Origin of the sequence: Streptomyces coeruleofuscus, from assembly GCF_039532725.1 — a bacterium.
Classification (GTDB): domain Bacteria; phylum Actinomycetota; class Actinomycetes; order Streptomycetales; family Streptomycetaceae; genus Streptomyces; species Streptomyces coeruleofuscus.
This window is the reverse complement of sequence record NZ_BAAASE010000012.1, coordinates 54760-169493: the sequence shown is the minus strand read 5'-3', so window position 1 is coordinate 169493 and position 114734 is coordinate 54760. Positions and strand designations below refer to the sequence as shown.

Here is a 114734-nt window from a genome sequence, read left to right as displayed (position 1 = left end):
ACGGCGCCTACACCAGCTGGCCCTGGACCTACTTCGCGGAGCCCGAGAAGCAGTTCGCCCGCCACCATCGCCGCGCCTGAGCGCACGCCGGCCCACCATCACCGCCGCGTCCAAGCGCACGCCGGCCCACCATCACCGCCGCGCCTGAGCACGCTCCGGCTCACCATCACCGCCGCGCCTGAGTGCGCGTCGGCCCCGACCCCGCCCGCCACCTCTCCCACTCCGGACTGCCCGATGACTCTGCCCGACACCGCCGCGAACCCGGCCGGCGCCGACCGCACCTTCCAGGTGGATCTGCGCGGCCTCGTCGATCTCCTCTCCCACCACCTCTACTCCAGTCCCAAGGTCTATCTGCGCGAGCTGATGCAGAACGCGGTGGACGCGCTGACCGCCCGGCACGGCCTCGAACCGGCCCTACCCGTCGGCACCCTCGGCATCCGTCTGTACGCCGACGGTTCGGTGGTACGCGTCGAGGACGACGGCGTCGGTCTCACCGAGGCCGATGTGCACACCTTCCTCGCCACGATCGGCCGCAGCAGCAAGCGGGCCGAAAAGATCGCCGAGCAACGCGGCGACTTCATCGGCCAGTTCGGCATCGGCCTGCTCTCCTGCTTCCTGGTCGCGGACGAGATCCACGTCCTGAGCCGCTCCGCCCGCACCCCCGACGCACCCGCCGTGGAGTGGCGGGGGCGCGGCGACGGCAGCTACACCGTCCGCACCCTGCCCGCCTCGGCCCGCCCCCGGCCCGGCACCACCGTCACACTGACGCCCCGCGCCGACGCGGGCGAGTGGACCCGGCCGGCACAGGTGCACGCGCTGGCCCGGCACTTCGGTTCCCTGCTGCGCCACCCGGTGACCTTCGACGACGGCACGAGCGGGCCGGGTGAGCCGGGGGCGCCCGTCAACCCCGAGCCCGCGCCCTGGGCGCGTACGTACCCCACACCGGGAGCCCGTTCCCGCGCGCTGGCCGCGTACGGCGAGGAGGTCTTCGGGTTCAAGCCGCTGGACACCATCGAGCTGGACCTGCCGGCCGTGGGCCTCAGGGGCATCGCGTGCGTGCTGCCCGAGGCGGTGCCGGCCGGGCGCCGCCACGGCCACCGGGTGCACGTCAAGGGCATGCTGCTGTCCGAGCAGGCCGAGGAGATCCTGCCCGAGTGGGCGTTCTTCGTCCGCTGTGTCGTCGACGCCGAGAGTCTGCGCCCGACGGCTTCCCGCGAGTCCCTGTACGAGGACGACACCCTCGCCGCCGTCCGCGACGCCCTCGCCGAGCGGCTGCGCGCGTGGATCGCCCGGGCCGCCGCCAGCGACCCGGACCTGCTCGCCCGCTTCCTCCAGGCCCACCACCTGGCCGTGAAGTCGCTCGCCGTGCACGACGACGAGATCCTGCGGATGCTGCTGCCCTGGCTGCCGTTCGAGACCACCGACGGGCACACCACCCTCGACGAGTTCGCGCGCACCCACCGCACCGTGCTCGTGACGTCGAGCGTGGAAGAGTTCCGGCAGGTCGCCGCGATCGCCTCGGCCGCCGGGCTCGGCGTCGTCAACGGCGGCTACACCTACGACCGCGACCTGGTCCACCGGCTGCCCGAGATCAGGCCCGAGGCGACTGTCGCCGACCTCGACCCGGCGACCCTCACCGCCCACCTCGACCCCGTCGACCGGGAGACGGAACTGGCCGCCGCGGCCTACCTCGCGCTGGCCCGCGACGCCCTCGCCGTCTTCGACTGCGACGTCGCGCTGCGCACCTTCCAGCCCGCCAACGCCCCCGCCCTCCTCGTCGACAGCCGCGAGGCCCGGCACGAGCGCACCCGCTCCCAGCTGGCCCGCGAGCAGCAGGGCGGCCTGTGGGGCGACATCCTCGGCGCCCTGCGCCAGGAGGCACCGCGGGCCCAGCTGATCCTCAACCAGCTCAACCCGCTGGTCCGCGCCGCCGTCGCCATCGACGAGCCCGAGCTGGCCCGTACCAGCGCCGAAGCCCTCTACGGGCAGGCCGCGATGCTGTCCCGGCGCCCGCTCAGGCCCGCCGAGTCGAGCCTCATCAACCGCTCCTTCCTCGACCTTCTCGCCCACGCCCTCCGCAAGGACAGCTGACGATGCCTACCGCACCCCATCCCCAGAGCACGGACGAGCTGTACCAGGCGCTCCAGGAGAACGACCGGCGCCCCTACGGCCGCACCCGCACCGTCACCGCCGAGGAACTGGTCGACGCCGCCGAGCAGTTCGCGGAGCCCGTCCCGCTCGTCCACGCGCTCCTCGAACTCCAGGAGGCGTACACCTACGGTGCCGAACCCCGCAAGTCGCCCGTCGTCTTCGCCCGTCTGCTCACCCTGTTCGACGAGCAGCCCGACGTCTTCGACGAGCGCCTGCGCCACATGCTGTTCTGGCGGTTCAAGTGGGTGGCCCACGCCCTGCGCCAGCTGCCCGAGGTACCGCTGGCCAGTCTGCGCCAGTGGCTCACGGAGATGCGCGACCGGTACGAGAAGGCCGACCTCGGCCTCCAGCCGTACTACGGGCAGGCCTACCAGCTCGCCGCCCATGTCGGCGAGGACACCACCCACGCCTACGAGCTGTGGGCGGCCCGTACCCGCACCCGGCTCAGCGACTGCGAGGCCTGCGAGATCTGCGAGCGCGCCCTGTACCACCTGACGGCGGGCGACGACGAGCGGGCGCTGCGCACCTGGGAGCCCGTCCTGGCCGGGAAGGAGTCCTGCCGGGAGGAGCCGACCCGCTCCGTGTCGTACGCGCTGCTGCCCCTGCTGCGCACCGGCCGCACCGACCGGGCCCGCGAACTGCACCTCGCCGGCTACCGCGGCTGCCGCCGCAACCCCTCGATGGCCCAGGAGGTCGGCCGGCACCTGGAGTTCTGCGCGCTGACCGGCAACGAGGCACGCGGCCTGGAGCTGCTCGCCGAGAACCGGAGCCTGTTCGGGGAGGTCGACTCGCCGCTGGACCTGCTCGGCTTCCTCACCGGCGTGGAGGTCCTCCTCCAGCGCGTCGAGCTCCTCGGCCACGGCGAACTGCCGGCCGCGGGGTTCGCGGGCCGCACCTGGACGGTGGCCGGACTGCGCGCCGAGGTGCGCGGCCGCGCCGACGACCTCGCCGCCCGCTTCGACGCCCGCAACGGAACCACGGCCCACACCGACCGCCGCAGGGCCCGCCTGGACCGTGCCCCGCTCCTGGACGCGCTGGAACTGACCCTGCGCCCCCGCAGCCTCGACGACGTGGCCCCGGCCGCCCCGGTTACCGCGCCGGCCGCCCGTACGGCCGCCCCCGTACCGGAGTCGGTACCCGAACTCATCGCCCGGGCACGGGCGTTGGACGAGCAGGGCCACCCGGACGCAGTGGCCTGCTGGGCGCGGCTGCGCACGCTCGTCGCCGCCCGCGACTACACCCACCCTGACGACCCGGCCGTGGGCCCGCTCGTGCGGCTGCGCGCGGAACTGCTGGCCGACGAGGCGAGCCGGGCCGGCGACAAGGACGATTTCGCCGTCGCCGCCGACCTCTACGAGGAGGCCGCGGGCCTGTACGACGACGCCGGACTGCCCGGTCGGGCGGCGCTCGCCCGCGCCAGTGCCCTGCTCGCCAGCGCCGAGGTCCCGGTGGAGGGCGCCGACGCGATCGAGACGAAGGCCGCAGCGCTCACCGCCGCGCACGCCTCCATCGTCCGCCTGCACGAGGAGACGGCCGGCCTCGCCCCGCACCTGGAGGCCCGCCTGCTGCGGATGCGGGCGACCGCGCTCGGCCTGCGCCTCCAGACCTCGGGGAGCCAGGAGCACGTCGCGCCGGTCCTCGCCGAGGTGGAACTGCTGCACGCGTTCGCCACCCGGCACGACGTCGGCGGGCAGATCTCCGGCGCCCTGCTCCTGCGAGCCAGCACGTACGCCCTCTCCGGCGACCTGCCCGCCGCGGTCGCCGAGATCGACACCCTCCTCGACCGGTTGAAGGCGCACGGCCCCGCCTGGCACCTGCCCCGTACGCTCGGGCTGCGGGGCCGGCTCCAGCTCGGCCTCCAGGACGCGCAGGCCGCGCACGCGGACCTGACCGAAGGCCTACGGCTGGCCGCCGACTGGCCGGCCGACGCGGTCGACGCCGCCCGCCTCCACGGCGATCTGGCCCAGGCCTGCATGTTCCTGGGGCGTCCCGACGAGGCCTTGCGGCACCTGACGCGCTCGGCGGAGTTGGACCTTCGCCACGGCAGCCGGATCGACGCGTTCTGCACCTACAGCAACGCGGCCCAGTTGAGTCTCGACCTCGGCCGCGTCGAGGACTGCATCGCTCTGCTCGACTCCCTCCTGGCCGAACCGGACGTCACCGCGGGAGAACTGGACGACCGGCTCGTCGCCCAGCTGCGCCTGACCCGCGCCCGCGCGCTCCACGCGGGGGACGACCTCAAGGCCGCCACGGCGGAGTTCGTCGCCCTGGCGGCCGAGTCGGCCGGCTGGGACGACGACCCGGGAAGCCACGCCATGATCGCCGCGGAGACCGCCGTACTCCTCGGCGAGTCCGGCGAGTTCGGCCGGGCCCGCGAAGCCGCGGAGCAGGCACTCGCCGCCCACGCCCGGGACCCGCGCTACGAGCAGCTCAGCAACTGCCTGCGCGAACTCGCCCGGCTTCAGGGCCAGCAGCAGGGCCCCGACGGTCTGGCCGACGCGCTCGCCTTCCTCGCCGACGCCGGCCGCGTCGCCGATGAGGCCCGCGCCGCCGGGTACGAGGCCCGCGGCCGTTCCCTGGACTCGGCCCTGGCCTACGAGCACGGGCGGGTCAACGCCTACGCCGGTGCGTACGAGGACGCCCTGGCCGCCTTGGAGAAGGCCCTCGCCCTGCTCGGCGAGCCGGGAGCGGACCAGGACCACGCCGGGGAATGGGCCGAGTGCGTCCGGCTCACGGGTGCCGTGGAAGGCATCTATCTGGAGCGCCCCGCCCCCGCCCTCACCCGCCTGGACGCGGCGGTCGCCCGCCTCACTGCCCTGGGGCACACCGACGAGACCGAGCCGCTGACCTCCTTGGCGGCCCGCCTGCGCGACGAGGAGTGACACGGCGTCCCGGTGCCGGGGTGGGCTCTCGCCTCGGCACCGGGGACGCCGCCTGCTCCTGAACCGGCCATTGCAGGTACGAAGTCTCCTCGACGAGGCACTGCGGCGGGCACTCTGCACGAGCCCGCGCCATGGATCAGGCCCGGTTGAGCCGGGCGGCGATTCCGTGGCCGATCAGCAAATAAATGACCGCGGGGAGGCCGTAATTAAGGACGACACGTAGACCCTCTGTGTCCATGGTGAAAATGTCCTGTGCCCATCCGGACAGCCAGTCCGCCATTCCGTGGACGAACTCGACGAAGGGATTCGCTTGGTTCGCGTCGAGCAGGTAAAGCACGATCCACAGACCCAGCAGTCCGGCCGCGATGTCGGCGATCGTGCAGGTGGCGAGGCCTATCCGCCGCGCGGTGTCCTGGTTGCGCTCGGGGCGGCCAGGGCCCGGGGCCTGGTCGTAGGTCTGATATCCGGAAACCGGGTCGGTGCCGTTCACGAAATATTCCAATCTCGCGTGCGCGATGTCGACAAGGGCCGCCCGAGGCGGTGAGATTCAGCCGCGGACTGGCCTGTTTCTGCTTACCTCTGCGCCGTGCGAGCACCGTCGTGTTACACCTCCGAGAAATGCCCGGCCGGCACCGCCGAGTGGGCCGAGAGATCCGCCAGTGAGGCTCACCGGCTGTTGTCACGACGGTTGAAGCAGTCCTCGAACGTAGTCGGAGACCAGCGTCGCCACCGCTTCCGGGGCCTCCAGGTTCATGGCGTGGGTGGCGTCGATCCGGCTGACGGTGATCGTCGGCCGGGTGCGGGAGAGCGTGGCCAGTTCGTCGGAGACCTCCTGTCCGAACCGGGTGCTGAAATCGTCGAACCACTCCAGACCTGGCGCCGGCGGCAGCCGCCGGCCGGCCTGCACCAGGAGCAGCGGGCAGTCGGCTCCGTCCAGCCATGTGGTGACACCGAGCGCGCCGAGCTCGTGGAGTTCGTCGCGGATCTCCAGCGCCGTCGCCCGTTCCGGAAGCGTCTGCCACGTGCCGTCGGGCAAGAGGCGTGCGGCCGCACGGGCCGCGGCCTCCGCACGACCGGCGGGAATCCCCAGCCGGGCAGAGTCGTTGACGGCCTTCTCTTCGATGTACTCGGGTGGCGCGACGGCCCCGGACGACGCCAGCAGCGCCTCACCCACCCGGTCGGCTCCGGGGTACTCGCGTCCCCACCAGAAGCCGTCGAGATTCACGGCGGCACGGGCACGGGCACGGTTCGGCTTCGCCCGGGCGTACTCGACCGCGACCATTCCGCCGAGTGAATGGCCCACCAGGACGGCCTCCGGCACGCCATGCGCGTCGAGCGTGTCCGCGACGTGCCGTACGACGGCGGGCATGGTCCAGGAGGAGATGTCGGGAGAGCGACCGTGGCCGGGGAGGTCTACGGAGAGGACGCGGTGCCCGGCGGCGAGGAGGGTGGCGGCGGCGTCCCAGTCGGCGAGCGACCGTGAGAAGCCGTGCAGCAGAACCAGTTGAGGGCCATCGCCCCCGTAGTCATGGACATGTAGGAGTGTCATCGGGTTGCACTGTAGGGGCACACAGCGGGTCGAGCACCGGATTAAAGATCGCCGGGAGCGCGAAGGCCGTCGACGGTCAGAGGTCGAACTCGAGGTGCTCCACGTCGGTGAACTCGACTTCGAGGCCCTGGGCGCGGCGGCCGTTGTCGCGGAAGTACACCTCGCCCAGTGCCTCGGCCGCGATGTTCCGCAGTTGCTGTTCCGTGCCGCCGGCCTCCTTGGCCTCGAAGAGGCGGGCGGCGTACTGCGGGGGCAGAGCGACGGTGAGATGGCGCAGCCGGGCGTCGTCGGTGGTGCCGGGCGCGGCGGTGTAACCGAACCGGGCCCGGGTGTCGATGACGATGCCGTCCGTGGTGGCCGCCGTCTGTTTGGCCCTGGCCCGGATCTGGGGCTGCCACCGCACCGTGACCTCGCGCTCCATGCGCTGCGCGAGGTCGGCACGGGGCTTTTTGATCTGGTCCTTCACGTACCGTTCGACGGTGCGCTGCGTGATGCCGAGCAACTCGGCCACCGGCCTGGTGCCCTTGAGCTGCCTGACCAGGTAGCGCATCTGCGCACCCGCGCTCCTGGGGATCGGGCGTGTGAACGCCTTCCGCAGCGCGGCGTCGAGACCGTCCCCGACCGTGTCCATCGGCTCGCTCCCCTACTCCCCGTCGTCCTTGGCCGTGACCTCACCGGTCTTGATGTAGCGGGCGAGGTTGAGGACCTGTCCGTGTTTCTCCCGCACCGCTTCGGCCCACAGAGTGGTCTGGGTGCCCTCGTGCTTGACCATCCCCGGCGACACTCCGAGCCGGAAGCTGCCGGGCACGGTCTTGTCGTCGGCGTCGTACGGCAGGACGTGGAGCGGGCTGGGACCGTCGGCGGCGTAGACGGCGCAGTCCGACAGGACCGCCACCGGGTACTGGCCGGTTGCCACGGCCAGGTTGAGCATCTTGCGGTGCATGTTGATCCGGGCCCGGGAGATGACGACGGCGCGGATGTCGGGCCGCCATGTCGGGCGGGAGAGGGCGGGCCAGGGCTGCCCGGGCTTCCAGCCGCCGCCACGCGCCCGTTCGCGCAGCTTGCCGATGCCGCCCTTCACCGTGGACTTGATCGCGTCCAGCACGATCGCCATCTCGGGATCGCGCTGCCTGTAGCCGTCCATCGCCGTCAGGAACTCCGGGGTGCGCAGCTTCTCGCCCACGCCCAGGTCCGCCATGGTGTCGACGTACGCGTTGCGCAGCCGCTTGTACCAGCCGTCCAGGAACCTGCCCCTGTCCTCCCTCACCCAGGCCTCGGCCGGGGCGACGTCGTAGCCGAGCTCCACCGCGTACGCCACCGTCGGAGTCGCGTACCAGGCCGGGCCCTGCGGGCGCTCGCCGGTCGGCGTGAAGGGGCTGGGCAGCAGCGCGCCCTCCAGCCGGCGCCACTGCTTGCCGACCAGGACGCGGGAGAGGTCGACGTGCGAGAGGTCGACCAGCCATGCCCCGGGCAGCGTCGGGTCGAAAGCGGGGTGGGTGAGGTGCATGGGCGGCGTCGCCAGGCCGACGACGGCTCCGTTGGCGGCGGCGCCGAAGGCGAGGTTGACGTCGATGCCGATCAGGTACCGCCGCATGCACTCGGCGTCGGTGAGCTCGCGCGCCCAGTCGTACGCCTCCTCGAACAGCATCTCGTCCGGGCCCCGCTGGTGGAAGCGGGGCAGACCGGCGAGCAGTGGATGCCCGTCCGGGGCCTCGCACGGGGCGCAGTCGATCGGGTGCTCGCCCAGCGAGCCGGGCCGGTGTTCCTTGTGCCGCTTGCCCGTCTCGTCCGCCTCGCTCGCCCGGGTCGGCGGATTGAGGGCGGTCATCAGCTCCAGGCCGGTGACGGCCGTGGAGCCGCGCGGCGTCATCACGCGGGCCGCGTAGGTGCCCAGCACGCGGGCGAGTTCCGGCGGTTCGAGCTGTGCGGCGTGGCCCCAGGTGCGGGCGTCGAGCGCGTTCCACGAGGGGATGCACAGTTGCACGCACTGGCGCTGCCGGCCCTGGGCGGGGCGGTAGATCCGCGCCCACGGCCCGAAGCCCCGCTTGGTCAGCCGCCAGTCGGCCCGGTCCAGTTGCCTGAGGATCTTGTGGCCGTCCGGGAGGCGTCCGGCGAGCCGCTCGGCGTCCGACAGCTCCACCGGGAGCCCGTACCGCTCGCACGCGGCCTCGGTGAGGACGAGCAGCGGGTCGGCGTCCTTGCCGGAGCCGTGCAGCCTGCCGGCCCCGAGCTGGGCCTCCTTCAGCGTCCACTCCACCAGCGCGGGGAGTGACTTGGCGGGCACGTCGAGGACCAGGCCGCCGATGCCGTAGCCGGTCACCTGCGAGCCGTCGTCGGCGTCGATGACGAGCAGCGGGCCGTTCGCGAACCGCGGGTCGGTGTCGGTGGGCGGGGGGTCCGCCGGGGCCGCCTTCTTGGTGCCGGGGCGGCGCGGCGTCGACGACGGCCTGGTCGTGGCCCCGGCCGCCGGACGCGGCACGGCGGCCGGACCGGTGGGCCGAGGTGCGGCGTTCCCGGGAGGAGCCGCCGGGGTCGGGTCCGTCGGTCCTGTGCGGGCGGCTCGGGGCGGTTCGGCTGCCGATGGCGTCGGCACGGCGGGGGCAGGGGCGGCAGGCGTCTGAGGAACCGACGTGTCCTTCGGGGGCACCGCGGTGTCGGTGACGGGGTAGAGCCGGGCGAGCTGCTTCAGCAGGCGGGCGTACGCGTCGCGCTCCGGCGGGCGCGGTTCGGTCTTGCCGGCCTCCCAGCCGCTGACCGTCGCGCGCCGTACTTGCAGAGCGGCGGCCACCTCGTCCAGCGTCAGGCCGTGGGCCTGCCGCAGCCGCTTGCGTTCCGCCGGGGGCGGCAGCGGGGAGCGGGACGCGACCAGGGCGTCGACCGCGTCGAACAGCTCGGACATCGGGCACCTCCGACTCGCCACCCTAGCGTGGAGCGTCGGTTTCGCGTACGAAGCGCGTACGTACGGCGTCCGTGTGGACGCCTCGCGCGGTCTCTGCCTGACGGCGCATGCCGGTGTCGCACATGATGCGGTCGACGGTCGCTGCGAGGGAGCTGTCGGCGCCGATGAGCGTCTCGACCCCGCCGGGCAGCGGGTCGAGCGGCCGGTACCAGTCGCGCAGCTGCGTCTCGTCCACTTCGTCGGCGATCGGCTTGGTGGCGTGCCGGGCGAGGGTTTCGTCGAACGGTACGTCCAGGTAGTAGTGGTGGGTCGCGCCGCGGTGGTCGGCACCCAGCCGGCCGAGCATGTCGCCGTAGCGGTCGGCGTAGAGGATGCCTTCGACGACGACGTGGAACCCGGCGTCCAGGGCGTAGCGCGCCACGGTGTCGATCAGGCCGATGTTCGCGGCACCGGGCACGTCGTGTTCGCGCAGCACGACGCGGCGGAGGTTGTCCTGGGCGACCAGGGCCAGGCCGCGGCCGAACTCCTCGCGCAGACCGGCCGCGACGGACGACTTGCCCGAGGCGCTGTTGCCGCGCAGAACGACCAGCCGGGTTTCCTCGCTGCCGACCATCACGGCGGTCACCCTATCGACGGCCGCTCCGTAGGGGACCCGGGCCGTCAACCCGGGGGCGCCGCGCGTGCGGAGTGGCGCAGGCAGGAGAGGGCTACCACGAAGGGCCAGACCGACTGGAGAGTCGTGACCGCGCGTTCCGCCACACCGGCGACGCCGTGCAGGTGCAGTTCGAGCAGGAACCATGCCGCGCCCACCGCCATCACCGCGGTGGCTCCCAGGGAGGGTAAGGGCCGCAGGGCCCAGGGGACGCTGTCGCCGGTCCTGGCGGCCAGGACCGGCCAGGCCGCAAGGACGATGAAGCCGATGACGGCGACCGAGCCATGGCTCAGGGAGCCGCCGCTGCTCGGCGCCGGGACCAGGGCCACCACCAGGGCGGACGCTCCCCCGGCCGCCAGCGCCACCCGGCCGGGGGCAGCGGCCGGGCGCAGCCCCCAGGCAGTGAGCAGGTGGCAGGTGCCCAGGGCGATGAACGCGCCTGTCATCACCCAGTAGCCGGAACCTCCGGGGGCCGCCAGGACGCTGATCGTCTGAGCGGCCGGGTCGTAGGCGGGGCCTTGCAGTGCCGCCGCCACCATCCAGCCGATGATCAGCACGGCAGGAGCGCACGCCGACGACAGCAGGGCCCATTTCGGGACAGATCGCACCGGAACACCGTAAACGGATCATCCGCTCCTCCCGTCCCACTACCGCCGCTTCGGGCGGGTCCGTCCGAGGGTTTCGCGGCACGATGGATTCCGTGCGCCGACGGCGCCTGTGGCGGTCCGGTGCTCTGCCCGCGGAAAGGTGATCGGTCATGGAGCTCACCCTGGTGGTGCTGATCATCATTGTGGGACTGACGTTCGACTTCACCAACGGCTTCCACGACGCCGCGAACGCGATCGCCACCTCGATCTCCACCAGAGCCCTGACCCCGCGCGTGGCACTCATGATGGCCGCGGTGATGAACTTCTGCGGCGCCTTCCTCGGGACCGAGGTCGCCCAGACCGTCGGCAGCGGCATCATCGCCGCACCCGAGGACGACTCGGGTCTGCTGCTGGTCCTGTGCGCGCTCATCGGGGCCATCGGGTGGAACGTGTTCACCTGGTGGCGGGGGCTGCCGACCTCGTCCTCGCACGCTCTGATCGGCGGGCTGGTCGGTGCCGCGCTCGCCGCGTCCGCGACCGTGCACTGGTCAGGGATCGTGGACAAGGTCGTCCTGCCGATGCTGTTCTCCCCGCTGGTCGGTGTGGCTCTCGGCTACACGCTGCACGTGACCATCCTGTGGCTGTTCCGTCGTTCGACGCCCCGGCGGATCATGCGCCGGTTCCGTATGGCACAGACCGTCTCGGCCGCCGCGATGGGGCTGGGGCACGGCTTGCAGGACGCGCAGAAGACCATGGGCGTCATCGTGCTCGCCCTGGTCACGGCGGGCTGGCAGGACGACTTCTCGGTTCCGATCTGGGTGATCGCCGCCGTGGCGGCCGCCATGGCCGCCGGCACCTACAGCGGCGGGCGTCGCATCATCACCACCCTCGGCCGGCGCATCGTCCACCTCGACCCGCCGCGCGGGTTCGCCGCCGAGACCGCTGCCGCGGCCGTCCTCTACACCACCGCGTTCCTGGTGAAGGCGCCGATCTCCACCACGCAGACGATCACCGCGGCCATCCTGGGTGCCGGTGCCACCCGGCGCGCCTCGGCCGTACGCTGGCAAGTGGCCCGCTCCATCGTCACCGCCTGGGTGCTCACGTTCTTCGGCGCCGGGATCCCCGCCGCCGCGATCTACCTCGTTCTGCACGCCGTCACCGGTCTGTGATCCCAGCCCGGAGGCCCACATGATCGCCTTTCCGCCGCACACGCCGGACCCGCCGCACCGCGAGTCCCCCGCCGGACTTCCGGACGGTCTCCCGGTGCCCGGGCGTTTCGCGCATCTGCACCCCGACGACGGTGCCTGTCTGATGGAGGCCGCCGCCATGCTGGCCGGTGACCGGTTCACCGACAGCCCGGCCCGTACGCATCCGGTGCTCGCGGCTCTGGCCCGCGTGGTCAACGACAGCGTCGGTGACGCCACCCGGCATGCCCTGTGGCCGCTGGCGGCCGAGCTCGCCGACGCCCGTCCCGCCGACCGGGCGTACGCCCCTCGGCTCGTCGGCGCGGTCGTGGATGAGGCGCGCGTACTGCGTCCCGCTTCCCGGCGTCTGGCGCGGCACGGCCGTGCCTGCCGCCGGCGGGGCGAGAGGCTTGCTCACGTCCGCGCGGGCGGGCTGCCGGGGCGTGTCGCCGATCTGTTGTGGTGGCGTGGGCCGGGGCGGCGGCACCTCGAACACGCTCTGCGGGCGCTGTGCGCCGCGCCGGACGCGGATCAGCGTCTCGCCCGGCTGCTGCGCAATGCCGTGACCGAAGCCCGGGACGGCGTGGCCCCGGGCGGGCGGGTGCCGACGGCGGAAGAGCGCTGCAACCGGTAGGGGCACGGGCCCGTCCTACAGGGCACCATGATCCCTACAACGAGCTTCTCCGGCCCCTGGGCCGCGCCGGTTCGGCAGGTGCTCGACTTCGCCTGGACGCAGACCCGGGCGTGCGCGTTCGCCATCGCGCTGCTGTCCGGTGTGGCCGTGTCCGCCCTGCTGCCCGACCTTCCCGTGGCGCGCTACGACCTGCTGGTGGTCTACGGCGTGCTGCTCACGCTGGTGTTCTGGCTGCGCGGCTGGGAGAACGGGCGGGACGTCGCCGTCATCGCGGTCTGTCACGTCATCGGACTGGCCTTCGAACTGGTGAAGGTGTCGCTCGGTTCGTGGAGCTACCCGGAGCCGGGCGTGCTGAAGTTCGCCGGTGTTCCGCTGTACGGCGGGTTTCTGTACGCGGCCGTCGGCAGCTACGTGTGCCGGGCCTGGCGCCTGTTCGATCTCGAGCTGGTGCGCTACCGGCCGCGGGCGACGGCGGTGGTGGCCGCGGCCATCTACGTCAACTTCTTCAGTCACCACTGGCTGCCCGACGCGCGCTGGGTGCTGGCGGGACTGCTGCTGGCCGTCACCGCGGGAACGTCGGTGCGCTTCACGGTGTGGGGTGTGCGCCGGCGGATGCCGTTGGCCCTGTCGTTCGTCCTGATCGGGTTCTTCCTGTGGGTGGCGGAGAACCTCGCCACCTTCGTCGGTGCCTGGCGCTACCCGTACCAGGAGCACGGCTGGGAGCCGGTGGGGGTGGCGAAGTTCGGTGCCTGGGCGTTGCTGATCAGCGTCACCTTCGTCCTGGCGGCGGTCGGGCGGCGCCCCGGGCCTTGATCCGCATATCATCCTATGGACATGAATTGGCTGATTTTCCTTCGAGGGTCGTCACCGACCGTGGCCATCCTCGCCGGAGTGATCAATGTCCCGCACCGGCACGACGGACGACGGAGACGAGCTGCTGACCAGGCTCGAGGCCCTGACGGCCCAGGCACGCGCACAGGCCGAGATGCAGCGGTCACGGGTCGAGCTGGCCATCGCGCTTCAGCGCGGCATGCTCCCGCGCGACCTGCCCGTGGCGAGCCGGCTGCATCTCGCCGTGCGGTACGCCCCCGCGTGCCAGGGGCTCAACGTGGGCGGCGACTGGTACGACGCGTTCACGCTGGGAGACGGCCGGATCGGGCTGTCCATCGGTGACGTCCAGGGGCACAACATCGAGGCGGCCGCCTTCATGGGGCAGGTGCGGGCGGGGCTGCGGGCCCTGGCCTCGGTCACCAGCGATCCGGGGGAAGTCCTGGCCCGGACCAACGATCTGCTGCTGTCCCTGGGCTCCGATCTGTTCGCCACCTGCACCTTCATGCGGCTCGACCCGTGTGCCGGGGTACTGGAGAGCGCGCGGGCCGGGCACCTGCCGTGCGTCTGGGCCACGGCGAACGGTAAGTCGGGCGTCACCGCGGACGAGGGCGGGCCGCCCCTGGGGGTCCAGGCGGGGATGCCGTATCCGGTGACCCGGTACGAGCTGACCACGGGCGGCGTGTTCGTGCTGCTCACGGACGGTGTCGTGGAGGGGCCCTCGCTGCCGCTCGAGGAGGGCCTGGACCAGGCGATGCGGCTCGCGGGCATCGCGGCGGTGGCGGGCATGGACGTGGACGCGCTCGCGGCCGCCCTGATCAAGGGTGCCGAGCTCGTGGGGCACGACGACGACGCCGCCGTGCTGGTGGTCGGCCTCGACGGACCGGGGGCTCAGCCATAGGGCCGCAGGGCCCCCGCTCTCGCCTCGCCGTCGCGGTGGCCTCGGTGTCTCATGGCTGCTGTGGTGGATAGCCGGGATCTGCGTACGCCGGTCGTCGTCGCTCTGCAGACGCTGGCTGTCGCCGCCTGCTACTACGCCTCGGGGCAGCTGGGCCTGCTGCGGGAACTGGTCGTCGAGGGCTCGGTCGTCACCCCCATCTGGCCTCCCACCGGAGTCTCCGTCGCCTTCCTGCTGGTCCTCGGGCTGCGCTGCTGGCCGGGGATCGCCCTGGGCGCCTTCTTCGTCATCCTGTCCCTCACCTCCCTGACGCCGTCAGCCCTCGGCGTCCTGGCGGGCAACACGGCCGCACCCGTCGTCGGGTACCTGCTGCTGCGCCGGGCCGGTTTCCGTACCGATCTGGCACGGCTGCGGGACGGCCTCGCCCTGGTGTTCCTGGGCGCGTTCACCGCCATGCTGATCAGCTCGACCGCGGGCGCCGGTCTCCTGCTCGTCACCGGCAAGCTCGACTGGGCGAGTTTCTGGGCCGTGTGGCTGGCCTGGTGGGTCGGGGACGCGATGGGCGTGCTGATCGTCACCCCCGTTCTGCTCCTGCTGTTCCGCGTGCGCCCGCCGCTGCGTCTGTCGCGCTGGAAGGAGGCCGTGGGCCTCGCGCTGATCATCTGCTGTGTCGTTCCGCTTGCCGCGCACAGCCCGGTCAGTCTGCTCTTTCTCATCTATCCCCTGCTGATCTGGGCGGCTCTGCGCTTCCAACTGGCCGGCAGCATGCTGTGCGCCCTCTTCGCGTCGGTCATGGCCACGGTGGCGGCTACCGACCGGTCCGGGCCGTTCGAGCAGTTGACCAGGGTCGAAGTGATGATCAAGCTCCAGGCGTTCAACGGGGCGATGGCGCTGACGGCCCTGATCCTGTCGGCCGTGATCACCGAGCAGATCAACACCCGGCGTTCGGTGCAGCGCGCCTGCCAGGAGCTGGTCGAGGTCCTGGAGCACCTCACCGCGGGCGAGTCGGCGGACGGCCGCGCCTCCCTGGAGGACGGCGGGCTCGGGCGGAGGCAGGACGAGTGACCGTACGCCTCCGACGAGCCCGCCGGGCGGTGAGTGCCGAGGCGTGCGGTTGACGCCATGACCGAGGTGGAGGTGCTGCAACTGCTGGTGTCGCCCGCGCACCGGCTTGCCGGACGGCCGTCGGACGGCCCCTCCCCCGGCCCGTCCGACGAGCGCGTCCCCCAGGTGGAGGTACGCCGCGGTCTGGGGCTGGTCGGCGACCGCTACTACGCCCGGCCCGCCCACCGGAACGCGGCGGTGACCCTCATGGCCTGGGAGAACCTCCCGGCCGAGGCCGACCTCCGGCACACCCGCCGCAACGTCCTGCTCAGAGGTGTCGACATCGACTCCTGCGTCGGCTCGACGATCGCCCTCGATTGCGGCACCGGGCCGGTGGTGTTCGCCGTGAACCGGCCGGCCCGGCCCTGTGCCTGGATGGACGTGACCATCGGCCCCGGCGCACAGCGCGCCCTGCGCGGGCGGGGCGGTGTGCGGTGCACGCCGCTGAGCGACGGGGTGATCACGCTGGGCCCGGCGACGTTCCGCGTCGTGACCGGGCCCGACGACGCCGGGCCCTGAGGCGTGTCCCCGCGCCCGGCACGGGTTCAGCCGGCCCCGGGGGCCGTGCGGATGGCGGCGATGTCGAGTTGCAGGCGCACCTTCTCGCTCACCATCGCGCCTCCCTCGGCCAGCCTGCTGTTGTAGGTCAGGCCCCAGTCGGAGCGGTTGATGGTGGTGGTGCCGTCGAATCCGACCCTTTCGTATCCGAAGGGGTCGGTGACGTGTCCGATGTAGGTCAACTCCAGTACGACCGGCCGCGATATGCCTTTGATGGTGAGGTCGCCCGACATGCGATAGAGGTCGCTGCCCGCCTGTTCCACCGCGGTGCTGGTGAAACGCATACGCGGATAGGCCGCGGCATCCAGGAAGTCACGGCCGACCAGGTGGGCGTCGCGTTGTTCCACTCCGGTGTCGACGCTGGAGGTGAACAGTGTGAGATCGGCCCGTGACCGAGCGGGGTTGCGCGCGTCGAAGTAGAGGCGGCTTTCGTACTCCAGGAAACAACCGCGCACGGTGGTCACCATGGCATGCCGGACGGAGAAGCCGATCCGGCTGTGAGCAGGGTCGACGACCCATTCGCCGGTGAGATTCACCAGGTCGGGGTCGGGCAGGACGGCGGTGGGGGAAGCCGGTGCGCCTGCGGGACGCTGTGGGGGGACTGGCGGTGCCTGCCGGCGGGACGGCACCACGCGGTTGAACAGGTTCATGATTCATCTAGGTACTTGAGTTTGGTTATTGCCGCAAGTCCCCTTCGCGTTCAGGGCCGTTGTGGACGAGCCTCTGACCTTTTTGCCGCCGCTTTGCACAGAATCCACACATGCCTGTCGCGATGTACCGACGAAATAACCATCCGGGGGTCCCGGTTTTTTCATTTCGGGCATATCGGCGATTCGGCCGGAGTCACCTCGATCGCGAGATCGTTGTCGACGGTGTAATAGGGGCGCAAGGAGGATCCGCCCGCCGTGAGCGCCGGATAGACGAAGACGTGTTTGCGGTCCGCCACGTCGTCGAGGAGCCTGCCGATCCGGATCGGCGGCGCGTCGGCGGTGGGCCGGACGAAGGCGTCCCAGATCCGGCCGGGGGCCGCTGTGCCATCCGTCAGGTCCTCGGGCCCGGCCGTGAACGAGAAGCCTCTGGCGTCGTCGTCGATCCGGGGGTGGAGGTCCCGTACGGTGTCGCTCCCCCGCAGGCGCAGCCGTACGGTGGCGTCCTCGTGGAGCTCGGCACCGTGCAGGCGGGCCTCGACCGTCATGGCCTGTTCCGTGACGTCGATGGCGCGGGCCTCCGCGTGGGCGGTGCGCCGCCAAGCCCTGAGTGCGAGGAAGCCGTCCTTCGTGACGTACGGGATTCTGACGGCGACCGGTGAGGGCCGGTCGCGGAGGTGGCCGTCGACGAGGGCGCGCAGGTCTCTGAGGCCGGGGCGCAGCCGCTGTCGTTCGGCTTCCGGTTCCGGCAGCAGGTACAGGTCCCAGCGGCCTTCGTCGAGGGCCGGGTCCGGTTCCAGTACGGCGTGCAGCTCACCGTCGGCCCGGCCGGGCTCCAGGTCGAGGAGGTGGACGGTCGTCTCGGGGCGGCCCTTCTTGGGGCGCAGCCGGAGCAGCAGCCGGGGACGGGAGGCCGGGCCCGGCGGGAGACGGAAGGTGACGCGGCCGTCCGGGTCGATCGCGCAGTGGGTGCGCAGGTGGGTGTCGAGGTGCGTGGTCATCGGCGTCCCTTGCGTATCGCGCGCAGTGCGCCGGCGGCCGCGGCGTGGGCCGCGTCGCGGGCGGCGTGGCCCCGGCCGATCAGTGCGCTGTTGGTTCGGTGGTCCGGCGGAGTGGTGGTCCGCGATCCCGTACTCCGGGCCGTTCGGGCCTCCTCCAGGAGGCGTTCGGCCTGGGCGACGACGGGGCCCGGGGCGAAGCGGCGCGCGTTCTCCAGGGCGGTGCGGCCCATGCGGCGGCGCCGTTCGTCGTCCCCGACGAGTTCCAGCAGGGCGGAGGCGAGGGCGCCGGCGTCGCCGACCGGCACCAGCCGGCCGTCGGCTCCGTCCTGGATGATCTCGCCGGGGCCGTAGGGGCAGTCGGTGCTGACGACGGGCAGTCCGCAGCGCATCGCCTCGACGATGGTCATGCCGAACGGCTCGAAGTTGGACGCGGCCGCGCCGATCGAGCCCTTGGCCCATTCGGCCTCCATGGGGGTGGCGGCCCCCATCAGGAACACGTTGTTCCACAGGCGGAGCCGTTCGATGAGTCCCCGCAGCCTGGGTTCCTCCTCGCCCTTGCCGTAGATGCGCAGCTGCCAGTCCGGGAAGGCGGCGGCGACCTGGGCGAACGCCTCGATGAGCAGGTCGTAGCGCTTCACCGGAACGAGCCGCCCGGCGGCGATGACGATCTTGGCCGTGCCGTCGGCGGGAGGCAGCGCGGGGTCGGGGACGCTGTTCGGGAGGGCCTCGACGTGGACGCCGGGCAGCCACATCTTGCGCCGGTAGGCGGCGGCGTCCGCTTCCGTGACGGTGGTGATCACGTCGAGGCGGCGGTAGGCGCGGCGCAGCGCGGTGCGCAGTCCGGGCGGGTGGTTGTCGAGGGTGAGGTGCTCCTGGCCGACGCGCAGGACGCGCTGCGGGGCCTGCCGCGCGATGTGCACGTTGAGGCCGGGCCGGGTGCCGATGACGACGTCGGTATCGAGCGCCTCCAGGCACTCGCCGATCCGCTGGTCGGTCAGCTCGCTGTACTGGCGGTGGCGGTACTCGGCGGACGGGAACACCTTCGCCGGTCTCTGGTGCAGTGGATGGTCCGCCTCCTTGCGCAGGTCCACCAGCGCGCGCAGGCGCACGCGGGGATCCAGGACGAGATTGGGGTGCTCCCGGTGACGTAACGCGGAGACGATCTCCACGTCGTGTCGCTCGGCGAGCGCCCCGGCGAGGTTGAACGTGGTGGTGATCGTGCCTCCGATTCCGTAGGCGTTGTGAATCAGGAAAGAGATCTTCATGGTGGCGTAGACGGCCCCAACCACCGGACAGTTGTTCGCCGTTATCACTCTGTGGCCCTGTGGCGGGATGGGCACGGACCAGCCCGTTCCGGCGTGATCTCGGACATAAGTGGTCTGGGCCATACCGCTTTGCCGCCCGGATGTGGATAGCTTGATGTGTTTGCCCGCAGCAGCGTCGCGTCACCGGGTGCACCGTCGTCATCGATCTCCAGGAGACCCATGCGCCCCCGAATAACCTCCGTCCCGCGCATCACGTCCCTTCCGCCCCTCGCCCTGGCCGGCGGCGCGCTGGCCGTGGGCGTGGGCGGGCTGTACCTCGCCGGGCTGATGCTGACGGGCGGGGAGATCGACTCCGGTACGACGGTGCGCGGGGTGGAGATCGGCGGCCTCAGCCGTGCGGAGGCGGTGCGGAAACTGGAGCGGCATCTGGGCGCGGCCGGGGCGCGGAAGCTGTCCGTGAAGGTCGGTGACCGTACGGGCACGGTCGATCCGCGGCGTGCCGGGCTCTCCTTCGACGTCCAGGAGACCGTCGACCGGGCGGCGCGCACCGGCGCCGATCCATTCAGCGTGATCGGCGGGTTCTTCCGCTCGGGCGGTGACATCGAGCCGGTCGTGCGCCTCGACGAGGACAAGGCCCGGGCCGCCCTCGGCGGGCTGGCGAAGGGGCTCGACCAGAAGGTCCGGGAGGGTGCCGTCACCTTCGACGACGGGCGGGTCGAGCAGGTCGCGCCCCGCACGGGGTACGCGCTGGACGTGAACGGCGCGATCGACCCGCTGCGCTCCTCCTTCCTGCGCGGCGACACCCGCGCGGTCACGCCGCTGCCCGCCCGCGAGACCCGGCCGAAGGTCACGGCCGACGAGGTACGGCGGGCGGTGCGCGCGTTCGCCGGGCCGGCCATGTCGGCGCCCGTCACGCTCACCGCGGGCGGCAAGCGGTTCACGGTCGGGCAGGCCGTGCTGGGCGAGCACCTGGCGATGCGGCCGGACCGCAGCGGAAGACTGAGACCGGAGCTCGACGCCGAGGGACTGCGAGACGATCCCTCCGTGGCCGGCCCCCTGGACGACGTCACCACCACCGCCGAGAACGCCAGGCTGCGGCCGGACGGCGACAAGGCCGTCGTCGCCGAGGACGCCAGGGTGGGCCAGGAGGTCACCGACAAGGCGCTGGGCAAGGCGGTACTGCCGCTGCTCACCAGGTCGGGCGCCGACCGCAGCGGCGAGGTGGCCGTGCACCGGACCCAGCCCGAGATCACCCGCGAGAACGCCGCGGAGCTGGGGCTGACGGAGGAGATGTCCTCCTTCACCGTCCACTTCGAACCGGCGGAGTACCGCACCAAGAACGTCGGCCGGGCCGTGGAACTCATCAACGGCTCCCTCGTCAGGCCGGAGGAGACGTGGAGCTTCAACCGGACCGTCGGCGAGCGCACCGAGGCCAACGGCTTCGTCGAGGGCATCATCATCCTCGACGACCAGTTCACGAAGGCCTCGGGCGGTGGTGTCTCGGCCGTGGCGACGACCGTGTACAACGCGCTGTTCTTCGCCGGGGTCAAGCCCGTGGAGCACGGTGCGCACTCCTTCTACATCGAGCGCTACCCGGAGGGCCGCGAGGCGACGGTCGCCTGGGGCAGCCTGGACCTGCGGTTCACCAACGACTCGGGCAAGGCGATCTACATCCAGGCCGAGTCCACCGACACGTCCGTGACGGTCTCCTTCCTCGGCACCAGGAAGTACGACGAGATCAAGTCGGTCAAGGGTCCGCGCACCGAGGTGAAGGAACCCGAGAAGAAGGTGAGCGACGACAAGGAGTGCGTGCCCCAGACGCCGCTCGAAGGGTTCGACGTCACCGTGGAGCGCGTCTTCTACGACGACGGCCGGGAAGTGAGGCGGGAGCCGTTCCGTACGCACTACACGCCGCGGAACGAGATCGTCTGCGAGTGATCCGCCCGCCGTTCGCCTGCCCGTGACCTGCCCGTGGAAATCCCCTTTCCCGCAGGGGCGTTGACCCGCCCCCAGGGCCCCAGCACAATGAGCGCCCAGTGCTGAGAGCGCTCTCAAAGGAGTTCCATGACTGGCAGACAAGGCCCGGCGTTGAGCCGGCGTTCGCTCATCGGTGCCGGCCTCGGCATCAGCGCCGCGGGGTTCGCCGCGGCAGGCTCCGGGCAGGCCCTGGCGGCGGGTTCGGACGGCGCCGCGCGCCGGGACGGGGTCGCGGATTCAGAGCGTGTCGGCCCGCTGTCGGCCCCGGCCCGGGGGCGTGCCTTCCTCGCCGCCGCCATGGATGCCTATCCCGATTACGGCAGTCTTCGCCTGACCCAGAGCTACACCGACCAGGCGGGCCTGTTCAGCACCGCGTTCACCTACGACAACGCCCTGGCGGTCCTGGCCCACCTCGCGGCCCGCAGGCCGGAAAACCTGGCCAGGGCAACGGCGTTGGGCGACGCCCTGCTCTACGCGCAGACACACGACCCGGCGTACGACGACGGCAGGCTCCGGCAGGCCTACAACGCCGGGCCGTACACCTTCTACGACGGCTCGCCGCAGCCCGACGGCTTCGTACGGGCGGACGGCACCGCGAACGTCGGTACGCAGTTCGGCTTCACCGGCACGGCGGTGGGCGACATGGCCTGGGCGGGCATCGCGCTGAGCGCCCTCGCCCGCCGTACCGGGGCGCGTCGTTTCCTCGCCGGTGCCGTGCGGATCGGCGAGTGGATCGAGCGGACGGGTCGTACCGACGAGCCGCTCGGCGGCTACAAGTTCGGGGTCGACGGGGCGAATCAGAAGCTGCCGTTCACCTCGACCGAGCACAACACCGACCTGGTGTGTCTCTTCGGCCGGCTCGCCCGGCTCACCGGTGACCGGGTGTGGCTGGAGCGACGCGGGCGGGCCGAGGCGTTCGTGAAGCGGATGTGGGAGCCGGCCGGGGCGTTCTTCTACACCGGCACCAACGACGGGGTGACCGTCAACAAGTCCCCGATCCCCGAGGACACCCAGACCTGGACCCATCTGGCTCTCGGCTCCCGCACGGGTGGGTACGCCCGTTCCCTGGACTGGGCCGCGGCGGAGCTCGCCGTCCGTGATCACGCGGGCCGCACGAACAGCACGGTGCCTGCGGGGCAGTCGTACGAGGGCGTCACCTTCAGTTCCGCGAGCCTCGTGGCGAACGAGGACGCGCCGATCGCGGAGGGCCAGCCCAGACCCGACCGCAACGGTGTGTGGTTCGAGGGGACGGCTCATCTCGCGCTCGCTCTGCGGGACCGGGGGAAGCGTGGTGACGAGGCGCGTGCCCGGCGGCTGCTCGCGTCGACCGAGCAGGCCCAGGAGCTGCTGGGCGCAGGTCAGACCGTCGGCGGGAAGGCGCTGCCCGAGCGGGCCGGGGTGGTGTCCGCGAGCAGTCCGCTGGACACCGGGTTCGGCTTCGGCTACTACCCGTACCGGCACACGGGGGCGACGGCCTGGTACCTGATGGCGGCGGCGCGGTACAACCCGCTGCGGGCCTGACGGAGCGGCCCGGTCCGCCGTCGCGTGCGGCGGACCGGGCGGGGGGTCAGGCGGGGGGGTCAGGCGAGGCGGTGGACCCTTTGGTCGGTCAGTTCGTAGCGGGCGCCGACGATCCCGAGCCGGCCGGTGGTGATCCTGGCGGCGAGGTCGGGCTCCGCCACGAGCTTGGAGCGGACGAGCCGGACGTTGGCGTCGACGGTCGCGTCGATGCGCGCGTCGCCTTCCTCGCCATGGTCTATGGCGGGGCTGATCTGGTCGGCCAGGTACTGGATGTGCGCGGGCAGGTGGCCTCCCGACTCCTCGGCCTCGACGGCGGCCCGCACGGCGCCGCACGACTGGTGTCCCAGCACGACGACGAGGGGTATGCCGAGCTCCAGCACGCCGTAGGCCACGCTGCCGAGCACGGCCTCGTCGAGGACCTCGCCGGCGGTGCGGACGGTCATCAGATCGCCCAGGCCCTGGTCGAAGACCAGCTCCGGGGGCACGCGCGAGTCGATGCAGCCGAGGACGACCGCGAAGGGGTGCTGGGCGGTGGTCAGGGTCCGCCGCACGGCGGGCGTTTCGTGCGGGTGGCGTTCCCGGTAGGTGCACCAACGGCGGTTGCCTGCGGCCAGTTCCCGCCAGGCCTCGTCCGGGGTGCCGGGCCGCGGGGGCGCGCTCCGGGTGGGGGTGGCGGCGGTCGCCGGTCGGGCGGCGGCGAGGCCCGTACCGAGGGCGGCGGCACCCGTCAGTGCGGTGCGCAGGAGGGTGCGGCGGACGGGGCCGTCTGTGGTCGGCCGTGGACCGGCGAAGGGGTGCGGTTCACGGCCGGCGCCTCTGTGGGCAGCGGAATCAGTGTTCACGGCCAGAACGTATGCCCGAATCCGGGCGCGGACGCGTTCCTTGCCGTTTCATGGTGAGAGTTGGGTAAGTGATGTTCTTACCTTGAACGGTCTTTGACGATCCCTCAGACGACGCGGGACGCCCCGGGCCGGCCGGCCCGGGGCGTCCTGTCATGCGGGTGTGATCAGACCAGGTCGAACCGGTCGAGGTTCATGACCTTGACCCACGCCGCGACGAAGTCGTTCACGAACTTCTCCTTCGCGTCGTCGCTCGCGTAGACCTCGGCGAGCGCGCGCAGCTCGGAGTTCGAGCCGAAGACCAGGTCGGCGCGGCTGCCGGCCCACTTGACCTCGCCCGTGGCGGCGTCGCGGCCCTCGAACGTGGTCTGGTCCTCCGAGGTCGACTTCCACGTCGTGCCCAGGTCGAGCAGGTTGACGAAGAAGTCGTTGGTCAGCGAACCGGGCGTCTTCGTGAGCACGCCGAGCTGGGACTGCTGGTAGTTGGCGCCCAGCACCCGCAGGCCGCCGACCAGGACGGTCATCTCGGGGGCGCTCAGGGTCAGCAGGTTCGCCTTGTCGAGCAGCAGGAACTCGGCCGGCAGGCGGTTGCCCTTGCCGAGGTAGTTGCGGAACCCGTCGGCGGTCGGCTCGAGCGCCTCGAAGGACTCGGCGTCGGTGTGCTCCTGCGTCGCGTCCACACGGCCCGCGGCGAAGGGAACCTCCACCTGGAAGCCGGCTTCCTTGGCGGCCTTCTCGACGGCGGCGGAGCCACCGAGGACGATCAGGTCGGCCAGGGAGACCTTCTTGGCACCGGCGCCGGAGTTGAACTCCTGCTGGATGCCTTCCAGGACGCGCAGGACCTGGGCCAGCTCGTCGGGCTCGTTGACCTCCCAGCCGCGCTGCGGCTCCAGGCGGATGCGGGCACCGTTGGCACCGCCGCGCTTGTCGCTGCCGCGGAAGGTGGAAGCGGACGCCCACGCGGTGGACACCAGCTGGGAGACGGACAGACCCGACTCCAGCAGCTTGGTCTTGAGGGTCGCGATGTCCTCGGCGTCGATGGCCTCGCCCTCGGCCTCGGGCAGCGGGTCCTGCCAGAGCAGGGTCTCCTCCGGGACCTCCGGGCCGAGGTACAGCGACTTCGGGCCCATGTCACGGTGGGTCAGCTTGAACCAGGCGCGGGCGAAGGCGTCCGCGAACTCCTGCGGGTTCTCGTAGAACCGGCGGGAGATCGGCTCGTAGATCGGGTCGAAGCGCAGCGCCAGGTCGGTGGTGAGCATCTTCGGGCGGTGCTTCTTCGAGGAGTCGTGCGCGTCGGGGACGATCTCCGGGGCGTCCTTCGCCACCCACTGGTTGGCGCCGGCCGGGCTCTGCTCGAGCTCGTACTCGAACTCGAAGAGGTTCTTGAAGAACCCGTTGCTCCACTGGGTCGGCGTCGAGGTCCAGGTGACCTCCAGGCCGGAGGTGATGGCGTCCCCGCCCTTGCCCGTGCCGTAGGTGCTCCGCCAGCCCAGGCCCTGCTCCTCCATGGAGGCGGCCTCGGGGTCGGCGCCGACGTGGTCGGCCGGGCCCGCGCCGTGGGTCTTGCCGAAGGTGTGGCCACCGGCGATCAGGGCGACGGTCTCCTCGTCGTTCATCGCCATGCGGCGGAACGTCTCACGGATGTCGCGGGCCGCGGCGATCGGGTCCGGGTTGCCGTTCGGGCCCTCCGGGTTGACGTAGATGAGGCCCATCTGGACCGCGCCGAGCGGGTTTTCCAGCTCGCGGTCGCCGGTGTAGCGCTTGTCGTCGAGCCAGGTGGTCTCGGGGCCCCAGTAGACGTCCTCCTCGGACTCCCAGACGTCCGCGCGGCCGCCGGCGAAGCCGAAGGTCTCGAAGCCCATCTGCTCCAGGGCGACGTTGCCGGTGAGGATCATGAGGTCGGCCCAGGAGATGCTCTGGCCGTACTTCTTCTTGACCGGCCACAGCAGACGGCGGGCCTTGTCCAGGTTGCCGTTGTCCGGCCAGCTGTTGAGCGGGGCGAAGCGCTGCTGGCCGGCGCCGGCGCCGCCGCGGCCGTCGCTGATGCGGTAGGTGCCCGCGCTGTGCCAGGCCATACGGACCATCAGGGGGCCGTAGTTGCCGAAGTCGGCGGGCCACCAGTCCTGCGAGGTGCTGAGCACCTCGGCGATGTCCTGTTTCACGGCCGCGAGGTCGAGGGACTGGAACGCCTCGGCGTAGTCGAACTCCCCACCGAGGGGGTTGGCCACCTCGGGGTTCTTGGCAAGGATCTTCAGGTTGAGGCGCTCCGGCCACCACTGACGGTTGCCGCCGCCCTGGGTCGGGTGCAGGGCTCGGCCGTGGGCCACGGGGCAGCCGCCGCTCGTCTCCTCCTGCTTCGGGTCGGTGACGATCGCGTCGTGGTTCTCAGTCATGGAAATCCTTCCGGACGGGTGGATCGCGGTGCTCGGGTGGATCACGTCGCTCAGGAACTGGGGGCGGTGGAGCAGGCGGGGCACAGGCCCCAGTAGATGACCTCGGCCTCGTCGACGGCGAAGCCGCGGTCGTCGGAGGCGGTCAGGCAGGGGGCGTGGCCGACCGCGCAGTCGACGTCGGCGACGGTCCCGCAGGACCGGCACACGAGGTGGTGGTGGTTGTCGCCGACCCGTCCCTCGTAGAGGGCCGGGCTGCCGGGTGGATCGAGGCGGCGTATGAGTCCCGCCGCGGTGAGTGCGTGGAGCCCCTCGTACACGGCCTGGACGGAGATGTGGCCGACGCGGCCGCGTACCTCGGAGGCGATCGACTCGGCGCCGAGGTGGTCACCGTCCCGCACGGCCTCGAGCAGTGCGACGCGGGCGGCCGTCACTCTCAGGCCGGCACCGCGCAGCTCCTCGGCGGTGGTCGGGGTCCGGGATGCGGTCATGGCGGACAACCTATCCACACAAACACGAGTGGTTCAAGAAAACTAACGGTTCAATTTTGGTGTCGCGCGGGTGCGGCCGGGCGTGGCGTGTGTGCGGCCTGACGTGGCGCCCTTGTTGGCACACTGTGAGCTCCGTCACAGCATGAATGATCGGGGCTTCGGTGCGGTGGCGGGATGGTGTCAGCCGTGTCCGTGTCGCGCCAGCACCGCCCGTGCCGTTTCGGCCATGGCCTCGTCGACCATCCGGCCCTCGAAGGTGAGGGCGCCGATGCCGGCGCGCTGGGCCGATTCCACGGCTGCGACGAGACGGGTGTAGTGGTCGAGTTCCTCGGGTGTGGGGCTGAAGACCTCGTTGATCACGGGGATGTGGGTCGGGTGGATGGCCATCATTCCCTCGTAGCCCAGGGCGCGGTTCTGCTCGGCGAAGGCACGCAGGCCCGTCAGGTCGGCGATGTCCGTCCACAGTCCGGTCACCGGGCACGGCGCTCCGGCGGCGCGGACGTCGAGCAGGACGCGGGAACGGAGGGCCAGGGTCTCGGTGCCCTGCGCACTCCACCGGTAACCGACGGCGCGTTCCACGTCGCCGCCGGGTGCGGTGAGGGCTCCGGCGTATGCGACACGGGGGGCCGCGGCGGCGATGTCGTGGGCGTCGTGCAGGGCGCGGGCCGACTCCAGCAACGGGACGAGGGCCGTCGTGCCGGCGGGCAGGCCGCGTTCGTGTTCGTGTTCGCACCAGCCGATGAGGCGGTCCGCGAGCCGCACGTCCCCAGCGGTGTGCACCTTGGGCAGGACCACCCCGGCCAGTCCGGGGCGTACGACGGCACGCAACTCCTCCGCGGCGGTCCAGTCGCCGAGCGGGTTGACGCGGACGAACAGGGCCATGCCGCCGTCCGGTTCCGCGGCGGCCTCCGCGAGGGCCTCGGCCACCCGGGCCCGGGCCAGCGGCTTGTCGGCAGCCGGAACCGCGTCCTCCAGGTCGAGGACGACGGCGTCGGCCCCGGCCGCGCGCGCCTTGGGCAGCCAGTCCGTGCGGTGACCGGGGACGAAGAGGAGGGAGCGGAGTGGGGGGCGGGGCGGGGTTGTGGGGTGGGATTCGCCGGGAGTGGGTGTGCGGGCGGCGCCGGTAGCGCCGGCGCGGGGTTCAGACGACATCGTTCTTCTCCAGGTCGGCCAGTTCCCGGTCGCTCAGGCCGAGCCAGTCCCGGTACACGAGGTCGTTGTCCTGCCCCAGCGCGGGTCCGGTGCGCCAGATGTGGCCGGGGCGTTGCCGGAAGTGCGGGAGGACGGCCTGCATCCGGACGTCGCCCAGGTCGGGGTCGTCCACGGTGACGATGTCGCCGCGTTCGGCGTAGACCGGGTCGGCGGCGATGTCGGCCGCGTCGAACACCCGGGAGGCCACCACCTCGGCGCGGGCGAAGGCGTCCAGGCACTCGGCCGCCGTGCGGTCGGCCACCCACGCCCGCAGTCCGTCGTCCAACTCTCCGCGCCGTGCGTGCTGTTGATCCGACGTCGCGAACTCCTCCTCCGGCAGACCCAGCAGCCGGGCCACGTTGCGCACCGAGCGCAGGGTCGCGGAGGTCACGGTGATCCACTGCCCGTCGCGGGAGTGGTAGGTGTTGATCACGGCGGCGGGCGCGACCGCGAGCTGGTTGCCGGAGCGCTGCGGCACGGTACCCAGCTGGTCGTGGACGATGACCTGCCACTCGACGAGCCGGAACAGCGGCTCGAACAGGGCGAGGTCGATCCACTCGCCGTCGAAGTCGGGGTCGTGGTCGCGCCGGTGGAGGGCGGCCAGGACGGCGTAGGCGCCCATCAGGCCGGTCACCGCGTCGCCGTGCGAGAAGCCGGTGTGGACGGGCGGCCCGTCCGGGGAACCGGTCAGGTGTACGACGCCGCTGCGGGCCTCGCCCATCTTGCCGAAGCCGGGGGCGTCGGCCTGGCTGGAGGTGGCGCCGAAGCCGGAGATCTGGAGCAGAACGGCCTTGGGGTTGATGCGGTGCACGGACTCCCAGTCGAGGCCCCAGCGGCGCAGGCGCCCGGCGCGCAGGGTGACGATGACGACGTCCGCCCAGGCGACGAGGCGGTGGGCGACCGCACGGCCCGACTCGTGGTGCAGGTCGAGCGTGACCGAGCGCTTGTTGCGGGCGGCCACCTTGAACCACAGGGGAACACCGTTGCGCCGGGGGCCCATCGCGCGGGCGGCGTCACCGGTGCCCGGGGGCTCGACGTGGACCACGTCAGCACCCTGGTCGGCGAGCATCGACCCCGCGAGCGGGCCGGCCACCACATGAGCGAACTCGACCACTTTCAGCCCGCACAACTGCCCCTGTCCGATGGCGTTCGGCATGTCCTTGTCCCGCACGGATGCGTCCCCTCGGCTCAGCTGGTCCGGTTCTTCAGACTGCCGAGCCGCACAAATGCCTGTCCAGCAAAAGAACACCATCAATCCATGCGCTCCGTGCATGGATCGGGGCTCTCGACGGCGGTTCAGGCCCAGGACACTCCGGGCGGCAGATCCCTGCCCTGGGCACGGAAGCCCTCGAGCGTCTCCAGGAAGTGCTCGGTGACGCGCGGGAGGGTGCGGCGCGCGCGCAGGGCGATGTCGAGGCGCCGGTCGACCACGGGGTCCACGAGCGGCCGGAACACGAAGGGCCCGGTGCCCAGCAGGGGCAGCACCAGGGCGGGCAGTGCGCTCACGCCCAGTCCGGCGGCGACCAGTCCGCCCACCGTGGCGACACTGCCGGCCTCGGCGGCAGGGACGGCACGCGCGTCGACCTGGCCGAAGGCGGCGTCCGTCAGCCGCCGCACGCTCGAGTCCCGTCCGACGGCGAGGAACGGTTCGCGGGCCAGGTCCGCCCAGCCGACCTCGTCGCGGGCGGCGAGCGGATGGTCCTCGCGCAGGACCGCGACGAAACGGTCCCGCACCAGCGGGCGGTGCTCCAGCCGCTCGGGCGGCACACCGACCGTGGTGATCGCGAAGTCCGCGTCGCCGGACAGGACCCGGTTCAGCACGGCCCGTTCCAGGCCGTCCAGCAGGCGTACGGCCACGCGCGGCCGTTCCGTGCGGAAGCCGGAGATGACCTGCGGGAGCAGTACCGCGGCGACGGAGGGCAGCGTGGCGACGGCGACCGTGCCGGACTCGCCGAGCAGGAAGCGGTCCAGCTCCTTCATCCCGGCCCGGTGGGCACCGAGTATCTGTTCGGCGATCCGCAGCGCTTCCGTGCCGGCCGCGGTCAACTGCACGTTGCGCGTGTCGCGTTCGAGCAGCTGTGCGCCGACCTGCCGCTCCAGGTCGGCGACCGCGCGGCTGAGGGTCGACTGCGAGACGCCCAACTGGGCGGCCGCCGCGGTGAAACTGGTCGCCCGGGCGACGGCCGCGTACGCCGTCAGTTGACGCAGAGTGGCATCCATGGCCGGGAAGCGTACGTCAGAGTAGGCCGATTGATGCGTGGATCGCATCGACAGATGCCGGTTTGATGCTGGACATGGATCATCCGGCGCTCGGACACTCTCGGCTATCCCCGTACGCCCCGCCAGGCCCCGCTCCCCGCGCCGGGGACCGCGACCGAGAAAGCGAGCGCCACCATGCCGGCAGCCCTGGGCTTCGTCACGATCGCCCTGTTCCTGTTGCTCACCATGACCAGACGTGTCTCGGTGCTGGTCGCGCTGGTGGTGCTTCCGGTGCTCGCGGCGCTGGCGGGCGGGTTCGCGGGTGAGCTGGGCGGGATGGTGCTCGACGGCCTGTCGAAGGTGGCGCCGACCGGCATCATGATCGCTTTCGCGGTTCTGTACTTCAGCCTCATGGTGGACGCGGGCCTGTTCGATCCGCTGATCCGCGGTCTGCTGCGGCTGGCCAAGGGTGATCCGATGCGCGTCACCGTCGCCACGGCCGTCCTCACGCTGTGCGTGGCCCTGGACGGCGACGGGGCCTCCACGTTCCTCATCACCGTCTCCGCGCTGCTGCCCGTCTACCGGAAGCTGGGCATGAGTCCGCTGGTGCTGTCCGGGGTCGTCTGCCTGGGGGCGGGCGTGATGAACATGATTCCCTGGGGCGGGCCGACGGTGCGGGCCATGGCGGCGCTGAAGCTGGAGAGTTCGGACGTCTTCACGCCCGTGCTGCCCGCGATGGGGTTCGGGATCGCGTGGGTCCTGGTGGCGTCCTGGCTGATCGGCCGCCGGGAGCGGCGGCGCCTCGGCGCTCTCACCGGGCCGGGTGAGGAATCCGCCGCCGGTGAGCCGGTTCCCGCTACGGCCCCCGCGCCCGGTGACGAGCCGGTTCCCGCGACGGCCCCCGCGCCCGGTGACGGGCCGGGTGCCGTCCGGGTCGCAGCACCCGCGCCGCGCCGGCTGACGGTCTTCAACCTGGTGCTGACCGTCGTGCTCCTGGTGGCGCTGATCGTGGAGGTCATGCCGCTGCCGGTGCTGTTCGTCCTCGGGTTCGCGGTGGCTCTCCTGGTCAACCACCCCACGTGGGAACAGCAGCAGGCGCTGCTCGACCGGCACGCGAAGAACGTCGTCCTGGTGACCACGATGATCTTCGCGGCCGGCGTGTTCACCGGGGTCCTGACCGGGACCGGGATGATCGACGACATGGCCGAGGCGCTCGTGTCCGTGATACCGGACTCCGTCGGCGGCCATCTGCCGGTCCTCGTGGCCGTCACGGGCATGCCGCTGAGCCTGGTCTTCACCCCGGACGCCTACTACTTCGGCGTCCTGCCCGTCCTCGCCGAGACGGCCCAGGGCTTCGGCACCGACCCGGCCGAGGTGGCCCGGGCCGCCATTCTCGGCCAGATGACGACGGGCTTCCCGCTCAGCCCGCTCACCGCCGCCACGTTCATCCTGGTCGGCATGAGCGGCGTCCAACTCGGCGAGCACCAGCGCTTCATCTTCCGCTGGGCCTTCGCCACCACGCTCGTGATGACCGCCGGTGCCGTCCTGACCGGCGCCCTGTCCCTCTGATCGGTGCTTATCCCCGGGCTGGGTGCCCGGGGCTACGCCATACCACTCCCCCGGTGGCCGACCCCGGCCGCCCCTCGTCGGCCGCCCCTCGTCGGCCGACGAGGGGCGGTGGGCCGTGTGGGCCGCGGCGCGGCTGTGCCGGAGTGACGCGGGCGGGCCGGGACGGTTGTACGGGCCGAACAGCGGCGGCCGCCGGAGGACCGGTTCCCGAGGAGGGGAAGGTCGCAGGCACCGTGCGGTCCGATGCGGTCCAGGTGCCCGGCTGAGAGCCGGCCCGTGCCATGAGGGCCCACACGTCCCATGAAAGACCGGCATGCCCCGGGAAGAACCGGCCCGCCCCAAGAGAACCGGCCCGCCTCATGAAGAACCGGCATGCCCCACGGGAACCGGCACGCCCCATGGAAACCGGCCCGCCTACCCGTCGTCCGATGAGGTCTGGCGTTCGAGCTGGGCGGCGGCCGTCGCGGCTTTGCGGTCGGCTTCGCGGACGCGGCGGTCGGCCGTGCGCGCCCGTTCCCGGGCCGACCGCTCGGCGAAGCGGGCCTGCTGGTGCTCCTCCCTGGTGCGGGCCAGTTCCTCGGTGAGTTCGTCGACGCGCCGCTGGAGGCGGGACACCTGCTGTTTCGCCTCCTCCACGGCCTGGCCGGCGGCCGCGGCCTCGTCCTTGAGCGCCCGCAGCTCCCGGTCGGCGGCCTCGGCGTCCCGCCGGGCCTGGGCCAGCCGTCGCCGCTGTTCCTCGCCGGCCTTGCGGCCCGGGCGGGAGGGGGCCGTCGCGGCGGACGGGCGACGCTGTGTCCCGGCGCTGTCCGTGACGGCGCTCTCCGCGACGGCCGGGAAGCCGACGGCGGCGCTGAGCGGCTTGGCCAGCCGGCCGCTCGCCCACGCCTGGGCGGCCCCGGGGTCGGCCAGGACGGCGTGCAGGGTGTTCTCCACCTCGCGCTGCACGCCTTCGCCGATCGGATGGCCGGCCTCCACGGCGAGCTGCCGGGCCTGAGCGGACAGGGCGCGGATGAGCGCGTGCTGCTGCCGGCTCAGTTCGCGCAGTTGTGTGCGGTCCAGGGCGTGGTGGGCGTGCCGCAGTCCTTCGCCCAGGCGGAGCAGGGGCTCGACATCGCCGGGCCGGCTGCGGACCAGGAGGTTGCTGGCCCAGGCGGCGAGGCTGGGTTTGCGCAACGTGCCGATCCGCTCGGCGAGTTCACGGTCGCCGGCCGTGCGGGCGGCGGCCACGGCCGATGCCCGGGCGGCGGTGAACTCCTCCGGCCGCAGGGCGTACAACTCGTCGGCCACAGCGTCGAAGTCCATGAGCGTCCCTTTCGCGTGGAGGCGCTGTTCCGATCATCCCAGGCCAGGCCGCGAAGGGCTCGTGGAGCGCGGCGTTCCGGCGGGGCGGAGCGCTCCGGAGGCACCCCGTTCATGATCCGGAAATCGACGGTTTAACATATGAGCGCCGCCTAGCTCGAAAGATGGATCTGTGACTGTCAACGACGACTCGTTCACCAACTGGAAGAACCGCGAGGAGATCGCGGAGTCGATGATCCCGATCATCGGGAAGCTGCACCGGGAGCGGGACGTGACCGTCCTGCTGCACAGCCGCTCCCTGGTGAACAAGTCGGTGGTCAGCATCCTCAAGACCCACCGGTTCGCCCGGCAGATCGCCGGCGCGGAGCTCTCGGTCACCGAGACGCTGCCGTTCCTGAAGACCCTGGCCGAGCTCGACCTCGGGCCGTCCCAGATCGACATCGGCATGCTCGCCGCGACGTACCGGGAGGACGACCGCGGCCTGTCCGTCGCCGAGTTCACCGCCGAGGCCGTCGCCGGTGCCACCGGAGCCAACAAGATCGAGCGCCGCGAGGGGCGTGACGTCGTCCTCTACGGCTTCGGCCGCATCGGCCGGCTCGTGGCCCGGCTGCTGATCGAGAAGTCCGGGTCGGGCAACGGTCTGCGGCTGCGGGCCATCGTCGTGCGCGGCGGTGGGGAGCAGGACATCGTCAAGCGCGCCTCGCTGCTGCGCCGCGACTCCATCCACGGCCAGTTCCAGGGCACGATCACCGTCGACGAGGCGAACAGCACGATCGTCGCCAACGGCAACGCGATCAAGGTCATCTACGCGAACGACCCGTCCGAAGTGGACTACACGGCGTACGGCATCAAGGACGCCATCCTCATCGACAACACCGGCAAGTGGCGCGACCGCGAGGGCCTGTCGGAGCACCTGCGCCCGGGCATCGACAAGGTCGTGCTGACCGCGCCCGGCAAGGGCGACGTCCCGAACATCGTCCACGGCGTCAACCACGACACGATCAAGCCCGACGAGCAGATCCTGTCCTGCGCGTCGTGCACCACGAACGCGCTGGTGCCGCCGCTGAAGGCGATGGACGACGAGTTCGGCGTCACGCGGGGCCACGTCGAGACCGTCCACTCGTTCACCAACGACCAGAACCTGCTGGACAACTACCACAAGTCCGAGCGCCGGGGCCGTTCCGCGCCGCTCAACATGGTCATCACCGAGACCGGTGCCGCCTCCGCCGTCTCCAAGGCGCTGCCCGAACTGAAGGCGAAGATCACCGGCAGCTCCATCCGGGTCCCGGTGCCGGACGTCTCCATCGCGATCCTCAATCTGCAGCTCGCGCGCGAGACCACCCGCCAGGAGGTGCTCGACTACCTCCGGGACGTCTCCCTGACGTCGCCGCTCAAGCGCCAGATCGACTTCATCAGCGCCCCCGACGCGGTCTCCAGCGACTTCATCGGCTCGCGGCACGCCTCGATCGTCGACGCCGGCGCCACCAAGGTCGAGGGCGACAACGCCATCCTCTACCTTTGGTACGACAACGAGTTCGGTTACTCCTGCCAGGTCATCCGTGTCGTACAGCACGTGTCCGGGGTGGAGTACCCGACGTACCCGGCTCCGGCGGTCTGAGCCCTGGGGACCACGCGGGGCGTGTCCGGCTGGCACGCCCCGCGTTCTCATGCCTCAGGAGCGGGTCAGCTCGATCCTGTACTGCCGTGTCTTCGCGCCGTCCTCACTGCTGACGGTCACGACGGCCACGTGTGATGTCTCCTCGCGGACGGTGACCTTCGCGTACGGGTCACGTGGTGTAGCGGTGACCTTCGCCCGGTCCGGGCGGTCGGTGGTCACCCGGTAGGCGGTCCGGTCCGGGTCGAAACCGCCGATCGCCGCGCCGTCCACCTCGATCGACGCGGCCGCGGCGTCCGCGGAGGCGCCGGGTGCCCTGGCGAACAGCTCGATCTCCCCGAGGGTGATGTAGCCGCCCGGCCGGGCCGTCATGACCACACGTACCCCGCTCACCGGCCCCGAGGCGCGCACCGGGACGTCGGCGACGGGTGTGCCCTCGGTGCCGACGGACACCGTCTCGCTCGCGTCGGTCCAGGTACCGTCGGCCCCGCGCACCTGCACCTTGAGGGACTCCGCGAAGCTGACGTTGGTGCCGTCGCGGTGGAAGTGGGTCACGACCCTGGTCAGATCGCGCGCCTCGGGCAGGGTGAAGGTGATGGTGTCGGACGGGTTCTTCGTGCCGGACCTCCAGTTCGACCATGCCTTCTCGGACGGGTTGCCGTTGCGCAAACCCTCGGCGGAGTACCCGCTCTCGGTGTAGGTCGCGCCGACGGTCACGCCCTCGTCCGGCGCGGTGTTCTTCTCGCGGGGCGCGGTGACCTGGACGCGTACGGTCGCCGCCGCCCCGGTGCCGCCGGGGACGTGGGCGGTGCCGCGCAGGGGCACCACTCCGGCCTCGTCGAACGCGCCGTCGGGTGCGGGGTCCCAGGTGACCGGGAGCTCGGCGGTTCCGCCGTGCCGTCCGACGCCGGTGACGGTGGCGGGCAGGTCGGGCCGTCCGCCGGTGTAGGTCTTGGCGCGGGCCGGGAGGGTGGAGGCGATGGTGTCCACGGTGACGACGGCCTCGGCGCGGACGGTCCGTCCGAGGGCGTCGGTCGCCCGGCCCTTGACCCGTACCGTTCCGGGCTTGCTCCAGCGTGTCTCGGAGGGCAGCGTCCACCGCACGGGGAGGGCGCCCCGGGCGCCGTCCCGGAAGACGGGCGTCACGGTGCCGGGCAGTTCGGGCGCGCGGCCGGGGACGGTGAACGCCTTGGCCGGCTGGGTACGCAGCACCGTCTCGTCGGTCACGGCCCAGCGCTGGTTCGCGTTGGAGCTCGGGAGGGCGGCCGAGACGCGGGCGCCGTCCGCCGTCGACTGCCCGACGACGTCGAGCAGCCGGCCCGTGGCGGCGTTGACGAAGGTCCAGGTGCCGTCCCCCGTGGTCGACATGATCCACTGCGCGGCCGGTGTGTCGGCGTCCTCCAGGACGGCGTCGTCGTTGCGCACGGCGAGGCGTTCGCCCGTCTCCGCGTTCACGAGGGCGTAGCGGTCACGGTTGCCGTCGCCGCGGGTCAGCCGTTTCACGGACCACAGCTGGGACTTGGCGGCCGGGTCGGGCGTCCGGACGACGACGCCGTCGCCGTCGGTGGCCGGGGCCAGGGACTTGCCGCTCTGGGCTCCCTGGAGGCGGTAGACGTGGCCGGGCTGGACGAGCGCGGCGTCCTCGGCGGTGCCGGACACGCCGTCGACGAGGAGGGTGGTGACCGACTTGGCCGGGACGGTCACCGTGGCGGAGTCGTCCTTCACCTTCACCGCTGTGCCGCGGACGAGCGCTCCGCCGGCGCTGGTCACCACGGGCGTGACGGTGGCGCCGGGGGCGACGCGCTCGAACCGCGAGAGGTCCAGCGTCACGGCGCGCGGGGTCGTGCCGCTGTTGACGTGCACGACGGTCGCCGCGCGGCCGGACTTGCGTACGGCGGCGACGCTGGAGGGGTCGTCGGTCTTGACGAAGTGGTCGCCGGGCCGGATGTGGTGGGTGAAGTTGCGCAGGGTGTGGAACTTGGTGTTGGCCCTGATCGGGCAGGTCTCCAGGGTGTCCTCGGCGGTGCAGTTGAACGGGATGTGGATGCTGCCCCAGTTCTTGCCGGCCGCCGCCTGGGGGATGGAGTCCTCGACGGGCTGCCACAACACCCAGGCCGACGGCTCCAGTTCACGGATGTCCTCGACGACCCGGGTGGCGATGCCGAGCCCCGGTTCCATGCCGGTGAAGTCGGTGCCGGTCCCCCAGGTGCCCTCGACCTCGCTCATCCAGAAGGGCTTGTCCGCGGCCTTGGCGCTGTCCCGGGCGCTGGTGCGCATGCCGGTGCCGTACGTGTGCACGTTGAGCTGGTCGACGGCGGCGCGGGCGGAGCTGTCGTAGGCGTTCCAGTTGCGGACGAAGGTGCTCGGGTTGGTCTCGTCCATCGCGGAGATCGTCGCGCGGGTTCTCGACTTCTCCAGTGCGCGGTGCAGGGCCAGGACGACCTTCTGCTGGAGTTCCGGGCCGGCGTGCGCGCCCTCCTGGCGGCCGCCGGTGGGCTGCCCGTCGGGGCCGATCTGGGTGCCCCAGTAGTTGGTGTTGGGCTCGTTGAGCGGGGCGATGGTGTCGAACTTGATGCGGTGCTTCTTCTCGAGCTGCTCGGTCACCTTGACCAGGTAGGTGGCGAAGTCGTCGACGCGGTCGGGCCGTATCTGGTCGGTGTTGGCGTCGAAGCCGCCCGAGACGTAGCCGCTGACGGTCTGGAACCAGGGCGGGGAGTTGCTGAACGCCTCCCAGCGGGTGATCTTCTTCTTGACGCGGTCCACCCACCAGCGCTGGCCCGGGTCGGCGGACCAGTCCCAGTGGTCGGGGTCGTCGGGGTTCCACCAGTCGGTGTCCTCCCTGGTGGTGCCCTCGGGAGCCTTCCAGAAGCCGTCCATCGTCGCGCCGGTCTTCATGTAGTCCTTGCGGACGTCCGGGGCGTTGCCGCCGCCGATGTTGTAGCGCGCGATGTTGAGGCGGAGGCCGTCCTCACCGAACAGCATGTCGGCGAGCTTCTGCCGGATGGGTTCCGGGTAGCGGCCGGTGATGTTGGCGAACCAGACGAGGCTCGTCCCCCACCCCTCGAACTCCTGCTGCCGGTAGGACGGGTCGATCCGTACCGTGACCGCGCTGCCGGGCGGTTCGGCGGCAGCGGCAGGAGGTGCGGTCACGAGTCCCGCACCGAGAACCAGGGGGACGCCGGCCGCCAGTGTCCGGGCGAGGCGATGTCTGCTGGACATGAATTCCCTTCGAGAGCGAACAGAACCGCGCAGAACCAATCGAGTTTCCCGAATGTTTTAGGACGGCAATCAACACGTCAAGAGGTAGGGCGAGTTGAGAACCGACGCACACCCCTTGACGCGCTCCGCCTCGCCGGTCCAATAATGATCGCCCACAGATCGTCCACATATCTAAACGACGTTCTCTGTTGTGTACGCGAGCCAACGCGGGAGGCACAGTGACCGGTTCAGGCTTATCCCGCAGTCGTCCGATCGTCGCGTCCCTCGCCGTCCTGCTCGCCGCCTCCGGCTGCTCGGTGGCCGGTGCCGACCCCATCGGCGGCGGCCCCGACACCCTGCGCATCGTCCTGCCCGAGGAACCGCCCACGCTCGAACCCTGTGACGCCTCACTGACCGCGACGGGCCGGGTGACACGGGCCAACATCACGGAGGCGCTCACCGAGCGGGAACCGTCCACCGGACGCCTCGAACCCGCCCTCGCCACCAAGTGGACCCGGGATTCCGCCACTTCGTGGACCTTCACCCTCCGCAAGGGTGTCACCTTCCACGACGGCTCGCCGTTCACCGCGGCGGCGGCCGCGTTCTCCGTCAAGCGCGCCACGGACTCGGGGATCGACTGCAACGTCGACGGCTACATCTTCGCCGACAGCGAGCTCACCGCCACGCCCGTCGACGACACCACGCTCCGGGTCACCACGGCGAAACCCGACCCGATCCTGCCGCTGCGCCTGTCCTTCGTCGAGATCGTGCCGACGAGCACCGACCCGGACTCCCGCGTGCGCGAGCCGGTCGGCACGGGCCCCTACCGGATCGACGAGTGGAACCAGGGCCGGTACCTGCGGCTCAAGCGCTTCCCCGGCTACTGGGGCGAGGCGCCCGACTTCAAGGCCGCCACCTATGTCTGGCGCGCCGAGGGCAGTGTGCGCGCGGCCATGGTGACGAACGACGAGGCGGATGTCGCGATCGGGCTCGCGCCGGAGGACGGGGCGGGCGACCGGGCCGTCGAGTTCGCCACCAACGAGGTCTCGTACCTGCGGATGGACGCCACCAAGCCGCCCCTGGACGACATCCGCGTCCGGCAGGCCGTCAACTACGCCATCGACCGGGAGGGTCTGGTCACGGCGGTCTTCGCCGGCCGGCCCACCGGTCAGCTCGTCGCGAAGGGCGTCACCGGCCACAACCCGCGCCTGCGGCCGTGGCCCTACGACCCGGAACGCGCCCGGAAGCTCGTCGCCCAGGCCCGCGCCGACGGAGTCCGCACCGACACCACGCTCACCATCATCGGCCGCAACGGCATCTACCCGAAGGCCGCCGAGGCGATGGAGGTCGTCCAGGACGGCCTGATCAAGGCCGGATTGAAGGTCAGGATCAAGATGCTCGACGTCAACGCCTGGCTGGAGTACCTGCTGCGCCCCTTCCCCGCCGGCGACACCGGCCCCACCCTGCTCCAGGCGCAGCACGGCAACCAGGCGGGGGACGCCGCGTTCACGATGGCGCAGATCTACGGCAGCGAGGGCGCCCAGAGCAGCTACGGCACCGACGCCCTCGACACGCTCATCGAACGGGCCGAGCTCGCCTCGGGCGGGAAACGGCAGCAGGCGTTCGCGGACGCGTTCACATACCAGAACGACAAGGTCGTACGGGACGCCGTCATGGCCAACATGACCGGCCTGCTGGCCCTCTCCCCGAAGGTCCGCTACCGGCCCGACCCGTCCACCAGCGACGAGATGCGGCTCGCCGACATGCGGCGCGCGGACTGAGGGAGGACATCACGTGCTGACCCTGCTGCGCCGCCGGGCGGTCTCCAGCGTCGTCCCACTGCTCGTGGTGGTCCTCGGCGTGTTCTTCCTGGCCCGCCTCACCGGCGACCCCGCCAACCTGTACCTGCCGCTGAGCGCGACGCCCGAGATGCGGGCCGAGTTCGCCGCCCGCAACGGCCTGGACGACCCGCTGATCACCCAGTTCGGTGACTACCTCGCCCAAGTCGTCCATCTCGACTTCGGCGAGTCGCTGCGCACCGCCCAGCCGGCCGGCGAGGCCGTCCTGCGGGCCTTCCCCGCCACCCTCCAACTGGCCGGCTGGACGATGCTGCTGGCCATCGTGGGCGCCGTGGTCATCGGCAGCCTGGCGGCCTACCGCCCGAACTCGGCGACCGACCGGATCGCGAGCTTCCTGTCCTCCACGGCGGCCAGCGTCCCCGACTTCTGGATCGCCATCATGGGCGTGCTGGTCTTCGCGGTCACGCTGGGCTGGCTGCCCACCTCCGGCACGAGCGGCGCGGCGGCGTGGGTGCTGCCCGTGGCCACGCTGCTGATCCGCCCGTTCGGCGTGCTGGTCCAGGTGGTGCGGGGCGCCATGGTCTCCGCGCTGTCCGCGCCGTACGTGAAGGTGGCGCGCGCCAAGGGGGCCTCCGAGCTCCGGGTGGTCTTCGGGCACGCCCTGCGCAACGCCGCCGCACCGGCGCTGACCGTCGCGGGCGATCTGGCCGTGGGGCTGGTCAACGGGGCCGTCGTCGTCGAGACGATCTTCGGCTGGCCCGGAATCGGCAAACTCATGATCGACTCGGTGCTCCAGCGCGACTTCGCGGTGCTTCAGGCGGCGGTGCTCCTGACCGCTCTGGCGATCTTCGCCCTCAACATCCTGGTGGACCTCAGCCACGCGCTTCTCGACCCGCGGGTACGGCAGCGGGCGGCGGCATGAGCCAAGGACGGGACATGCTTCAGAAAGCCACATCGGAGACGGGCGGTACCACCGTACGGCGCCGGTGGTTCACCCTGCTGCTCCGGGACCGGTTCGCCTGCGCGGCGGCCCTAGTCCTGCTCCTGGTCGCGCTGTGCGCCGTCCTGGGACCGCTGCTGGCCGAGGACCTGGCGACCCGCCAGAACCTGCGCGCCCCGGGCCGGCCTCCCTTCAGCCTCGATCACGGCTGGGCCTTCGTCCTCGGCAGCGACTCCCTCGGCCGGCCCGTCGCCGCGCGGCTGCTGACCGCGGCCGGGACGACACTGGCCGTGGCGGTGCCCGCCGTGCTGTGCTCGCTGGTGATCGGCTCGGTGTGGGGCATGTGGGCGGGGTATCACGGCGGATGGCGCGAGAACGTGTCGCTGCGGGTGGCCGACGTGATCCTCAGCTTCCCCTCCCTGCTGCTGGCCGTGGTGGTGCTGTACGTCTTCTCGCCGAGTGCGGCGAGCATCGTGCTGGTGCTGGCCGTCGCCCGGATCCCCGTGTATCTGCGCACGGCCCGGGCCGAGGCGGCGGAGCTGCGCAGCCGGCTGTTCGTGGACGCGGCCCGTACCTTCGGCACCGGCGGTTGGGCGACCATACGGCGGCATGTCGCGCCGAGTGTGCTGCCGACGCTGCTCACCGTCGCCGCGCTCGACTTCTGCTTCGTGATGCTCGCCGAGTCGTCGCTGAGCTTCCTGGGCATCGGCATCCAACCGCCTGACGTGAGCTGGGGGCTGATGGTCGCCCAGGGGCGGCAGGAGTTGCAGAGCGCGTGGTGGATCGCGCTCTTCCCAGGGCTCGCGATCGTCCTCACGACCGTCTCGGCGACCGTTCTCGCCTCCTGGGCCCGGATGACGACCGACCCGGGGCAGCGGTGGCGGGAGGGGGTCCGGCGGAGTGGGTGGCGCGCTCGGGCGGCGCGCGGGGCGAGCGCGGACCCGGCAACGCGTGACCGTGCCGGCGCCGAGCCGGACACGACCACCGCTCCGGACGGCAGCCGTCCCGCCGGCACTGAACAGCCCACTGCGGCCGACGTCCTGGTCGTGGACGACCTGTCCGTCGACGTCCACACCCCGGCCGGGCCCGTCCACGTCGTCCGCCGGGTGGGCTTCTCCGTGCGGTCGGGTGAGACGCTGGCGCTGCTGGGTGAGTCGGGCTGCGGCAAGAGCATGACCGCGCACGCCGTCGCCGGCCTGCTCGACCCGGTGGCGGAGGTGGTGGGCGGGCAGGTGCGCCTCGACGGCGAGAACCTGCTCGGTCTCGGAGCACGGGCCAGACGCCGCCTGGCCGGCCCCGGTGTCGCCATGGTCTTCCAGGACGCGCTGAGCGCGCTCAACCCCGTCCTCACGGTCGGCACCCAGCTCGCCGAGCCGTTCCGCATCCACGAGGGCGTGTCCCGGCGCGCGGCGAAGGCCAGGGCAGTGGAGCTGATGGAACGGGTGGGCATTCCGGAGGCCCGCTCCCGGGCGGACGCCTATCCGCACCAGTTCTCGGGAGGGATGCGCCAGCGCCTGCTGATCGCGACGGCGGTCGCCCTGCGGCCGAGGGTCCTGATCGCCGACGAGCCCACGACGGCACTGGACGTCACCGTGCAGGCGCAGATCATGGACCTCCTGCGCGAGTTGCGCGGCGAACAGCAAACGGCTCTCGTCCTCATCACGCACGACCTCGGGCTCGCCGCCGAGCACGCGGACCGGGTCGCCGTCATGTACGCGGGGACGGTGGTGGAGACCGGGCCGGTCGCCGAGGTGTTCGGCAAGCCTCATCACCCCTACACCCGAGGCCTGTTGGCGTCGGTGCCGGCCGAGCAGCACCGGGGCTCCAGGCTGAGCTCCATCCCGGGGAGCCCGCCGGACCCGGGTGCGGTGCCGGCCGGCTGTGCCTTCCGTACGCGCTGTCCCATGGCCCGGGAGCGTTGTGCCACCCACCGTCCGGCGCTGACCGGCACCGGGGCCGGCCGCGCCGCCGCCTGCCACTTCGGAAAGGAACTGGCCGATGCCTGAGCACGGGGCACTGCTGGAGGCCACCGGGCTGGCCAAGAGCTTCAAGGTCCGGCGGACCGTGCGAGGCGGCACCCGGCTGCGGGCACTGGACGGGGTGGACCTGACCCTGGGGCGCGGGGAGACCCTCGGTCTCGTCGGCGAGTCCGGGTGCGGAAAGTCCACGCTGGCCAGGGTCCTCCTGCGGCTGGAACGGCCCGACGCGGGCACCGTGCGGTACGAGGGAGTCGACCCCTTCACGTTGTCGGGTGCGGAGCTGCTCGCCTGGCGCCGGAAGGTGCAGATGGTGTTCCAGGACCCGTTCGGTTCGCTCAACCCCCGTCTGTGCGCGGCGGATCTGATCGGCGAGCCGTGGCTGACCCACCGCGGCCTCGTACCCGTGTCGAAGCGGGCGGCCCGCGTGGCCGAGCTGCTGGAGATGGTCGGCCTGCGCGCGTCGGACGCGAGCCGTCACCCGCACGAGTTCTCCGGGGGACAGCGGCAGCGGATCGGGATCGCCCGCGCCCTGGCGCTGGAGCCGGAGGTGATCGTCTGCGACGAGCCCGTCTCCGCGCTGGACCTGTCGGTGCAGGCGCAGGTGCTCAACCTCCTGTGCGACCTGCGGGACGAGCTGGGACTGTCGTACGTGTTCATCTCGCACGACCTGTCGGTGGTGCGGCACCTCGCCGACCGGGTCGCCGTGATGTACCTGGGCAAGATCATGGAGACGGGCCCGACGGAGGAGGTCTACGAGCGGCCGCGCCACCCGTACACGGAGGCGCTGCTGTCGGCGGCCCCCTCCCCCGTGGCCGGCGGCGGCCGCAAACGGCAGCGCGTCCTGCTCACCGGTGAGATCCCCTCCCCGGCCGACCCGCCGTCCGGATGCCGGTTCCGGACCCGGTGCCGGCAGGTGCGGGACCTGTGCGCCGAGGAGATCCCCGCGCCTCCGCCCCGAGGGCCCCTCCACGGGGCGGCATGCCATTTCCCTCTGGAGGAGACACCGCCGGTGACGGTTTGACGGGCGGTGGCGGTCGACGGCATCACCAGCGCCCCTCGCCACCACTCCTCCACGCGGCCGGGCGACTCCGGCCCGCTCGGTCAGTGGCAGCATCCGTCGCCCGGCTGGGGGCCGGGCGCAGTCTCCAGGCGGCAGAAGCACGACGCCTGGATCGGGACGTCGGCCAGCGCGGTCGCCATCCTGAGCTGCTGGGCCACGAGAGCCGCCTCGGCGGTCTTGCCCGTCCGCAGCAGGCACTCGTGGAAGCCGTGCAGGGACCAGACGTTGCCGGGGTGCTGGAGGGGGCGGGGCAGGGTGGCGTCGAGGCCGAGGTCCGCGCGGTAGACCGCCTCGGCCTCCGCCACCCGGCCCTGTTCCAGCAGCAGGGCACCGTAGGCGTGGCGGGTGGGCTGCATCCAGCCCCAGGGCTCGTCGTAGGGAAGGTTGTCGTCCAGCTCGATGGAGCGTTCCAGGGCGGCGAAGGCGAGGTCGTGGTTGCCCTTGCGGTATTCGAGCTCGCCGTCCAGCATGGCCGCCGCGACGGCGAGGATGTCGCGGCAGGTGTTGTTGAACAGCGTCCGCGACTCGGGCACCCGGTTCACCGCCGCGCGGAAGAGCTCGCGCTCGGCCTCCGCCCGGCCGACCTCGCCGGTGGCCGAGAGGGCGACGCCCCGGGCGTAGTGCCGCATGGCGGTGGTCACCGAGTACAGCTCAGGGTCGGCGGGGGCCGGCAGGGAGAGGATGTCGGCCCAGCGGCCGAAACGGATCAGTACGTGGACGCGCATGGCGAGGAAGCCCTCGAGCCAGTCGGCCATCGGGGGGCTCTGCACGCGGAGCAGCTCTTCGGGAATGGCGGCTTCCAGCTGGGCGGCGGTGTCGAGGGCGACCTGTGCCTGGCCGAGGAACATGGCCCCGTAGATCTTGAAGTGGTAGTTGTGCGCCCGGTAGAGGGTGTAGAAGTTCATCGCGCCGGCCCGTCGGCGGAACTTCTCGTCGGCGGCGATCGCGGCGCTGTTGGCCGCGACGACCTGGCGATAGTCCCCGCACAGGACGTCGAGGTGCGAGGGCATGTGGAGCAGGTGGCCTGCGTCGGGGACGATGCCGCGCAGCCGGTCGGCGACGGTGAGGGCCCGCTCCGGTGTCGGGGACATCTCCATCAGGTGGATGTACAGGTGCAGGACCCCGGGGTGCCGGGCGCCCGCGTCGGTCCCGAGCGCGCCTTCCAGGACGGCCCTGGCCTCCGAGGTCCGTGCGCCCTCGGCGGGCTGACCGGTGGTCAGGTCCCACAGCTGCCAGGGGGTGAGGTTCATCAGCGCGTCGGCGTGCAGGGTGGCGATGTCCGGGTCCTCGGGCGCCAGTTCGTAGACCGCGCGCATCGCGTCCGCGTAGGGCTCGTTCCAGACCGAGCAGTCCTCGACGGCCTCCGACTGGGGGTAGCGTGCCCGCAGCGCGCCGATCAGGGCCTGCTCGACCGGGGTGGTCCGGACTGCTTTCTCATGGGCCCGTTCCACGGCGGCGTGCGTACGCTCCACCGTCCGTGCCAGTTCCTCGCCGTCGAAGAATTCCCAGGGCTTGTTGTAGTTCGGGCCCAGCGCGTAGGCGATGCCCCAATACGCCATGGCGCACTCGGGATCGGCCCCGGCCGCCTTTTCGAAGCAGGCGACGGCCTCCTCGTGGTGGAACGCGTATGTCCACACCAGGCCGCGGTCGAGCCAGAGTTGGGCTTCGGCGGAGGAGGTGGTGACGGGACGGCTGTGCGTGCCGAGGTCGAAATAGTCGCCCATGGGATTCTCCTGGGAAAGCGGCCGGGAGCCGTGAGAATAGCGGCTGCGGACGCGCCCTCGATCACCGATGAATTGTCGTATTTCCAGATTAGCGGGGCGCCTTTGAAAACATGACTGACCAGATCGAGGGGCGGCGGCGCAGGAAGACGCCGCCAGGGTCAGACACTGGTCAGGAGCTGCGGCGCCAGGACCTTGATCATGGTGTTGGTCCAGCGGAGCTGCCGGAGCGTCTGCGGGTGGCAGTCGGTGACCAGTGCCAGCAGCCGCTCGTCCCGGGTGGCCTGCGCCGCTTGGGCGAGCATCTCCCAGTGGAGGGAGTTCCGCGCGGCCGCGAGGTGCAGATCGCGCAGGTCGTGCAGGAGGAGCAGACCGGTCTCAGGGCGTCGGCCGAGGGCTTCCGACGCTTTCTCCCGGAGCGTGGCGAGCGCGCCGGGCGACGGGTTGCCGCGCGGGCCGGACAGGTCGAGGCCGTGGTCGCGGCCCGCGTCCGCGAGGCGGGCCGCGTGCTCGCGCGACCAGCGGGCGACGTCGAGGGCGACATGGTGGAACTCGTGGTCGGTGTGGTGCCGTGCGGCGGCGGACAGCAGGTCCTGCTCCAGGTCGCGTTCGCCGTCGTGGAGGAGGCGCAGGGTGGTGCCGATGCCGGTCATGTGCTGCTCCCCGCCGTCTCGGTCCGGGCGCCGGTGTCGCTCGCGCGCCGCGCGACGAGGGTGACGCGCGCCGCGCCGGTCTTGAACAGTGGCTGTTTGGAGACCGGGTCCCAGTCGGTCACGGTGGTCTCGTTGGCGGCGCGGCCGGGGCCGTCGTCGGGCGGGCGGTGGCCCGCCGGGGTGTCCCAGTAGCCGTAGTGGAAGGGCAGGAACACCATGCCGTCGCGGATCGCGGTGGTGCGCAGCCGGGCCCGCACCGCCCCGCGCTCCGTCGTGACCTGCACCAGGTCGCCGTCGGCGAGTCCCTGGGTCGAGGCCTCGGCGGGTGAGATCTCGGCCCAGACGTCCGGCGCTGCGGCGTTCAGCTCGGGGGCGCGGGCGGTCTTCGTGCGGGTGTGGAAGTGGTACACGGTCCTGCCGGTGATCAGCTGGAGGGGGTAGTCGGCGGAGGTGTCCTCGTGGGGCGGCAGGTACTCCGCTGCTTTGATGACCGCCTTGCCGTCCGGGTTGAGGGACCGGTACTCCACGGGCTCCACGCTCGCCCCGGTGACCATGTCCTTGCCGTAGCTCTCGCAGGTGTCGGGGTGGGCGTAGGCGATGCCGTCGGTGTAGAGGCGCGCGGTGCCGTCGGGGGCCTGTTCGGTGCAGGGCCACTGGATGCCGCTGCCGCCGCGCAGCCGTTCGTAGCTCAGCCCCGTGTAGTCGCAGGGGCGGCCGGAGCTGCATCGCTGCCAGGCCGCGAACGCCGACTCGGGGTCGTGCCAGCTGATCAGCGGCCCGTCGTCCTTGTCGCGGAAGTCCATGCGGTGGGCGAAGTCGAGGAAGATGTCCAGGTCGGCCCTGGCCTCGCCGGGTGGTTCGACGGCCTTCTCCGACAGGTGCACGGTGCGGTCGGCGTTGGTGAGGGTGCCGGTCTTCTCGCCCCAGGTCGCCGCGGGCAGGACGACGTCGGCGAGCTGCGCGGTCTCGGTGAGGAACAGGTCCTGCGCGACCACGAACAGCCGTTCCTGGGCGAGGACCGACCGGACGCGGGACAGCTCGGGCAGGGACACGGCCGGGTTGGTGCCGGTGATCCACAGCATCCGGATCGAGCCCTGCTCGGCGTACCGGAAGATCTGCATCGCGTGCGTGGGCGGCGCGTAGTGCGGGATCGTCTCGGGCTTCACGTTCCACACGGCGGCCAGTTCGGCCACGTGCTGGTCGTTCTGCCAGTTGCGGAAGCCCGGCAGGTCGCCGTCCGCGCCGCACTCGCGGGTGTTCTCGGCGCTGGGCTGCCCGTTCATCTGGAGCAGTCCGCGGCCGGGGCGGCCCAGCATGCCGCGGACCAGGTGCAGGTTGTTGACCTGGACGGCGGCGGCGGTGGCCTGGTGGGACTGGTAGACGCCCTGGAGGACCGTGGACAGCAGCCGCTCGGCGGTGCCGAGGATCTCCGCCGCCCGCTCGATCTGCGCAGCGGGCACGTCACAGATCCCGGCCGCCCACCGGGGCGTGCATTCCTCGACCGCGGCCGCCAGCTCTTCGAAACCGACGGTGTGCGCGTCGACGTAGGCCCGGTCGACGCGGCCGGTGCGGATGATCTCGTGCAGTAGCGCGTTGAGCAGCGCGACGTTCGTGCCCGCGCGCGGGGCCAGGTGGACGTCGGCGCGCCGGGCGACCTGCGTGTACCGCGGGTCCACGCACACCAGCCGGGGCGGATCGCCTCCCTCCAGGCGGTCCAGGAGCCGCATCCACAGGACCGTCTGTGTCTCGGCCATGTTGTGCCCGAACAGGGCGACGGTGTCGGCGTGGTCGATGTCCTCGTAGGAGCCGGGCTGCCCGTCGCAGCCGAACGTCTCCTTGAGCGCCTCGGCGGCGGTCGCCGTGCACAGCCGGGTGTTGCCGTCCAGGTGGTTGGTGCCGATGCCGGCGCGGGCGAGCACGGCCAGCGTGTAGTACTCCTCCAGGAACAGCTGTCCTGTGGTGTAGAAGCCGATCGAGCCCGGGCCCTTGTCGTCCAGGAGGTGCCGGGCCCGGGCGGTGATCCGCTCCATGGCGGTGTCCCAGTCGGACTCCACCAGCCGGCCGTTCTCACGGACCAGGGGCCTGGTGAGCCGGTCGGGAGAGGCGTTGGCCTGCCAGCCGTAGAGGTCCTTGGGGCCCAGGCGTCCGCGGTTCACCCGGTCCGCGGCCCGGCCCCGCACTCCCACGATGCGGCCCTCGCGCACCGCGATGTCCATCGCGTCGCCGTTGGAGTGCAGCAGCGAGGCGGACTGCACCCACCGCTCCACGTCCTGCTCGGCGGTCCCGGCCCGCAGATGCGTGTCCGTCCGGGACGGCCACGGCGTGCCGGGGTCGTACGGGGTACGCGCACCCCAGGGATCCGCGATCCGGTCGGCCGGGGTGTCCATGGACCCACCTCCCACAGGAGAACGTTCCCTGGCGAGTACCCCGCCGTGACCACCGAAGTCTCCGGTGACGCTGAGTACAGCAGAGTGGCACAGGGCGCACACTGCGTCGCGGGGGACGATCACCCGGTCGTTCGATCGTGGGCACCTTCGCCGCTGGGCTGGCAGCGGCCAACTCCCGCTCCCTAGGATGTACTTCCTGTCCAGCCAGTCCGTTGGCACGGCACCACGCAGGGGGAACGATGCACTCCGAGAAGCGGTTGTCCACCGAGATCGACGCGAACGTGCCGACGGCAGCGCGTATGTACGACTACTACCTGGGCGGCAAGGACAACTACGCGGCCGACCGTGCCGCCTGCGAGGAACTCGACAAGGTCGTGCCCAGCACGCGCCGCCTGGCCCTGAACAACCGGCGCTTCCTCCAGCGGGTCGTGCGGACCCTCTCCCAGGATTACGGCATCCGGCAGTACCTCGACCACGGATCAGGCCTGCCGACGCAGGACAACGTGCACCAGGTCGCCCAGCACATCGACCCCACGACCCACGTGGTGTACGTCGACAACGACCCGATGGTGCTGGTCCACGGCCGTGCGCTGCTGGAGCAGGACGAACGCACGAGCGTCATCCACGCGGACCTGCGCGAGACCGACCTGATCTTCGACCACCCCGACACCAAGCGGCTGATCGACTTCTCCGAGCCGGTGTGCGTGCTCTTCAACTCGGTGTTCCACTGCATCCCGGACAGCGACACCGACGGGCCGATCGCGGTGGCGCGCCGGGTGCGGGAGCGGCTCGCGCCCGGCAGCTTCATGGTGATGTGCCAGTTGGTCAGCGAGGACCCCGAGGTCCGTGACTTCGTCACGAACTTCATGGACCAGGCGACCCAGGGGCACTGGGGCCGCGTGCGCGAGGAGAAGGACGTCGCCGCGTACTTCGAGGGGCTGGAGATCCTGGAGCCGGGGCTGGTGGAGGTGTCCACGTGGCGTCCGGACACCGAGGTGGCGCCCCGCCAGCTCACCCAGGAGTGGATCGAGTTCGGCGGCGTGGGGCGGATTCCGCTGGAGAAGTGACTCAGGTGCCTCGCGCGGGACGCAGGTCGACCGCGTGAGGCACTCGCGCGTCACGCGTAGCGCTGCTCCATCGTCGTGCGCAGCAGTTCCAGGGAGTCACGGGGCTTGAGCGCCTCGTCCGCGAGGCGGTCCAGCGCGACCCGGTACTCCTCTGTCTCGTCGAGGTCCTCCAGGAAGTTCGCGCTCTTGATGTGCTCCAGGTAGACCACGTCGGGGAGATCGAGACCGCCGAAGCGCAGGTACGTGACCGGGATGGCGGGCGCCGAGGCGTTCGTGACGTTCAGCGGGACGATCTGCAACGTCACGTTGGGGCGTTCGGCCATCTCGACGAGGTGCGCGAGCTGCTCCCGCATCACGTCGGTGCTGCCCAGGACGCGCAGCAACACGGACTCGTCGATGACCGCCCACAGCTGCGGGGCGTCCGGCCGGAGCAGCAACCGCGCCCGGTGCCGGCGGAGTTCCACACGCCGCTCCACCTCACCGGCAGGCGCGTTCGGCAGGCCCCGCTCCACCACGGCCCTGGTGTAGGCGGGTGTCTGCAACAGGCCGGGCACGTACTGGATCTCGAAGGTGCGGATGGTGGCGGCGGCCTCCTGGAGTCCGACCAGCCGGTCGAACCACTCGGGCATCAGCCGCTTGTCGTACCGCTGCCACCAGCCCGGCTCGCCGGCGCGCTGCAACAGCTTGAGCAGCACCGAGGCCTCGTAGTCGTCGGTGCCGTACAGCCGGAGCAGCGCGCGGACGTCGTTCTCCGTCGGCGGGCGGCGGCCCTTGCCGGACTCGATGCGGGACAGTTTCGCGGCGCTGAAGCCGACAGCGCGCGCCGCCTGGTCCTGGGCGAGCCCGGCGTCCTCACGGAAGCCTGCCAGCTGTACACCGACCAGCATCTTCAGCAGAGTCGGCGCCGGCTCGGGCCTGTCCAGGTAGGGTTCCAGACGGGAGATGCGATGCGACGCGGCGGACATCCTGACTCCCAGCAGACCGGCACAAGGGCGATTTACACTATCGCACTCCGCCGGGCGTCCCCGCATCCCCCGGAGAAGCCCCACGCAAGTGGGGAGTTGAGCTCCACATCACCGCGCGGGCTTCACGGCGTACGCACTTCACGGCATGAGGCTTCATGGCATGCGGGCTTCACGGCATGAGGACTTCACAGCAGGTGGTCGAACTCGCCGTCCTTCGCCCCGGCCACGAACGCCGCCACCTCCGCCGCTGTGTAGACGAGCGCGGGCCCGTCGGGGTCGCGGGAGTTGCGCATCGCGATCCCGCCGTCGACCAGAGGGGCGACTTCCACGCAGTTGCCCTCGGCGTTGCTGTGCCGGCTCTTGATCCAGCAGGCGTCCAACGAGCTTGCCTGCACTCCGTTCTGCACTGGTGGCACCACGCTCTCCTCGCTGTTCTCGTTCACGTCCCGGCTCGTGTACCCGACACGGCTTGATTGTCACGCAATTTCTCGTGCAATTGCACGGGAGCGCCGTCAGCGTGGATAATAGCTGCGGCGTCAACCCCCGTGCTGGCGCCGCGACCTGACCTCGCATCGGGGAGATGCCGTGTCATCAGCTGCGCAGCACGTGCTCCGGCCGCCTGGTGAGGCTGCGACGCACGCAGGCTCGCCCGGCACGGGCACCGGATTCCCGCCCGGCCCGCCCGCGGCGACGTCGTACGAGGCGACGCCGTACGGGACCCCGCCCCCGATGCCGGAGACGGTGCCGCCGCCGTCCGGTGCCCTGACCGTTTCGGCCGCCCTGCGCGTCGAGTGCAGCAGGGAGGGGTTCGCGCGCGTCCGGTCCTTCACCCGCGACACGCTGCACATCTGGTCGCTCGGCCACCGCTACGACGACACGACGCTCGTCGTCACCGAGCTCGCCGCCAACGCCGCGACGCACGCGGCACCGGCGGCGGGTGCGCCGGGTGCGCCGGAGATCCGGCTCGGATTCCTCCTGGACCCCACCCATCTGCTGGTCACCGTCTCCGACCCCGACGACCACCCGCCCGTGTACGCGCCCGCCGGCTCCGCCTTGGAGGAGCACGGCAGGGGCCTGTGCCTCGTCGACGCCTTGTCCGAGGAGTGGGGCTGGACCCCCTGCCCTCCGGCGGGCAAGACGGTCTGGGCCAGGTTGTCGACCTGTCCTCCCATCTGACACGACTGCCGCGGAAAGGCCTCACGCCATGCGCAGCGCTTCGACGGAACACTCGAGCAGCGAGCGCCCACAGCGCCCCGACGCCCCGTCCGGGGTGGCCGGGGACACGCCGCTCACGGCCCTGGACCGCGTGCCCTGGGGCGAGATCCAGGACTCCACCGGTTCGGCGGCCGCCATTCCCCTCCTGCTCAACGGCATCGCCTGGGGTGACGCCGACACGGCCCGCTCCGCATTCGACGACCTGCGCAAGCGGATCTGCCAGTTCGGCTTCGTCGTGGAGCAGGCGACGGCCGCCACGGTTCCCTTCCTGTGGGAGCTGGCCAAGCTGCCGCAGGTGACCTGCCGCGCCCAGATCATCCGGCTGCTCAAGAACATCGCCGAAGCCCGGCAGTGGGAGAGCACCGCGGCCGCCTATCCGAAGCTGCTGAACCGCCGGGAGAACCCGGTGGTGTGGGAGCGTGCGGCGCGCCAGGCGGTGCGGGCCCGGCGCGGTGAGCTCGGCCGGCTGATGGCGGACGAGGACACGGAGATCGCCCGGGCCACGACCGAGCTCGCGCGTTCACTGGCCACCTGAGGCCGCGGAACCTCCCGGAGGGTCCGCCGTCCGTGCCCGTTCCGGGGGCGGACACCGCACGCGGGCGTCCCGGGCGGCGGGAGACGTGACGATACGGTGAGGGCCCCCTGTCACCATGGGTGATGCCCCTCGCCTCGCGCGGCCGGGCAGTGTAGACATGGCACATGGTCCGACTCTTGGGTCGATCCGGGACTCGATCGCCCCTGCGGCCCGGCGCTGCGCCGTCCGAACGGCAGCGGCGGGAGGCGGGCCCGTCATGGTGGCATCCGGTGGCGGGGCTGCGGTCGGTGCTGGGCGGACGCAGTGTCGCCCGCCAGGTGTTCCTGCTCGTCGTGGTGATCGTGCTGCTGCTGGTGGTGGCGGCCGTGGTGGCGCTGGTGCTGCAAGTGCGGCACGACACGACCCAGGAGGCCCGCAACCGTTCGCTCGCCGTCGCGGAGACCTTCGCCAACGCCCCCGGCACGATCGAGGCGCTGGAGAGTCCCGACCCCACGGCGGTGCTCCAGCCGCGTGCCGAGGCCGCCCGTGAGCAGTCGAAGGTCGACTTCATCGTCGTCATGAACACCGACGGGATCCGCTACACCCACCCCAGGCCGGACCGCATCGGGAAGAAGTTCGTCGGGACGCTCGCGCCCGCGCTGGCCGGGAGGTCCGTGACCGAGCAGATCACCGGCACGATCGGCCCCCTCGTGCAGGCCGTGGTGCCGGTGAAGGCTCCGGACGGCGAGGTCGTCGGCCTGGTGTCGGCCGGGATCACCACCGCCAACGTCGGTGGCACCGCCGACCGTCAGCTGCCGCTCGTCCTGTCCGCCGCAGCGGTGGCGCTCATCCTGGCGACGGCGGGCGCCGCACTGGTGAGCAGGCGGCTGATGCGCCAGACCCACGGGCTCGGGCCGCACGAGATGACCCGGATGTACGAACACCACGACGCCGTGCTGCACGCCGTGCGCGAGGGCGTGCTCATCGTCGACGACGGGGGCACCCTGCTGCTCGCCAACGACGAGGCGCACCGTCTGCTCGGGCTGCCCGCCGACGCCGAGGGCCGGCACGTGCTCAGCCTGGGGCTCGACCCGGGCACCGCCGAGCTGCTGGCCTCCGGGCGCGTCGCCACGGACGAGGTGCACCGCGTCGGGGACCGGCTCCTCGCCGTGAACCAGCGCACCACGGACCGCGCGGGCGTCCCGCCCGGCAGTGTCGCCACGCTCCGCGACTCCACGGAGCTGCGTGCCCTCTCCGGCCGGGCCGAGACCGCGCGGGAACGGCTCAACATGCTGTACGACGCCGGGGTGGGCATCGGAACGAGCCTGGACGTGACCCGCACGGCCGAGGAACTGACCGAGCTGGCGGTGCCCCGGTTCGCCGACTTCGCCACCGTGGACCTGTTCGACGCGGTGCTGAGCGGCGGGCAGCCGGACGCGGCGGCCGCGCTCAGCCGTACGGCGCTCAGCGGAATCCGCAAGGACGCCCCCCTCTACCCCGTCGGCGAGCGGATCAGGTTCGTCGAGTCCTCTCCGCAGGGCCGCAGTCTCGGCACCGGCCGGCCCGTCCTGGAAGCCCGGCTGGGCGAGGCCCCCGGCTGGCAGGCACAGGATTCCGAGCGCTCCGCCCAGGTCGTGGAGTACGGCATCCACTCCCTGATCACCGTGCCGCTGCGGGCCGGCTCCCTGGTGCTGGGCGTGGTCAGCTTCTGGCGCTGCGAGAAGCCGGAGCCCTTCGACACGGACGAGCTGGCCCTGGCGGAGGAGCTGGTCGCGCGGGCCGCCGTCTCCATCGACAACGCGCGCCGCTACACCCGCGAGCACAGCATGGCGGTGACGCTCCAGCGCAGCCTGCTCCCCCGGAACCTGCCCGAGCAGGACGCCCTGGAGATCGCCTACCGTTATCTGCCCGCGCAGGCCGGGGTGGGCGGCGACTGGTTCGACGTGCTGCCGCTGTCGGGCGCCCGGGTCGCGCTCGTGGTCGGAGACGTCGTCGGGCACGGGCTGCACGCCGCGGCCACCATGGGGCGGTTGCGCACCGCCGTGCACAACTTCTCCGCGCTCGACCTCCCGCCCGACGAACTCATCGCCCTGCTGGACGAGCTGGTCGGCCGGATCGACCAGGACGAGACGGAGGAGGACGGCAGCGCCCCGGTCACCGGCGCGACCTGTCTGTACGCCGTGTACGACCCGGTCACCCGGCGCTGCACCCTCGCACGGGCCGGGCATCCGCCGCCGGCGCTGATCCACCCCGACGGCAGTGTCGAATTCCCCGACGTGCCCGCCGGTCCCCCGCTCGGGCTCGGCGGCCTGCCGTTCGAGACGGCGGAGCTCCAGCTGGCGGAGGGCAGCCGGCTCGTCCTCTACACCGACGGGCTGGTCGAGGACCGGGAGCGGGACATCGACGTCGGTCTCGACATGCTGCGGGAGGCATTGAGCCGGGCCGGCCAGTCTCCCGAGGACACCTGCCGGACCGTCCTCGACGCGCGGCTCACGGCCCGGTCCAGCGACGACATCGCCCTGATCGTCGCGCGCACCCGGGCGCTCACCGCCGACCGGGTCGCCGAGTGGCCGGTGCCGGCCGACCCGGCGGCCGTGGGTGAGGTGCGGGCCGCCGTCTCCCGGCAGCTGGCCGAGTGGGGACTGGACGAGCTGACGTTCACCACGGAGCTGATCCTGAGCGAGCTGGTCACCAACGCCCTCCGGTACGGCGGCGGCCCCATCCACGTCCGGGTGCTGCGGGACCGCAACCTGATCTGCGAGGTGTTCGACAGCAGCAGCACATCGCCGCATCTGCGGTACGCGACGATGACGGACGAGGGCGGGCGGGGGCTGTTCCTGGTCGCACAGCTCGCCGAACGCTGGGGGACGCGCTATATGCCCGCCGGGAAGGTGATCTGGGCGGAGCAGCCGTTGCCGTGAGCGTCACCGCATAAGACCTTCTACGAGAGGTCATAAAGTCGCCTTATGAGCTCATAGACCGGACCCGCGTACCAACTTAGGCATGCCTCAGTTTAGGCTTCACGGCGAGATCGCTTGTCGCCGCTCGAAGGGAACCTGACCATGCCCCGCCCCCTGCGGGTAGCCATCGTCGGATCCGGCCCCGCCGGGATCTACGCCGCCGACGCCCTGCTCAAGTCCGAGGTGGCCGCCGAACCCGGAGTGTCCATCGACATCTTCGAGCGCATGCCGGCGCCGTTCGGACTGATCCGTTACGGCGTCGCGCCCGACCACCCGCGGATCAAGGGCATCATCACGGCCCTGCACCAGGTCCTCGACAAGCCCCAGATCCGGCTCTTCGGCAACGTGGACTACGGCACCGACATCAGCCTGGACGACCTGCGCGCGTTCTACGACGGCGTGATCTTCGCCACCGGCGCGATGGCCGACCGGTCGATGTCCGTCCCGGGCATCGACCTCGACGGCTCGTACGGCGCCGCGGACTTCGTCTCCTGGTACGACGGCCACCCGGACGTGCCGCGCACCTGGCCGCTGGAGGCGGAGAAGGTCGCCGTGCTCGGCGTCGGCAACGTCGCGCTCGACGTCGCGCGCGTCCTGGCCAAGACGGCGGACGAGCTGCTCCCGACCGAGATCCCGGCGAACGTCTACGAGGGCCTGAAGGCCAACCGGGCCAAGGAGATCCACGTGTTCGGCCGCCGTGGCCCGGCGCAGGCGAAGTTCAGCCCGATGGAGCTGCGGGAGCTGGACCACTCCCCCAACATCGAGGTCATCGTCGACCCCGAGGACATCGACTACGACGAGGGCTCGATCGCGACCCGGCGCGGCAACAAGCAGGCCGACATGGTCGCCAAGACCCTGGAGAACTGGGCGATCCGCGACACCGGCGACCGGCCCCACAAGCTCTTCCTGCACTTCTTCGAGTCGCCGGTCGAGATCCTCGGCGAGGACGGCAAGGTCGTCGGACTGCGCACCGAGCGCACGGAACTCGACGGCACGGGCAACGTCAAGGGCACCAGCACGTTCAAGACCTGGGACGTCGGCGCGGTCTACCGTGCGGTGGGCTACCTGTCCGACAAACTCCCCAAGCTGCCCTGGGACATCGACTCCGGCACCGTCCCCGACGAGGGCGGACGGGTCATGCAGGAGACCGGCGAGCACCTCCCGTCCACGTACGTCACCGGCTGGATCCGGCGCGGCCCCGTGGGCCTCATCGGCCACACCAAGGGCGATGCGAACGAGACGGTGGCCAACCTGCTGGACGACTACGCGAACGGCCGGCTGCACACGCCCGCCGCCCCCGCCCCCGAGGCCCTGGACGCGTTCCTCGCCGAGCGGAACATCCGCTTCACGACCTGGGACGGCTGGTACAAGCTGGACGCCGCGGAGAAGGCGCTGGGCGAGCCCGAGGGCCGCGAGCGCGTGAAGATCGTCGAGCGTGAGGACATGCTGCGGGCGAGCGGCGCCTGAGTCCAACACACCCTGCGGGCGGGTCCGGTGGCGATGTCACCGGACCCGCCCTTTTGCGTGCTTGAACCGTGTACGATCCGGATGCTTCACCAAACCATCACATGACCTTCATCAGAGGGTCACGCAAGGGGGGACGAACGTCCATGCGTATACGCCTTGTCGCCACCACGGCCGCCGCCGCCGGAGCCCTGGCCGCCCTGACGGCGGTCCCGGCCCATGCCGCCGAGTACAACTCCGCACTGAAGATCCGCGGGATCCAGTACAACGCTCCCGGGAGCGACTCCAACCGCTGCTCGACGGGGAACACCGACGAGGAGTACCTGACGATCAAGAACTACTCGCGGTCGACGACCGTGAACCTCAAGGGCTACGTGGTCAAGGACGCCGCGGGGAACAAGTTCACCTTCACCGCGAGCCACACCCTTCAGCCGGGCGACTACGTGAAGCTGCGCGGCGGCAACGGGACCGACTCCGACGCGAAGAACGTCGTCTACCGCGACAACTGCAACTTCATGTGGAACAACGACAAGGACACGATCTACGTGTACAAGCCGTCCGGCAGCCGTGCCGACGTGCACTCGTACACCGAGAGCGGCTCCGACAAGGACGGCAACGGGTACATCACGTACCACGGCTGAGCCTTTTGCCGAACCGGCAACAGGCTTCGCGTGCGGCGCGGCGGACGCCGGATGATCGGTGGACCGAGCACCTTTCTCCGGACCGCAGGAGGATCCATGCCGCAGACGTCCGCCGGCGACCGCACGCACCGCCTCGTCCCTTCACCGGCCGGCCGCGTCCACCTCGTCGAGCAGGGTGACGGGCCGCTGGTACTGCTGCTCCACGGGTTCCCCGAGTCCTGGTACGCCTGGCGTCATCAGCTGCCTGCGCTGGCCGCAGCGGGCTATCGCGCGGTGGCCGTCGACGTCCGCGGCTACGGGCGCTCGTCCCGGCCCGCGGCGGTGGACGCGTACCGGATGGTCGAGCTGGTGGAGGACAACGTCGCCGTCGTCGAGGCGCTGGGCGAGCGGTCCGCGGTGGTCGTCGGGCACGACTGGGGGGCGACGATCGCCGCGACGTCCGCGCTGGTCCGGCCCGAGGTGTTCCGCGCGGTGGGGCTGCTGAGCGTGCCCTACACGCCGCCCGGTGGCCCCAGGCCCAGTGAGGTCTTCGCGCGGATGGGCGGCGAGGAGGAGTTCTACGTCTCCTATTTCCAGCGGCCCGGCCGGGCCGAAGCGGAGATCGAGCCCGACGTGCGCGGCTGGCTCGCGGGTTTCTACGCCGCCCTGTCCGCCGGCACGATGCCGGAAGCCGGTCCGCATTTCGTCGCCCGCGGAGGGACGCTGCGCGACCGGTTCCCCGTCGGCCGCCTGCCGCGCTGGCTGAGCGAGGCCGACCTGGACGTCTTCGCCGGGGAGTTCGAACGCACGGGTATGACCGGCGCCCTGAACCGTTACCGGAACATGGACCGGGACTGGCAGGACCTGGCCGGCTTCGCCGGCGCCCCCGTCACACAGCCGTCGCTGTTCATCGGCGGCGCCCTGGACGCCTCCACGACCTGGCTGGCCGACGCGATCGAGGCGTACCCGGCCACCCTTCCCGGACTGACGGCTTCTCACATCCTCGACGGCTGCGGGCACTTCCTCCAGCAGGAACGCCCCGCGGAGACCAACCGGCTCCTGACCGACTGGCTCGCCGGCCTGCCCCGGGGCAGGTGATCCTCGTAGGTGCGGCGCCCCGGCATGCCGGGGCCCTCCGCGACGTGTCCGTGGCGGAGGGCTCCCGTCCGTGGTGCCGGCTCAGACCTCCAGGTCGTTCTCGATCCGGCGGAGCTGGTGGCGGGCCATCGCCAGGTTCGCGCGGCTCCCGTCGAGCACGAGGTACAGGAACAGTCCGCTGCCTCCGCGTCCCTTGAGCAGGCGGATGAGGTGGTACTGGGAGTTCAGTGTGATGAGGATGTCTTCGATCTCCTCCTTCAGGCCCAGGAGTTCCATGGTGCGCAGCTTGGCCCGTACGACATCGGTGTTGCCGGCGGCGGCGACTTCCAGGTTGAAGTCCTTGGTGCCGCCGAGGGTGCCGAGCGCCATACCGCTGGTGTAGTCGACGAGTGCCGCGGCCGTCGCTCCGTCGATGGAGCTCAGGCATTCCTTCAGCGCGGTCTCGGTGTTGGCCATGCGGGCGGTTCCTTTCGTTCGGTGTTTCTTCGTTCGCGGATTCTTCGGTCGGTCAGGAGGTCCGGGAGGTGCGGAAGGTTCAGATGCCGGTCTGCGGGCGCGGCTGGTGGGTGGGCCGCTGCGGGGTGCGTACCGGGAGGGTGCCGATGGGGCGGGCCGTGACCGTGGGCGCCGCCGCGAGGTGTTCGGCGGGCGCGGGCCGGTCGGCGTGGCGGCCGGTGCCCGGTTCGACGTGGGTGGCCACCAGGTCCGCGATCCGGGCGCCGCTGCGCCTGCCCTCCAGGTGGAGGCGGCCGACGTTGACGCGGTCCTCGGCGAGGAGGGTCAGGACGGCGGTCGCCCCGGCCGCGTAGGTGGCGACGTAGCCTCCGGAGCCGCGCACCAGCAGCTCGCGGAAGTCGCCGCGCGCTGCGGCGTCGGTCATGCGGTGGGCGACGCCGAGGGCGGCGGCGGTGAGCGCCGCGAGTCCCTCCGGTTCGGTGTCCGGGGCGTCGTGGGCGAGGACGAGTCCGTCGACGGTGGCCGCGAGCGAACCGGTCAGCCGGGGTATGCGGGTGCGCAGCCGACGCAGTTCGTCGAGGACGTCGGTCTCGACGGCCATGAGCAGTCTCCTTTCGGCACGCTGTCGTCGCGCGCGGATCACAGTGCCTCCAAGGCGTGCAGGAGCCGTCGCAGCAGTGCGGTGTCGGGCTCGTCCGGTGCCGTGGGACGAGGGGCGGGGCCCGGCTCGGCGGACACTGGGGCGGGAGCGGGGGCAGGGACGGGGGCTGGGGCAGGGACAAGGGCTGGGGCTTTGGGGACGACCAGCCCGGCGGCGGCCAGGCGGCGGAGTTCGACGAGGGTGTGGAAGGTGCGGCAGGCCAGGGCGGTGGCGATCTGGGCGGCGGTGCGGACACCGTCGACCTGGGCGAGGGTGCGGCTGCGGCGGGCAGGGAGATCCGCCGGGCCGGTATCGGGGACACGGGCGACCGGGGCGAGGTCGATGGTGGGTTCGGGCCATATGCGGTGCAGCAGTTCGCGGCGGCGTCTCGACTCCCGCAGGACGGTGTCCACCGGCACCGCACGGACCGCGCCCAGCCAGTGCGAGACTCCGGGGCGGAAGCGGAGCACCGGTCCGTCGTGGGCGAGGACGAAGTACGCCGCGTCGAAGAGGGCGCCCAGATGGCACAGTTCGAGCGCGCCGGCGGCGAGGTGGCCGCTGTCCACCAGCTGACGGCCGACGCGGCAACGGCGGCCGGCCTGGTCGATGGCCTCCCACCAGCCGTCCGGGGCGAGCGCGCCGCTGTGCGTGAGCAGATCGCCGACGTCGGGGGTGAGGGCCGATTCGACGTGGACGACGTGTCCCGCGGCGAGGTAGACGATCCCCGCCTCGGTGGACACGGCGCCGCTCGCGCCCTCAGCGGCGAGGGTGCCGAGCAGGGCCGAGGCCGGTTCGTCCGTGCGTGCGGTCCGGGTCGGCGTGATCATCCGAGCACCAGTCTGTCCGCCATCTCGGCCAGCCGGATGCGGGCCAGGGCGAGGTTGCCCTCGGCTCGGTCGAGCCATAAGTGCAGGAACACGGTGCTGTCGAAGGTCGTGGTGACGAACCTCAGCAGGTGGTACGAGTCGGTGTTCGTGATGATCAGGTCCTGTACGGGTGGTTCCTTGCCGGACACTCCGTCCACGTCGCCGCCGGCCGGGGCGAGCGCGCCGCTCTCCGTGGCGAGGCGGGCGAGTTCGGCGGTCTCCGCGGCCGCCGCCTCCAGGTCGCCGCCCGGCGCGTCACCCACCGCGCCCAGGGCGAGACCACTGATCCAGTCGACCACCGCCGCCCCTCGCGCACCGGGCAGCCGCATGGCTTCCAGCAGACTCTCGTCAATTCCGGGCACGCCGGATCCCCCTCCCTGCACGGCCGTTCCCGCGAACGTGAGCACGACACTACGGAAAGTACTCGGCCCAGGTGAAGGCTTTGGCATTTTCCAAAGGAATGTGCAGCGGAGCGGGCAGAGGTGCGTACGGGATCGATCCGAAGCGAGCAGGACCTGTCCGTCAGGCTCCAGGACCTTCAGGGCTTCCAGGGCTTTCCGTCGCGCAGAGCCTCCCGGTGGTCCCTTCCTTCAGCGAGCAGGCACGGCGGCTGCGACGAGCGAGCGGACGCTGCGCCGTCGTCTCGCCGAGTGCGGCACGACGTACGAGGCACTCGTCGAGGGAGTGCGCCGCGAGCGCGTCGAGCACCTCCTCCTGCGGCCGGAACTGACACTGCCCCACATTGCCCACCGGGTGCGGATCAGACCGTCTTCTCGCGGGTCCACTACTCGAAAGCGCTGGTGGATCTCCCCGTTCAGCGGGAACTGACCTGCGCGGCCACAGACCGGACCCCAGCGGCCAGACGGCACGGGCAGCGGCCGAGGCACGGAACGACTTCGTCGAACGACTTGTTCATGAGACTCAGTCGGTATCATGCGGCCATGGCTCACGTTCCCGCGGCCGAGCGCCGCCCTCAGCTGATCAAAGCGGCCATCGACTACATGGCGAGGGAAGGGGTCGCGGCGGGAAGCACTCGTGCCATCGCCGCCGAGCTGGGAGTGGCCCAGGCCACGGTGCACTACACCTTCGGCACTAAGGAGGAGCTGTACCGAGCCGTCATGGAGCAGCTCACCCAGGATCTGATCGCACAGGTCGAGCGAGCCGCACCGGTCGGCGCGGGATTCGAGGAGACAGTCAGCACGCTGGCTGCCGCCCTGTGGCAGACGGTCCGCGAGCAACCGGCCAGCCATCAGCTCCTTTCGGAACTGACCCTGTTCGCGCTCCGCTCCCCCGCCCTGAGCGAAGCCCTCGAGAGTCACAGCCGGAGCGTGACCGAGGTGACGGCGAGACTGGTGGCCGAGGCGGCCGAGCGTACCGGCCGGCCTCTCGCCCATCCCGCGGAAACGATCGCGCGATTCTTCCTCGCCGGCTTCGACGGGCTCACGATGCAACGTCTCTCGCACCCCGACGAGGAGGCCGAGCGCGCCTGCCTCCAAGCGTTCGTGTCCGCCGTGATGGCGATGGCGGGCGGCCGCCTGGAGATGGTGTCCGTACCTTCGAACTGACACCGTCTCCACATCCCGTAGCGCCCGCGGGACGGGCGGGCCACAAACACGCAGATGGCATTGGCATCGACCTGGTCGATGCCAATGCCATCTGTGCATTCGCTCCATCTCACGCTGCTGGCGACCCATCTCCCAACAGCCACGTGGAACGAGACTCGGTCCTTCGACTTTGTCGAGTGATAAAGTCTGGTGAACGGAAGCTCGCATCCCCTGCCGTTTCCGCGCACCCGCCCCTGCCCGCAGGGGATTTACGCGGATCCGCTATACGGAAGGACCGCCTCCCATGCGTGTGTTCATGAACGAACCGGTCGAGAGGATGGACCGGCCCTACGCCCGGCGCTGGTGGGCTCTGCTGGTGCTCTGCCTGAGCCTGCTGATGATCGTGATGGCCAACACCGCCCTCACGGTCGCGGCTCCCTCCATGACTCAGGACCTCGGCCTGTCCAGCACCGACCTGCAATGGGTCATAGACGGCTACACCATCCCGTACGCCGCCCTGATGCTGCTGTTCGCCGCGATCGGCGACAAGTACAGCCGACGCGGCGCGCTTGTTCTCGGTCTCGTCCTGTTCGGCGGCGGAGCGATATGGGGTTCACTCGTCGACAGCGCGGCGGGGGTCGTCGCGGCCCGTGCCGTGATGGGTGTCGGCGCGGCGCTCATCATGCCCGCCACGCTCTCTCTGCTCGCCGCGACCTTCCCGCGCGCCGAGCGGACCAAGGCGATCACCTTGTGGGCGGGCACCGCCGGTTTCGCCATCGCCGCCGGACCGCTGATCGCGGGCATGCTGCTGGAGAGCTCCAGCTGGCAGTCCACCTTCCTGATCAACGTTCCCGTGATCGCCCTCGCCATCGTCGGCGCCTTCGTCCTGGTACCGCCGTCCAAGGCCACGCACGCGCCGCCCATCGACTACGTCGGTGGACTGCTGTCGGTGGTGTGGATCGCCGCGCTGGTCTTCACGCTCATCGAGGCCCCGCACGGCTGGGACGCCAAGGCGGTCACGGGCACGGTCATCGGGGTCGTGGGGCTCGTGGCGTTCGCCCTCTGGGAGTTGCACCACCCGCACCCCCTCCTCGACCCGCGCCGCTTCGCGAACCGCGCGTTCACGGGTGCCAACATCGCCGTCGTACTGTTCCTTCTCGCGGTCTTCGGCGCCTTCTACTACCTCACCCAGCACCTCCAGTTCGTCCTGCGGTACGACGCGTTGGAGACCGGCATACGCATGCTGCCGCTCGCCGGCGCTGTCTTCGCCGGCTCCGTGCTGACCGGCTACCTCACCCCGCGCATCGGCATGAAGGCGACGATCGTCGCGGGCATGGTCGCCGGCACGACGGCACTCGCGCTGCTCACCCAGGTCGACAAGTCGTCGTCGTACGGTGATTTCGTGGCACCCCTCCTCGCACTCGGGCTCGGCATCGGCCTGGCGCTCTCGCCCTGCACGGACGCGATCATGGGCGCGTTCCCCGAGGAAGAACTGGGCGTGGGCAGCGCGGTCAACGACACCTCGCAGGAACTGGGCGGGGCGATCGGCATCGCCATACTCGGTTCGCTGCTGTCGACCTCGTACTCGTCGGGTCTGTCGGATGCCACAGCGGACAGCAGGCTCCCGGCCGACGCGCTGAGCCAGGCGCAGGACTCGGTCGCCGCCGGGTACGGGGTCGCCGAGGGCATCGGCGACCAGGCACGGCACGTCGCCGAGCAGGCGGCGCGGGCGACCGACCCGCAGCAGGCCGCGCAGCTCAAGGAGCAGGCCGGGCAACTCGCCCACGGGGCCCAGCAGATGGCGGACGCGGTCGGCTCGTCCTTCGCGGACGCAGTGGCTCACACCAGCCTGGTGGGCGCGGCGATCCTGGGGGTGGGGGCGGTCTCCGTGGCCTTCTTGCTCCCGGGCGATGACCGCACCGCGGAGACCGGGGCGGAGAGTGAGTCCGAGCCCGTGGAAGGGGGCAGGGCCTCGGTCGCCTCGGAGAAGGAGCCGGAGTTCACGGGTTGGTGATCAAGTGGAGCTGTGAGCCGGACTTCCCCGGTCGACAGCGCACGGACGCCGGTCCACCAACACCGAAGCGCCTCGCTATCGTTGGTCTGGTTGTCATAGCTGGGCCATGGGGGGGCTTCATGGGCGTGTTGCTGTATTACCCGAAGGTGAATCCGCCCACCGAGGTCGTCCACCAGGCCCTGCTCTACTGGGACGGTCTCGCCTCGGTCGTGCCCCGCGACCCGCGGGTGTACGAGGCGCTCGTCGGTGCCGAACTGCGACGGCTGGAAGAGCGTGAGCTGTACCGGCCGCTCACCTTCACCGGGGAGACGCTCGATGTCCTGGCCGTCTACGGGCCCCCGTACAGCACAGGCCAGAGCTGGTCAGTCCTTACCCGAGAGCTCCGGCGTATGGCGGCTCGCCCGGATCCGCCCAGACCCACCTCGCCGCCCGAAGCGGTCCTCCACACGTCAAAGATCACTTTCGAGTTGGAGCGGCTCCTGCTGCACCTCGGACTGGCCACCGACGTCGGGCACCTGGGTCGGGGAGAGGAGTTGTCCGTCTCCAAGGAGGTCCAGGCCCTGGTCGTCGGCGTGCTGGCCCGCGAGCTCGCCGCCGCCACGGACCTCGCCCTCTTTCCGTACACGGACAGCGAGGACGCGTACCGCAACACCCTGCGCCCGGTGTCCCCGACCCGCTGTCTGGCCTGGGAGATGGAGCTGGGCCGGCTACTGCCCGTGCCGGCGCCGGGCACCCCGACCGAGGAGGTCCTCGCTTTCCGTGAGAAGTACGCCGAGGAACGACGCCGCCTGATGCGCGCCGTGCACCGCATGCTGGGCGATCTGCGCCGTGACTACGAGCACCCGGCGGACGTCCTCACCCAGCTGCGTGCGGAACTCTCCGAGGCGGTCGAGGACTATCGAGGGGCGCGCCGCAGCAGCCGGATGGCCTGGGTTCACCGTTCGGTCACGGTGTCGGTCGCACTGGCAGCCGCGGCGGGCGGTGCCCTGTTGCTGCCGGACCTCGGCTGGTTCCTCGGCACGATCGGCGGCTATGCCCTGAACGTGGCCACCCGGGAGATCCGCCCGCTGGCCAGCGCCCGGGACGACCACGACTTCAGCTATCTGCACCGGGTGCAGAGCGGCCTTTCCTGAGGGGGAACATCACTGTGGTGCTGGCGACGAAAGGCCCGGGCAGGGCACGGCTGGAGGCAGGGCGTCCGTGGAGCCTCCGGATCACCTACGCACAGGGGCGGCGGGTAGTGCGCCTCTCGTCCGGCGACGACGCGCCGACGTGGGACGAGATCGACCGATGCCTCGCCGAGACAGGCTACGACCGCACGTCACCGGCGCCCTGTCGCGCCCCCGAGGCGGGCGACGAGTTCGACGTGATGGGCTGGATCTCGCCTTCCCACCCACGATCGCGCCGGCGGGAGAAGGATCGCGAGCGGGACGGGCCGCCGCAGGACCTCACCATGGCCCTGCCCTTGGCGGAGGTGGACGAGATACGGCGGGCCCTGGACGCGATGCAGGCCCGCCTTCCCTGGCCGGAGAAGGTCGCACCGATCACCGCACTGATCGAGGCGCTGGATGCCGAGGATGCGGTGCGGGTGACGCTCCCCGCCGCCACCGTGAGCTCCCTCCACCACACCGTGTCAATGATCGGCGCGTGGACTGACTGGCTCGATGGCGACACATTGCGTCTGGCAGGTGTCCTCTCCGGGCACCTGAGCAGGGCGCAGCCCAGCGTCGGCCCCTGGCCTCACGTCCAGGACACCCTTCAGGACGCCCTGCGCGAAGCCCTGTCCCGCCCCGGCGCCGAGGGGTTGGCCGCCCGCGACGAACTGCTCGCCTTCCTCCTCAGCTTCGCCGACGTCCACCGGACGGCGACGACGGCGGACGACAGGGAACAAAGACGCCTCCAGATGGAGCGGACAGCAGCGGAGCGGACGGAACCACCGCCTCAGGGTGGTCACGCCCGAGACGGCGGAACAGTGGATCGGTGAGAAACCCCAGACGTCGGTCCTGTTGCCCGAGCTCCCGGTCGCCATGCTGCGCAACGCCACACTCCTCGTCGGCTTCGGCAGCATGTATGTCGCGGTTACCTCGATGACGGACGCGGACCACCGACAGCAGTTCTTCGCCCCGATCATCGACGAGATCGAGCGCATACTCACCGTGCACACGGTCTACGTGGTCCTGCGCGAGACCGCCCCGGCCCCGCCCGCTGGAGGGGACAGCCGCTGACGTCGGGGTCGACTCGGAGCTACTGACCGACGTGCTCCGTCGAACACTGTTGACAGGATCGCAAGGCACTGCGTCAGCGCCGCACGCGGGCGCGACCGACTGCTACGGCAGAGCAGAACGGTGGCGTCGACTTGGGCGTGTCGGTCAGGGCGATGCGGGCGGTGATGCGTTTACCGACCGGCTCCCGCTGGATGTCGAGGTTCTGGGCGACGGCCTTGACGATCTCCAGGCCGTGCTGGCCGACGCGATCCCCCGAGACGCCGCGCGGCGCCCACGCCCGGAAGGGCGGGGCGCCGCCGGTAGAGGGCGGATCAGCCGACTGGCTTGTAGGCGACTTGGGGTGCCTTCACGGCTACCTCCTGCCTCGGCGGCGCAGCAGCCACGCGGCCACCGCCACGCCGCCGGCCGCTATCAGCACGGTGCGGTTGGCGCGGGCGGCCCGGGCACCTTGCTGGGCCTTGGCGCGGACCGGTTCGGGTGCCTTGTCCTGCCACACCTGACCGGCCTTTCCGGCCTTGGCCTTCACCTGCTCAGCGGCTGCGGTGGCCTTGTCCTTGACCGGGTCGGGCAGCTTGTCCTGCACCAGGTGCGTGGCCTCGGCGGCCTTCACCTTGGCCTGCCCGGTCACCTCCGCGGCCTTGGCGCCCGCCTGCTCCGTCAGCACGCCCACCTGCTTCTTCACAGCGGTCGCCTTCTCCTGTGCGCGGGCCTTGACATCCGTTTTGGCGGCCAGTTCCTCGACGGTCTCCCCGAGTTCCTGGCGGGTCTGCTCGACCTGCTCCTGCAACTGCTCGGGGCTCGAGGCGGTGGGCTCGTCGTGGGGCGGCTGGGTCATCGCTGTGCACTCTCCTTGATCTCGGCCTCGTCGGCCTTGACGCTGTCGATGGTCTGCTCGGGTACCGGTGGAGCGGCCTGGGTGACCTCCTTCTTGCTCCAAGGCTGCGAGGGCGGTGGCGATCATTGCCTGCAGCGTCAGGAAGCCGACCAGGCCGACCCCGCCGCAGAGGCCCCGCCCTTGCCGTACCGCTTGCCCTTCTCCTTCATTTCAGCCTGGGTCAACCTCATCTCCCCGATCTCCGGCAATCAGGTGACTTGCGCCTGTCAGCGCAGCAGTCGGCGTACCAGGCGGGGGACACGACGCACCAAGGCCGCCGCGGCCAGACCGGTCGTGGCACCGACCGCGACGTCGGAGGGGTAATGGGCACCCGTGTGCACGCGTTCGGCGGCCACCATGACGGCCGGCACCGCACAAACCGCGCCCACCCACGGCCACACCGCTGCCACGGCGGCACTGAACGCCACCCCCGCGGCGGTGTGCCCGGAAGGGAAGGACGAAGAGTCGGGTCGCTCATGGACGTCCTCGTGCGATATCCACTCCTTCGGCGGCCGACGCCGATGCCACACGCGCTTGAGGACGCAGTTCGAGGCCAGTTCCGCCACGGCCATGCTCGCCAGGCCGACGGTCGCGGCCCTGCGCCCCCGCCACCCGGTGGCGGACAGGGCCACGGCGGCGCCCCACCACAGCTTGGTGTGCTCGGCCGTCTCCTCCACCGCCGGCAGGACCCGCCGAACGCAGCCCGACCGCCACGACGCCACCCACCGCGTCACCCGGTGATCACGCTCACGAAGATCCGTCAGCACTCCCATGACCTGCGACTTCCCGCTCCGAGCAGCGCATAACTCCCCCTCGGCGGAAACCTGGCCTCATTCGAGACGGCGCCGGTCTTCCTCGCTCCACGCACGGGTGTCGCGGGGCGGGACATAGGGCTCTTCGTCCTCGGGCAGACCGCCGGCGACGGCACGCTGGCGGGCCATCTCCGCGTCGAACTCCAGGCCGAGCAGGACCGCGATGTTGCTGATCCACAACCACACCAGGAAGACGATCACCCCGGCGAGGGTGCCGTAGGTCTTGTTGTAGGACGAGAAGTTCGCCACGTAGAACGCGAATCCGGCCGACGCGATCACCCAGATCACCAGGGCCAGGACACTGCCCGGCGTGACCCACCTGAAGCCGCGGCCCTTCACGTTCGGTGTCGCCCAGAACAGAATCGCAATCATGATCGTGACCAGCACGACCAGGACCGGCCACTTCGCGATGGACCACACGGTCAGCGCCGTGTCCCCGACCCCCAGAGCCGCACCTGCCTGCTGAGCCAGGCCACCGGTGAACACCACGATCAGAGCGCTGACCACCGCCAGCACCAGCAGCGCCACCGTCACTCCAAGACGCACGGGCAGCACCTTCCACACCGGCCGTCCCTCCGGCGTGTCGTACACGGCGTTGGCCGTACGGATGAAGGCCGCGACGTAGCCGGATGCCGACCACACCGCCACCGCCAGACCCACGATCGCCACCACCGAGCCGATGCCCGCGTTGCCCTGGAGCTGCGTCACTGCATCGCGGATGACGTCGCGGGCCGATCCAGGGGTGAGTTTCTGAAGGTTGTCCAGCACTTGCTGCGTCGCCGACTGCCCGGCGATCCCGAGCAGCGACACGAGCACCAGCAGCGCCGGGAAGAGGGAGAGAACCCCGTAGTAGGTCAGCGCCGCGGCCCGGTCGGCCAGTTCATCGTCCTTGAACTCCTTGACGGTGCCTTTCAGCACCGCCCGCCAGGAGCGCCCGGGCAACTGCGTCGGCTCGTCCGGGGCCCGCCGCTCCACCTGCTCGTCCGGCCCCGCACGCCTCTCGCGCCCGGGCTCGGTGTCCTGGCCGGTCGCGTCGTACCGGCCCAGCTTCCGCGTCGTGACGTTCCGTGCCATGACGGGCGGGTATCCGAGCGCGCACTCGGTATACCCCACTCTGAGGGCGACCTCGTGGTCGGCCGCGGTGTGCCCGCCGCGCCGTCCATGTCATGCGGCAAGCAGGACCCGCCCCGATGCGGATGGTGGGCGGGCCCTGCTCGTGCGGACCATTGTCGGGACGGGGTGCCGGTGGGGCCACGAGTGTGATCCGCCGGTGTGCGCGCGGCGCTCACACCCCGTGCGCGCCGCGCGACCTCCGCGCACCCGGTACTGCCCCCTGGCGCCACCGTGCGCCGCAGAGCGCTGCCCCGTGTGTGACCCCGGGTTATGCCCGTCGGCCTGCGGCGACGATACTGACAGGCGCACCTGCCCCCGTTCACAGTTGGACCCATGCCGACCTCCCCCTCCGTCCGACCCATGACTCCCACCACGGTGTGGCTGGCTCGCGGCCGCCATGCCGAAGGCGCCGCGGAAGACGTGCTCCGGCGCTCGCTGGAGGAGCGCAAGCGAAGTCGGGCCATCGACGACTTTCTGGAGTTGCCCAGGACCGTGGCCGAGATCGAAGCCGGGGCCGAGGCCGAGGCCGCCCCGGCGGAGCGGGTCTTCGAAGCCCGCTGGCGGGTCGACGAGACGGTGACGGTAAGGGCCCGGATCGGTGTGACGCCCGGGCCGGACGGCGGGCAGGAGTGGATGCTGGTCGCGGAGGCCGAGCAGCCGTGGAACGACGACTGGCCGTCGCCCGCCGCGCTGTTCTGGCCGGAGGAGCCGGACGTCGCCTGGGACCGGGACGGCGCCGCGGAGCTGTCCCTGCGGAAGATCAATCCACTCCCCCACGACGACAAGGAGACGCGGCGCCTGTTCAGGAACGCGGTGCGCGGCGGGTGGCACATCCACGTGGTCGTCCACGAGGCGATGACCACGGACGAGCTCGGCCGGTTGCCGGTGGCGCGGTGGCTCCCGCCGGGCCTGCGGCACCGTGTGGTGGAGCACCGCGCCGCACCCCAGCAACACCGGGGCCTCAACTGGGCCCTGCGCGACCTGGGGGTCCAGGTGCCGCGCGGCGGTGCCGCGGTGCTGCCCGGCCGCCCCGCGCCGGACGGTTACGAGGCCGAGGACTTCTCCGTCCGCGCGGTCTTCCTCGACGGCTCGGAGCCCACCGACCTCGTCGACGCGGTGAGGCGGTACGCCGCGCTGCCGAGACCGCTGCCCGACGGTGCCGAGGACGCCCTCACCGCGCTGCGGGAGGACTGGCACCTGCTGAATCTCGAGGAGGAGCTGGAGCGTCAGCGCGGGCTGGTGGCCATGTACGCCGAGGCGCTCGAAGCCATGACGAAGTCGCGTGACCTGTACCGGGAGGCGGCCGAACGCGCCCACGAGGCCCTGGTCGCCTACCAGGAGTCCGCCGAGGCCGCTCCCGAGCGGCAGCGGCCCTCCGACACTCCCGTGACGTCTCCCCTGCAACAGCTCACACGCACGTTCGAGCGCTTCAAGGGCAAGGGCCAGCGTCCCGTGGCCCCGTCCCGCGACGAGGGCTAGAGACCCGTCCCGACGGGGCGCACGTGTCAGTCGTGGTCTGGTGGATACGCGGTCCGTACGGCAGTACGGCCCGTCCGGGAAGGTCCTCCACCACATGGACAACGACCAGCACCACTCGGAGACGACGCTCCGCGTCAACGGCAAACCCCACACCCTCACCGTCGACCACCGGCGGGTCCTGCTGGACCTCCTGCGGGAGGATCTGGACCTCACGGGCGCCAAGAAGGGCTGCGACCACGGCCAGTGCGGCGCCTGCACGGTCCTGGTCGACGGGCGGCGCGTCAACAGCTGTCTGCTGTTCGCGGTCGCCCTGGACGGCTGTGAGGTCACGACCGTCGAGGGGCTCTCGGACGACGGGGAGGAGCCGCACCCGCTGCAACGGGCCTTTCTTGAGCGCGACGCCTTCCAGTGCGGCTACTGCACCCCGGGCCAGATCTGCTCCGCGGCCGGCATGCTCGCCGAGGCGGCGGCCGGTCACCCCTCGCACGTCACCGACCCGGCGACGCCCTCGGCCGAGCCCGTACCACTGGACCGGGCGGAGATCCGCGAGCGGCTGAGCGGCAACCTGTGCCGGTGTGGCGCGTATCCGCGGATCGCCGAGGCAGTTGAGGACGTGATCCCGTGAAGGAGTTCGCCTACGTCCGCGCCGGGAGCGTCGAGGAGGCGACCGCCGCGTACGCCTCCCACGCCGGTGCCCGTTATCTCGGCGGCGGCACCAACCTGGTCGATCTGATGAAGCTCGGCGTGGAGCGGCCCGCCGCCCTCGTCGACGTCACCCGGCTGCCGCTGGACGCGGTGGAGGAACTGCCGGACGGCGCGCTGCGGATCGGGGCGATGGTCCGCAACAGCGACCTCGCCGCCCACCCGCTGGTGCGCGACCGGTACCCGGCGCTGTCGCAGGCGGTGCTCGCGGGCGCCTCGGGGCAGTTGCGCAACGCGGCGACGACCGGTGGCAATCTACTCCAGCGCACCCGGTGCCCGTACTTCCAGGACCTGTCCAAGCCGTGCAACAAGCGCGAGCCGGGCAGCGGCTGCGGCGCGCGGGACGGCGTTCACCGTGATCACGCGGTGCTCGGGCACTCCGCGCACTGCATCGCCACGCATCCGTCGGACATGGCGGTGGCGCTGGCCGCTCTCGACGGGCGTGTGGAGCTGTACGGCCCCGAGGGCGCCCGGAGCGTGGCGGCGGCCGGCTTCCACCGGCTGCCCGGGGACCGGCCGGAGCGGGACACCGAGATCCGCCCGGGCGAACTCGTCACCGGCGTGGTGCTGCCGGCCGCCGCGGCCGGGCTGCCGTCGGCGTACCGCAAAGCCCGTGACCGCGCCTCGTACGCCTTCGCGCTCGCGTCCGTCGCGGCCGTGCTGCGGGTGTCGGACGGCGTGGTCGCCGACGTGGGGCTCGCGTTCGGGGCGCTGGCGCACCGGCCGTGGCGGGCCCGCCGGGCGGAGGAGGCGCTGCTGGGCGCGGCTCCGACCGCCGCCGCGTTCGAGCACGCGGTCGACCTGGAACTGTCCGCGGCGGAGCCGCTGCGCGACAACGCCTACAAGGTGCCGCTGGCCCGGGGGATCGCCGTGGACGTGCTGTCCCGGCTCGCGGACGCGGCGCCGGCGAGGAGGACTTCATGACCGGCAGTGTGGGAGCCCCCGCCGAGCGCCGGGAGGGATGGGAGAAGGTCAGCGGTGCCGCCCGGTACGCCGCCGAGTACCACCACGCCGGTCGGGCCCAGGCCTGGCCCGTGCCGGCGGCTGTCGCCCGGGGCCGGGTGACCGGCGTCGACACGGCGGCCGCCCTGGCCGTCCCCGGTGTGCTCGCCGTCCTCACCCACGAGAACGCGCCGCGGCTCGCGGAGCCGGACGACCCCACGCTCGCCGTGCTCCAGAACCCCCGGGTTCCGCACCGTGGCTGGTTCGTGGCCCTGGTGGTGGCCGAGACCCTGGAGGCGGCGCGGGCCGGTGCCGGCGCGGTCCGTGTCGACTACGCCGCCGAGGAACACGATGTGACCCTCACGGCATCGCACCCGGGTGTGTACGTCCCCGACGACGCCAACGCCGATTATCCGGCCGTCCGCGAACGGGGCGACCCCGACGGGGCGTTCGGTTCCTCGGCCGTCCGGGTCGATGTCGCCTACCGCGTGCCGCCGCTGCACAACCATCCCATGGAGCCGCACGCCAGCACCGCCCGCTGGGACGACGGCCGGCTCACCGTGCACACCTCCAGCCAGGGCGCCGGTGCCGTGCGGGGCGTGCTCGCCAATCTGTTCGGCATTCCCGAGGAGCGGATCGTCGTCACCGCCGAGCACGTCGGCGGCGGCTTCGGTTCCAAGGGCACGCCTCGGCCGGACGTGGTGCTCGCCGCGATGGCGGCGCGGCAGACCGGCCGGGCGGTCACTGTGGCACTGCCCCGCCGGTATCTGCCCGCCGTCGTCGGGCATCGTGCGCCCACCCTGCACCGGCTGCGGCTCGGCGCCGACGCCGACGGACGCCTCATCTCCCTCGTGCACGAGGTCACGACGCACACCTCCCGGATCAAGGAGTTCGTGGAGCAGGCGGCGGTCCCGGCGCGGGTGATGTACGCATCGCCCCACAGCCGTACGGAGCACCGGGTCGCGGCGCTGGACGTGCCCTCGCCGTCGTGGATGCGGGCGCCTGGCGAGGCGCCGGGCATGTACGCGCTGGAGTCCGCCATGGACGAACTCGCCGGCGAGCTGGGCATGGACCCGGTCGAACTGCGCGTCCGCAACGAACCGGACGTCGAACCCGACAGCGGCAAGCCGTTCAGCAGCAGGCACCTGGTGGAGTGTCTGCACGAGGGCGCCCGCCGCTTCGGCTGGGCCGGGCGCGATCCCCGGCCGGGCTCCCGCAGGGAAGGGCCCCTGCTGCTGGGGACGGGCGTGGCGGCGGCGACGTATCCGGTCATGGTGTCGCCCGCCACGGCGTCGGTCGGCGCACTGCCCGACGGCACGTTCCTGGTGCGGATCAACGCCACGGACATCGGTACGGGGGCCCGGACCGTGCTCGCGCAGGTCGGCGCCGACGCCCTCGGCGTGCCGCTGGAGCGGGTGCGGATCGAGGTCGGCAGCACCGAACTCCCGCCGGCGCCGCTGGCCGGCGGCTCGTCCGGCACCGCCTCCTGGGGCTGGGCGGTCCACGAGGCCGGTGCCCGGCTGGCGCGGCGGCTGGCCGAGCACCCGGGGCCGCTGCCCGAGCAGGGCATCGACGCCCGCGCGGACACGACGGGCTCGGCGGACGCCGAGAGCGAGTGGGCGCGGCACGCCTTCGGGGCGCACTTCGCCGAGGTCGCCGTGGACACGATCACGGGCGAGGTCCGGGTCGGCCGGCTGCTCGGGGTGTACGCCGCGGGGCGCATCCTCAACGCCCGTACCGCGCGCTCCCAGTTCGTCGGCGGCATGGCGATGGGCCTGGGCATGGCGCTGACCGAGGGCAGCACGATGGACGCCGCGTTCGGTGACTTCACGGAGTCGGACCTGGCGTCGTACCACGTACCGGTGCACGCCGACGTCGCCGCGATCGAGGCGCACTGGCTGGACGAGGACGATCCCCGTCTCAACCCCATGGGCAGCAAGGGAATCGGGGAGATCGGCATCGTCGGGACGGCCGCGGCGATCGGCAACGCGGTCCACCACGCCACCGGCGTCCGCTTCCGCGAACTCCCCCTGACGCCGGACCGGGTGCTGGCCGGGCTGCTCGACGGCCGTGCGGCGAACCACGCCCGGACCGGACCCGCTACGGGCGGATCCGGTCCGGTGCGGGGCGCGTAGGCATCACTCCGCCATCCGGCCCGCCTCGGGCGCCGACGCGGACGCCCACTGTCTGCGCGCGAGAGGCGCCACCATACGGAAGACCAGGGCGACGAGCGCCAGCAGTGCCGCGCACACGGCGGCCGCGGCGGCGAGCCACGGTGGGGCGAGCGCGAGGTCCACCGCGCGGGACAGGGACGCCGACGAGGAGGGGTTCCCGTACGCCTGGGCCGCGGCCAGCACCGTGGGTACCACCACCGCCCCGGCCAGCACCACCGCGACCGGGCGCAGCGCCAGCAGCAGGGCCAGAACCGTGCACAGCACCGACAGGCCGAGGGCGAACGCGTGCAGGTGCAGGGACGCTCCGCCGCGTTGCAGCGGGAAGTGGGCCACCGCGCACAGGGCCAGCGCCAGGGCCGCGAGCCAGCCCGACCACGATACCGACCTGGCGAGCCGGTCCGTCCTGGCGAGCCGGTCCGTCGCACGGACGCGGTCGGCGGGCGGGTCGTCGAGCGTCCGGTGGGCCTCACGGGCGGCAGCCGGGCGTGCCGCACGGCGCCTGCCCGGCCGGCCGGGCTTCTCGGTCTTCCCGGTCTCGTCACCCGGACCCGAAGTGCCGTCCGGTGGGCGGCCGTTGCGGTCCAGACGCTCAAGGCCCAGACGGTCGATCAGCTCGACCAGCTCCCCGACGGACCGCCCGGTGGCCGCTGCCCGCAGGGCCTCCTCGCGGACGTGGGGCATCTGCGGCTCCTGGTGCAGGAGGGTCACGAGCCGGGTCACCTCCTTCACCGGGCGGTGGGCGGCGGCGGCCCGGATGGCCTCGTCCGCGCAGTCGGCGTCGCGCGGGGGCTTCGTCAGCATGGCGATCAGCCGGGAGACGTCCTCCACGGGCCGGCTCACGCCGGCGGTGCGCAGCGCGTCGACCTTGGCCTGCGTGTGGTCGGGCGACTCCTCCAGCGAGGTGATGAGGTCGACGACCTCCTCCAGCGGCCGGTCGGCCACCGCGGCGTGCACGAGGTCGCTCACCGCGTCGCCGTACGGCGACGCGGTCGGCCCGGTGCCGGGCCGGAGCTCCACCGGGTTGTCGTCGAGGGACCGGATGACGAACGGCCGCGCGGCCGACGGCTGGTCCGTCTCCTCCTGGCCGGGCTCGGCGGGCCGGGCGGGGTCGCCAGGGTCGGGCACGGTGGGCTGGGCGGGGCCGCCCGGGTCGGGCGCGGGAGACAGCGCGACGTCGTCCGGGCCGGGCGCGGTGGGCCGGACGGCCTCGGCCGGCGCCTGATCCGTACGGTCCGGGGCGGGGGCGCCCGGCCGTGCTTCAGCCGGATCCAGCCATTCCTGTGCGGGCGGGGCGGGGCGCGCCTCCGCCGGGTCCATCCAGTCCTGGCCCGGCGCGGCGGACCGCTCGGCAGCGGGGTCCGAGCCGGGGGCGGCGGGCCACTCGGCTGCCGCGTCCCACCCGGAGGAAGCGGAATGCGTGCTCGCGTCGCCCGAGGCGGGGCTGGCAGGCGGCTCGGTCCCCATGCGCGAGCCGGGGGCGGCGGACCGCTCGGCAGCCGGATCCGAGCCGGGGGCGGACCACTCGGCTGCCGCGTCCCACCCGGAGGAAGCGGAATGCGTGCTCGCGTCGCCCGGGGCGGGGCTGGCAGGCGGCTCGGTCCCTATGCGCGAGCCGGGGGCGGCGGGCCGTGCGGCAGCCGGATCCGAGCCGGGCGCGGCGGACCGCTCGGCTGCCACGTCCCACCCGGAGGAAGCGGAATGCGTGCTCGCGTCGCCCGAGGCGGGGCTGGCAGGCGGCTCGGTCCCCATGCGCGAGCCGGGGGCGGCGGACCGCTCGGCAGCCGGGTCCGAGCCGGGGGCGGACCACTCGGCTGCCGCGTCCCACCCGGAGGAAGCGGAATGCGTGCTCGCGTCGCCCGAGGCGGGGCTGGCAGGCGGCTCGGTCCCCGTGCGCGAGCCAGGGGCGGCGGGCCGTGCGGAGGCCTGGTCCGCCTGGTCCAGGGCAGGGGCGGCCGCCCGCGCACCCGCCTTGTACGACTGGCCGAAGCCAGGGGCGGTCGCCCGCGCATCCGCCTCGTACGACTGGCCCGAGCCAGGAGTAGCGGCCCACGCATCCGCCTGGTCAGAGTGGTCCGAGCCGGTCGCAGAGGATGAACTCATGCCCGCGGCGGGCCGGGCGCCCGCACTCGCATCCGGGTGAGCGCCGAGGGCGCCGGGCTCCACGCCCGGCCTGTCGGAAGAACCGTACGTATCGTGCGAACCGGCGGCGGGCTGCGTGCTCGTCTGCTCCACCTGGTACGTGCCGGTGGCAACGGTTGTCTCGGCGGACGGCTGGGCGGACCCGTTCGGCTCGTCGGGTATGGCAGATTCGTTCGAGCGGGGTGATGAAGAGCAGGTGGTCATACTCGCCTCCATGGGGAAGAGTGCGGCCGCTCCTGCGCCCCCCGTCGTCTGACGAGCGACGTTACGCTGACCATTACTAGGCGCCCCCGTCACGCCGTGCCACTCGGGTGAGCCACCGGGACGACCACCCGCGCCCACGGCGGACGGAAAATCCGCCGACACGGCGACATGTCGGGCCCGGGCCGCAATACAGCCGCCGGAAACGGGAATCCAGGAAGGGACACCCCGTGTCGCGGCACGCCAGGAGGAGGGCAGCCCGTGGATACGACCACAACGGTGATCATCCTGGCCGCGGTTCTCGCGGCCGTCGTCCTCGTTCTCGCCGTGGGCGTCCTCGTGCGGCTGGTCAGAACCCGGCGCGAACTGCGGCGCGCGGGACTGCCCACGGGCCCACGCTGGGTGTTCTGGGGCGCGGTTCTCTATTTCGTACTGCCTGCCGACGTGCTGCCCGATCCGGTGTACCTGGACGACATCGGCGTCCTGCTGCTCGCTCTGCGCACCGTCCGCGGCTCCCTCGGCGAGCGGGAGCGCAGTACGACACGCCGACCGGACCGCCGGCCGGACCGCCAACCGGCCCGATGACTACGGAAAGTAAGGAAACCAACCACCCGTTCGATTCGTATAAGTCTCTGGGAGCCGAAAAGAGTCGGCGGACCGGGTGGCCGTGCCCCTGGATCCGGCTTGATCGGCGCAGTACCGACGAGGGAGAGACGATGCAACCGTTCGCGCTCAACTACGCGCGCCCGGCAGTGGAGTTGGAAGCTGCCATTCCGTACGTGTACGACGCCGGACAGCAGCTGAACGTGCTCCACGACGGCCGGGTGGCCGCCTCCGACTTCGCCCTGTTGAGAGAGGTCGGCACCACGACGTCCACCGCCGGCTCCAAGACGCACTTCGACGACTGACCGCGGACCGCCGACGATGACGGTACTGATCCTCACCTGCGAGGAGGATGTGACCGCGGACATGGTGGTCGTGCACCTGAACGCGGCGGGGGTTCCGGTGGTCCGCGTCGACCCCGCGGATCTGACCGGCGGTGTCGCGCTGTCCGGGGAGTACGTCCACGGCCGTTTCCGAGGCCATCTGTCCGCCGGGGGGCGGCTGGTGAGCATCGGGGGGCTGCGGTCGGTGTGGGTACGCAGGCCGGGCACCCCGGCCGGGCGGGCGGCCCAGCCGTCCGCGTGGCTGACCGAGGAGGCCGCCCAAGCGCTCTACGGCATGCTGCGGGGCTCGGACGCGCGCTGGATGAATCACCCCGACGCGGCCCGCCGGGCCCGGCACAAGCCCTGGCAGCTACGGCTCGCCCAGCGGTGCGGCCTGCCCGTACCGGCGACGCTGATCACGACCTTCCCGCTCGCCGCCCGCGAGTTCTCGGAGCGCTACCCGGACCTGGTGGTCAAGCCGGTGTCGGGCGCGCATCCGCAGGACCCGCCCCGGGCCGTGCCGACGAGCCGGGTCCCACCGGACACGGACTTCTCCGCGGTCGCGTTCGGGCCGACGCTGCTTCAGCGCCGGGTCGCCAAGCGGGCCGACATCCGCCTCACCGTGGTGGGCGACCGGATGCTGGCGGCCCGCAAGGCGGCCGACGCGGACGCGGATCCCGACGAGGTCGACGTGCGGTTCGCCGCACCCGGCGCGCCCTGGCGGCCCACCGACGTGCCGTCGTGTATCGCGCCGGGCGTGCGGGCTTATCTCCGGGAGGCCGAACTGGCGTACGGAGCCTTCGACTTCGTGGAGGACGCCGACGGGACCTGGTGGTTCCTGGAGTGCAATCAGTCGGGGCAGTTCGGGTTCGTCGAGGTGGAGACGGGCCAGCCGATCGCCCGCACCATCGCCGAGTGGCTGGCGCGCCCCGTTCCCGAGGCGCCGTCGCACGTCAACGGCGCGAACAGGACGGCCTGTTGAGCACCGGGACCGGCCGTCCACCGGTCCCGGTTCACTGCGGCCGGGGTCCGGGCAGCATGGCCGTGCGCTGCCACCCCGTGCCCGGGGAGTGCGGGCGGTCGTAGCCGGGGGACTGCGCGGGCCGCATGACCAGCTCCAGTTCCCTGCTCACGCGTTCGGCCTCGCGGCGAACCTGTGCGGGCACATCGCCGCACTCCGCGATGAGTCGGTCGTAGATGGGGGAATCCTGGAACACCCGTCAACGCGCCTTTCTGCTCGTCGGCCCCGTAGCGGGGGCGAGGAAGCCGAGTGTAGGCGGAGCGGTGTCCCGGAGTGTGAATTACCCGGGTGGACTTGACGCAGACCGGACATCCGTGACATGCGGGCGGCCTGGGGTCAGGCTCCTGTCGTGGAGCCCGGCCGGACGATCATCAGGACGGTGACCGTGGCCCACAGCAGGTTGAAGATGCCGGTGAACATGGCGAGTTGGGCGGTGTTGCGGTGCTCGACGGCCTGTTCGCCCTTCAGTTGGCCGAGGAGTTCCTCCTGGCGGGGCAGGACGAAGGCGACCAGGACGCCGGCGGCAGCGGCGGTCAGTGCGATGGACGTGACGAGCCATCCGCTGCCCAGGACGCCCATCGCGGCGCCGGTGGCGAACCCGAGGAGCGGGACGGTCAGTCCGATACCGGCGTAGACGCGGCAGATGCGGTGCAGCAGCGCGACCGCGCTCACCGCCGACGGGTCGGGGGCGTCGCCGCCCGCGGGGACGGCGCGACGCGCCGCGGGCGGGAACATGCTGGCCGCGACGGTCACGGGACCGATGGCGACGATGGCGGCCAGCACGTGCAGGGACAGCAGGATCTTGGTCACCGGGGCTCTTTCCGTGATGCGGTCGACGGTGCCGGGCCCACGTTAGGGAGCCGGGGCGTGATCGCCCATGGGCTGGAACGACAGCTTCCAACGGATTCCCGCCAACTCCTGTGACCAGCCCTCTTGCCTCGCGGGCCGGTGTACCGGCGGTTCGTGCGCCTGGCGGGAATGCCCCTAGGGTGGCGGTCATGCACTCCGTGGCGATCCTGGTCCTCGATCGAGTGGTGCCGTTCGACATGGCGGCGCCCCAGCAGACGTTCGCCTGGACACAGATGCCGGACGGGCGGCCGGCCTACCGGGTCCGGTTGTGCGCCGAGACGCCGGAGGTGCGCGCGGACGGCGGTTTCACCCTGACCGTCGACCGGGGGCTGGAGGCCCTGGCGGAGGCCGACACGATCATCGTGCCGGGCTGCTCCCCCGAGGCCGCGCCGCCGTCCGAGCCGGTGCTGGCGGCCCTGCGGCAGGCGGCCGCGGCCGGCACGCGGATCGCGTCCGTGTGCGTGGGCGCCTTCGTGCTGGCGGAGGCGGGCCTGCTGGACGGGCTGCGCGCCACCACGCACTGGGTCGCGGCGGGCGACCTGGCCCGCCGTTTCCCGCAGGTGGAGGTGGAGCCGGACGTGCTGTACGTCGACAACGGGCAGATCCTCACCTCGGCCGGTGCGGCCGCCGCGCTGGACCTGTGCCTGCACATGATCCGGCGGGATCTGGGGTCGGCGGTCGCGGCGAACATCGCCCGGATGTCGGTCATGCCGCTGGAACGGGAGGGCGGACAGGCTCAGTTCATCGTGCACGAGCACCCGCCGGTACCCCGCGGGTCGGCGCTGGAGCCGCTGCTGGAGTGGATCGAGGACAACCTCGCGCACGAGGTGACGCTGGGCACGCTGGCGGAGCGTGCGGGGATGAGCGAACGGACCTTCAGCCGCCGCTTCCGCGAGCAGACCGGCACCACGCCGTTGCAGTGGCTGCTGCGGGCACGGGTGCGGCGCGCCCAGTACCTGCTGGAGAACACCGACCACTCCGTGGAACGGATCGCGCGGCAGGCGGGGTTCGGCTCGCCGACGGCGTTCCGGGAGCGGTTCCGGAAGGTGGTGGGCACGACGCCGTACGCGTATCGCACGGCGTTCCACGGGAAGGCGAACGCCCCGGCGGCCCGTTCACAGGCCGCCGGGGTGACACCCGGTTCGTGACCGGGCCCTACGAGATGTCAGCCGACCAGCCTCAGACCGGTCTCCCCGTCCGCGTCCGCTTTCTCGGACCGCTCCCTGGTGAGCAGCAGGGCGTCGGCCTTGGCGATGGCGTCGGTGATGTCGGACGTTCCCATCATCACGCACAGCGTGTAGCTGACGTCCTCAAGCTCGCGTGCCGCTGTCGGCACGTGCCTCTGCGCCTGAGTGATCCTCAGCGACGCATACCGCGTCAGCAACTCCCTGACGACCTTCCGGTCCGGTACGAGCACGTAGCGCCCCTCTCTCTGTTTTCGCTGCGTATGCCCGAACCACGCGGAAACATTCACACGTTTTTCTCAGCAGGGGCGGATTTGACGAAAACTGACCGTCTCTGACTGACCGTCAGGTGAGGTGGCCGCTGTGGTGACATCGCGGGGCGTGCGCAGCACGGGACCCGGGGCGGCTCGTGGCCGGCCCCGGGTCCCGTGGTCTGTTCAGGCGGCGTCCAGCTCCGCCAGTTGCTCCGGCGTCAGGGTGAGGTCGGTGGCGGCCAGCGAGTCGCGGATGGTCTCCGGGCGGCTGGCGCCCGGGATCGGGACGACCACGGGCGACTTGGCGAGCATCCACGCCAGGCACACGCGCTGCGGGCTCACCCCGTGTGCTTCGGCGATGCGGGCGAAGGGGGCGTGGCCCGAACCGAGTTCGCCGGCCTTCGAAATCCCGCCGAGGGGGCTCCAGGGCAGGAACGCGATGCCGAGTTCGTCGCACAGGTCCAGCTCCGGCTCGCTGGAGCGGAAGGCCGGGGAGAACTGGTTCTGCACGGAGACCAGGCGGCCGCCGAGGATCTCGTCGGCCTGCCGGATCTCCTCGGGGTTCGCGTTCGAGATGCCGGCCATGCGGATCTTGCCCTCGTCCAGCAGGTCCCGGACCGCGCCGACGGACTCGGCGTAGGGGACGCGCGGGTCGGGGCGGTGGAACTGGTAGAGCCCGATGGCCTCGACGCCGAGCCGGCGCAGGGACGCCTCGCAGGCCTCCTTGAGGTGGCGGGGGCTGCCGTCCAGCGTCCAGCTGCCGTCGCCGGGACGCAGATGGCCGCCCTTGGTGGCGACCAGGACGTCGCCGCCGCGGTCGTGGGAGGCGAGGGCCTTGGCTATCAGGGTCTCGTTGTGACCGACCTCGTCGGCGCCCCGGTGGTAGGCGTCCGCGGTGTCGATCAGGGTCACCCCGGCGTCGAGCGCGGCGTGGATGGTGGCGAGGGAGCGTTCCTCGTCGGGTCGCCCCTCGATGGACATGGGCATCGCGCCCAGGCCGATCGCGCTGACGTCGACATCACCGATGCGGCGGGTGTGCATGTGCTCGTGACCTCTTCCGGCTGTCGCTGAGGCTGTCGGGCGATGGTGCACTCCAGCCTGGACGCCGGGCGGCGCGAGGTCCAATAGAAGAAGGAGAACGCATTCAGCGCTCGGGCAGCTGAATCGCGCCCGCCCCTCGCCGGCCGGGTCGGCGGTCCCTTGTCACCCGGGGATGAAACCCCGCACCGGAGGACTCAATTCCCCCACACAGAGCGTCGATCAGCACGGCACTCCCCCGCCTCGCTGCCATATTCGAGAACCACTTCGGAGGTGGTTGTGAGCACAGAGGTGACAGCATCCGGTCCGGGGGAAACGGCGGCGTACACGCCCGGGAGCACCGCGGAACGCGTCGCCGGCCTGGAGCACCGCCGGGACCAGGCGGTGGCCCCGGGCGGGCCGCGCAGACGCGGGGAGTTCTCGGCCCGGGAACGGATCGAACGGCTCGTGGACAAGGACTCCTTCACGGAGACCGGCCTGTTCGTCCGGGCCCGGCCCGCCGGGGAGGACGCCCGCCGCCCCTACGGCGACGGCGTGGTCACCGGGTACGGCACGGTCGACGGCCGCCCGGTGTGCGTGTTCGCCCAGGACTCCACGGTGTTCGGCGGCAGCATGGGCGAGGCCTTCGGCGAGAAGACCGTCGCGCTGATGGACCTGGCCCTGAAGACCGGCTGCCCGGTGATCGGCCTCAACGACTCGGGCGGTGCCCGTATCCAGGAGGGTGTCGCCTCGCTCGCCCTCTACGCCGAGCTGGTACGCCGCAACGTCAAGGCGTCCGGGGTGGTCCCGCAGATCTCGGTCGTCCTGGGGCCCTGCGCGGGCGGCGCCGCGTACTCGCCGGCGATCACCGACTTCACGGTGATGGTGGACGGTGCCTCGCACATGTTCGTCACCGGCCCCGACGTCATCGAGGCGGTCACCGGCGAACGCACCACCGCCGAGGAGCTCGGCGGCGCCCGCACCAGCAACACCGTCAACGGCAACGCCCACTTCCTGGCCGCCGACGAGGAGGACGCCCTCGACACCGTGCGCGACCTGCTGTCGTACCTCCCGGCCAACAACCTGGAACGGCCACCGGAGTACTCCCCCGGGCTTCCGCCGCCCGGCGCCGACCTCGACGAGGTCGTCCCGGACCGGCTGGGCGAGGCCTACGACATGCGGGCGATCCTGCACGCGGTCGTCGACGACGGTGAACTGCTCCAGGTGCAGGAGCTGTTCGCGCCGAACATCATCTGCGCCCTGGCCCGGATCGAGGGCCGCTCGGTGGGCGTCGTCGCCAACCAGCCGCTGCACGCCGCCGGGGTCCTCGACATCGACGCGTCCGAGAAGGCGGCCCGGTTCGTGCGGTTCTGCGACGCGTTCGGCATCCCGCTGCTGACCTTCGCCGACGTGCCCGGTTATCTGTCCGGGGTACGGCAGGAGCAGGCCGGCATCATCCGGCGCGGAGCGAAACTGCTGTACGCCTACGCCGAGGCGACCGTCCCCAAGGTCACGGTCGTGGTGCGCAAGGCCTACGGCGGCGGATACGCGGTGATGGGCTCCAAGCACCTGGGCGCCGACGTGAACCTCGCCTGGCCCACCGCCCGCATCGCCGTCATGGGCGCCGAGGGGGCCGTGGGCGTTCTGCACCGGCGTGAACTCGCCGCGGCCGACGACCCCGAGGCGCTGCGGGCCCGCCTGCTCAGCGCCTACGAGCGCACCCACGGCACGCCCTACCTCGCCGCCGAGCGCGGCTATGTCGACGCCGTCATCGCGCCGCGCGAGACCCGTGAGCAGGTCTGCCGCGCGCTGCGCGCCCTGCGCGGCAAACGCGCGCCGATGCCGGAACGCCGGCACGGCAACATCCCGCTTTAGCCCCCCTCTCCCCCTTTGCGACCCCTAGGCCGATCCGCGCCGTGAGGAGCCCCGCCTGATGGACAGCCGCCGCCCCCCGCTCGCGCCCGTGTGCCCCACACTGCCGGAGTACGTCCGGCACTGGGCCGAAAGCACCCCGGACCGCAGGGCGTTCACCGTCGTCGAGCACCCGGCACCGCACTCGCGCGGCGTCCACCGCACCCTGACCTGGCGCCGCCTGGACGTACGGGTGCGGGCACTGGCCGCGCGCCTCACCGACCAGGCCGGCCCGGGGGACCGGGTCGCGCTGCTGTGCCCGCAGGGCACGGAGTACGTGACCGCCTTCCTCGCCGCCCTGGCCGCCGGGCTGGTGGCCGTGCCGCTGTATCCGCCGGGCCTGCCCGGGCACGCGGACCGGCTCGCCGGCGTGCTGGCCGACGCGCGGCCCTCGGCCGTCGTGACCACGAGCCGCTGCCTGGACGAGGTGCGCGACTTCCTCGGCCCCGACGGACCGCGGATCGTGGTCGCGGACCAGGTGCCCGACGACGCCGCCCGCGACTGGCGGCCCGTCCCGCCGGACGCCGAGGCGACCGCCTACCTCCAGTACACCTCCGGTTCGACCCGTGCCCCGGCGGGTGTGGAGATCAGCCACGGCAACGTCGTCGCCAACGCCCGCCAGGCGCTCACCGCCTACGGTGCCGACACCCGCCCGGTGACGTGCGTGGGCTGGCTGCCGCTCTACCACGACATGGGGCTGGTGCTCAGCGTCGCGGCGCCGGTGGCACGAGGGGCCCTGTCGGTGCTGATGGACCCGGCCGCATTCCTGCACGAGCCGGTGCGCTGGCTGCGGCTGCTCGCCGCGCATCCGAACGCGGTGAGCGCCGCGCCCAACTTCGCCTACGACTACTGCGCCGCGAGCGTCTCCGAGGACCAGAAGGCGGGCCTGCGGCTGGACCGGGTGACCGCGCTGATCAACGGCAGTGAGCCGGTCCGCCCGGGCACGGCCGACCGTTTCCACGCGGCGTTCGCCGGTCAGGGCCTGGCACCGGAGACCCACTGCCCGTCGTACGGCTTGGCCGAGGCCACCGTGTTCGTCTGCGCGGCCCGGCCGGGTGAGCCGATCGGCCGGTTCGCGCTCGACCGTGACGCCCTGGCCGCCGGGAAGGCCCTGCCTGCGCGGCCGGACGATCCCCGGGCGGTGCTGCTGGCGGGCTGTGGCACCCCGGCGGGCCAGCGGGTCCGTATCGCCGACCCGGTGACGCGGGCCCTGCTGGCGGAGGGCGAGGTCGGCGAGATCTGGGTGCAGGGGCCGAATGTCGGCCGGGGCTACTGGAACCGGGGAGCGGAGGACGTCTTCGGCGCCGAGTTCGCGGACCCCGCGGCCGGGCCGGGCGGCTGGCTGCGGACAGGCGATCTGGGGACGGTGCTGGAGGGACAACTGGTCGTCACGGGACGGCTGAAAGACCTGATCATCGTCGACGGCCGCAACCACTATCCGCAGGACGTCGAGGCGACGGCCCAGGACGCGGACCCGGTGGTGCGCCGGGACCGGCTCGCCGCGTTCGCCGTGCCGGGCGGCGCGGGTGAGCGGGTGGTGATCGTGGCGGAGCACGCCCGGACCGCGCGCCTCGCCGAACTCGACGTGCCGGCCGTGGTGCGGGCCGTGCGCGGCGCCGTCTCCGCCCGGCACGGGCTGCGGCTCGCCGACGTCGTCCTGGTACCGCCTGGCACGGTGCCGCGTACCTCCAGCGGGAAGGTGTCGCGGGCGCTGACCCGCGCCCGGTATCTGGAGGGCGCGTACGGTGGCCGGGCCGGTGCGGCGACGGCGGGTGCCGCGGGATGAGCCCCGTCGACGAGGGCGCGCTGCGCCGGCTGATCGCCGAACGGGTGGCCGTCTGGTACGGCACCTCTCCCGAGGCCGTCCCGATGGACCGGCCGCTCTCCGACCTCGGCATGTCCTCGCGGGACGCGGTCGCCCTGGCCGGTGAGCTGTCCCGGGCCACGGGCCGCGAGTTGCCGACGACGCTGCTGTGGGAGACGCCCACCGGTCAGGCGCTGGTGGCGCGGTTGTGCGGCGCGGAGGCCTCGGGAAGCCCGGGGGCGGCCGAGGCGGCGCCGGTGCCGCGAGCCGGACTTCCGGGCGGGACCGCCGAGCCGGTCGCGGTCGTCGGGGTCGGCTGCCGGCTGCCCGGCGGGGTGCACGGCCCGGACGGCTACTGGCGGCTGCTGAGCGATGGCGTCGACGCGATCCGGCGCGTCCCGGAGGACCGCTGGCGCGACTTCACCGCCTTCCCGCCCACCGACGCGCATCCGTACGGCGGCTATCTCGACGACATCGCCGGGTTCGACGCGGACTTCTTCCGCATCACCCCGCGCGAGGCGGCGGTGATGGACCCCCAGCAGCGGATCCTGCTGGAGGTCGTCCACGAGGCGCTCGACCACGCCGCCGTGCAGGCCGGGTCCCTGGCGGGTACCGCCACCGGGGTGTTCGTCGGGGTGTCGGCCCCCGAGTACGGACAGCTCACGGGGGCTGATCCGGACGCCGTGGATCCCTGGGCGCCGGCCGGGGGCGCCCTGAGCGTGACCGCCGGACGGCTCGCCTACGTCCTGGACACCCGGGGCCCGAGCCTCGCCGTCGACACGGCCTGCTCGTCCTCGCTGGTCGCCGTGCACCACGCCTGTGTCAGCCTGCGCTCGGGCGAGAGTGACACGGCGATCGCCGCCGGCGTCAACCTTCTGCTGTCGCCGGCCGTCACCGTCGCCTTCCGCAGAGCGGGCGCGCTCGCACCGGACGGGCGCTGCAAGCCCTTCTCTGCGGCGGCCGACGGCATCGGGCGCGGCGAGGGGTGCGCGGCCGTGATCCTGAAGCGGCTCTCCGACGCCGAGCGGGACGGCGACCGCGTGCTGGCCGTCGTCCGGGCCACCGCCGTCAACTCCGACGGCCGCTCGAACGGCCTGATGGCGCCCAACCCGGCCGCCCAGCAGGCGCTGCTGCAGAGCGCGTACGCGCGGGCGGGGGTCTCCGCGGCCCAGGTCGACTACGTGGAGGCGCACGGCACCGGCACCCCGCTGGGCGACCCGATCGAGGCGGGCGCGCTGGGCGCGGTGCTCGGCGCGGGCCGGGACCCGGACCAGCCGCTGCTGCTGGGGTCCGTCAAGGGCAACCTGGGGCATCTGGAGTCCGCCGCGGGCATCGCGGGCCTGGTGAAGACCGTGCTGGCCCTGCACCACGACAGCATCCCGCCGTCCCTGCACTGCGCGGAGGGCACGTCCCTCGCCGACGAGCGGCTGAGGGTGGTGACCGAGCCGGAGCCCTGGCCCCGCTACGGCGGCACCGCCCTCGCAGGGGTTTCCGGGTTCGGCTTCGGCGGCACCAACGCGCATGTGGTGCTGGAGGAGGGACCGCCCGGCCTGGTCCCCGTGCGGTCGGCCGAGGAGCCCGCCGCCCGCCTGCACCTGCTGTCCGACCTCGACTCCGGGCGCGTCCGCGACACGGCGGGCCGGCTCGCCGAGTGGCTGCGCGAGAGCACCGCGCACCCCGCGGACGTGGCCCGGACGCTGGCCGGGCGCACCGGCCGCGGCCCCGTACGCGCCGCCGTGGTCGCCCGGGATCGCGCCGAACTCGCCGATGCCCTGGGCGCGTTGGCGGCGGGCAGCCCGGACGCGCGGGTGGTGACCGGGGAGCGCGACCGGGTCGGGCGCGGCCCTGTGTGGGTCTTCTCCGGCTACGGCAGCCAGTGGCCGGGCATGGGGCGCAGACTGCTGGCCGAGGAACCCGCGTTCGCCGCCGCCGTGCAGAAACTCGACCCGCAACTCGCCCCGGAGTGCGGGCTGTCCCTGTACGACCACCTGTCCTCCGGGGCCGGCCTCGACCGCCTGGACGTCGCCCAGCCCGTGCTGTTCGGTCTTCAGCTGGCCCTCGCCGAGCTGTGGCGTTCGTACGGGGTCGAGCCCGCCGCCGTGATCGGCCACTCCATGGGCGAGGTCGCGGCGGCGGTGTGTGCGGGCGCGCTGGACGTGGCGGACGGGGCGCGTGTCATCGCCGTGCGGGCCCGGCTGCTGAGCGGGCTGAGCGGCGGCGCGATGGCCGTGGTGGACCTGGACGACGCCGAACTGGAGTCTCTGGAGCGGGACTTCCCCGGTGTGCACGTCGCCGTGCACTCCTCGCCCCGGCAGAAGGTCGTCACGGGCGAGGAGGCCGCGGTGGCCCGGCTCGTGCGCCGGCTGGAGGGGCAGGACCGGGCGGCACGGGCCATGCGGGTCGTCGGCGCCGGGCACTCGCCCCAGGTGGATCCGCTGCTGCCGGAGCTCGCCGAGGCGCTGTCCGGCATCCGGGGCCGGCGGCCGCGTGTCCCGGTGTACTCCACCGTCCTCGACGACCCGCGCGGCGACTGCGTGTTCGACGCGGCCCACTGGGCGGCCAACCTCAGGCGGCCCGTCCGCCTGGACCGGGCGCTGGCAGCGGCCGCGGCCGACGGTCACACGGCCTTCGTCGAGATCTCGCCCCATCCGGTGCTGACCGGGGCCGTCGCCGACACCGTGAGCGATGCCCCAGCCCTGGCCCTGGCCACCCTGCGCCGGGACGCCGACGGGGCGGAGGCGTTCGCCGGGCAGTTGGGCGCCCTGTACGTGGGGGGTCAGCGGCTGCCCGTGCCGCCAGGCCGGGTCGTCGACCTGCCGGTGCCCCGGTGGCGGCACGTGCGGCACTGGTGGACCGACGGGCGGGCCCGCACCGAACCGGTTTCGCCGGAGCCGGCGGAGCCTGACGCCGACGTGGCGGAACCGTCGTCGGTCCTGGCCCGGCTGACCCACCACATCGCCGCCGTCACCGGCCACCCGCCCGCCCGTGTCGCCCCGGGCACCGCCCTGGCCGATCTCGGTCTGGACTCGCTGATGGCCGTCCGCGTCCGCACGGCCGTGGAGCGCGAGTTCGGCGTCGAACTGCCCCTGCGCGACCTGTTCACCGCCGCCACGGTCGAGGACGCCGCCACCCGGATCCGGCATGCCCTCCCCCGCGACGACACCCCGCTGCGCCCGCTGCGCGCCACCGGTTCCCGGCCCCCGCTGTTCCTCGTCCACGCGGCCGGCGGCCCGGTCGCCGTCTACCGGACGCTCGCCGAACGGCTCGGCGAGGAACGGCCGGTGTACGGGCTGGAGCGGATCGAGGAGGCCCGGACCGTACCGGAGAAGGCGCGACGGTACGCCGAGGCCATCGCCGCCGCACACCCCGACGGACCCTGCCTGCTGGGTGGTTGGTCCTTCGGCGGCTTCGTCGCCCAGGAGACCGCGCGGCAGCTGACCGCCGCCGGACGGGACGTGCCGCTGGTCGTGCTCCTCGACTCCGTACGCCCCCTCCCCCGGCCCGGCGTGACCCGCGCCGACCGGATCCGGGCGCATTTCGAGGGCTTCGCCGGCCACGTCGCCGACGCCTACGGGGTGCGCCTGGAGCTCCCGTACGACGAGCTCTTGGCCATGGACGACGACCGGGAGCGCATCGACACCGTCCTGCGGACGCTGCGCGAAGCCGCTGACGTGCCGCCCGCGGCGCTGGAGCACCAACGCGCCTCCTACCTGGACATGGGCGTCGGGGAGTCGCACCGGCCCGGCGACTACGACGGGCCGGTCGTCCTGTACCGGGCCACCGAGCCCGCGCCCCACACCGTGCGCGACCCGGCGTACGAACGCGACGACGAGGCGCTGGGCTGGGACGAGGTGTGCCCGCGCCTGGAGGTCGTGCCGGTGCCCGGTCACCATCTGTCCCTGCTCGATCCGCCGCACGTCGACGAGATCGCCGCCCACCTGAGCCGGGTGCTCGCCGAACGGGCCCCCTGAACCGCCAACCGAGGAGCCGCCATGCCCGATCTGCCGCCGAAGCCCGCCGCCGGAGTGTCCCGGCGCACCGTCGCCAGAGCGACGGCCGCCGCCGGTCTCGCCGTCCTCTTCGGGGCCGCGAGCGGCACGGCCCGCGCCGGGGCCGCCACCCGGCTCGGGCCGCGCACGCTGGACGTGTCCGTGCCCTCCGCCGCGCTCGGCCGCAGCGCGCCGGTCCGGCTGATCCTGCCGTCGGACTTCGGTGCGCGGCCGGAGCGGACGTATCCCGTGCTGTATCTGCTGCACGGCGCCCACGACGACTACACGTCCTGGACCCGGGAGACCGATATCGAGGCCTTCACCGAGGGCCGCGACCTGATCGTGGCGATGCCGGACGCGGGCCCCACCGGCATCCCCAGCGTCTGGCGCGGCGGGCCCGACTACGAGACGTTCCAGGTGAAGGAGGTGCCGGCGCTGCTCGCCCGGGAGTACCGGGCCTCCGGCGTACGGGCGGTCGCCGGGGTCTCCACCGGCGGTTACGGCGCGATGGCGCACGCGGCCCGCCACCCCGGGGCGTTCAAGGCCGCGGCCTCGTTCAGCGGCATCCTCGACACCACCGCCCCGGGCGTGCCCGCCATCATGGACGCCATCGTGGCCCGCGAGAACCTGCCGGCCGCGTCCCTGTGGGGGCATCCGCTGCTGAACCTGCTGACCTGGCGGGACTTCAATCCGCGGGCCCGCGCCGCGGGGCTGCGCGGCACCGCCCTGTACGTCTCTCAGGGCAGCGGGGTGGGCGGCGGCAGCGGCGGCGATCCGCTGCCCGGGGTGCTGGAGAGCGCCCTGTGGCCCTCTGCGCAGGGCTTCGCCGGCACGCTCGCCCGGCTCGGCATCCGGGCCACCACGCACCTCTACTCGGGAGGAGGACACGACTGGCCTTACTGGAAGCGGGAGTTCACCGCCTCGTGGCCGATGCTCGCCCATGCCCTGGGCGTGCCGGAGTGACGGGGGTGCCGTCGGGGCACGGAACGGAGCGCAGGGGTCGTCCGTCCAACACAGGACTTCCCGCTCGTCCCAGCGGCACCAGCCCGCGGGTGAGCCGCTTCCGGCCGAAAGGAGTGCCCGTGATGGCTGTGCCCACCCCCCACGGCGTGCCCGACCGCCCCGATACGCCACCGGTGCCGCCGGATCTGGCGGAGCTGCTGCGCGCCCAGCTCGCGGCCGTCGCCGACCAGGTGGAGGAGGAGGTCCGCCGTGAGGTTCCCGAGTACGCGCGGCCCGCCGACGGGGCGTACGGCAGGAACCTGCGGGCCGGGGTGGTGCAGGCGCTGACCCTGTTCGTCGACCACATCGCCGACCCGCGGGACGACGGGGGCACGATCGCGGCGACGTACTACGAACTGGGGCGCGGTGAGGCCCTGGAGGGCCGCAGCCTGGACGCGTTGCAGTCCGCGCTGCGGGTCGGGGGACTGCACGCCTGGCGGCTGATGGGCCGTACGGCGGAGGAACTCGGCCTTGACTCCTCGGTCGTCGCGGCACTCGGCGAGCTGGCGTTCCGGACCGTGCACGAGGTCGCCGAGGCGGCCGCGGCCGGCTACGCGGAGGCCCAGCTGCGCAGCTCGGACGAGCTGGAGCGGCGCCGCAGACGGCTGCTCGACCTGCTGCTGGAGGACGGGCCGGTGGCGCTGGAGGCGGTGCAGGACTTGGCGCACAGCGCGCGCTGGGCCGTGCCCCGGACGGTCGCCGTGGTGGCGCTCGCGGCGGCGCCGGACCGTCAGGAGGAGGACCGGCCGCTGGCCGCGGCGGGCGCGCTGGTGGACATGGAGTCCCGGCCGCCGCGCATGCTGGTGCCCGACCCGGAAGGCTCCGGCCGCTTCGGCCGGGCGTTCACGCTCGCGCTGCGTGGCCGGCCCGCCGCGATCGGCCCGACCGTCGCGGTCACCGACGCCGCGCAGTCGCTGCGGCTCGCCACCCGGGCGCTCGGTCTGATGGGACGCGGGCTCCTCCCCCGCCAGGGCGTGGTGCGGTGCGCCGACCATCTGTCGACCCTGCTGCTGTACGGCGACGAACCGCTGCTCGAACGGCTCCAGGAGCGGGTCCTCGCGCCGCTCGACACGGTCTCGGCCGGGCAGCGCGACCGACTCGCCGAGACACTGCTGGCGTGGCTGCTCAGCGGCAGCAACGTGCCGGACGTCGCCGTGCGGCTGCACATCCACCCGCAGACGGTCCGCTACCGCCTGCGCCAGCTGGAGAAGCTGTTCGGCGACGCCCTGCACGATCCGGAGACCCGCCTCGACCTGATTCTCGCGTTGCGTGCGGAGTCATTGCGTACGCCGCGGAACTGATTCCCCGTACGGAGCGCAATCGGCGAGTTACTCAACCGGCGGCGTACTCAATCGGCGACAAAAAACCGCGGCGATTCCATAATCCAGTCCATAACACCCCGGGAGACACAGCGAATACGTTCGGGCCGTCCTTTTTCGCAGGCGCTCGACGCGCCTCACTCGCGGAGGATTCCCCATGCGTATCCGTTTGTGTCTCGCCGCGCTCTCGCTGGCCGGCGGGGCCGGTCTCGCCACCCTCTCGGCGCCCTCGGCCACGGCCACGGCCACGACTGCGGCCACGAACGCGGCCACGAAGGCGGCCGCGGCTTGCACGGACGTCGAGGTGGTCTCGGCGCGCGGTACTTTCGAGCCGGGCACGCTCGGCTTCATCGTCGGCGACCCGGTGTATTCCGCCCTCAAGAAGAAGGTGACGGGCAAGAGCCTGTCCAGCTACGCGGTGGACTATCCCGCGAACCTTTTGCCGACGTCTGCCGCGCGGGGCAACACGGACCTGGTGAACCATGTGAAGAGCCAGGCCGCCGCCTGTCCGAATCAGCGTTTCGTTCTCGTCGGCTATTCGCAGGGCGCGAACGTCGTCGACAACTCGATCGGCATCAGCAGCGCGGGCGCGGTGGTCGGCAGCCCCATCGTGGCCACGCTGCCCGCGGCGGTCGAACCGAAGGTCGCCGCGGTGCTGCTGTTCGGCAACCCGATCCGAGCCCTCGGCAAGAGCGTCACCGGCACGTACCAGAGCCGCACCCTGGACATCTGCGCCAAGGGCGACCCGGTCTGCGAGAGGGGCGGCGGCGACACCGGGGCCCACCTGAGCTACCGCGACAACGCGGACGAAGCGGCGACGTTCGCGGCGGGCAGGCTCTGACCCGCACCTGACCGAAGCGACGAGGCCCCGCGCCGGGGCACGGTTCGGCCCCGGCGCGGGGCTTTGTCGCGGGCACGGGTCTTGGCCCGGGCACGGGGCTGTGCTGCGGCGCGGGGCTGGGTCGTTGCGCGGGACTTGGCCCGGGCACGGGGCTGTGCTGCGGCGCGGGGCTCGGTCGTTGCGCGGGACTTGGCCCGGGCACGGGACTTGGCGCGGGCACGGGACTTGGCCCGGGCACGGGACTTGGCCCGGGCACGGGTCTTGGCCCGGGCACGGGTCTGTGCTGCGGCGCGGGCACGGACTTGCGCTGCGGCGCGGGGCTCGGTCGTTGCGCGGGCCTCGGTCGCTGCACGGCATTGGCTACGGCGGGGATCCCCCGCGGCGCGTTCCTGCCCCGGGTAGCGAGGGCTCAGCCCCGGCCCGGCTTGAACCGGACGACGGGCCTTGGCCCCGGCACGGGACCTCCGCCCCGGCACGAACCTCGCTCCCGGCCCGGAACTGCGCCGGGCGGCGGAACTCGGCCCAGGCACAGGCCCGTGCCTCGGCACAAGGCTCGGTCGCTGCACGGGCCTTGGCTGCCACGCAAACCTCGCAGCCGCGCGGACCTGCCCCGGGTAGCGAGGGCTCAGCCCCGGCCCGGCTTGAACCGGACGACGGGCCTTGGCCCCGGCACGGGACCTCCGCCCCGGCACGAACCTCGCTCCCCGCCCGGAACTGCGCCGGGCGGCGGAACTCGGCCCAGGCACAGGCCCGTGCCTCGGCACAAGGCTCGGTCGCTGCACGGGCCTTGGCTGCCGCGCGAACCTCGCCGCGGCGCCGAAACCCTGCCCCGAGCAGCGGGGGCTCGGCCACGGCACGGCTTGAACCGGACGACAGGCCTGGCCGCGACACGGATCTGGACCCAGACGGCGAGCCTTGATCCGACGCCGGACCTCAACCGGGCGGCGGGCCTTGCCCCGGCACGGACCTAACCGAGCCGCAGGTTCGACCGCAGCGGGCCTCCCGTGACGCCCGAGTCGTGGCGGCATGCGAAGGGGCCCGGGAGGATTCCTCCCGGGCCCCGGGCCCCGGGCGTGCGTGCGGGTGGGCTAGCGCGGGGAGTGTGCGAAAGCGGCGAGGCTCGTGGAGACGGGCTCGGGGCGACCGTTGTTCTGGGTGGGTGCGGCGGTCAGTACGTCGAGGTGCTGGTAGCCGTCGGCGATGACGGGGTGGAGCTCGGGCGGGACCCGGCCGGCCAGCAGGCCTTCACCCGCGAGGACGGTGAGCACCGGGTTGGCCTTGAGCCCGCCGGGATGCACCACGAGCTTCTTGACCTGCGGCGAGGTGGACAGCTGGATGTCCGTCACCAGTTTGGTCGGGAAGTACTGTTCGGTGAAGTCCAGCGGCTGTTCGGCCAGGCTGCGGGCCAGTTGCCGCACGTCGGTCACCTCCTCGCCGGGGCCGGTGAACGGCGTGCCGTCGGCCGACCGATGGCCGGGGTCGTCGGGGTCGCCGACGCGGTCGTAGTTGCGCCAGGTGTAGAGGGGTCCCTGCGGCCGGTCCGGGATGGCCTTGTACGCGGTGCCGTACAGCCCGGGCTGCTGCGTCCCGCCGTTGGCCACGGGGAAGCTCTTGTCGGCGATCGGCCCGCCGTCGAAGAAGCCGATGCTGGTCTGGAGGAAGGCGAGCGGTACGGAGTTGTCGTCCAGCAAGGCACCGAGCACCGCCCCGTTGGTGAGCCGGAAGTCCTTCACCGCGGGCTTGCCGGTGAGGAAGGCGGCGGTGTTCTTGGAGAACAGGACGCGGTGGGTGGCCTCGATGTTGAGGTTGGAGGGCAGGTAGCGCGGCAGGCTCGCTTCGGCGTCCGGGTCCTTGAGGGCACCCATCCCCGCGATGCCGAGCAGCGTCATGGTCTCGGGATTGAGCAGCACCGGCGCGGACAGCGAGCGCGGCAGCACCCCGCTGTCGAGCCCCGCCTGCACCACGCCGTAACCGAGGCCGATGTCGGGCAGGTTGGTGTCGTCCGGCAGGCTGCCGCTGAGGTCGGCCAGCGAGGTGGAGACGGTCGTGTCGAGGGCGAAGTAACCGGCGCACTGGTTGTAGCCGGCGTCCGCCGTGGTGGCCCGGTCACCGTCGAAGTCGGCGGCGGCGAAGTACCCGGTGATCACACCACCCAGCGAGTGCCCGCCGCACAGCACCTTCCGCTTGCGCTGCGTCTGGTCGGGCAACTCGGCGTTGAGCAGGTCGTACTGGTCGCGCACCGTCTGCTCGATGCCGAGCTTCGCCATCCAGCCCAGCTTCCCGTTGCCGGTGAAGCCGGCGAAGGTCCGGCCGTCGACCTGCTTGCCCCGGTAGTAGTAGTCGACGGCGGTGTGCTGGTCGCCGGAGGCGATGCCGGTGCGGTCCTCCAGGCAGTTGGAGCGTCGGTCCAGCGCCCAGAACTCGATGTGCACGCCCTGCTCGGCGGCTCGCGCCACGGTGTTGCGGGCCACGCTGTCGAACGCCCCGGCCCCCTCCAGGATGCCGGGCTGGGCGACGAGGATCCGGTCCGCGTCGGCCGAGGCGGCGGGCCCGTCGGCGGAGCGGTAGCGCAGGTACGACAGCCAGTCGCAGGCGGCCGGACGCGGCCCGGCCGACTCCGGCAGCGGCGCCCTCACCCGCACCACCGACTCCGTCACCCCGGTCACCGGCGACGTCGACGCGACCGGCGTCTCGGTCCGCCCGCCGTCGGCCCGGGCTCCCGGAGCCGCGGCCGTGAGCGTCCCGGCGGCCAGCAGCACCGCCAGTGCGGCCCCCCGCCACTTCCCTCTTGTCCTACGGTTCATGTCCATGCCACGGACGCTAGGGCTCCGGCAGGAGGTCGCTCAGGGGGTGCTGATGAGAACTCAGTTTCCGGATCGTGCCTTGTCACCGGCGTACAGAGCCTCCGTGGCCGGGACCGGGGATCGGTGGGCCTGACGGGGTCAGGACCAGCGGACCCGACCGGGTCAGGACCGGCGGACCCGACCGGCTCTCCCGCTTCAGAACCCCCTTATCGGCCCGGCCGAGCTGCGAACCGGCGATTTCGGGAGCATGGTGGGGCTATGGACGGTCAACCCCCTGTGGTCGTGCAGCCGCCCGCGTCGGACGGCGGACGGCTGGTGACCATCCACGGCGAGCGCATGGGCGTCGCCTACAGCCTCTTCGACGTGCTGGACCTGCTGCACCGCGAGGGCCTGCCCACAGCCGACACGGCCGTCGACGACACTGAGCTGATCGAGTGGCGCGGCGGCGGCCCGTACGACTGGAACAGCGGGTCGTCCGACGAGGCCTGAGCCTTCGTGGGGCCCCGTTTCCTGGGCCCCGTACGCGTGAGGCCCTGTCTCAGTCCTCCCCCGCCGCGACCCTCGCTCCCCCGGCCAGCCGGTCGAGGCGGTCGCGATGGGCGGGCGTCAGGTCGAGGTCCGCCGCGGCGAGGTTCTCCTCCAGGTGCTCGATACGTGCCGTACCGGGAATCGGCAGGACGACCGGCGAGCGGTGGAGGAGCCAGGCGAGCGCGACCTGCGTGGGCGTGGCACCGAGGTCGGCCGCCACCGCCGCGATCTCCGCCTCGGCCCCCGTCTTCCCCCAGGCGACGGGCCGCCACGGCAGGAAGGCGATTCCGGCCGCCGCACAGGCGTCGAGCACCGGCTCGTGCTCACGGTCGAGCAGGTTGTAGCGGTTCTGCACGCTCACGATGTCGACGATCTCCCGGGCCTGAGCCAGCTCGGCGACGGTGACCTCCGACAGCCCGATCCGGCCGACCCGGCCCTCGGTCTGGAGGTCGCGCAGCGTGCCGAGCTGGTCGGCGAGCGGTGTTCCGGGGTCGATGCGGTGGAGCTGGAGCAGCTCGATCCGCTCGACGCGCAGCCGGCCCAGGGCCTGCTCGACCTGGCGGCGCAGGGTGTCGGGCCGTCCGTCGAGCCGCCACTCGCCCTCGATGCGTGCGACACCGACCTTGGTGGTGATCAGCAGCTCGGCCGGATAGGGGTGCAGTGCCTCGGCGAGGAGCTCCTCGTTGGCTCCCCCGCCGTACAGATGGGCCGTGTCGATCAGCGTGACGCCCAGTTCCACGGCCCGCCGGGCGACCGCGAGGGCGTTCTCCCGGGCGGGGCCGGCCTCGGTCGGCAGATGCATGGCTCCGAAACCGAGCCGGCGTACGTCCAGATCCCCGCCGATGCGGAAGGTGGTTGTTGTCATGAGCGCGATCCTCCCCCTCTGCTCAACGCGCCACGCCGACAGGGCGGTTGACGACGACGCCGGTCACCGGGAGAGGCACGCCATCCCCGGCACGGCACCGCTCGACGAGCCGTCGTCAGTGCCCGGCGTTACGCTGCGCGCACATGACCCTCGACCCCTTCACGGAGGTTCTCATGGTCTCGCGTCTCAACCCGTACCTGTCCTTCAACGGCGACGCCCGGCAGGCGATGGAGTTCTACAAGGAGGTCTTCGGAGGCACCCTGGCCCTGAACACCTACGGCGACTTCGGCCAGCCGGAGGCCCCCAACGCCGACAAGATCATGCACGGCATGCTGGAGACCCCCAGCGGCTTCACCCTGATGGGCGCCGACAACCCGCCGGGCATGGAGTCCGCGCCGGGCCAGCCCTTCGCGGTGAGCCTGAGCGGCGACGACGACGCCGAGCTGACCGGCTACTGGGAGAAGCTGTCCGAGGGCGGCTCGGTGTCGGTACCGCTGGAGAAGCAGATGTGGGGCGACGTGTTCGGCATGTGCACGGACCGCTTCGGCGTCCCATGGATGGTCAACATCAGCAGACCGGAGAGCTGAGCAGCTCGGAGCCTGGACGGTCAGGGACCGTCCGCCTGCGGGGCCGCCCCCACACGCCGTGCACTTCCGGTGTGTGCGGGCGGCCCTGTTTTGTTGGAACGTCCTGTTTGTTGGTACGTCCTGACAAAGCTGTTGACATCACCCCAGGGCGCCCGCATAGTACCTGCCACTAGAGCGCGCTAGTGACGCGCTCCAGTTACCTCCCCGGACCGGGCACGGCCCCTTTCCCAGCACACCGAGGTGCACCCGACATGCGCAGACACCACAGATCCGCCGCCCTGACCACCGCCGTCCTCGCGGGCGCGCTGCTCGCCGCCGGCTGTTCCAGCGGCTCCGGCGGGAAGCAGTCCGAGACCGGTGGCACCGACGCCGCCGCGGGCAAGGCCACCACGCCTCGGATGACCGTCGCCCTGGTCACCCACGCGGCGCCCGGCGACACCTTCTGGGACCTGATCCGCAAGGGCGCCCAGGCCGCCGCCGCGAAGGACAACATCAAGCTCGTCTACTCCAGCGACCCCGTCGCCGGGAACCAGGCCAACCTCGTGCAGAACGCCATCGACCAGAAGGTCGACGGCATCGCCCTCACCGCCGCCAAGCCCGACGCCATGAAGGCGGTCGTGGCCAAGGCCAAGGCGGCCGGCATCCCCGTCGTCGGCTTCAACTCCGGCCTGGACAACTGGCAGGAACTCGGCATGCTCGAGTACTTCGGCCAGGACGAGAACATCGCCGGCCAGGCCTTCGGCGAGCGCCTCAACCAGCAGGGCGCCAAGCACGCCGTCTGCGTGATCCAGGAGCAGGGCCAGGTCGCGCTGGAGGCGCGCTGCGCCGGCCTGAAGAAGGGTTTCAAGGGCACGACGGAGAACCTGTACGTCAACGGCACCGACATGCCCTCGGTGAAGTCGACGCTGACCGCCAAGCTCCAGAAGGAGTCCACCATCGACCAGGTGGTCACGCTGGGCGCCCCGATCGCCATGACCGCCGTGCAGTCGGTCAAGGACGCGGGCAGCAAGGCCCAGATCGCCACCTTCGACCTCAACAAGGACCTCGTCGGCGCCATCCAGAGCGGGGACATCCAGTTCGCCGTCGACCAGCAGCCCTACCTCCAGGGCTACCTCGCCGTCGACGCGCTGTGGCTCTACCGGACGAACGGCAACTTCAGCGGCGGCGGCACCGCGCCGGTGCTCACCGGGCCGGCCTTCGTCACCAAGGACAATGTCGACAGCGTCGCGGAGTTCGCGAAGAAGGGGACGCGCTGAGCAAGGGACGCACCGGGAAGAGGACCCGCTATTCCTTCGCCGGAACGGGCCCGCTCGTTCCCCGCACCACGAGTTTGGGGTCCAGCACCGCCTCCCTCGGCGGCAGTTCCCCGTTCTCCAGCCGTTCGACGGCGAAGCGGACCGCGTGCTCGGCCATGAGGAACGCGTCCTGGCGGACGGTGGTCAGGCCGAGCGGCATCAGGTGGGAGAGGTGGCTGTCGTCGTAGCCGACGACGGACAGGTCGCGCGGGACCTCGACGCCCGCCCGGGTCAGGGCCATCAGCAGCCCCATCGCGCAGCGGTCGTTGCCGGCGAGGACCGCCGTCGGCAGCGGCCGCCCGCTGTCGCGTTCGGCCAGCAGCAGCCGGCCGGTCTCGACGCCGGACTCCTCCGTGTGCTCACCGGGGATGACCCGCGCCTGGGCCTGAAGCCCGTGGCGGCGCATCGCGGCGCGGTAGGCACGCCGCCGCTCCGCCGAACCGGGGCCGCGTCCGCCGTCGATGTGCACGATCCGGCGGTGCCCCAGCTCCACCAGGTGGTCCATGGCCTGCCGGACGCCCTTCCCCTCGGCGGAGTGCACGAAGTCGACATGGGCGTGGGGCACCCGGCGGCTGATCGAGACGGCGACCGTGCGCTGCCCCAGCTCGGCGAGGTAGTCGGGTTCGGCGTCCGGGCCGAGCAGGATCACGGCCTCGCAGCGGTGACTGAGCAGCGCCTCGACCGCCTTGGCCTCGCTGCGGCCGTGGGTGGCCCCGGAGAGGAGGACGTCGTAACCGAGGCGTTCGGCCTCGGGGTAGATGCCGGTGATGAGGTCCGTGTGGAAGGTCTGCTGCACGGTGAACATCACGCCGAGCGTGCGGCTGCGGCCACGGGCCAGCAACCGGGCCGCACTGTCGGGCCGGTAACCGATCTCGTCGGCCACGCGCAGGACCCGTTCCCGCGTCTCCCGGCTGGCGCCCGCCTGGTTGCGGAAGATGATCGAGACGAGCGCGCGGGACACGCCCGCCTTCTCGGCGACGTCCGCCATCGTGGGCCGCTGCCTGCCCGATGCATCCACGTGTGAACCCACCCTCCGACGCCGACCACCTTACGGGGCGTCCCGCACGAGGTCCGCACGAGGACCCCGCAATCTCCCGGCAACAACCTATTGACATGACATTTGGACAGGGGTCATCGTACTCGAACTAGAGCGCGCTAGTAGAGCGCATCAGTTCACGCCCGCCCCCTTCCTCTCCCCGAAGGACCCTCACCATGGCAACGGCGCCAGCCCCGCTGCGTACGACCGTCGGCAACCTGTGCCTCGGCTCCGCCCCCGACTCCTGGGGCGTCTGGTTCCCCCAGGACGAGCACCAGGTGTCGTACACCCGTTTCCTCGACGAGCTCGTCCAGGCCGGATACGAGTGGCTGGAGCTCGGACCGTACGGCTATCTCCCCACCGACCCGCAGCGGCTGAAGGCCGAGCTGGACGCCCGTGGGCTGAAGGTCTCCGGCGGCACCGCGTTCGGCGCGCTGCACCGGCCCGAGACGTGGGACGAGATGCTCGCCCACGTCCGGCAGGTGGCCGCGCTGACCGCCGCCGCGGGGGCGCACCATCTCGTCTTCATCCCGCCGATGTACCGGGACGAGAAGACGGGTGCGTTCACCGAGTCGCCCGAGCTGACCGCCGAGCAGTGGGCCGGGTTCGGCCGGGCCGCCGACCGGCTGGGCCGGTTGCTGCTGGAGGAGTACGACGTACGGCTGGTCGTCCATCCGCACGCCGACAGCCACATCCAGACCCAGCCGGAGATCGAGCGGCTGCTCAACGAGTCCGACAGCCGCTACACGAACCTCTGCCTGGACACGGGGCACGTCGCGTACGGCGGTGGGGACAACCTCGATCTGATCCGCCGCTTCGGTGAGCGGGTCGGCTACGTGCACATCAAGCAGATGGACCCGGAGGTCCTGGCGCAGGTCGCGGCCGAGGACCTGTCGTTCGGCGAGGCCGTGAAGCGCGGGGTGTGCGTGTCACCGCCGGCCGGGGTGCCGAAGCCGGCCGATGTGGTGGCCGAACTCGCCGGGCTGGACGCGGAGTTGTTCGTAATCGTCGAGCAGGACCTGTACCCGTGTGCTCCCGAGGTGCCACTGCCGATCGCGGTCAGCACCCGTGAACACCTGGCCGGCTGCGGACTGTCGGGTACCCGGCGCCCGAACATCGACAGGTAAGGAGCGGCCATGGACGTCACGGACGACACGACACCGGCCTCCAGCCCACCCCCCGCCACCGCCGTCGCGGACGACGCCCCTCCGGCGGTCAGGCGGCGGCTGAGGCTGATCACGATCATCGCCACGTTCGGCGGTCTGCTCTTCGGCTACGACACCGGAGTCATCAACGGCGCCCTGCCCTACATGACCGAGGACCTCGGCCTGACCCCGGTCACCGAGGGCATGGTCACCAGCTCGCTGCTGCTCGGTGCCGCGCTGGGCGCGGTGACCGGCGGCCGGTTGTCGGACGCGCGCGGCAGGCGGCGCAACATCCTGCTGCTGGCCGTGCTGTTCTTCGTCGGCGCGCTCGGCTGCACGCTCGCCCCCACGACCGAGGTGATGATCGTGGCGCGGTTCGTGCTCGGTCTCGCGGTCGGCGGCGCGTCGGTGACCGTGCCGGTGTACCTCGCGGAGGTGTCCCCCGCCGAGCGGCGCGGCGCTCTCGTCACCCGTAACGAGCTGATGATCGTCAGTGGTCAGCTGCTGGCCTTCACGTCGAACGCGATCATCGCCCAGGTCGGCGGCGAGTCCGGCGGCGTGTGGCGCTGGATGCTGGTCATCGCCACGCTGCCGGCGGTGGTGCTCTGGTTCGGCATGCTGGTGATGCCGGAGAGCCCCCGCTGGCTGGCCTCCCAGAGCCGCTTCGGGGAGGCCCTCGAAGTGCTCAGGCAGGTGCGGTCGCAGGCCCGGGCCGAGGCCGAGCTGAAGGAGGTGTCCGCGCTCGCCGTCAAGGACGAGCAGGCGAAGCTCGGCGGCTGGCAGGACATGAAGAGCACGCCGTGGGTGCGCAAGCTGATGTTCGTCGGGTTCGGCATCGCGATCGTGCAGCAGATCACCGGCGTCAACACGATCATGTACTACGGCACGCAGATCCTCACCGACGCCGGTTTCGCCGCCGACAGCGCGCTGACGGCGAACATCGCCAACGGCGTGATCTCGGTGCTGGCCACCTTCGTCGGCATCTGGCTGCTGGGCCGGGTACCGCGCCGCCCGATGCTGATGACCGGTCAGGCCGGCACGACGGTCGCCCTGTTGCTGATCGGTGTCTTCTCCCTGGTCCTGCCCTCGGGTGACGCACGGGCGTTCGCGGTGCTCGCCATGACGGTCACGTTCCTCGCCTTCCAGCAGGGCGCGATCTCGCCGGTGACCTGGCTGATGCTGTCGGAGATCTTCCCGATGCGGATGCGCGGCTTCGGCATGGGGATCGCGGCGGTGGTGCTGTGGCTGACCAACTTCGTGATCGGGCTGGTCTTCCCGTCCCTGGTCTCCGGGATCGGGATCTCCAACACCTTCTTCCTCTTCGTGGTGGCGGGCCTGCTGTCCCTCGCCTTCGTCAAGCGCTACGTCCCCGAGACCAAGGGCCGCACCCTCGAGAGCCTCGAAGCCGAGCTCCGCACCCGCTTCTCCTGACCCCCTTCGAAGGAAACGACCATGACCGTACGTGTAGGCGTCATCGGCGCCGGAATGATCGGCCAGGACCACATCCGGCGGCTCACCGAGGTCGTCACCGGGGCGTCCGTGACGGCCGTGACCGACATCGACGCCGGCCGCGCCGCCGAGGTGGCGGCCCGGGCCGGCGCCACCGCGCTGCCCACCGGTGCGGAGCTGATCGCCTCCGGGGACGTGGACGCCGTCCTCGTCACCTCCTGGGGGCCCACCCACGCCGAGCACGTCCTGGGCGCGATCGCGGCCGGCAAGCCGGTGTTCTGCGAGAAGCCCCTGGCCACGACCGCCGAGGACTGTCTGCGGATCGTCGAGGCCGAGCGGGCGCACGGCCGCCGCCTGGTGCAGGTCGGCTTCATGCGCCGCTTCGACGCCGGCTACCGCCAGATGAAGGAGGTCCTGTCCACCGGCTCGCTCGGGGCCCCGCTGATCGTGCACTGCGCCCACCGCAACCCGACCGTGCCGGAGTCGTACCACTCCGCCATGGCCGCCCAGGACACCGCCGTGCACGAGATCGACGTGCTGCGCTGGCTGCTCGACGACGAGATCGTCTCCGCGCAGGTGGTCACCCCACGCGCCACGAGCAAACGCTTCGCGCATCTCGAGGACCCGCAGATCATGATCTTCGAGACATCCGACGGCGTCCGGATCGACTTGGAGGTCTTCGTCAACTGCCAGTACGGCTACGACATCCAGTGCGAGGTCGTCGGCGAGGACGGCCTGGTCCGGCTGCCCGACCCGGCGGCCGTCGGGATCCGCACCGCCGCCCGGCACGGCACGGGTGTCCTCCAGGACTGGAAGGACCGGTTCGCGGAGGCCTTCGACACCGAGTTCCGCGAGTGGGTCGCAGGCGTGGCCGCCGGCGCCGAGCCCACCGGCCCGTCCTCCTGGGACGGTTACGCCGCCACCGTCATCACCGACGCCGCCGTCCGGTCCCTGGAGACCGGCGGCGGGACCGTCACCGTCGACATGAAGCCCCGCCCCGCGTTCTACGGAGGGACCGCGTGAAGATCGCCCTTGACCCCTATATGTTCCGCGCCCTGCCGATCGACGAGATGGTGCGCACGGTCGCCGAACTCGGCTACGAGTACATCGAGTTGTCGCCGCGCGCGGAGTTCATGCCGTTCTTCCTGCACCCGCGTGCGGACGACGCGCGGGTGGCTGAGCTGAAGCAGTCGCTGCGCCGGCACGGTGTCCGGCTGTCCTCGGTGCTGCCGCTGTACAAGTGGTCCTCGCCGGACGAGACCGAGCGGCAGGCCGCCGTCCGCTACTGGAAGCGGATGATCGAGATCACCGTCGACCTCGAATGCCCGCTGATGAACTCGGAGTTCAACGGCCGTCCGGAGCACGCCGCCGAGAGCGAGGCCGCCTTCTGGCGCTCGCTGGAGGAACTGCTGCCGGTGTTCGAGCGCGAAGGCATCGCTCTGAACCTGGAAGCGCACCCGGACGACTTCTGCGAGGAGAACACCCCCGCCGTCGATCTCGTCCGCGCGATCAACAAGCCGTGGGTGAACTACCTGTACTGCGCCCCGCACTCCTTCCACCTCTCCGGGGCCTCGGAGGTCGGCGCCGACATCGCGGCGATGATGCGCTACGCCGGTGACAAGCTCCAGCACGTGCACATCGCGGACTCCTTCAACCACAAGGGTTCGTCCGGCCTGCGCTACATCCTCAACCCGCCGGGCACGCCGGCGCGGATCCACCAGCACCTCGACATCGGCCAGGGCGAGGTCGACTGGGACGCCTTCTTCGGCACGCTGCGCGATCTGGGCTTCGACGGTGTCGCCACGTCCTGTGTCTTCGCCTGGGAGGAGCGGGCCCGGGAGTCGTCGGCGTTCATGCTGGACCGCATCCGCAAGGAGCTCGCCGCGTAGGCGGACACCCCCTGAAACCTCCGGCCGGGGCCCCCACTGCGGGAGGGCCCCGGCCGGAGTCCCTGTCAGGAACTCGTGAGGACGACGAGCTGCCGGGTCGCCCGGGTCATCGCGACGTAGTGGTCGACCGCTCCCTCGATGCCCGTGCCGAAGTCCTGTGGGTCGACGAGGACGACCAGGTCGAACTCCAGCCCCTTCGAAAGCTCCGGGGGCAGCGAACGGACCCGGGGCGAAGCCGGCCGGAACCCGGGATCGCCGATCACACAGGCGATCCCGTCCGCGTGGTCGGCGAGCCAGCGGTCGAGGACGGAGTGCAGCTCCGCCGTGGATCCGTACACGACGGGAACGCCGCCGCTGCGGATCGAGGTCGGCACGTTGGCGTCCGGCAGCGCGGCCCGGATGACCGGCTCCGCCTCCGCCATGATCTCCTCCGGCGTCCGGTAGTTGATGCTCAGCGAGGCCAGGTCGACCCGGCCGAACCCGACCCGCTCCAGCCGCTCCCGCCACGACTCCGTGAACCCGTGCCGGGCCTGGGCACGGTCCCCGACGATGGTGAAACTCCGGGACGGGCAGCGCAGCAGCAGCATCTGCCACTCCGCGTCCGTCAGCTCCTGGGCCTCGTCCACGACGATGTGCGCGAACGGGCCTGCCAGCCGGTCCGGGTCGTCGGTGGGCAGGGCGGACTCGTCGACCAGGGAGTTGCGCATGTCCTGTCCGTGCAGCATGACCAGCACCCCTTCGCCGTCGTCGTGGGTGTGGGCCTCCAGCAGGTTGTCGATGACCCTGTCCATGCGTTCGCGTTCGACGGCGACGGCGGCGGCGTGCCGGCGCTTGCGCCGTGACGCCTCCGGGTCACCGAGCCGCTGCCGTGCCGCGTCCAGCAGCGGCAGGTCGGACACCGTCCAGGCGTGGGGATCCTCGCGCTGGAGCTTTCGCACGTCGTCGCGGCTGAGCCAGGGGGCGCACATCCGCAGATAGGCCGGTACCGACCACAGGTCTCCGACGAGATCGCTCGCCTCCAGCAGCGGCCAGGCGCGGTTGAAGGCCGTGAGCAGGTCCCTGTTCCGCGACAGCGACCTGCGCAGCAGGGCGGCCGGCGCGTCGCCCTCGTGCTTGTCCTCCAGGATCGTGAGCAGCTCCTCCCAGACCTGGCCGCGCGCGTCGTTGTGCGGGGTGCCGGGTTCCGCCGCCGCGAACGCCACGAGCCAGTCCTCGGCGCTGAGCCGGATGTCGGACCAGTGGGTCGTCACCGTCATGCCCTCGGCGGGCGGCTCCTCGTAGAAGGTGACGGCTTTCTCGATCGCCTTCACCATGTCCGCCGACGACTTCAGGCGCGCCACGTCCGGATCGGTCTCGACGGCCGCCTCGGCTCCCTCGGTGACGAGGTCCCGCAGGATGCAGGTCTGCACGCCCTCCTCGCCGAGGCTGGGCAGCACGTCGGAGACGTAGGAGAGGTAGGGCCGGTGCGGGCCGACGAACAGCACGCCGCCCCGGCGGTGGCCGAGCCGGGGGTCGGAGTAGAGGAGGTAGGCGGAGCGGTGCAGGGCGACGACGGTCTTGCCCGTTCCCGGACCGCCGTCGACGACGAGGGCGCCCCGTGAACCGGCGCGGATGATGGCGTCCTGGTCGGCCTGGATGGTGCCGAGCACGTCCCGCATCCGGGGCGAGCGGTTGGTGCCCAGACTGGCGATGAAGGCGGACTGGTCGTCGAGCGCGGCGTGCCCGACGGCTCCGTCCGCGGTGAACACCTCGTCCCAGTAGTCGCTGATCCGGCCGTCCGTCCAGCGGTAGCGGCGGCGGCTGGCCAGGCCCATCGGGTTGGCGTGGGTGGCTCCGAAGAACGGCTCGGCCGCGGGGGAACGCCAGTCGACCAGCAGCCGGCGCCCCTCGCTGTCGGTGAGGCCGAGTCGTCCCACGTACACGGGCTCGGGGTCGTCGACGCCGGCCATGTGCCCGAGGCACAGGTCCAGGCCGAAGCGCCGCAGTGCCCGCAGACGGGCGGTCAGCCGGTGGATCTCGGCGTCCCGGTCCATCGCCTGCCGGCCCTTCCCGCCGGGCGCCTTGCGCTCGGCGGCCAGGCGGTCGGACAGCTCGGCGATCGACTGTTCGAGACGGGCGGCGATGGCGGCGAAGTGCCGCTCGTCCCGGGCGATCAGCGCCGGGTCGGCTTTGTGCGCGAGGCGGTCGGGAAGGTCGAACGCGCTGGTGGTCAGGGGGGTCACGTCATGCTCCCGTATCCGCAGGTCCTGGTAGGCCGGACAGTCTGCGGCACAGAGGGGGCCTTGCCGCAAGGCCCCCTGTCTGCTATAGGTTGAGAGTGGCAAGGAGAGGACTCCTTGCCTTTCTTGTTTCTGAGCGGGCTCCGCCCGGCCCCGATGTCACACCGGTCCGGGTGCCGTCATCCAGCGCCACTGGGTGAACTCCTCCAGGCTGGCCGTGCCGCCGATGCGGGAGCCGTTGCCGGAGATCCCCACGCCTCCGAAGGGGGCGTTCGCGGCGTCCTTGGCCGAGACGTCGTTGATGTGGACCATGCCGGTGCGCAGTTGCTCCGCGACGGCGGTCGCCCTCGGTACGGAGCCGGAGTGCACGGCGGCCGTCAGGCCGTACGCGGTGTCGTTGGCGATCTCGACGGCCTCCGCCTCGCTGTGAAAGGGAATGACAGGGGCGACGGGACCGAAGATCTCCTCGGTGAACGCGGGCATGGCCCGGTCGACGTGGTCCAGGACGGTGGGTGGGTAGAAGAGCCCGTCGCGTCGGCCGCCCGTGAGCACCCGCGCCCCGCCGGCCACGCTCTCGTCGACGATGCGCTCGATCCTGGTGGCCAGCCGCTCGCTGATGATCGGGCCGACGCTGACGCCCTCCACGCGCGGGTCGCCGACGCGCAGGGTCCGCGCGTGCCCCACCAGCGCGGCGGTGTACGCCTCGACCAGGTCGGCATGGACCAGGTGGCGGCCGGCGGCGACGCACGCCTGTCCCTGATATCCGAAGGTGCTCACGGCCCCGGCCAGGGCGGCCGCGTCCACATCGGCGTCCTCCAGCACGACGAGCGAGTTCTTGCCGCCGAGTTCCAGCGCGACCCGCTTCAGTCCCTCACCCGCCACCCGGGCCACGTCGCGTCCGACCTCGGCGGAGCCCGTGAACGCGACCATGGCGACATGAGGGTCTGCCGCGACCGCCTGCCCGGTCTCCGTGCCGCCCGGCAGGACGTGCAGCACCCCGTCGGGGAGGCCGGCGTCCTCGAAGAGCCGCGCGACGAGGACACCCCCGGACACCGGAGTGAGGGGGTCGGGCTTGAGCAGCACGGTGTTGCCCAGCGCCAGTGCGGGTGCCAGCGCGCGCATCGCGAACAGGAGCGGCGCGTTCCAGGGGTTGATGACGCCGACGACGCCGAGCGGCACCCGCCAGGCCAGACTCGTTCCACCGGAGGCTTGCGGGGCCAGGACCTCGCCCCTGGGCAGGGACGCGAGTCCCACGGCGTGCGTCAGTTGGGCGAGGGCGGCGTTGATCTCGTAGTCGCCCTTGGCGGGGACGCCGGCTGACTCGCGGACGATCCAGTCGCGGACCGTGGCGCTCTGCTCACGCAGCGCCGATGATGCGCGCAGCAGGACCTCGATACGGTCGGAAGGAGCTGCCGCGGCCCACTCTCCGGCGGCCCGGGCGGCCCGGGCGCCGGCCCGAGCGACGTCTGCGGGGGAGGCGACGCCGATTTCTGCCAGCGCGTGTCCCGTGGCCGGTTCGATCACCTGGCGTGTGCCGCCCCCGGATGTGCGCCAGCCCGCGCTGTAGATCCTCCCGGCCCACTCGGCCGGGTCCGGCCACCTCTTGCCGTTGCCAGTCATGGGCGCCCTCCGTCCGGGGTCGGTGCCGCCATCCTGACATGAGGACCCATTCACGCCGGTCTGTCACTCTTGTTGTCTAGTGTCGTAATAGTGATGGTGCGACGCACCTCGGATTCAGGGCGCTCCCGGGCAGCAGGCCTCAGGGCGGGATTGAGGGCAGATGACGTCATGATCGGATCCGCGTCCGCCTGGGACGACGGCCCGAGCGCTCGGCCGCAGGAACGTGTCGACGGTGCGGCGACGGCCAGGGTCGTCGTCGATGACCTCGGGGTCGTGACCGCGTGGAACGAAGGAGCGCGGCGGCTGCTCGGTTACCGGGCCCCCGAGGTGGTCGGCCGGAAGGCGGCCGTGCTCCTCGCGGACGCCGCTCCGATGGACGCGTTGAACTCGCTGACCGGTCTGCGGAGGTGGAGCGGGACGGCCACACTGCTGCACCAAGACGGTCACCGCCTGACCGTCGGGCTGCTAGCCCACCACCGGGAGGTCGACGGGGACGACTGGCTGCTGGTGTCACCGGTAACCCGGCCGGCACCCACGCCTGAGGACGACACGTTCCTGCGGCGCAGTTTCGCCCAGGCTCCCTACTCGATGGCTCTGTACGACACCGGGCTGCGGTTGCGGTGGGCGAACGCGGACATGGAACGCGTGATGGGCCTGTCCGAGCAGGAGATGCGCGGCCTGCGGGTGACGGAGATCGTCCTCGACCCGGAGAGCGAACGGGCCGAGGAGGGCATGCGCACCGCGCTGCAGACCGGTCGTCTCCAGGAGCTCGGAGCCGCGCTGCACCTCGCCGGCCATGAGCGGGAGAGCGTGTGGTCGGTGTCCCTCGTCCCGGTGCGGGGCTCCGACGGGCGACTCGAAGGTGTCCTGCTGTCGGCACACGACGTGACGGAGCAGCACCTCGCACGACAGCGACTCGTCCTGGTCAACGACGCCAGCCTGCGGATCGGCAGCACCCTGGACCTGCCCCGTACCGCTCAGGAACTCGCCGACGTGGCCGTCCCACGGTTCGCGGACTTCGTCACGGTCGATCTCCTGCCGGCGATCGAGGGGGGTGAGGATCCGCCGCAGGGTTCTCCGCACGGTCCGGTGATGCTGCGCCGGGTCGCCTGTCAGTCGGTGCTGGAGGGCTGCCCCGAAGCCGTGGTGCAGATCGGGACGGTGGCCGCCTATCCGGAGGGTTCCACCGCGGCGGTGTGCCTTGCCGCGGGGCAGCCACTCATCGAGCACATCACGCCCGCCGCCCTGGAGAATCTGGACCGGACGGCCCCGGAGCGGGCCGAACGCATGCGACGTTTCGGGTTCCACTCGGTGCTGGCGGTACCGATGCGTGCGCGTGGCCTCACCTTGGGAGTGGCCACGTTCTCCCGCCATCGCCGGCCCAAGCGCTTTGAGCAGGACGACCTGCTGCTGGCCCAGGAGATCACCGCTCGCGCCGCCGTGTGCATCGACAACGCCCGGCGGTACACCCGCGAGCGCGACACCTCCCTCACGTTGCAGAGCAGCCTGCTGCCGCAACGTCTCCCCGAGCAGGCGGCTCTCGATGTCGCCTCCCGTTACCGGCCCGCCAGCGCCCGGGCCGGTGTCGGCGGCGACTGGTTCGACGTCATTCCGCTCTCCGGTGCCCGGGTCGCCCTGGTCGTCGGTGACGTCGTGGGCCACGGCATCCAGGCCTCGGCGACGATGGGGCGGCTGCGCACCGCCGTACGCACGCTGGCAGATGTCGACCTTCCTCCCGACGAGTTGCTGACCCACCTCGACGACCTGGTCAACCATGTCGCCGGCGGTGGCGACACCGCGGATCCGCTCGGCGGTGACATCGGCGCCACCTGTCTGTACGCCGTCTACGACCCGGTCTCGCGCCACTGCACGATCGCCCGCGCGGGCCACCCCGTGCCGGCCCTCGTGACACCTGACGGCACTGTCGAGTTCCTCGACGTTCCGGCAGGCCCTCCCCTCGGCCTGGGCGGCCTGCCCTTCGAGTCGACCGAGGTCGAGCTGGCCGAGGGCAGCCTGCTCGTCCTCTTCACGGACGGGCTCGTCGAGGTCCGCGGCCGTGACATCGACGAAGGGATCGCCGCCATGCACGAGGTGCTGCGGCGACCGGCTCAGGATCTGGAGACCATGTGCGACGCCCTGTTGCGGACCCTGCTCGCGGATCGTCCCTCCGATGACGTGGCGCTCCTCGTGGCCCGCACCCGAGCCCTCGACGCCTCCCACGTGGCGACCTGGCGGGTGTCGCCGGACCCCGCCGCAGTCGCCGAGGTGCGCAAGGCCGCGTGCCGGCAACTGTCCGAGTGGGGCTTGGACGATGCCGTGTACGTCACCGAGTTGGTCGTCAGCGAACTGGTCACCAACGCCATCCGGTACGGTCGGCCTCCCATCGAGCTGAGACTGATCTACAACCGCGCCCTCGTCTGCGAAGTCTCCGACGGCAGCAGTACCGCGCCCCACCTGCGCCGGGCCCGTACCTTCGACGAGGGCGGACGCGGGCTGCTTCTCGTCGCTCAGCTCACCCAGGCTTGGGGGACCCGTCAGACCCCCAACGGCAAGATCATTTGGGCTGAACAGTCGCTTCCCGGCGACTGAGGTCCGCCGCCTGGACTCCCCCACGGCCGGTTCCGTATGACACGCTCTTCGGCGAGCGGGCGGCCGGGGAACGGCCGTCGGCTGTTCAGGGCACCGTGGAGAGGCGGCGGCATGCGCATAGGACTGCTCGGCACCGGACCCTGGGCGCAGCTGGCCCACGCACCCGCACTGAGCGGGCACGACGAGCTCGACTTCGCCGGTGTGTGGGGGCGTCGCCCGGAGGCCGCCAAGGAACTGGCCGAGCGGCACGGTGTCCGGGCGTACGACGACGTGGACGAGCTGTTCGCCGACGTGGAGGCGGTCGCCGTGGCGCTGCCTCCTGACGTGCAGGCCGAACTCGCCGCGCGTGCCGCGCGTGCCGGGTGTCATCTGCTGCTCGACAAGCCCCTCGCGCCGACGGTGGAACAGGGACGGGCCGTGGTGGAGGCCGCCGGGGAGGCAGGGGTCGCCTCGGTCGTGTTCTTCACGACCCGCTTCCAGCCCGGGCCGGCGGCGTGGATCGCCGAGCAGGCGGCGGTGCCGGGCTGGTTCACGGGGCGGGCGCAGTGGCTCGGGGCGGTGTTCACCAGCGAGAGCCCCTTCGCCACGCCGTGGCGGCGGGAGAAGGGCGCCCTGTGGGACGTCGGCCCGCACGCCCTGTCCGTGCTGCTGCCGGTGCTGGGCGACGTCCGGCGCGTGACGGCGGCGGCGTACGGCCCCGGGGACACGGCGCATGTCGTCCTCGACCACGCCGGCGGCGCGTCGAGCACCCTCACCCTGAGCCTGACGGCACCGCCGGCCGCGTCCGGTGCCGCCGTGGAGCTGCTCGGGGAGGCCGGGGCCGCGGTCCTGCCGGAGAGCTCCGACGGAGCGGTTCCCGCCCTGATGCGGGCCGCGGACGCCCTGCTCGCCGCCGCCAGGACCGGCCGCCCGCACGCGTGCGACGCGGCGTTCGGCCTGCGGGTCACGGAGATCCTGACGGCGGCCGACGACCTGCTGAACGACGGCGGGCGTTAGCCCTGGAGTACGGCCCGGCCCGGTTACTGCGCCGGGTCGAAGTTGAGCCGCTCCTTCACCACCGGGAAACCGGCCTTGGCGAAGTTCGCGGCCATGGGGAAGTTGCCCTGGTCCGTGGCGGCTGCGACGAAGTCCGCGCCCTGGTCGGCAAGGAAGTGCGTGCACTCGGCCAGCAGGTCGTAGGCGTAGCCGTGGCCGCGCTGGTCCGGCAGGACGCCGATGAAGCCGATGCACGGGCCCGAGGGGTTGTGGGCCGGGATGTGGATGCCGGCCATCTCGCCCCTCGGGGTGTACGCCACCTGCCACCACTCGCGCGGTGAGGGGCACCAGTGGAAGAAGTCGAGTTCCTCCTGGGCCGCCTGGTCGAGTCCGCCCTGTTCGATGGCCTTCAGCGCGTGGACGTCGAGGGTGACGGAGTGGATGCGGCGCAGCGCGTCGAAGAACACGGCGTCGTCCGGTTCGGCGCGGAAGGTGAGGCGCCCGGGCCGCTCGGGCAGGCCGCGGCCGGGGGTCCACCGGTACAGCAGGCGTTCCACCAGGAGGTCGTAGCCGGCCTTCCGTGCGGCGGTGGAGCGGGTCTCGGCCGCGGCGCGCAGGGCCGGGTCGTCGCGCCAGCCCGCGGGCAGGTTCAGTTCCAGTTCCACCTGCCAGGGGGCGGAGCGCAGGAGCGTGGCGCCCGCTTCCTCCTCGCCTTCCGCCACGTCGAACCAGTTGAGGTTGAGGGGCTCGGTGTCGTCGGGGCCGCCCCACCAGGCGCCGCGGGCCACGACCCTGCCGTGGCGCAGGGCCACCCGCTTCCAGTCGGGGCGATGCCGGGTCAGCCGGTGGCCCTCACGGGCGCCCAGCGGATCGGGCAGGGTGTCGAAGAGATCGGCGTCGCTCGCGTCGAGCGCGCGGATGACCACATCGGTCACGGAATTCCTCCGGGATGCATGGTGCGGAGAGCGCTCCCGGTGAGGTCAGTCGAGGCACGCCGGGACGAGGAACAGGGAGCGCTGGAACGGTGTGAACTGCACGGCTCTGCCCTCCTTCCACCGGTCTCGGGGCGTGACGCCGACACGCTACGGGATCACCGACGGACCGTCCATCGCTTTTCCGAGGCGGCTTAAGCGGCCCTTAAGAGGCGGTTAAGTGACCGTCAGAGCACCCAAGTAGCGCCTACAGCACGGGATTTCGGCATGACAGGCGGGTTGGCGGGGGTGCTGCCCGTCCGTAGCATCCGTGACGCGGATCCGTCTGAGAGCGCTCTCAAGACGGCTGACCCGCACCCGTACCCGCACACCAGGAGACCCCCACATGACTCCTCGTCACCGACGTCCCCTCACCCGCCGTACGCTCCTCGCCGCTCTCGGCGGCGCGGTGGCCGCCGCCCCGGCCGTCGCCGCGCTGGCCCCCCACGCCCTCGCGGAGACGACCGGGAGCAAGGCCGCACCGAAGGCGCCGGCCGGCCTCCCCCTGACGGTCGTCAACAACAGCGGATCCTTCGGCAACGCGAGCGTCCACGTCTACGTCGTGGGCAACGCGGACGGCCGTCAGGTACGCCTCACCCCCGACGGCACACTGGCCCCGGTGGCCCTGGCGGACAACGGGCCCGACGGCTTCGCCGACTACGCGATCGCCCTGGCCGGCAGCGGCGAGACGCGGCTGTCCCTGCCGTACATGTCGGGCCGGATCTACGTGTCGCTGGGCGCGAAGCTCAAGTTCAAGGTCGTCGCGGACGGGGCGGGCCGGCCGGCTCTGCAGTACCCCGCCGGCTGGGTGACGTCCGATCCCGACTACGGAGTGCTGCACGACTGTGCGGAGTTCACGTACAACGCCTCGGGGATGTTCTGCAACACCACCATGGTCGACATGTTCAGCGTGCCGCTGAGCATCCGGCTGACCGGCGCGAAGGACCAGACGACGGGCACGTTGCGCGAGGGAGGCCGGGCGGCCGCGTTCGCCGCCGTGCGGGAGGTCCCGGAGTTCGAGCGGCTCGTGGTGGACGAGACCCGGATCATCGCGCCCGGCCACGGCCTGGACGCCGGGCTGTTCGCCGAGGACTACTTCGCGCCCTACATCGACGAGGTGTGGAGCACGTACACCGGCAAGGATCTCTCGGTGACCACCAACGCCGGTACGTTCACCGGCCGGGTGCGCGGCGAGCGGCTGTCGTTCACCGGGCCGGCCGAGGTCTCCTTCGGGAAGCCGTCCACCCGTGACGTGCTGTTCTGCGACGGTGCCCTCGCCGCTCCCAACGACGGGACGACGGGGCCGGTCGCCGCGATCCTGGGCGCCGGTTTCAACCGTTCGACGCTGGTGGGCTCCGCCGCCCAGCCGACGACCGACCCCGCGTCCTTCTACCGGACCGGGCTCACCAACCACTACGCCAAGGCCATGCACGCGGCCGCGCGGGACGGCAAGGCGTACGGCTTCGCCTTCGACGACGTGGCCGACTTCGCCTCGTACATCCAGGACACGGCGCCGACGGGGCTGCGGCTGACGCTCACGCCGTTCTAGCAGGCGCGCATGCCCCGCCTGCCGCCGTTGACCGCCTCCCCCGGTGACGCGGGCCCGGAGTGCGGCGCCCGGTGGGGCGTAGCAGCGTGGTGGTGTGAGCAGAGCGCGCGCCCGGCTGCCGCGCCGGGACAGGGATCGGGACCGGGACCTGGACCGGGACCTGGACCGGGACCTGGACCGGCGGGGCTGGCTGCGCGGCGCGCCGCCGCCGGTCTGGGCGCGGCTGCTGCCCTCCGTACTGCTGGCGGGGGTGTGCACGGCGGAGCTGATCAGTCCGGTGCCGCTGGACATCGGCTTTCTGCTGGGCGCGATCCCGCCGCTGGCCGTGCTGGCCCACGGGCCGGTCGTGACGGCGGTGCTCGGCGCGCTGGCGGTGGTGGTGCTGACGGTTCCCGTCTTCCGTCTGGACAACCCCGGCAGCACCGATGTGGTGACCGTCTGTTTCGTGGCGGCGCTGAGCGTGCTGCTGTCCTTCGTGCGCAGCAGGCGTGACGCGCAGCTCGTGACGGAACGGGCCGTCGCCGAGGTCGCGCAGCGGGCGGTCGTGCCGCCGCTCCCGCAAGAGGTCGGGCCGGTACGGTGCGCGGGCCTGTACCGGGCCGCGCAGAGCGGGACGCTGGTCGGGGGCGACTTCTTCGACGTACGCGCGGGCCCCTACGGCGTGCGGGCGGTCATGGGCGATGTGCAGGGGCACGGGCTGTCGGCGGTCGCCACGGTCGCGTCGCTGCTGGGGGCGTTCCGGGAGGCGGTGCTGGACCAGCCGGACCCGGAGGCGGTGGCGGCCCGCCTCGACCGGAGGCTGGCGGTGGACTCCGCGGGCGAGCCGCACGCCGAGTTGTTCGCGACGGCGGTGCTGCTGGACTTCTCCGCCGACGCGCGTGTGGTGCGGATCGTGGCGTGCGGGCAGGAGGGTCCGTTGCTGCTCCGGGACGGGCGGACCGTCGAGCTGGACGTCGAGCCGTGCACGCCGCTGGGGCTGGGCCTCGCCGAGGTCACTCCGCCGAGGGTCGTATCGGTGCCGCTGCGGGCCGGTGACCGGCTGTTCCTCGCGTCCGACGGTGTCACCGAGGCCCGTGACGCCGGCGGGGTTTTCTATCCCCTCGCCGAGCGGCTGCCGGGCCTCGCCGAACAGGATCCGGCCGCGCTGGCCGAGCGGGTGTGGACCGACCTCGTCCGGTACTGCCCGGACGTGCGGGACGACGTCACGATGCTCGTCCTCGCGCCCCGCCCGTGGGGCGGGTCCTGACGGCGGCCGACGGCGGGGCCGCGGGACCGGTACACGTGGGCTCGGGGTCTGCGGGCTGTCTTCTGGTGGGTCTGCCGGTGGCCTCCCGGGGACTTCCGG

At 72.0% G+C, this 114734-nt stretch carries 94 protein-coding genes and 2 pseudogenes (1 of these 96 running past the window's edge); 55 read left to right on the top strand and 41 right to left on the bottom strand.

Annotated features, from left to right (window positions below; genetic code table 11):
- From ABFX81_RS35690 to ABFX81_RS35680, 3 genes are all read left to right on the top strand, one after another.
- On the top strand, positions 1–80 hold the end of the coding sequence (locus tag ABFX81_RS35690; RefSeq protein WP_086852566.1) for a hypothetical protein. 907 nt of this gene lie to the left of the window's left edge; only the last 80 of its 987 coding nucleotides appear in the window; the start codon falls outside the window, past its left edge; it ends in the stop codon at positions 78–80.
- Positions 81–234: 154 nt separating this feature from the next.
- Complete coding sequence (locus ABFX81_RS35685; protein WP_346139229.1) at positions 235–2091, top strand: HSP90 family protein; 1857 nt, start codon at positions 235–237, stop codon at positions 2089–2091.
- 2 nt (positions 2092–2093) lie between these two features.
- Positions 2094–5033: a hypothetical protein gene (locus ABFX81_RS35680; protein WP_086855419.1), complete on the top strand. Its 2940-nt coding sequence runs from the start codon at positions 2094–2096 to the stop codon at positions 5031–5033.
- Positions 5034–5169: 136 nt separating this feature from the next.
- Here ABFX81_RS35680 and ABFX81_RS35675 read toward each other — a convergent pair whose 3' ends face one another.
- The 6 genes from ABFX81_RS35675 to ABFX81_RS35650 form a co-directional block, all read right to left on the bottom strand.
- Positions 5170–5523, bottom strand: a complete 354-nt coding sequence (locus ABFX81_RS35675; protein ID WP_346139228.1) for a hypothetical protein — start codon at positions 5521–5523, stop codon at positions 5170–5172.
- Positions 5524–5712: 189 nt separating this feature from the next.
- Positions 5713–6582 (bottom strand): alpha/beta fold hydrolase, encoded by an 870-nt coding sequence (locus ABFX81_RS35670; protein WP_346139227.1) that lies wholly within the window; start codon positions 6580–6582, stop codon positions 5713–5715.
- 76 nt (positions 6583–6658) lie between these two features.
- Positions 6659–7213 carry a telomere-protecting terminal protein Tpg gene (gene tpg / locus ABFX81_RS35665; RefSeq protein WP_346139226.1) on the bottom strand — a complete coding sequence of 185 codons (555 nt, stop codon included), beginning with the start codon at positions 7211–7213 and terminating at the stop codon, positions 6659–6661.
- Between the two features lie 12 nt (positions 7214–7225).
- Positions 7226–9481 (bottom strand): telomere-associated protein Tap, encoded by a 2256-nt coding sequence (gene tap, locus ABFX81_RS35660; protein ID WP_346139225.1) that lies wholly within the window; start codon positions 9479–9481, stop codon positions 7226–7228.
- 22 nt (positions 9482–9503) lie between these two features.
- The gene (locus tag ABFX81_RS35655; protein WP_346139242.1) at positions 9504–10094 is read right to left on the bottom strand and encodes a P-loop NTPase family protein; all 591 of its coding nucleotides are present in this window, start codon (positions 10092–10094) and stop codon (positions 9504–9506) included.
- A gap of 47 nt (positions 10095–10141) precedes the next feature.
- Positions 10142–10741, bottom strand: coding sequence for a DUF998 domain-containing protein (locus ABFX81_RS35650; RefSeq protein WP_086846470.1), 600 nt, complete (start codon positions 10739–10741; stop codon positions 10142–10144).
- A 149-nt stretch (positions 10742–10890) separates the two neighbouring features.
- Between ABFX81_RS35650 and ABFX81_RS35645 the strand changes: the two genes are divergently transcribed.
- The 6 genes from ABFX81_RS35645 (at position 10891) to ABFX81_RS35620 (ending at position 15887) form a co-directional block, all read left to right on the top strand.
- Positions 10891–11889 (top strand): inorganic phosphate transporter, encoded by a 999-nt coding sequence (locus ABFX81_RS35645; RefSeq protein ID WP_086846468.1) that lies wholly within the window; start codon positions 10891–10893, stop codon positions 11887–11889.
- Positions 11890–11908: 19 nt separating this feature from the next.
- Positions 11909–12538 (top strand): hypothetical protein, encoded by a 630-nt coding sequence (locus ABFX81_RS35640; RefSeq protein ID WP_346139224.1) that lies wholly within the window; start codon positions 11909–11911, stop codon positions 12536–12538.
- A gap of 27 nt (positions 12539–12565) precedes the next feature.
- Positions 12566–13351, top strand: a complete 786-nt coding sequence (locus ABFX81_RS35635; RefSeq protein WP_346139223.1) for a DUF817 domain-containing protein — start codon at positions 12566–12568, stop codon at positions 13349–13351.
- Between the two features lie 85 nt (positions 13352–13436).
- Positions 13437–14267 carry a SpoIIE family protein phosphatase gene (locus tag ABFX81_RS35630; protein WP_086846464.1) on the top strand — a complete coding sequence of 277 codons (831 nt, stop codon included), beginning with the start codon at positions 13437–13439 and terminating at the stop codon, positions 14265–14267.
- Between the two features lie 51 nt (positions 14268–14318).
- Positions 14319–15329, top strand: a complete 1011-nt coding sequence (locus ABFX81_RS35625) for an MASE1 domain-containing protein (protein ID WP_086846462.1) — start codon at positions 14319–14321, stop codon at positions 15327–15329.
- A gap of 57 nt (positions 15330–15386) precedes the next feature.
- On the top strand, positions 15387–15887 hold the full coding sequence (locus tag ABFX81_RS35620) for a molybdenum cofactor biosysynthesis protein (RefSeq protein ID WP_086846460.1): 501 nt from the start codon (positions 15387–15389) through the stop codon (positions 15885–15887).
- A 26-nt stretch (positions 15888–15913) separates the two neighbouring features.
- Here the strand turns inward: ABFX81_RS35620 and ABFX81_RS35615 are convergent, their stop codons facing one another.
- The 3 genes from ABFX81_RS35615 to ABFX81_RS35605 all read right to left on the bottom strand — a co-directional run bounded on the left by ABFX81_RS35615 (position 15914) and on the right by ABFX81_RS35605 (position 18839).
- Positions 15914–16576: a YceI family protein gene (locus tag ABFX81_RS35615; protein WP_086846458.1), complete on the bottom strand. Its 663-nt coding sequence runs from the start codon at positions 16574–16576 to the stop codon at positions 15914–15916.
- A 161-nt stretch (positions 16577–16737) separates the two neighbouring features.
- Complete coding sequence (locus tag ABFX81_RS35610; RefSeq protein WP_086846456.1) at positions 16738–17574, bottom strand: transferase; 837 nt, start codon at positions 17572–17574, stop codon at positions 16738–16740.
- Positions 17571–18839 carry a glycosyltransferase gene (locus tag ABFX81_RS35605; protein WP_086846472.1) on the bottom strand — a complete coding sequence of 423 codons (1269 nt, stop codon included), beginning with the start codon at positions 18837–18839 and terminating at the stop codon, positions 17571–17573. The genes ABFX81_RS35610 and ABFX81_RS35605 overlap by 4 nt, the downstream gene beginning before the upstream one ends.
- 219 nt (positions 18840–19058) lie before the next feature.
- Here ABFX81_RS35605 and ABFX81_RS35600 point away from each other — a divergent pair, with 219 nt between their 5' ends.
- A complete protein-coding gene (locus tag ABFX81_RS35600; protein ID WP_086846454.1) occupies positions 19059–20777 on the top strand; it encodes a VanW family protein in 1719 nt (572 codons plus the stop codon).
- 126 nt (positions 20778–20903) lie between these two features.
- Positions 20904–22337, top strand: a complete 1434-nt coding sequence (locus tag ABFX81_RS35595) for a Tat pathway signal sequence domain protein (protein ID WP_346139222.1) — start codon at positions 20904–20906, stop codon at positions 22335–22337.
- Positions 22338–22396: 59 nt separating this feature from the next.
- Here the strand turns inward: ABFX81_RS35595 and ABFX81_RS35590 are convergent, their stop codons facing one another.
- The 6 genes from ABFX81_RS35590 to ABFX81_RS35565 all read right to left on the bottom strand — a co-directional run bounded on the left by ABFX81_RS35590 (position 22397) and on the right by ABFX81_RS35565 (position 29468).
- Entirely contained in the window at positions 22397–23179 is a 783-nt protein-coding gene (locus ABFX81_RS35590) for a carbonic anhydrase (RefSeq protein WP_346139221.1), read from the bottom strand.
- 164 nt (positions 23180–23343) lie between these two features.
- Positions 23344–25569, bottom strand: a complete 2226-nt coding sequence (gene katG / locus ABFX81_RS35585; protein WP_346139219.1) for a catalase/peroxidase HPI — start codon at positions 25567–25569, stop codon at positions 23344–23346.
- 50 nt (positions 25570–25619) lie between these two features.
- On the bottom strand, positions 25620–26057 hold the full coding sequence (locus tag ABFX81_RS35580; RefSeq protein WP_086855705.1) for a transcriptional repressor: 438 nt from the start codon (positions 26055–26057) through the stop codon (positions 25620–25622).
- 180 nt (positions 26058–26237) lie between these two features.
- Complete coding sequence (locus tag ABFX81_RS35575) at positions 26238–27209, bottom strand: HpcH/HpaI aldolase/citrate lyase family protein (protein WP_346139218.1); 972 nt, start codon at positions 27207–27209, stop codon at positions 26238–26240.
- The gene (locus ABFX81_RS35570) at positions 27199–28404 is read right to left on the bottom strand and encodes a CaiB/BaiF CoA transferase family protein (protein ID WP_428837246.1); all 1206 of its coding nucleotides are present in this window, start codon (positions 28402–28404) and stop codon (positions 27199–27201) included. The genes ABFX81_RS35575 and ABFX81_RS35570 overlap by 11 nt, the downstream gene beginning before the upstream one ends.
- A gap of 140 nt (positions 28405–28544) precedes the next feature.
- The gene (locus tag ABFX81_RS35565; RefSeq protein ID WP_086850143.1) at positions 28545–29468 is read right to left on the bottom strand and encodes a LysR substrate-binding domain-containing protein; all 924 of its coding nucleotides are present in this window, start codon (positions 29466–29468) and stop codon (positions 28545–28547) included.
- Positions 29469–29642: 174 nt separating this feature from the next.
- Here ABFX81_RS35565 and ABFX81_RS35560 point away from each other — a divergent pair, with 174 nt between their 5' ends.
- On the top strand, positions 29643–31016 hold the full coding sequence (locus ABFX81_RS35560) for a citrate:proton symporter (protein ID WP_086850141.1): 1374 nt from the start codon (positions 29643–29645) through the stop codon (positions 31014–31016).
- Between the two features lie 414 nt (positions 31017–31430).
- On the opposite strand, the gene ABFX81_RS35555 is transcribed toward ABFX81_RS35560, so the two are convergent.
- On the bottom strand, positions 31431–32318 hold the full coding sequence (locus tag ABFX81_RS35555; protein ID WP_086850139.1) for a hypothetical protein: 888 nt from the start codon (positions 32316–32318) through the stop codon (positions 31431–31433).
- A 169-nt stretch (positions 32319–32487) separates the two neighbouring features.
- On the opposite strand from ABFX81_RS35555, the gene ABFX81_RS35550 reads away from it, so the two are divergent.
- Positions 32488–33933 (top strand): glyceraldehyde-3-phosphate dehydrogenase, encoded by a 1446-nt coding sequence (locus tag ABFX81_RS35550; RefSeq protein WP_086850137.1) that lies wholly within the window; start codon positions 32488–32490, stop codon positions 33931–33933.
- A 54-nt stretch (positions 33934–33987) separates the two neighbouring features.
- Here the strand turns inward: ABFX81_RS35550 and ABFX81_RS35545 are convergent, their stop codons facing one another.
- Positions 33988–37149, bottom strand: coding sequence for an RICIN domain-containing protein (locus ABFX81_RS35545; RefSeq protein WP_346139216.1), 3162 nt, complete (start codon positions 37147–37149; stop codon positions 33988–33990).
- Between the two features lie 218 nt (positions 37150–37367).
- On the opposite strand from ABFX81_RS35545, the gene ABFX81_RS35540 reads away from it, so the two are divergent.
- From ABFX81_RS35540 to ABFX81_RS35525, 4 genes are read left to right on the top strand one after another with little or no spacing between them, the layout of a single operon-like run.
- Positions 37368–38909 (top strand): ABC transporter substrate-binding protein, encoded by a 1542-nt coding sequence (locus ABFX81_RS35540; protein ID WP_086854255.1) that lies wholly within the window; start codon positions 37368–37370, stop codon positions 38907–38909.
- Positions 38910–38922: 13 nt separating this feature from the next.
- Positions 38923–39849, top strand: a complete 927-nt coding sequence (locus ABFX81_RS35535; protein WP_086854254.1) for an ABC transporter permease subunit — start codon at positions 38923–38925, stop codon at positions 39847–39849.
- 14 nt (positions 39850–39863) lie between these two features.
- Positions 39864–41873 carry a dipeptide/oligopeptide/nickel ABC transporter permease/ATP-binding protein gene (locus ABFX81_RS35530; RefSeq protein WP_346139215.1) on the top strand — a complete coding sequence of 670 codons (2010 nt, stop codon included), beginning with the start codon at positions 39864–39866 and terminating at the stop codon, positions 41871–41873.
- Complete coding sequence (locus tag ABFX81_RS35525; protein ID WP_086853208.1) at positions 41866–42867, top strand: oligopeptide/dipeptide ABC transporter ATP-binding protein; 1002 nt, start codon at positions 41866–41868, stop codon at positions 42865–42867. The genes ABFX81_RS35530 and ABFX81_RS35525 overlap by 8 nt, the downstream gene beginning before the upstream one ends.
- Positions 42868–42947: 80 nt before the next feature.
- Here ABFX81_RS35525 and ABFX81_RS35520 read toward each other — a convergent pair whose 3' ends face one another.
- The 3 genes from ABFX81_RS35520 to ABFX81_RS35510 form a co-directional block, all read right to left on the bottom strand.
- Entirely contained in the window at positions 42948–44630 is a 1683-nt protein-coding gene (locus tag ABFX81_RS35520) for a hypothetical protein (protein ID WP_086853206.1), read from the bottom strand.
- A gap of 158 nt (positions 44631–44788) precedes the next feature.
- Positions 44789–45280 (bottom strand): hypothetical protein, encoded by a 492-nt coding sequence (locus tag ABFX81_RS35515; protein ID WP_086853203.1) that lies wholly within the window; start codon positions 45278–45280, stop codon positions 44789–44791.
- Positions 45277–47667, bottom strand: a complete 2391-nt coding sequence (locus tag ABFX81_RS35510; protein WP_086853201.1) for a molybdopterin-dependent oxidoreductase — start codon at positions 47665–47667, stop codon at positions 45277–45279. Before ABFX81_RS35510 ends, ABFX81_RS35515 begins: the two co-directional genes overlap by 4 nt.
- A 239-nt stretch (positions 47668–47906) precedes the next feature.
- Between ABFX81_RS35510 and ABFX81_RS35505 the strand changes: the two genes are divergently transcribed.
- Positions 47907–48734, top strand: coding sequence for an SAM-dependent methyltransferase (locus ABFX81_RS35505; protein WP_086853199.1), 828 nt, complete (start codon positions 47907–47909; stop codon positions 48732–48734).
- A 50-nt stretch (positions 48735–48784) separates the two neighbouring features.
- Here the strand turns inward: ABFX81_RS35505 and ABFX81_RS35500 are convergent, their stop codons facing one another.
- Both ABFX81_RS35500 and ABFX81_RS35495 read right to left on the bottom strand, forming a co-directional pair.
- On the bottom strand, positions 48785–49699 hold the full coding sequence (locus ABFX81_RS35500; RefSeq protein ID WP_086853197.1) for a Scr1 family TA system antitoxin-like transcriptional regulator: 915 nt from the start codon (positions 49697–49699) through the stop codon (positions 48785–48787).
- Positions 49700–49884: 185 nt separating this feature from the next.
- On the bottom strand, positions 49885–50115 hold the full coding sequence (locus ABFX81_RS35495) for a DUF397 domain-containing protein (RefSeq protein WP_086853210.1): 231 nt from the start codon (positions 50113–50115) through the stop codon (positions 49885–49887).
- Positions 50116–50284: 169 nt separating this feature from the next.
- Between ABFX81_RS35495 and ABFX81_RS35490 the strand changes: the two genes are divergently transcribed.
- The 6 genes from ABFX81_RS35490 to ABFX81_RS35465 all read left to right on the top strand — a co-directional run bounded on the left by ABFX81_RS35490 (position 50285) and on the right by ABFX81_RS35465 (position 57570).
- Entirely contained in the window at positions 50285–50875 is a 591-nt protein-coding gene (locus tag ABFX81_RS35490) for an ATP-binding protein (RefSeq protein WP_346139214.1), read from the top strand.
- Positions 50876–50903: 28 nt separating this feature from the next.
- The gene (locus tag ABFX81_RS35485; protein WP_086843956.1) at positions 50904–51449 is read left to right on the top strand and encodes a hypothetical protein; all 546 of its coding nucleotides are present in this window, start codon (positions 50904–50906) and stop codon (positions 51447–51449) included.
- 164 nt (positions 51450–51613) lie between these two features.
- On the top strand, positions 51614–54349 hold the full coding sequence (locus ABFX81_RS35480; RefSeq protein WP_346139213.1) for a SpoIIE family protein phosphatase: 2736 nt from the start codon (positions 51614–51616) through the stop codon (positions 54347–54349).
- A 141-nt stretch (positions 54350–54490) separates the two neighbouring features.
- Positions 54491–55855 carry an FAD-dependent oxidoreductase gene (locus tag ABFX81_RS35475; protein WP_086843954.1) on the top strand — a complete coding sequence of 455 codons (1365 nt, stop codon included), beginning with the start codon at positions 54491–54493 and terminating at the stop codon, positions 55853–55855.
- 143 nt (positions 55856–55998) lie between these two features.
- Complete coding sequence (locus ABFX81_RS35470) at positions 55999–56493, top strand: lamin tail domain-containing protein (RefSeq protein ID WP_086843952.1); 495 nt, start codon at positions 55999–56001, stop codon at positions 56491–56493.
- Positions 56494–56589: 96 nt separating this feature from the next.
- A complete protein-coding gene (locus ABFX81_RS35465) occupies positions 56590–57570 on the top strand; it encodes an alpha/beta fold hydrolase (protein WP_086843950.1) in 981 nt (326 codons plus the stop codon).
- 81 nt (positions 57571–57651) lie between these two features.
- Here the strand turns inward: ABFX81_RS35465 and ABFX81_RS35460 are convergent, their stop codons facing one another.
- The 4 genes from ABFX81_RS35460 to ABFX81_RS35445 form a co-directional block, all read right to left on the bottom strand.
- Positions 57652–58026 (bottom strand): roadblock/LC7 domain-containing protein, encoded by a 375-nt coding sequence (locus ABFX81_RS35460; RefSeq protein ID WP_346139212.1) that lies wholly within the window; start codon positions 58024–58026, stop codon positions 57652–57654.
- A gap of 79 nt (positions 58027–58105) precedes the next feature.
- Positions 58106–58627, bottom strand: a complete 522-nt coding sequence (locus ABFX81_RS35455; protein WP_346139211.1) for a roadblock/LC7 domain-containing protein — start codon at positions 58625–58627, stop codon at positions 58106–58108.
- A gap of 38 nt (positions 58628–58665) precedes the next feature.
- Positions 58666–59493 carry a hypothetical protein gene (locus ABFX81_RS35450; protein ID WP_346139210.1) on the bottom strand — a complete coding sequence of 276 codons (828 nt, stop codon included), beginning with the start codon at positions 59491–59493 and terminating at the stop codon, positions 58666–58668.
- Positions 59490–59894: a hypothetical protein gene (locus ABFX81_RS35445; protein WP_086855226.1), complete on the bottom strand. Its 405-nt coding sequence runs from the start codon at positions 59892–59894 to the stop codon at positions 59490–59492. The genes ABFX81_RS35450 and ABFX81_RS35445 overlap by 4 nt, the downstream gene beginning before the upstream one ends.
- Before the next feature lie 191 nt (positions 59895–60085).
- Here ABFX81_RS35445 and ABFX81_RS35440 point away from each other — a divergent pair.
- The 6 genes and pseudogenes from ABFX81_RS35440 to ABFX81_RS35415 all read left to right on the top strand — a co-directional run.
- Positions 60086–60360 (top strand): annotated as a pseudogene (locus ABFX81_RS35440) (helix-turn-helix transcriptional regulator); the annotation flags it as partial.
- A gap of 113 nt (positions 60361–60473) precedes the next feature.
- On the top strand, positions 60474–61097 hold the full coding sequence (locus tag ABFX81_RS35435; RefSeq protein ID WP_086855227.1) for a TetR family transcriptional regulator: 624 nt from the start codon (positions 60474–60476) through the stop codon (positions 61095–61097).
- A 283-nt stretch (positions 61098–61380) separates the two neighbouring features.
- Complete coding sequence (locus ABFX81_RS35430; protein ID WP_086855228.1) at positions 61381–63090, top strand: DHA2 family efflux MFS transporter permease subunit; 1710 nt, start codon at positions 61381–61383, stop codon at positions 63088–63090.
- Positions 63091–63209: 119 nt separating this feature from the next.
- Positions 63210–64223 carry a hypothetical protein gene (locus ABFX81_RS35425; RefSeq protein ID WP_086855229.1) on the top strand — a complete coding sequence of 338 codons (1014 nt, stop codon included), beginning with the start codon at positions 63210–63212 and terminating at the stop codon, positions 64221–64223.
- 107 nt (positions 64224–64330) lie between these two features.
- Positions 64331–65074, top strand: a complete 744-nt coding sequence (locus tag ABFX81_RS35420; protein ID WP_086855230.1) for a hypothetical protein — start codon at positions 64331–64333, stop codon at positions 65072–65074.
- Between the two features lie 22 nt (positions 65075–65096).
- The gene (locus tag ABFX81_RS35415; protein ID WP_346139209.1) at positions 65097–65315 is read left to right on the top strand and encodes a hypothetical protein; all 219 of its coding nucleotides are present in this window, start codon (positions 65097–65099) and stop codon (positions 65313–65315) included.
- A gap of 352 nt (positions 65316–65667) precedes the next feature.
- On the opposite strand, the gene ABFX81_RS35410 is transcribed toward ABFX81_RS35415, so the two are convergent.
- The 4 genes and pseudogenes from ABFX81_RS35410 to ABFX81_RS35400 form a co-directional block, all read right to left on the bottom strand.
- Positions 65668–66150 carry a DUF3618 domain-containing protein gene (locus ABFX81_RS35410; protein ID WP_086855232.1) on the bottom strand — a complete coding sequence of 161 codons (483 nt, stop codon included), beginning with the start codon at positions 66148–66150 and terminating at the stop codon, positions 65668–65670.
- Positions 66147–66383 (bottom strand): annotated as a pseudogene (locus tag ABFX81_RS42290) (phage holin family protein); the annotation flags it as partial. The pseudogene ABFX81_RS42290 and the gene ABFX81_RS35410, both read right to left, overlap by 4 nt.
- A gap of 33 nt (positions 66384–66416) precedes the next feature.
- Positions 66417–66962, bottom strand: a complete 546-nt coding sequence (locus ABFX81_RS35405; RefSeq protein ID WP_086855233.1) for a phosphatase PAP2 family protein — start codon at positions 66960–66962, stop codon at positions 66417–66419.
- Between the two features lie 57 nt (positions 66963–67019).
- A complete protein-coding gene (locus ABFX81_RS35400; RefSeq protein WP_086855234.1) occupies positions 67020–68075 on the bottom strand; it encodes a YhjD/YihY/BrkB family envelope integrity protein in 1056 nt (351 codons plus the stop codon).
- Between the two features lie 372 nt (positions 68076–68447).
- Between ABFX81_RS35400 and ABFX81_RS35395 the strand changes: the two genes are divergently transcribed.
- The 4 genes from ABFX81_RS35395 (at position 68448) to ABFX81_RS35380 (ending at position 73372) form a co-directional block, all read left to right on the top strand.
- Positions 68448–69593 (top strand): hypothetical protein, encoded by a 1146-nt coding sequence (locus tag ABFX81_RS35395; protein WP_346139208.1) that lies wholly within the window; start codon positions 68448–68450, stop codon positions 69591–69593.
- A 94-nt stretch (positions 69594–69687) separates the two neighbouring features.
- Positions 69688–70218, top strand: a complete 531-nt coding sequence (locus tag ABFX81_RS35390; RefSeq protein WP_086855278.1) for a (2Fe-2S)-binding protein — start codon at positions 69688–69690, stop codon at positions 70216–70218.
- Positions 70215–71219, top strand: coding sequence for an FAD binding domain-containing protein (locus tag ABFX81_RS35385; protein ID WP_086855277.1), 1005 nt, complete (start codon positions 70215–70217; stop codon positions 71217–71219). Before ABFX81_RS35390 ends, ABFX81_RS35385 begins: the two co-directional genes overlap by 4 nt.
- Complete coding sequence (locus tag ABFX81_RS35380) at positions 71216–73372, top strand: xanthine dehydrogenase family protein molybdopterin-binding subunit (protein ID WP_346139207.1); 2157 nt, start codon at positions 71216–71218, stop codon at positions 73370–73372. The genes ABFX81_RS35385 and ABFX81_RS35380 overlap by 4 nt, the downstream gene beginning before the upstream one ends.
- 3 nt (positions 73373–73375) lie before the next feature.
- On the opposite strand, the gene ABFX81_RS35375 is transcribed toward ABFX81_RS35380, so the two are convergent.
- Positions 73376–75511, bottom strand: a complete 2136-nt coding sequence (locus tag ABFX81_RS35375) for a hypothetical protein (RefSeq protein WP_346139206.1) — start codon at positions 75509–75511, stop codon at positions 73376–73378.
- Between the two features lie 501 nt (positions 75512–76012).
- On the opposite strand from ABFX81_RS35375, the gene ABFX81_RS35370 reads away from it, so the two are divergent.
- From ABFX81_RS35370 to tgmB, 3 genes are all read left to right on the top strand, one after another.
- Positions 76013–76336, top strand: a complete 324-nt coding sequence (locus ABFX81_RS35370) for a DUF1232 domain-containing protein (RefSeq protein WP_086844512.1) — start codon at positions 76013–76015, stop codon at positions 76334–76336.
- Positions 76337–76467: 131 nt separating this feature from the next.
- On the top strand, positions 76468–76659 hold the full coding sequence (gene tgmA / locus ABFX81_RS35365; protein ID WP_037669517.1) for a putative ATP-grasp-modified RiPP: 192 nt from the start codon (positions 76468–76470) through the stop codon (positions 76657–76659).
- A gap of 16 nt (positions 76660–76675) precedes the next feature.
- Positions 76676–77659: an ATP-grasp ribosomal peptide maturase gene (gene tgmB, locus ABFX81_RS35360; RefSeq protein ID WP_086844514.1), complete on the top strand. Its 984-nt coding sequence runs from the start codon at positions 76676–76678 to the stop codon at positions 77657–77659.
- A gap of 31 nt (positions 77660–77690) precedes the next feature.
- Here tgmB and ABFX81_RS35355 read toward each other — a convergent pair whose 3' ends face one another.
- Together ABFX81_RS35355 and ABFX81_RS35350 are read right to left on the bottom strand one after the other, a co-directional pair.
- Positions 77691–77894 (bottom strand): hypothetical protein, encoded by a 204-nt coding sequence (locus ABFX81_RS35355; RefSeq protein ID WP_059414305.1) that lies wholly within the window; start codon positions 77892–77894, stop codon positions 77691–77693.
- Positions 77895–78034: 140 nt separating this feature from the next.
- Entirely contained in the window at positions 78035–78508 is a 474-nt protein-coding gene (locus ABFX81_RS35350) for a hypothetical protein (protein ID WP_086844516.1), read from the bottom strand.
- 188 nt (positions 78509–78696) lie between these two features.
- Between ABFX81_RS35350 and ABFX81_RS35345 the strand changes: the two genes are divergently transcribed.
- Positions 78697–79695, top strand: coding sequence for a helix-turn-helix domain-containing protein (locus ABFX81_RS35345; protein ID WP_086844526.1), 999 nt, complete (start codon positions 78697–78699; stop codon positions 79693–79695).
- Positions 79696–79712: 17 nt separating this feature from the next.
- Here ABFX81_RS35345 and ABFX81_RS35340 read toward each other — a convergent pair whose 3' ends face one another.
- Complete coding sequence (locus tag ABFX81_RS35340; protein WP_086844519.1) at positions 79713–79964, bottom strand: DUF5133 domain-containing protein; 252 nt, start codon at positions 79962–79964, stop codon at positions 79713–79715.
- 204 nt (positions 79965–80168) lie between these two features.
- Positions 80169–81026, bottom strand: coding sequence for an aldo/keto reductase (locus ABFX81_RS35335; RefSeq protein ID WP_086844521.1), 858 nt, complete (start codon positions 81024–81026; stop codon positions 80169–80171).
- A 288-nt stretch (positions 81027–81314) separates the two neighbouring features.
- On the opposite strand from ABFX81_RS35335, the gene ABFX81_RS35330 reads away from it, so the two are divergent.
- From ABFX81_RS35330 to ABFX81_RS35305, 6 genes are all read left to right on the top strand, one after another.
- On the top strand, positions 81315–82877 hold the full coding sequence (locus tag ABFX81_RS35330; RefSeq protein WP_086844523.1) for a carboxyl transferase domain-containing protein: 1563 nt from the start codon (positions 81315–81317) through the stop codon (positions 82875–82877).
- 58 nt (positions 82878–82935) lie between these two features.
- The gene (locus tag ABFX81_RS35325) at positions 82936–84699 is read left to right on the top strand and encodes an AMP-binding protein (RefSeq protein ID WP_086844524.1); all 1764 of its coding nucleotides are present in this window, start codon (positions 82936–82938) and stop codon (positions 84697–84699) included.
- The gene (locus ABFX81_RS35320; protein WP_346139205.1) at positions 84696–88688 is read left to right on the top strand and encodes an acyltransferase domain-containing protein; all 3993 of its coding nucleotides are present in this window, start codon (positions 84696–84698) and stop codon (positions 88686–88688) included. The genes ABFX81_RS35325 and ABFX81_RS35320 overlap by 4 nt, the downstream gene beginning before the upstream one ends.
- 21 nt (positions 88689–88709) lie before the next feature.
- Complete coding sequence (locus ABFX81_RS35315) at positions 88710–89669, top strand: alpha/beta hydrolase-fold protein (RefSeq protein ID WP_086854773.1); 960 nt, start codon at positions 88710–88712, stop codon at positions 89667–89669.
- A 122-nt stretch (positions 89670–89791) separates the two neighbouring features.
- A complete protein-coding gene (locus ABFX81_RS35310; RefSeq protein ID WP_086854772.1) occupies positions 89792–91009 on the top strand; it encodes a PucR-like N-terminal domain-containing protein in 1218 nt (405 codons plus the stop codon).
- Between the two features lie 175 nt (positions 91010–91184).
- Entirely contained in the window at positions 91185–91868 is a 684-nt protein-coding gene (locus tag ABFX81_RS35305; RefSeq protein ID WP_086854771.1) for a cutinase family protein, read from the top strand.
- 1088 nt (positions 91869–92956) lie between these two features.
- Here ABFX81_RS35305 and ABFX81_RS35300 read toward each other — a convergent pair.
- Positions 92957–94678 (bottom strand): hypothetical protein, encoded by a 1722-nt coding sequence (locus tag ABFX81_RS35300; protein WP_086854419.1) that lies wholly within the window; start codon positions 94676–94678, stop codon positions 92957–92959.
- A 252-nt stretch (positions 94679–94930) separates the two neighbouring features.
- Between ABFX81_RS35300 and ABFX81_RS35295 the strand changes: the two genes are divergently transcribed.
- A complete protein-coding gene (locus tag ABFX81_RS35295; protein ID WP_059421685.1) occupies positions 94931–95161 on the top strand; it encodes a hypothetical protein in 231 nt (76 codons plus the stop codon).
- A 49-nt stretch (positions 95162–95210) separates the two neighbouring features.
- On the opposite strand, the gene ABFX81_RS35290 is transcribed toward ABFX81_RS35295, so the two are convergent.
- Positions 95211–96065: an aldo/keto reductase gene (locus tag ABFX81_RS35290; RefSeq protein WP_086854420.1), complete on the bottom strand. Its 855-nt coding sequence runs from the start codon at positions 96063–96065 to the stop codon at positions 95211–95213.
- A 173-nt stretch (positions 96066–96238) separates the two neighbouring features.
- On the opposite strand from ABFX81_RS35290, the gene ABFX81_RS35285 reads away from it, so the two are divergent.
- Entirely contained in the window at positions 96239–96652 is a 414-nt protein-coding gene (locus tag ABFX81_RS35285; protein WP_086854427.1) for a VOC family protein, read from the top strand.
- Between the two features lie 251 nt (positions 96653–96903).
- The gene (locus ABFX81_RS35280) at positions 96904–97908 is read left to right on the top strand and encodes a substrate-binding domain-containing protein (RefSeq protein ID WP_086854421.1); all 1005 of its coding nucleotides are present in this window, start codon (positions 96904–96906) and stop codon (positions 97906–97908) included.
- 28 nt (positions 97909–97936) lie between these two features.
- On the opposite strand, the gene ABFX81_RS35275 is transcribed toward ABFX81_RS35280, so the two are convergent.
- Positions 97937–98935 (bottom strand): substrate-binding domain-containing protein, encoded by a 999-nt coding sequence (locus tag ABFX81_RS35275; protein ID WP_086854422.1) that lies wholly within the window; start codon positions 98933–98935, stop codon positions 97937–97939.
- Between the two features lie 224 nt (positions 98936–99159).
- Here ABFX81_RS35275 and ABFX81_RS35270 point away from each other — a divergent pair, with 224 nt between their 5' ends.
- From ABFX81_RS35270 to ABFX81_RS35255, 4 genes are read left to right on the top strand one after another with little or no spacing between them, the layout of a single operon-like run.
- Positions 99160–100110: a TIM barrel protein gene (locus ABFX81_RS35270; RefSeq protein WP_086854423.1), complete on the top strand. Its 951-nt coding sequence runs from the start codon at positions 99160–99162 to the stop codon at positions 100108–100110.
- 9 nt (positions 100111–100119) lie between these two features.
- Positions 100120–101559, top strand: coding sequence for a sugar porter family MFS transporter (locus ABFX81_RS35265; protein WP_086854424.1), 1440 nt, complete (start codon positions 100120–100122; stop codon positions 101557–101559).
- 21 nt (positions 101560–101580) lie between these two features.
- Positions 101581–102600 carry a Gfo/Idh/MocA family oxidoreductase gene (locus ABFX81_RS35260; RefSeq protein ID WP_086854425.1) on the top strand — a complete coding sequence of 340 codons (1020 nt, stop codon included), beginning with the start codon at positions 101581–101583 and terminating at the stop codon, positions 102598–102600.
- Positions 102597–103466 (top strand): TIM barrel protein, encoded by an 870-nt coding sequence (locus ABFX81_RS35255; protein WP_086854426.1) that lies wholly within the window; start codon positions 102597–102599, stop codon positions 103464–103466. Before ABFX81_RS35260 ends, ABFX81_RS35255 begins: the two co-directional genes overlap by 4 nt.
- Before the next feature lie 65 nt (positions 103467–103531).
- On the opposite strand, the gene helR is transcribed toward ABFX81_RS35255, so the two are convergent.
- Positions 103532–105688 carry an RNA polymerase recycling motor ATPase HelR gene (gene helR, locus ABFX81_RS35250; RefSeq protein WP_346139204.1) on the bottom strand — a complete coding sequence of 719 codons (2157 nt, stop codon included), beginning with the start codon at positions 105686–105688 and terminating at the stop codon, positions 103532–103534.
- Positions 105689–105844: 156 nt separating this feature from the next.
- Positions 105845–107305: an aldehyde dehydrogenase family protein gene (locus ABFX81_RS35245; RefSeq protein ID WP_086850259.1), complete on the bottom strand. Its 1461-nt coding sequence runs from the start codon at positions 107303–107305 to the stop codon at positions 105845–105847.
- Between the two features lie 168 nt (positions 107306–107473).
- On the opposite strand from ABFX81_RS35245, the gene ABFX81_RS35240 reads away from it, so the two are divergent.
- Complete coding sequence (locus ABFX81_RS35240; RefSeq protein WP_086850260.1) at positions 107474–109894, top strand: SpoIIE family protein phosphatase; 2421 nt, start codon at positions 107474–107476, stop codon at positions 109892–109894.
- Positions 109895–110005: 111 nt separating this feature from the next.
- Complete coding sequence (locus ABFX81_RS35235) at positions 110006–110890, top strand: Gfo/Idh/MocA family oxidoreductase (protein WP_086850261.1); 885 nt, start codon at positions 110006–110008, stop codon at positions 110888–110890.
- Positions 110891–110913: 23 nt separating this feature from the next.
- Here ABFX81_RS35235 and ABFX81_RS35230 read toward each other — a convergent pair whose 3' ends face one another.
- Positions 110914–111804, bottom strand: coding sequence for a GNAT family N-acetyltransferase (locus ABFX81_RS35230; RefSeq protein ID WP_086850262.1), 891 nt, complete (start codon positions 111802–111804; stop codon positions 110914–110916).
- Between the two features lie 382 nt (positions 111805–112186).
- Here ABFX81_RS35230 and ABFX81_RS35225 point away from each other — a divergent pair, with 382 nt between their 5' ends.
- Complete coding sequence (locus ABFX81_RS35225; protein ID WP_086850263.1) at positions 112187–113389, top strand: beta-1,3-glucanase family protein; 1203 nt, start codon at positions 112187–112189, stop codon at positions 113387–113389.
- Between the two features lie 148 nt (positions 113390–113537).
- Entirely contained in the window at positions 113538–114635 is a 1098-nt protein-coding gene (locus tag ABFX81_RS35220; protein ID WP_086850266.1) for a SpoIIE family protein phosphatase, read from the top strand.
- Positions 114636–114734: the final 99 nt, after the last annotated feature.

Coding starts and splice junctions, on each gene's coding strand:
- ABFX81_RS35685 (WP_346139229.1), top strand. CDS start 235: ATGACTCTGCCCGACACCGCCGCGAACCCGGCCGGCGCCGACCGCACC.
- ABFX81_RS35680 (WP_086855419.1), top strand. CDS start 2,094: ATGCCTACCGCACCCCATCCCCAGAGCACGGACGAGCTGTACCAGGCG.
- ABFX81_RS35670 (WP_346139227.1), bottom strand. CDS start 6,582: ATGACACTCCTACATGTCCATGACTACGGGGGCGATGGCCCTCAACTG.
- tpg (WP_346139226.1), bottom strand. CDS start 7,213: ATGGACACGGTCGGGGACGGTCTCGACGCCGCGCTGCGGAAGGCGTTC.
- tap (WP_346139225.1), bottom strand. CDS start 9,481: ATGTCCGAGCTGTTCGACGCGGTCGACGCCCTGGTCGCGTCCCGCTCC.
- ABFX81_RS35655 (WP_346139242.1), bottom strand. CDS start 10,094: ATGGTCGGCAGCGAGGAAACCCGGCTGGTCGTTCTGCGCGGCAACAGC.
- ABFX81_RS35645 (WP_086846468.1), top strand. CDS start 10,891: ATGGAGCTCACCCTGGTGGTGCTGATCATCATTGTGGGACTGACGTTC.
- ABFX81_RS35640 (WP_346139224.1), top strand. CDS start 11,909: ATGATCGCCTTTCCGCCGCACACGCCGGACCCGCCGCACCGCGAGTCC.
- ABFX81_RS35635 (WP_346139223.1), top strand. CDS start 12,566: ATGATCCCTACAACGAGCTTCTCCGGCCCCTGGGCCGCGCCGGTTCGG.
- ABFX81_RS35630 (WP_086846464.1), top strand. CDS start 13,437: ATGTCCCGCACCGGCACGACGGACGACGGAGACGAGCTGCTGACCAGG.
- ABFX81_RS35625 (WP_086846462.1), top strand. CDS start 14,319: ATGGCTGCTGTGGTGGATAGCCGGGATCTGCGTACGCCGGTCGTCGTC.
- ABFX81_RS35620 (WP_086846460.1), top strand. CDS start 15,387: ATGACCGAGGTGGAGGTGCTGCAACTGCTGGTGTCGCCCGCGCACCGG.
- ABFX81_RS35615 (WP_086846458.1), bottom strand. CDS start 16,576: ATGAACCTGTTCAACCGCGTGGTGCCGTCCCGCCGGCAGGCACCGCCA.
- ABFX81_RS35610 (WP_086846456.1), bottom strand. CDS start 17,574: ATGACCACGCACCTCGACACCCACCTGCGCACCCACTGCGCGATCGAC.
- ABFX81_RS35605 (WP_086846472.1), bottom strand. CDS start 18,839: ATGAAGATCTCTTTCCTGATTCACAACGCCTACGGAATCGGAGGCACG.
- ABFX81_RS35600 (WP_086846454.1), top strand. CDS start 19,059: ATGCGCCCCCGAATAACCTCCGTCCCGCGCATCACGTCCCTTCCGCCC.
- ABFX81_RS35595 (WP_346139222.1), top strand. CDS start 20,904: ATGACTGGCAGACAAGGCCCGGCGTTGAGCCGGCGTTCGCTCATCGGT.
- katG (WP_346139219.1), bottom strand. CDS start 25,569: ATGACTGAGAACCACGACGCGATCGTCACCGACCCGAAGCAGGAGGAG.
- ABFX81_RS35580 (WP_086855705.1), bottom strand. CDS start 26,057: ATGACCGCATCCCGGACCCCGACCACCGCCGAGGAGCTGCGCGGTGCC.
- ABFX81_RS35575 (WP_346139218.1), bottom strand. CDS start 27,209: ATGTCGTCTGAACCCCGCGCCGGCGCTACCGGCGCCGCCCGCACACCC.
- ABFX81_RS35570 (WP_428837246.1), bottom strand. CDS start 28,404: ATGCCGAACGCCATCGGACAGGGGCAGTTGTGCGGGCTGAAAGTGGTC.
- ABFX81_RS35565 (WP_086850143.1), bottom strand. CDS start 29,468: ATGGATGCCACTCTGCGTCAACTGACGGCGTACGCGGCCGTCGCCCGG.
- ABFX81_RS35560 (WP_086850141.1), top strand. CDS start 29,643: ATGCCGGCAGCCCTGGGCTTCGTCACGATCGCCCTGTTCCTGTTGCTC.
- ABFX81_RS35555 (WP_086850139.1), bottom strand. CDS start 32,318: ATGGACTTCGACGCTGTGGCCGACGAGTTGTACGCCCTGCGGCCGGAG.
- ABFX81_RS35545 (WP_346139216.1), bottom strand. CDS start 37,149: ATGTCCAGCAGACATCGCCTCGCCCGGACACTGGCGGCCGGCGTCCCC.
- ABFX81_RS35530 (WP_346139215.1), top strand. CDS start 39,864: ATGCTTCAGAAAGCCACATCGGAGACGGGCGGTACCACCGTACGGCGC.
- ABFX81_RS35525 (WP_086853208.1), top strand. CDS start 41,866: ATGCCTGAGCACGGGGCACTGCTGGAGGCCACCGGGCTGGCCAAGAGC.
- ABFX81_RS35520 (WP_086853206.1), bottom strand. CDS start 44,630: ATGGGCGACTATTTCGACCTCGGCACGCACAGCCGTCCCGTCACCACC.
- ABFX81_RS35515 (WP_086853203.1), bottom strand. CDS start 45,280: ATGACCGGCATCGGCACCACCCTGCGCCTCCTCCACGACGGCGAACGC.
- ABFX81_RS35510 (WP_086853201.1), bottom strand. CDS start 47,667: ATGGACACCCCGGCCGACCGGATCGCGGATCCCTGGGGTGCGCGTACC.
- ABFX81_RS35505 (WP_086853199.1), top strand. CDS start 47,907: ATGCACTCCGAGAAGCGGTTGTCCACCGAGATCGACGCGAACGTGCCG.
- ABFX81_RS35500 (WP_086853197.1), bottom strand. CDS start 49,699: ATGTCCGCCGCGTCGCATCGCATCTCCCGTCTGGAACCCTACCTGGAC.
- ABFX81_RS35485 (WP_086843956.1), top strand. CDS start 50,904: ATGCGCAGCGCTTCGACGGAACACTCGAGCAGCGAGCGCCCACAGCGC.
- ABFX81_RS35480 (WP_346139213.1), top strand. CDS start 51,614: ATGGTCCGACTCTTGGGTCGATCCGGGACTCGATCGCCCCTGCGGCCC.
- ABFX81_RS35475 (WP_086843954.1), top strand. CDS start 54,491: ATGCCCCGCCCCCTGCGGGTAGCCATCGTCGGATCCGGCCCCGCCGGG.
- ABFX81_RS35470 (WP_086843952.1), top strand. CDS start 55,999: ATGCGTATACGCCTTGTCGCCACCACGGCCGCCGCCGCCGGAGCCCTG.
- ABFX81_RS35465 (WP_086843950.1), top strand. CDS start 56,590: ATGCCGCAGACGTCCGCCGGCGACCGCACGCACCGCCTCGTCCCTTCA.
- ABFX81_RS35460 (WP_346139212.1), bottom strand. CDS start 58,026: ATGGCCAACACCGAGACCGCGCTGAAGGAATGCCTGAGCTCCATCGAC.
- ABFX81_RS35455 (WP_346139211.1), bottom strand. CDS start 58,627: ATGGCCGTCGAGACCGACGTCCTCGACGAACTGCGTCGGCTGCGCACC.
- ABFX81_RS35450 (WP_346139210.1), bottom strand. CDS start 59,493: ATGATCACGCCGACCCGGACCGCACGCACGGACGAACCGGCCTCGGCC.
- ABFX81_RS35435 (WP_086855227.1), top strand. CDS start 60,474: ATGGCTCACGTTCCCGCGGCCGAGCGCCGCCCTCAGCTGATCAAAGCG.
- ABFX81_RS35430 (WP_086855228.1), top strand. CDS start 61,381: ATGCGTGTGTTCATGAACGAACCGGTCGAGAGGATGGACCGGCCCTAC.
- ABFX81_RS35425 (WP_086855229.1), top strand. CDS start 63,210: ATGGGCGTGTTGCTGTATTACCCGAAGGTGAATCCGCCCACCGAGGTC.
- ABFX81_RS35410 (WP_086855232.1), bottom strand. CDS start 66,150: ATGACCCAGCCGCCCCACGACGAGCCCACCGCCTCGAGCCCCGAGCAG.
- ABFX81_RS35405 (WP_086855233.1), bottom strand. CDS start 66,962: ATGGGAGTGCTGACGGATCTTCGTGAGCGTGATCACCGGGTGACGCGG.
- ABFX81_RS35400 (WP_086855234.1), bottom strand. CDS start 68,075: ATGGCACGGAACGTCACGACGCGGAAGCTGGGCCGGTACGACGCGACC.
- ABFX81_RS35395 (WP_346139208.1), top strand. CDS start 68,448: ATGCCGACCTCCCCCTCCGTCCGACCCATGACTCCCACCACGGTGTGG.
- ABFX81_RS35390 (WP_086855278.1), top strand. CDS start 69,688: ATGGACAACGACCAGCACCACTCGGAGACGACGCTCCGCGTCAACGGC.
- ABFX81_RS35380 (WP_346139207.1), top strand. CDS start 71,216: ATGACCGGCAGTGTGGGAGCCCCCGCCGAGCGCCGGGAGGGATGGGAG.
- ABFX81_RS35375 (WP_346139206.1), bottom strand. CDS start 75,511: ATGAGTTCATCCTCTGCGACCGGCTCGGACCACTCTGACCAGGCGGAT.
- tgmA (WP_037669517.1), top strand. CDS start 76,468: ATGCAACCGTTCGCGCTCAACTACGCGCGCCCGGCAGTGGAGTTGGAA.
- tgmB (WP_086844514.1), top strand. CDS start 76,676: ATGACGGTACTGATCCTCACCTGCGAGGAGGATGTGACCGCGGACATG.
- ABFX81_RS35345 (WP_086844526.1), top strand. CDS start 78,697: ATGCACTCCGTGGCGATCCTGGTCCTCGATCGAGTGGTGCCGTTCGAC.
- ABFX81_RS35335 (WP_086844521.1), bottom strand. CDS start 81,026: ATGCACACCCGCCGCATCGGTGATGTCGACGTCAGCGCGATCGGCCTG.
- ABFX81_RS35325 (WP_086844524.1), top strand. CDS start 82,936: ATGGACAGCCGCCGCCCCCCGCTCGCGCCCGTGTGCCCCACACTGCCG.
- ABFX81_RS35320 (WP_346139205.1), top strand. CDS start 84,696: ATGAGCCCCGTCGACGAGGGCGCGCTGCGCCGGCTGATCGCCGAACGG.
- ABFX81_RS35315 (WP_086854773.1), top strand. CDS start 88,710: ATGCCCGATCTGCCGCCGAAGCCCGCCGCCGGAGTGTCCCGGCGCACC.
- ABFX81_RS35310 (WP_086854772.1), top strand. CDS start 89,792: ATGGCTGTGCCCACCCCCCACGGCGTGCCCGACCGCCCCGATACGCCA.
- ABFX81_RS35305 (WP_086854771.1), top strand. CDS start 91,185: ATGCGTATCCGTTTGTGTCTCGCCGCGCTCTCGCTGGCCGGCGGGGCC.
- ABFX81_RS35300 (WP_086854419.1), bottom strand. CDS start 94,678: ATGGACATGAACCGTAGGACAAGAGGGAAGTGGCGGGGGGCCGCACTG.
- ABFX81_RS35295 (WP_059421685.1), top strand. CDS start 94,931: ATGGACGGTCAACCCCCTGTGGTCGTGCAGCCGCCCGCGTCGGACGGC.
- ABFX81_RS35290 (WP_086854420.1), bottom strand. CDS start 96,065: ATGACAACAACCACCTTCCGCATCGGCGGGGATCTGGACGTACGCCGG.
- ABFX81_RS35285 (WP_086854427.1), top strand. CDS start 96,239: ATGGTCTCGCGTCTCAACCCGTACCTGTCCTTCAACGGCGACGCCCGG.
- ABFX81_RS35280 (WP_086854421.1), top strand. CDS start 96,904: ATGCGCAGACACCACAGATCCGCCGCCCTGACCACCGCCGTCCTCGCG.
- ABFX81_RS35275 (WP_086854422.1), bottom strand. CDS start 98,935: ATGGCGGACGTCGCCGAGAAGGCGGGCGTGTCCCGCGCGCTCGTCTCG.
- ABFX81_RS35270 (WP_086854423.1), top strand. CDS start 99,160: ATGGCAACGGCGCCAGCCCCGCTGCGTACGACCGTCGGCAACCTGTGC.
- ABFX81_RS35265 (WP_086854424.1), top strand. CDS start 100,120: ATGGACGTCACGGACGACACGACACCGGCCTCCAGCCCACCCCCCGCC.
- ABFX81_RS35260 (WP_086854425.1), top strand. CDS start 101,581: ATGACCGTACGTGTAGGCGTCATCGGCGCCGGAATGATCGGCCAGGAC.
- ABFX81_RS35245 (WP_086850259.1), bottom strand. CDS start 107,305: ATGACTGGCAACGGCAAGAGGTGGCCGGACCCGGCCGAGTGGGCCGGG.
- ABFX81_RS35240 (WP_086850260.1), top strand. CDS start 107,474: ATGATCGGATCCGCGTCCGCCTGGGACGACGGCCCGAGCGCTCGGCCG.
- ABFX81_RS35235 (WP_086850261.1), top strand. CDS start 110,006: ATGCGCATAGGACTGCTCGGCACCGGACCCTGGGCGCAGCTGGCCCAC.
- ABFX81_RS35225 (WP_086850263.1), top strand. CDS start 112,187: ATGACTCCTCGTCACCGACGTCCCCTCACCCGCCGTACGCTCCTCGCC.